The sequence below is a fragment of the Variovorax sp. OV084 genome (assembly GCF_900111625.1).
GTDB lineage: Bacteria > Pseudomonadota > Gammaproteobacteria > Burkholderiales > Burkholderiaceae_C > Variovorax.
Map to the genome: position 1 here is coordinate 108272 of NZ_FOII01000001.1, position 109632 is coordinate 217903.

General features: G+C 64.9%; 123 protein-coding genes, 1 tRNA gene and 1 pseudogene (2 of these 125 only partly in view). 76 read left to right on the top strand and 49 right to left on the bottom strand.

The features are described from left to right. Positions 1 to 73, bottom strand: partial view of a glycerophosphodiester phosphodiesterase family protein gene (locus BMW87_RS00550; protein ID WP_093073365.1) — the start only. The gene continues 1367 nt to the left of window position 1, outside the view; only the first 73 of its 1440 coding nucleotides appear in the window; it begins with the start codon at positions 71 to 73; its stop codon lies beyond the left edge, outside the window. 106 nt (positions 74 to 179) lie between these two features. Then, on the bottom strand, positions 180 to 1127 hold the full coding sequence (locus tag BMW87_RS00555; protein WP_093073367.1) for an AraC family transcriptional regulator: 948 nt from the start codon (positions 1125 to 1127) through the stop codon (positions 180 to 182). A 76-nt stretch (positions 1128 to 1203) separates the two neighbouring features. Between BMW87_RS00555 and BMW87_RS00560 the strand changes: the two genes are divergently transcribed. Beyond that, positions 1204 to 2022: an SDR family oxidoreductase gene (locus BMW87_RS00560; RefSeq protein ID WP_093073369.1), complete on the top strand. Its 819-nt coding sequence runs from the start codon at positions 1204 to 1206 to the stop codon at positions 2020 to 2022. Positions 2023 to 2032: 10 nt separating this feature from the next. Here BMW87_RS00560 and BMW87_RS00565 read toward each other — a convergent pair whose 3' ends face one another. The 3 genes from BMW87_RS00565 to BMW87_RS00575 all read right to left on the bottom strand — a co-directional run bounded on the left by BMW87_RS00565 (position 2033) and on the right by BMW87_RS00575 (position 5148). After that, positions 2033 to 2803: a class I SAM-dependent methyltransferase gene (locus BMW87_RS00565; RefSeq protein WP_093073371.1), complete on the bottom strand. Its 771-nt coding sequence runs from the start codon at positions 2801 to 2803 to the stop codon at positions 2033 to 2035. Between the two features lie 5 nt (positions 2804 to 2808). Further along, complete coding sequence (locus BMW87_RS00570) at positions 2809 to 4563, bottom strand: IlvD/Edd family dehydratase (protein ID WP_093073373.1); 1755 nt, start codon at positions 4561 to 4563, stop codon at positions 2809 to 2811. Between the two features lie 66 nt (positions 4564 to 4629). Beyond that, on the bottom strand, positions 4630 to 5148 hold the full coding sequence (locus BMW87_RS00575; RefSeq protein ID WP_093073375.1) for an O-acetyl-ADP-ribose deacetylase: 519 nt from the start codon (positions 5146 to 5148) through the stop codon (positions 4630 to 4632). A gap of 179 nt (positions 5149 to 5327) precedes the next feature. Here BMW87_RS00575 and BMW87_RS00580 point away from each other — a divergent pair, with 179 nt between their 5' ends. Continuing rightward, complete coding sequence (locus BMW87_RS00580) at positions 5328 to 6317, top strand: sialic acid TRAP transporter substrate-binding protein SiaP (RefSeq protein WP_093073377.1); 990 nt, start codon at positions 5328 to 5330, stop codon at positions 6315 to 6317. Here the strand turns inward: BMW87_RS00580 and BMW87_RS00585 are convergent. From BMW87_RS00585 to BMW87_RS00595, 3 genes are all read right to left on the bottom strand, one after another. Further along, entirely contained in the window at positions 6314 to 7726 is a 1413-nt protein-coding gene (locus tag BMW87_RS00585) for a GTPase/DUF3482 domain-containing protein (RefSeq protein WP_093073379.1), read from the bottom strand. The genes BMW87_RS00580 and BMW87_RS00585 overlap by 4 nt on opposite strands. Beyond that, a complete protein-coding gene (locus tag BMW87_RS00590; RefSeq protein ID WP_093073381.1) occupies positions 7723 to 9120 on the bottom strand; it encodes a DUF2868 domain-containing protein in 1398 nt (465 codons plus the stop codon). Before BMW87_RS00590 ends, BMW87_RS00585 begins: the two co-directional genes overlap by 4 nt. Positions 9121 to 9471: 351 nt before the next feature. Beyond that, on the bottom strand, positions 9472 to 10080 hold the full coding sequence (locus tag BMW87_RS00595; protein WP_093073383.1) for a TetR/AcrR family transcriptional regulator: 609 nt from the start codon (positions 10078 to 10080) through the stop codon (positions 9472 to 9474). A gap of 56 nt (positions 10081 to 10136) precedes the next feature. On the opposite strand from BMW87_RS00595, the gene BMW87_RS00600 reads away from it, so the two are divergent. Continuing rightward, a complete protein-coding gene (locus tag BMW87_RS00600; RefSeq protein WP_256216613.1) occupies positions 10137 to 10580 on the top strand; it encodes a VOC family protein in 444 nt (147 codons plus the stop codon). A 6-nt stretch (positions 10581 to 10586) separates the two neighbouring features. On the opposite strand, the gene BMW87_RS00605 is transcribed toward BMW87_RS00600, so the two are convergent. Together BMW87_RS00605 and BMW87_RS00610 are read right to left on the bottom strand one after the other, a co-directional pair. Then, on the bottom strand, positions 10587 to 12443 hold the full coding sequence (locus tag BMW87_RS00605; RefSeq protein ID WP_093073385.1) for an ABC transporter ATP-binding protein: 1857 nt from the start codon (positions 12441 to 12443) through the stop codon (positions 10587 to 10589). A 21-nt stretch (positions 12444 to 12464) separates the two neighbouring features. Next, on the bottom strand, positions 12465 to 13409 hold the full coding sequence (locus BMW87_RS00610) for a LysR family transcriptional regulator (RefSeq protein WP_093073388.1): 945 nt from the start codon (positions 13407 to 13409) through the stop codon (positions 12465 to 12467). A gap of 111 nt (positions 13410 to 13520) precedes the next feature. On the opposite strand from BMW87_RS00610, the gene BMW87_RS00615 reads away from it, so the two are divergent. Then, positions 13521 to 14354, top strand: a complete 834-nt coding sequence (locus tag BMW87_RS00615; RefSeq protein ID WP_093073390.1) for a DODA-type extradiol aromatic ring-opening family dioxygenase — start codon at positions 13521 to 13523, stop codon at positions 14352 to 14354. Positions 14355 to 14382: 28 nt separating this feature from the next. Here BMW87_RS00615 and BMW87_RS35730 read toward each other — a convergent pair whose 3' ends face one another. Both BMW87_RS35730 and BMW87_RS00625 read right to left on the bottom strand, forming a co-directional pair. Further along, positions 14383 to 17388 (bottom strand): glycosyltransferase, encoded by a 3006-nt coding sequence (locus BMW87_RS35730; RefSeq protein WP_371258761.1) that lies wholly within the window; start codon positions 17386 to 17388, stop codon positions 14383 to 14385. 191 nt (positions 17389 to 17579) lie between these two features. Then, positions 17580 to 19043, bottom strand: a complete 1464-nt coding sequence (locus BMW87_RS00625) for a glycosyltransferase family 2 protein (protein ID WP_093073392.1) — start codon at positions 19041 to 19043, stop codon at positions 17580 to 17582. Between the two features lie 143 nt (positions 19044 to 19186). Here BMW87_RS00625 and BMW87_RS00630 point away from each other — a divergent pair, with 143 nt between their 5' ends. Both BMW87_RS00630 and BMW87_RS00635 read left to right on the top strand, forming a co-directional pair. Then, positions 19187 to 19747 carry a cytochrome b gene (locus BMW87_RS00630; RefSeq protein WP_093073394.1) on the top strand — a complete coding sequence of 187 codons (561 nt, stop codon included), beginning with the start codon at positions 19187 to 19189 and terminating at the stop codon, positions 19745 to 19747. Beyond that, positions 19744 to 20604 (top strand): alpha/beta fold hydrolase, encoded by an 861-nt coding sequence (locus tag BMW87_RS00635; RefSeq protein WP_093073396.1) that lies wholly within the window; start codon positions 19744 to 19746, stop codon positions 20602 to 20604. Before BMW87_RS00630 ends, BMW87_RS00635 begins: the two co-directional genes overlap by 4 nt. Positions 20605 to 20607: 3 nt before the next feature. Here the strand turns inward: BMW87_RS00635 and BMW87_RS00640 are convergent, their stop codons facing one another. Both BMW87_RS00640 and BMW87_RS00645 read right to left on the bottom strand, forming a co-directional pair. Beyond that, positions 20608 to 21615, bottom strand: coding sequence for a Bug family tripartite tricarboxylate transporter substrate binding protein (locus BMW87_RS00640; protein WP_093073398.1), 1008 nt, complete (start codon positions 21613 to 21615; stop codon positions 20608 to 20610). Beyond that, positions 21612 to 22607, bottom strand: a complete 996-nt coding sequence (locus BMW87_RS00645) for a Bug family tripartite tricarboxylate transporter substrate binding protein (protein ID WP_093073400.1) — start codon at positions 22605 to 22607, stop codon at positions 21612 to 21614. Before BMW87_RS00645 ends, BMW87_RS00640 begins: the two co-directional genes overlap by 4 nt. 155 nt (positions 22608 to 22762) lie before the next feature. Here BMW87_RS00645 and BMW87_RS00650 point away from each other — a divergent pair, with 155 nt between their 5' ends. From BMW87_RS00650 to BMW87_RS00680, 7 genes are all read left to right on the top strand, one after another. Next, positions 22763 to 24223 carry an FAD-dependent oxidoreductase gene (locus BMW87_RS00650; protein WP_093075095.1) on the top strand — a complete coding sequence of 487 codons (1461 nt, stop codon included), beginning with the start codon at positions 22763 to 22765 and terminating at the stop codon, positions 24221 to 24223. 85 nt (positions 24224 to 24308) lie between these two features. Beyond that, on the top strand, positions 24309 to 25151 hold the full coding sequence (locus BMW87_RS00655) for an IclR family transcriptional regulator (RefSeq protein WP_093073402.1): 843 nt from the start codon (positions 24309 to 24311) through the stop codon (positions 25149 to 25151). Between the two features lie 53 nt (positions 25152 to 25204). Then, a complete protein-coding gene (locus BMW87_RS00660; RefSeq protein ID WP_093073403.1) occupies positions 25205 to 26500 on the top strand; it encodes an aconitase X in 1296 nt (431 codons plus the stop codon). Further along, complete coding sequence (locus BMW87_RS00665) at positions 26497 to 26955, top strand: aconitase X swivel domain-containing protein (RefSeq protein ID WP_093073405.1); 459 nt, start codon at positions 26497 to 26499, stop codon at positions 26953 to 26955. The genes BMW87_RS00660 and BMW87_RS00665 overlap by 4 nt, the downstream gene beginning before the upstream one ends. Beyond that, positions 26952 to 28652 (top strand): dihydroxy-acid dehydratase, encoded by a 1701-nt coding sequence (locus tag BMW87_RS00670; RefSeq protein WP_093073407.1) that lies wholly within the window; start codon positions 26952 to 26954, stop codon positions 28650 to 28652. The genes BMW87_RS00665 and BMW87_RS00670 overlap by 4 nt, the downstream gene beginning before the upstream one ends. A gap of 120 nt (positions 28653 to 28772) precedes the next feature. Next, positions 28773 to 29900 (top strand): porin, encoded by a 1128-nt coding sequence (locus BMW87_RS00675; protein ID WP_093055759.1) that lies wholly within the window; start codon positions 28773 to 28775, stop codon positions 29898 to 29900. 15 nt (positions 29901 to 29915) lie between these two features. Then, on the top strand, positions 29916 to 30887 hold the full coding sequence (locus BMW87_RS00680) for a Bug family tripartite tricarboxylate transporter substrate binding protein (RefSeq protein WP_093073409.1): 972 nt from the start codon (positions 29916 to 29918) through the stop codon (positions 30885 to 30887). Here the strand turns inward: BMW87_RS00680 and BMW87_RS00685 are convergent. Next, a pseudogene (locus BMW87_RS00685) lies at positions 30874 to 31808 on the bottom strand (aldo/keto reductase). The gene BMW87_RS00680 and the pseudogene BMW87_RS00685 overlap by 14 nt on opposite strands. 99 nt (positions 31809 to 31907) lie before the next feature. Here BMW87_RS00685 and imuA point away from each other — a divergent pair. The 4 genes from imuA to BMW87_RS00705 all read left to right on the top strand — a co-directional run bounded on the left by imuA (position 31908) and on the right by BMW87_RS00705 (position 38400). Beyond that, entirely contained in the window at positions 31908 to 32714 is an 807-nt protein-coding gene (imuA, locus tag BMW87_RS00690) for a translesion DNA synthesis-associated protein ImuA (RefSeq protein ID WP_093073411.1), read from the top strand. Beyond that, positions 32683 to 34047, top strand: coding sequence for a Y-family DNA polymerase (locus tag BMW87_RS00695; RefSeq protein ID WP_093073413.1), 1365 nt, complete (start codon positions 32683 to 32685; stop codon positions 34045 to 34047). The genes imuA and BMW87_RS00695 overlap by 32 nt, the downstream gene beginning before the upstream one ends. Continuing rightward, the gene (locus BMW87_RS00700; RefSeq protein ID WP_093073415.1) at positions 34040 to 37408 is read left to right on the top strand and encodes an error-prone DNA polymerase; all 3369 of its coding nucleotides are present in this window, start codon (positions 34040 to 34042) and stop codon (positions 37406 to 37408) included. Before BMW87_RS00695 ends, BMW87_RS00700 begins: the two co-directional genes overlap by 8 nt. An 80-nt stretch (positions 37409 to 37488) precedes the next feature. Beyond that, on the top strand, positions 37489 to 38400 hold the full coding sequence (locus tag BMW87_RS00705) for a hypothetical protein (protein WP_093073417.1): 912 nt from the start codon (positions 37489 to 37491) through the stop codon (positions 38398 to 38400). Positions 38401 to 38415: 15 nt separating this feature from the next. Here BMW87_RS00705 and BMW87_RS00710 read toward each other — a convergent pair whose 3' ends face one another. From BMW87_RS00710 to BMW87_RS00725, 4 genes are all read right to left on the bottom strand, one after another. Further along, positions 38416 to 39429 (bottom strand): phosphotransferase enzyme family protein, encoded by a 1014-nt coding sequence (locus BMW87_RS00710; RefSeq protein WP_093073419.1) that lies wholly within the window; start codon positions 39427 to 39429, stop codon positions 38416 to 38418. A gap of 33 nt (positions 39430 to 39462) precedes the next feature. Then, on the bottom strand, positions 39463 to 39984 hold the full coding sequence (thpR, locus tag BMW87_RS00715) for an RNA 2',3'-cyclic phosphodiesterase (protein WP_093073421.1): 522 nt from the start codon (positions 39982 to 39984) through the stop codon (positions 39463 to 39465). An 11-nt stretch (positions 39985 to 39995) separates the two neighbouring features. Continuing rightward, positions 39996 to 40193, bottom strand: coding sequence for a hypothetical protein (locus BMW87_RS00720; protein WP_093073423.1), 198 nt, complete (start codon positions 40191 to 40193; stop codon positions 39996 to 39998). 70 nt (positions 40194 to 40263) lie between these two features. Next, entirely contained in the window at positions 40264 to 41538 is a 1275-nt protein-coding gene (locus BMW87_RS00725) for an SGNH/GDSL hydrolase family protein (protein ID WP_093073425.1), read from the bottom strand. 111 nt (positions 41539 to 41649) lie between these two features. Between BMW87_RS00725 and BMW87_RS00730 the strand changes: the two genes are divergently transcribed. Next, the gene (locus BMW87_RS00730; RefSeq protein ID WP_093073427.1) at positions 41650 to 42561 is read left to right on the top strand and encodes a LysR family transcriptional regulator; all 912 of its coding nucleotides are present in this window, start codon (positions 41650 to 41652) and stop codon (positions 42559 to 42561) included. Here BMW87_RS00730 and BMW87_RS00735 read toward each other — a convergent pair. Next, on the bottom strand, positions 42558 to 44804 hold the full coding sequence (locus BMW87_RS00735; protein ID WP_143047747.1) for a DUF6351 family protein: 2247 nt from the start codon (positions 44802 to 44804) through the stop codon (positions 42558 to 42560). The two genes, BMW87_RS00730 and BMW87_RS00735, sit on opposite strands and share 4 nt — an antisense overlap. Positions 44805 to 44876: 72 nt before the next feature. On the opposite strand from BMW87_RS00735, the gene BMW87_RS00740 reads away from it, so the two are divergent. Then, on the top strand, positions 44877 to 45653 hold the full coding sequence (locus tag BMW87_RS00740; protein ID WP_093055782.1) for a Crp/Fnr family transcriptional regulator: 777 nt from the start codon (positions 44877 to 44879) through the stop codon (positions 45651 to 45653). Here BMW87_RS00740 and BMW87_RS00745 read toward each other — a convergent pair. The 3 genes from BMW87_RS00745 to BMW87_RS00755 all read right to left on the bottom strand — a co-directional run bounded on the left by BMW87_RS00745 (position 45639) and on the right by BMW87_RS00755 (position 46797). Further along, the gene (locus BMW87_RS00745; protein ID WP_093073431.1) at positions 45639 to 46259 is read right to left on the bottom strand and encodes a hypothetical protein; all 621 of its coding nucleotides are present in this window, start codon (positions 46257 to 46259) and stop codon (positions 45639 to 45641) included. The two genes, BMW87_RS00740 and BMW87_RS00745, sit on opposite strands and share 15 nt — an antisense overlap. 37 nt (positions 46260 to 46296) lie before the next feature. Further along, positions 46297 to 46581 carry a hypothetical protein gene (locus BMW87_RS00750; protein ID WP_093055786.1) on the bottom strand — a complete coding sequence of 95 codons (285 nt, stop codon included), beginning with the start codon at positions 46579 to 46581 and terminating at the stop codon, positions 46297 to 46299. Positions 46582 to 46723: 142 nt separating this feature from the next. Next, positions 46724 to 46797 (bottom strand) — tRNA-Gly (locus BMW87_RS00755). Between the two features lie 227 nt (positions 46798 to 47024). Here BMW87_RS00755 and BMW87_RS00760 point away from each other — a divergent pair. Together BMW87_RS00760 and BMW87_RS00765 are read left to right on the top strand one after the other, a co-directional pair. Beyond that, complete coding sequence (locus BMW87_RS00760; protein ID WP_177192698.1) at positions 47025 to 48305, top strand: tyrosine-type recombinase/integrase; 1281 nt, start codon at positions 47025 to 47027, stop codon at positions 48303 to 48305. 6 nt (positions 48306 to 48311) lie between these two features. Then, on the top strand, positions 48312 to 49139 hold the full coding sequence (locus BMW87_RS00765) for a hypothetical protein (protein WP_143062538.1): 828 nt from the start codon (positions 48312 to 48314) through the stop codon (positions 49137 to 49139). On the opposite strand, the gene BMW87_RS34625 is transcribed toward BMW87_RS00765, so the two are convergent. The 6 genes from BMW87_RS34625 to BMW87_RS00790 form a co-directional block, all read right to left on the bottom strand. Then, positions 49132 to 49392 (bottom strand): helix-turn-helix transcriptional regulator, encoded by a 261-nt coding sequence (locus BMW87_RS34625; RefSeq protein ID WP_143062539.1) that lies wholly within the window; start codon positions 49390 to 49392, stop codon positions 49132 to 49134. The genes BMW87_RS00765 and BMW87_RS34625 overlap by 8 nt on opposite strands. Next, positions 49389 to 49595: a hypothetical protein gene (locus BMW87_RS00770; protein ID WP_093073437.1), complete on the bottom strand. Its 207-nt coding sequence runs from the start codon at positions 49593 to 49595 to the stop codon at positions 49389 to 49391. The genes BMW87_RS34625 and BMW87_RS00770 overlap by 4 nt, the downstream gene beginning before the upstream one ends. Further along, complete coding sequence (locus BMW87_RS00775) at positions 49592 to 50404, bottom strand: hypothetical protein (protein ID WP_093073439.1); 813 nt, start codon at positions 50402 to 50404, stop codon at positions 49592 to 49594. The genes BMW87_RS00770 and BMW87_RS00775 overlap by 4 nt, the downstream gene beginning before the upstream one ends. Then, positions 50401 to 50751 carry a hypothetical protein gene (locus tag BMW87_RS00780; protein ID WP_093073441.1) on the bottom strand — a complete coding sequence of 117 codons (351 nt, stop codon included), beginning with the start codon at positions 50749 to 50751 and terminating at the stop codon, positions 50401 to 50403. The genes BMW87_RS00775 and BMW87_RS00780 overlap by 4 nt, the downstream gene beginning before the upstream one ends. A gap of 79 nt (positions 50752 to 50830) precedes the next feature. Then, entirely contained in the window at positions 50831 to 51520 is a 690-nt protein-coding gene (locus tag BMW87_RS00785) for an antA/AntB antirepressor family protein (RefSeq protein WP_093073443.1), read from the bottom strand. Positions 51521 to 51548: 28 nt separating this feature from the next. After that, on the bottom strand, positions 51549 to 51791 hold the full coding sequence (locus BMW87_RS00790) for an Arc family DNA-binding protein (RefSeq protein WP_177192699.1): 243 nt from the start codon (positions 51789 to 51791) through the stop codon (positions 51549 to 51551). Positions 51792 to 51870: 79 nt separating this feature from the next. Here BMW87_RS00790 and BMW87_RS00795 point away from each other — a divergent pair, with 79 nt between their 5' ends. Both BMW87_RS00795 and BMW87_RS35425 read left to right on the top strand, forming a co-directional pair. Beyond that, positions 51871 to 52347, top strand: coding sequence for an Arc family DNA-binding protein (locus tag BMW87_RS00795; protein ID WP_093073446.1), 477 nt, complete (start codon positions 51871 to 51873; stop codon positions 52345 to 52347). 18 nt (positions 52348 to 52365) lie between these two features. Next, positions 52366 to 52491: a hypothetical protein gene (locus tag BMW87_RS35425; protein WP_256216614.1), complete on the top strand. Its 126-nt coding sequence runs from the start codon at positions 52366 to 52368 to the stop codon at positions 52489 to 52491. Positions 52492 to 52724: 233 nt separating this feature from the next. Here BMW87_RS35425 and BMW87_RS00800 read toward each other — a convergent pair whose 3' ends face one another. After that, positions 52725 to 53546 carry a hypothetical protein gene (locus tag BMW87_RS00800; RefSeq protein ID WP_093073448.1) on the bottom strand — a complete coding sequence of 274 codons (822 nt, stop codon included), beginning with the start codon at positions 53544 to 53546 and terminating at the stop codon, positions 52725 to 52727. Position 53547: 1 nt separating this feature from the next. After that, entirely contained in the window at positions 53548 to 54348 is an 801-nt protein-coding gene (locus BMW87_RS00805; RefSeq protein ID WP_143062540.1) for a hypothetical protein, read from the bottom strand. Between the two features lie 144 nt (positions 54349 to 54492). On the opposite strand from BMW87_RS00805, the gene BMW87_RS00810 reads away from it, so the two are divergent. Together BMW87_RS00810 and BMW87_RS00815 are read left to right on the top strand one after the other, a co-directional pair. Continuing rightward, on the top strand, positions 54493 to 54672 hold the full coding sequence (locus BMW87_RS00810; protein ID WP_143062541.1) for a hypothetical protein: 180 nt from the start codon (positions 54493 to 54495) through the stop codon (positions 54670 to 54672). Positions 54673 to 54733: 61 nt separating this feature from the next. Then, a complete protein-coding gene (locus BMW87_RS00815; protein WP_093073454.1) occupies positions 54734 to 55609 on the top strand; it encodes a hypothetical protein in 876 nt (291 codons plus the stop codon). Positions 55610 to 55664: 55 nt separating this feature from the next. Here BMW87_RS00815 and BMW87_RS34630 read toward each other — a convergent pair whose 3' ends face one another. After that, a complete protein-coding gene (locus tag BMW87_RS34630; protein ID WP_143062542.1) occupies positions 55665 to 56156 on the bottom strand; it encodes a hypothetical protein in 492 nt (163 codons plus the stop codon). A gap of 65 nt (positions 56157 to 56221) precedes the next feature. Between BMW87_RS34630 and BMW87_RS00825 the strand changes: the two genes are divergently transcribed. Beyond that, complete coding sequence (locus BMW87_RS00825) at positions 56222 to 56899, top strand: hypothetical protein (protein WP_093073458.1); 678 nt, start codon at positions 56222 to 56224, stop codon at positions 56897 to 56899. Between the two features lie 102 nt (positions 56900 to 57001). Here BMW87_RS00825 and BMW87_RS00830 read toward each other — a convergent pair whose 3' ends face one another. Then, on the bottom strand, positions 57002 to 57298 hold the full coding sequence (locus tag BMW87_RS00830; RefSeq protein WP_093073460.1) for a hypothetical protein: 297 nt from the start codon (positions 57296 to 57298) through the stop codon (positions 57002 to 57004). Positions 57299 to 57407: 109 nt separating this feature from the next. Between BMW87_RS00830 and BMW87_RS00835 the strand changes: the two genes are divergently transcribed. Next, the gene (locus tag BMW87_RS00835; RefSeq protein WP_093073462.1) at positions 57408 to 58184 is read left to right on the top strand and encodes a hypothetical protein; all 777 of its coding nucleotides are present in this window, start codon (positions 57408 to 57410) and stop codon (positions 58182 to 58184) included. 93 nt (positions 58185 to 58277) lie between these two features. Here BMW87_RS00835 and BMW87_RS34635 read toward each other — a convergent pair whose 3' ends face one another. The 4 genes from BMW87_RS34635 to BMW87_RS00850 all read right to left on the bottom strand — a co-directional run bounded on the left by BMW87_RS34635 (position 58278) and on the right by BMW87_RS00850 (position 60089). Beyond that, entirely contained in the window at positions 58278 to 58739 is a 462-nt protein-coding gene (locus tag BMW87_RS34635; RefSeq protein WP_143062543.1) for a DUF6941 family protein, read from the bottom strand. Continuing rightward, positions 58729 to 58929 carry a helix-turn-helix domain-containing protein gene (locus tag BMW87_RS34990; RefSeq protein WP_177192700.1) on the bottom strand — a complete coding sequence of 67 codons (201 nt, stop codon included), beginning with the start codon at positions 58927 to 58929 and terminating at the stop codon, positions 58729 to 58731. Before BMW87_RS34990 ends, BMW87_RS34635 begins: the two co-directional genes overlap by 11 nt. A 217-nt stretch (positions 58930 to 59146) precedes the next feature. Next, on the bottom strand, positions 59147 to 59563 hold the full coding sequence (locus BMW87_RS34995; protein ID WP_177192701.1) for a hypothetical protein: 417 nt from the start codon (positions 59561 to 59563) through the stop codon (positions 59147 to 59149). 103 nt (positions 59564 to 59666) lie between these two features. Then, positions 59667 to 60089: a helix-turn-helix domain-containing protein gene (locus BMW87_RS00850; RefSeq protein ID WP_177192702.1), complete on the bottom strand. Its 423-nt coding sequence runs from the start codon at positions 60087 to 60089 to the stop codon at positions 59667 to 59669. A 78-nt stretch (positions 60090 to 60167) separates the two neighbouring features. Here BMW87_RS00850 and BMW87_RS00855 point away from each other — a divergent pair, with 78 nt between their 5' ends. Then, on the top strand, positions 60168 to 60401 hold the full coding sequence (locus tag BMW87_RS00855) for a YdaS family helix-turn-helix protein (RefSeq protein ID WP_093075098.1): 234 nt from the start codon (positions 60168 to 60170) through the stop codon (positions 60399 to 60401). Between the two features lie 10 nt (positions 60402 to 60411). Here the strand turns inward: BMW87_RS00855 and BMW87_RS34640 are convergent, their stop codons facing one another. Continuing rightward, positions 60412 to 60648: a hypothetical protein gene (locus BMW87_RS34640; protein WP_143062544.1), complete on the bottom strand. Its 237-nt coding sequence runs from the start codon at positions 60646 to 60648 to the stop codon at positions 60412 to 60414. A 123-nt stretch (positions 60649 to 60771) separates the two neighbouring features. On the opposite strand from BMW87_RS34640, the gene BMW87_RS00860 reads away from it, so the two are divergent. The 5 genes from BMW87_RS00860 (at position 60772) to BMW87_RS00880 (ending at position 64708) form a co-directional block, all read left to right on the top strand. Beyond that, positions 60772 to 61071, top strand: a complete 300-nt coding sequence (locus BMW87_RS00860) for a helix-turn-helix domain-containing protein (RefSeq protein ID WP_143062545.1) — start codon at positions 60772 to 60774, stop codon at positions 61069 to 61071. Between the two features lie 125 nt (positions 61072 to 61196). After that, positions 61197 to 62099 carry a hypothetical protein gene (locus BMW87_RS00865; RefSeq protein ID WP_093073472.1) on the top strand — a complete coding sequence of 301 codons (903 nt, stop codon included), beginning with the start codon at positions 61197 to 61199 and terminating at the stop codon, positions 62097 to 62099. Next, positions 62096 to 63928, top strand: coding sequence for a toprim domain-containing protein (locus BMW87_RS00870; protein WP_093073474.1), 1833 nt, complete (start codon positions 62096 to 62098; stop codon positions 63926 to 63928). Before BMW87_RS00865 ends, BMW87_RS00870 begins: the two co-directional genes overlap by 4 nt. Continuing rightward, positions 63915 to 64169, top strand: coding sequence for a hypothetical protein (locus BMW87_RS00875; RefSeq protein WP_093073476.1), 255 nt, complete (start codon positions 63915 to 63917; stop codon positions 64167 to 64169). The genes BMW87_RS00870 and BMW87_RS00875 overlap by 14 nt, the downstream gene beginning before the upstream one ends. After that, entirely contained in the window at positions 64166 to 64708 is a 543-nt protein-coding gene (locus tag BMW87_RS00880; RefSeq protein WP_093073478.1) for a DnaJ-like cysteine-rich domain-containing protein, read from the top strand. The genes BMW87_RS00875 and BMW87_RS00880 overlap by 4 nt, the downstream gene beginning before the upstream one ends. A gap of 155 nt (positions 64709 to 64863) precedes the next feature. Here BMW87_RS00880 and BMW87_RS00885 read toward each other — a convergent pair whose 3' ends face one another. The 3 genes from BMW87_RS00885 to BMW87_RS00895 all read right to left on the bottom strand — a co-directional run bounded on the left by BMW87_RS00885 (position 64864) and on the right by BMW87_RS00895 (position 66551). After that, positions 64864 to 65328 (bottom strand): hypothetical protein, encoded by a 465-nt coding sequence (locus tag BMW87_RS00885; protein ID WP_093073480.1) that lies wholly within the window; start codon positions 65326 to 65328, stop codon positions 64864 to 64866. Positions 65329 to 65398: 70 nt separating this feature from the next. Continuing rightward, entirely contained in the window at positions 65399 to 65572 is a 174-nt protein-coding gene (locus BMW87_RS00890; RefSeq protein ID WP_093073482.1) for a YegP family protein, read from the bottom strand. A 265-nt stretch (positions 65573 to 65837) separates the two neighbouring features. Beyond that, entirely contained in the window at positions 65838 to 66551 is a 714-nt protein-coding gene (locus tag BMW87_RS00895) for a hypothetical protein (protein ID WP_093073484.1), read from the bottom strand. 91 nt (positions 66552 to 66642) lie between these two features. On the opposite strand from BMW87_RS00895, the gene BMW87_RS00900 reads away from it, so the two are divergent. The 25 genes from BMW87_RS00900 (at position 66643) to BMW87_RS34645 (ending at position 86317) form a co-directional block, all read left to right on the top strand. Further along, complete coding sequence (locus BMW87_RS00900) at positions 66643 to 66921, top strand: HNH endonuclease (protein WP_371258762.1); 279 nt, start codon at positions 66643 to 66645, stop codon at positions 66919 to 66921. Between the two features lie 148 nt (positions 66922 to 67069). Further along, on the top strand, positions 67070 to 67348 hold the full coding sequence (locus tag BMW87_RS00905) for a hypothetical protein (protein WP_093073486.1): 279 nt from the start codon (positions 67070 to 67072) through the stop codon (positions 67346 to 67348). 3 nt (positions 67349 to 67351) lie between these two features. Further along, positions 67352 to 69100 carry a terminase large subunit gene (locus tag BMW87_RS00910; protein ID WP_093073488.1) on the top strand — a complete coding sequence of 583 codons (1749 nt, stop codon included), beginning with the start codon at positions 67352 to 67354 and terminating at the stop codon, positions 69098 to 69100. Positions 69101 to 69111: 11 nt separating this feature from the next. Then, positions 69112 to 70386 carry a phage portal protein gene (locus BMW87_RS00915; protein WP_093073490.1) on the top strand — a complete coding sequence of 425 codons (1275 nt, stop codon included), beginning with the start codon at positions 69112 to 69114 and terminating at the stop codon, positions 70384 to 70386. Beyond that, positions 70364 to 71200, top strand: coding sequence for a head maturation protease, ClpP-related (locus BMW87_RS00920; RefSeq protein WP_093073492.1), 837 nt, complete (start codon positions 70364 to 70366; stop codon positions 71198 to 71200). The genes BMW87_RS00915 and BMW87_RS00920 overlap by 23 nt, the downstream gene beginning before the upstream one ends. 2 nt (positions 71201 to 71202) lie before the next feature. Continuing rightward, entirely contained in the window at positions 71203 to 72537 is a 1335-nt protein-coding gene (locus tag BMW87_RS00925) for a phage major capsid protein (RefSeq protein ID WP_093073494.1), read from the top strand. Between the two features lie 13 nt (positions 72538 to 72550). Beyond that, on the top strand, positions 72551 to 72715 hold the full coding sequence (locus tag BMW87_RS35000) for a hypothetical protein (protein WP_177192703.1): 165 nt from the start codon (positions 72551 to 72553) through the stop codon (positions 72713 to 72715). A gap of 2 nt (positions 72716 to 72717) precedes the next feature. Further along, positions 72718 to 73197 (top strand): head-tail connector protein, encoded by a 480-nt coding sequence (locus BMW87_RS00930; RefSeq protein WP_093073496.1) that lies wholly within the window; start codon positions 72718 to 72720, stop codon positions 73195 to 73197. Next, entirely contained in the window at positions 73194 to 73523 is a 330-nt protein-coding gene (locus BMW87_RS00935) for a phage head closure protein (RefSeq protein WP_093073498.1), read from the top strand. Before BMW87_RS00930 ends, BMW87_RS00935 begins: the two co-directional genes overlap by 4 nt. Before the next feature lie 46 nt (positions 73524 to 73569). Next, positions 73570 to 73995, top strand: a complete 426-nt coding sequence (locus tag BMW87_RS00940; RefSeq protein ID WP_093073500.1) for an HK97-gp10 family putative phage morphogenesis protein — start codon at positions 73570 to 73572, stop codon at positions 73993 to 73995. After that, complete coding sequence (locus BMW87_RS00945; RefSeq protein WP_093073502.1) at positions 73992 to 74348, top strand: tail completion protein gp17; 357 nt, start codon at positions 73992 to 73994, stop codon at positions 74346 to 74348. Before BMW87_RS00940 ends, BMW87_RS00945 begins: the two co-directional genes overlap by 4 nt. Positions 74349 to 74455: 107 nt before the next feature. Beyond that, complete coding sequence (locus BMW87_RS00950) at positions 74456 to 75103, top strand: phage tail protein (protein ID WP_093073504.1); 648 nt, start codon at positions 74456 to 74458, stop codon at positions 75101 to 75103. 1 nt (position 75104) lies between these two features. Then, a complete protein-coding gene (locus BMW87_RS00955; protein ID WP_093073506.1) occupies positions 75105 to 75416 on the top strand; it encodes a phage tail assembly chaperone in 312 nt (103 codons plus the stop codon). 89 nt (positions 75417 to 75505) lie between these two features. Further along, positions 75506 to 75730 carry a DUF1799 domain-containing protein gene (locus BMW87_RS00960; RefSeq protein WP_218149732.1) on the top strand — a complete coding sequence of 75 codons (225 nt, stop codon included), beginning with the start codon at positions 75506 to 75508 and terminating at the stop codon, positions 75728 to 75730. 36 nt (positions 75731 to 75766) lie between these two features. Continuing rightward, a complete protein-coding gene (locus tag BMW87_RS00965; protein ID WP_093073510.1) occupies positions 75767 to 78634 on the top strand; it encodes a phage tail tape measure protein in 2868 nt (955 codons plus the stop codon). Continuing rightward, entirely contained in the window at positions 78631 to 79221 is a 591-nt protein-coding gene (locus tag BMW87_RS00970) for a hypothetical protein (RefSeq protein ID WP_093073512.1), read from the top strand. Before BMW87_RS00965 ends, BMW87_RS00970 begins: the two co-directional genes overlap by 4 nt. Then, positions 79218 to 79799, top strand: coding sequence for a DUF2163 domain-containing protein (locus BMW87_RS00975; RefSeq protein ID WP_177192704.1), 582 nt, complete (start codon positions 79218 to 79220; stop codon positions 79797 to 79799). Before BMW87_RS00970 ends, BMW87_RS00975 begins: the two co-directional genes overlap by 4 nt. Further along, on the top strand, positions 79796 to 80191 hold the full coding sequence (locus BMW87_RS00980) for a DUF6950 family protein (protein WP_143062547.1): 396 nt from the start codon (positions 79796 to 79798) through the stop codon (positions 80189 to 80191). Before BMW87_RS00975 ends, BMW87_RS00980 begins: the two co-directional genes overlap by 4 nt. Next, positions 80191 to 83226: a phage tail protein gene (locus BMW87_RS00985; protein WP_093073520.1), complete on the top strand. Its 3036-nt coding sequence runs from the start codon at positions 80191 to 80193 to the stop codon at positions 83224 to 83226. Before BMW87_RS00980 ends, BMW87_RS00985 begins: the two co-directional genes overlap by 1 nt. Positions 83227 to 83294: 68 nt before the next feature. Beyond that, positions 83295 to 84191: a hypothetical protein gene (locus BMW87_RS00990; RefSeq protein ID WP_143062548.1), complete on the top strand. Its 897-nt coding sequence runs from the start codon at positions 83295 to 83297 to the stop codon at positions 84189 to 84191. A gap of 19 nt (positions 84192 to 84210) precedes the next feature. Beyond that, entirely contained in the window at positions 84211 to 84522 is a 312-nt protein-coding gene (locus tag BMW87_RS00995; protein WP_093073524.1) for a hypothetical protein, read from the top strand. Between the two features lie 7 nt (positions 84523 to 84529). After that, positions 84530 to 84943, top strand: a complete 414-nt coding sequence (locus BMW87_RS01000; RefSeq protein ID WP_093073526.1) for a hypothetical protein — start codon at positions 84530 to 84532, stop codon at positions 84941 to 84943. Continuing rightward, positions 84940 to 85260: a hypothetical protein gene (locus BMW87_RS01005; RefSeq protein WP_093073528.1), complete on the top strand. Its 321-nt coding sequence runs from the start codon at positions 84940 to 84942 to the stop codon at positions 85258 to 85260. Before BMW87_RS01000 ends, BMW87_RS01005 begins: the two co-directional genes overlap by 4 nt. After that, positions 85257 to 85787, top strand: coding sequence for a hypothetical protein (locus BMW87_RS01010; protein ID WP_093073530.1), 531 nt, complete (start codon positions 85257 to 85259; stop codon positions 85785 to 85787). Before BMW87_RS01005 ends, BMW87_RS01010 begins: the two co-directional genes overlap by 4 nt. Continuing rightward, positions 85784 to 86317: a hypothetical protein gene (locus BMW87_RS34645; protein WP_143062549.1), complete on the top strand. Its 534-nt coding sequence runs from the start codon at positions 85784 to 85786 to the stop codon at positions 86315 to 86317. Before BMW87_RS01010 ends, BMW87_RS34645 begins: the two co-directional genes overlap by 4 nt. A gap of 60 nt (positions 86318 to 86377) precedes the next feature. Here the strand turns inward: BMW87_RS34645 and BMW87_RS35005 are convergent, their stop codons facing one another. The 5 genes from BMW87_RS35005 to BMW87_RS01035 all read right to left on the bottom strand — a co-directional run bounded on the left by BMW87_RS35005 (position 86378) and on the right by BMW87_RS01035 (position 88900). Then, complete coding sequence (locus BMW87_RS35005; RefSeq protein WP_218149733.1) at positions 86378 to 86602, bottom strand: hypothetical protein; 225 nt, start codon at positions 86600 to 86602, stop codon at positions 86378 to 86380. A 3-nt stretch (positions 86603 to 86605) separates the two neighbouring features. Then, entirely contained in the window at positions 86606 to 87712 is a 1107-nt protein-coding gene (locus tag BMW87_RS01020; RefSeq protein WP_093073534.1) for an acyltransferase family protein, read from the bottom strand. 154 nt (positions 87713 to 87866) lie between these two features. After that, positions 87867 to 88268 carry a nucleoside 2-deoxyribosyltransferase gene (locus tag BMW87_RS01025; protein WP_093073536.1) on the bottom strand — a complete coding sequence of 134 codons (402 nt, stop codon included), beginning with the start codon at positions 88266 to 88268 and terminating at the stop codon, positions 87867 to 87869. 45 nt (positions 88269 to 88313) lie between these two features. After that, on the bottom strand, positions 88314 to 88604 hold the full coding sequence (locus BMW87_RS01030) for a hypothetical protein (protein WP_093073538.1): 291 nt from the start codon (positions 88602 to 88604) through the stop codon (positions 88314 to 88316). Further along, positions 88604 to 88900 (bottom strand): hypothetical protein, encoded by a 297-nt coding sequence (locus BMW87_RS01035; protein WP_143062550.1) that lies wholly within the window; start codon positions 88898 to 88900, stop codon positions 88604 to 88606. Before BMW87_RS01035 ends, BMW87_RS01030 begins: the two co-directional genes overlap by 1 nt. Positions 88901 to 89085: 185 nt before the next feature. On the opposite strand from BMW87_RS01035, the gene BMW87_RS01040 reads away from it, so the two are divergent. After that, the gene (locus tag BMW87_RS01040; protein WP_093073542.1) at positions 89086 to 89859 is read left to right on the top strand and encodes an SOS response-associated peptidase; all 774 of its coding nucleotides are present in this window, start codon (positions 89086 to 89088) and stop codon (positions 89857 to 89859) included. Between the two features lie 6 nt (positions 89860 to 89865). On the opposite strand, the gene BMW87_RS01045 is transcribed toward BMW87_RS01040, so the two are convergent. Both BMW87_RS01045 and BMW87_RS01050 read right to left on the bottom strand, forming a co-directional pair. Continuing rightward, the gene (locus BMW87_RS01045) at positions 89866 to 90186 is read right to left on the bottom strand and encodes a hypothetical protein (RefSeq protein ID WP_093073544.1); all 321 of its coding nucleotides are present in this window, start codon (positions 90184 to 90186) and stop codon (positions 89866 to 89868) included. Positions 90187 to 90218: 32 nt separating this feature from the next. Further along, positions 90219 to 90533 (bottom strand): phage protein NinX family protein, encoded by a 315-nt coding sequence (locus BMW87_RS01050; RefSeq protein ID WP_093073546.1) that lies wholly within the window; start codon positions 90531 to 90533, stop codon positions 90219 to 90221. 190 nt (positions 90534 to 90723) lie between these two features. Between BMW87_RS01050 and BMW87_RS01055 the strand changes: the two genes are divergently transcribed. Both BMW87_RS01055 and BMW87_RS01060 read left to right on the top strand, forming a co-directional pair. Continuing rightward, the gene (locus tag BMW87_RS01055) at positions 90724 to 91161 is read left to right on the top strand and encodes a hypothetical protein (protein ID WP_093073548.1); all 438 of its coding nucleotides are present in this window, start codon (positions 90724 to 90726) and stop codon (positions 91159 to 91161) included. Positions 91162 to 91435: 274 nt separating this feature from the next. Continuing rightward, the gene (locus BMW87_RS01060) at positions 91436 to 91723 is read left to right on the top strand and encodes a hypothetical protein (RefSeq protein ID WP_093055798.1); all 288 of its coding nucleotides are present in this window, start codon (positions 91436 to 91438) and stop codon (positions 91721 to 91723) included. 468 nt (positions 91724 to 92191) lie between these two features. On the opposite strand, the gene BMW87_RS01065 is transcribed toward BMW87_RS01060, so the two are convergent. Then, complete coding sequence (locus BMW87_RS01065) at positions 92192 to 93016, bottom strand: ferritin-like domain-containing protein (protein ID WP_093073549.1); 825 nt, start codon at positions 93014 to 93016, stop codon at positions 92192 to 92194. Between the two features lie 262 nt (positions 93017 to 93278). Between BMW87_RS01065 and alaS the strand changes: the two genes are divergently transcribed. From alaS to BMW87_RS01140, 15 genes are all read left to right on the top strand, one after another. Then, the gene (gene alaS / locus BMW87_RS01070) at positions 93279 to 95903 is read left to right on the top strand and encodes an alanine--tRNA ligase (protein WP_093073551.1); all 2625 of its coding nucleotides are present in this window, start codon (positions 93279 to 93281) and stop codon (positions 95901 to 95903) included. Positions 95904 to 95930: 27 nt separating this feature from the next. Further along, positions 95931 to 96947 (top strand): 2-dehydropantoate 2-reductase, encoded by a 1017-nt coding sequence (locus BMW87_RS01075; RefSeq protein ID WP_093073553.1) that lies wholly within the window; start codon positions 95931 to 95933, stop codon positions 96945 to 96947. Positions 96948 to 97000: 53 nt separating this feature from the next. After that, complete coding sequence (locus tag BMW87_RS01080) at positions 97001 to 98260, top strand: D-amino acid dehydrogenase (RefSeq protein ID WP_093073555.1); 1260 nt, start codon at positions 97001 to 97003, stop codon at positions 98258 to 98260. A gap of 179 nt (positions 98261 to 98439) precedes the next feature. Continuing rightward, a complete protein-coding gene (locus BMW87_RS01085; protein ID WP_093073557.1) occupies positions 98440 to 99423 on the top strand; it encodes a Bug family tripartite tricarboxylate transporter substrate binding protein in 984 nt (327 codons plus the stop codon). A 21-nt stretch (positions 99424 to 99444) separates the two neighbouring features. Continuing rightward, a complete protein-coding gene (locus tag BMW87_RS01090) occupies positions 99445 to 100260 on the top strand; it encodes an SDR family oxidoreductase (protein ID WP_093073559.1) in 816 nt (271 codons plus the stop codon). A gap of 26 nt (positions 100261 to 100286) precedes the next feature. After that, positions 100287 to 100835 carry a cupin domain-containing protein gene (locus BMW87_RS01095; protein WP_093073561.1) on the top strand — a complete coding sequence of 183 codons (549 nt, stop codon included), beginning with the start codon at positions 100287 to 100289 and terminating at the stop codon, positions 100833 to 100835. An 11-nt stretch (positions 100836 to 100846) separates the two neighbouring features. Continuing rightward, complete coding sequence (locus BMW87_RS01100) at positions 100847 to 101707, top strand: alpha/beta fold hydrolase (protein WP_093073563.1); 861 nt, start codon at positions 100847 to 100849, stop codon at positions 101705 to 101707. A 42-nt stretch (positions 101708 to 101749) separates the two neighbouring features. Further along, complete coding sequence (locus BMW87_RS01105; protein WP_093055816.1) at positions 101750 to 102586, top strand: IclR family transcriptional regulator; 837 nt, start codon at positions 101750 to 101752, stop codon at positions 102584 to 102586. A gap of 5 nt (positions 102587 to 102591) precedes the next feature. Beyond that, on the top strand, positions 102592 to 103425 hold the full coding sequence (locus BMW87_RS01110; RefSeq protein ID WP_093075104.1) for an SDR family oxidoreductase: 834 nt from the start codon (positions 102592 to 102594) through the stop codon (positions 103423 to 103425). Continuing rightward, positions 103418 to 105136: a thiamine pyrophosphate-binding protein gene (locus tag BMW87_RS01115; RefSeq protein ID WP_093073565.1), complete on the top strand. Its 1719-nt coding sequence runs from the start codon at positions 103418 to 103420 to the stop codon at positions 105134 to 105136. Before BMW87_RS01110 ends, BMW87_RS01115 begins: the two co-directional genes overlap by 8 nt. A gap of 14 nt (positions 105137 to 105150) precedes the next feature. After that, positions 105151 to 105945, top strand: a complete 795-nt coding sequence (locus BMW87_RS01120) for an aspartate dehydrogenase (protein ID WP_093075107.1) — start codon at positions 105151 to 105153, stop codon at positions 105943 to 105945. Positions 105946 to 105953: 8 nt separating this feature from the next. Then, positions 105954 to 107429: an aldehyde dehydrogenase gene (locus BMW87_RS01125; RefSeq protein ID WP_093073567.1), complete on the top strand. Its 1476-nt coding sequence runs from the start codon at positions 105954 to 105956 to the stop codon at positions 107427 to 107429. A 13-nt stretch (positions 107430 to 107442) separates the two neighbouring features. Further along, entirely contained in the window at positions 107443 to 108414 is a 972-nt protein-coding gene (locus BMW87_RS01130; RefSeq protein WP_093073569.1) for a VOC family protein, read from the top strand. 23 nt (positions 108415 to 108437) lie between these two features. Further along, positions 108438 to 109433, top strand: a complete 996-nt coding sequence (locus BMW87_RS01135; protein ID WP_093073571.1) for a Bug family tripartite tricarboxylate transporter substrate binding protein — start codon at positions 108438 to 108440, stop codon at positions 109431 to 109433. 26 nt (positions 109434 to 109459) lie between these two features. Next, positions 109460 to 109632 carry the beginning of an FAD-dependent monooxygenase gene (locus BMW87_RS01140; protein WP_093073573.1) on the top strand. The gene runs 985 nt beyond the window's last position, so only the first 173 of its 1158 coding nucleotides appear in the window; it begins with the start codon at positions 109460 to 109462; the stop codon falls past the right edge of the window.

Here is a 109632-nt window from a genome sequence, read left to right on the forward strand (position 1 = left end):
CGAGGCAGCCACCGATGGTTGCGATGGCGGCGCGAACCGGGCGGGGCGCGGGCGCGGGAACGTTCTTTTTCATGTGAAGTTTTCGAATATTTGTTGAAAGAGAAACGAAAGCCGCCGGATGCTAGGTTTGCCCCGTGACGGGACAGTGACCAGCGAGTGCCCGCTGACGAGCCCTGAAATCACGCAGGCGCGTTGGTGCGACCAGTGCGTGCGAACGTGCTTGGAGACAGCCCCACCGAGCGGCTGAAGGCAGTGCTGAACGCGCTTGCCGACTGATAGCCGATTGCATGCGCGACCTCTCCAAGCGAAAGACCGTTATGCCACAGCATGTCCTTGGCCAGAGCCATCCGCCATCGCAGCACGTACTCCATCGGGGGCACACCAAGAATCTGTGTGAAGCGGGCGGCAAATGCGGCGCGCGACATTCCGACTTTCTTTGCGAGATCCTCGATGGTCCAGCGCCGTGCCACGTCCTCGTGAATAAGCCGCAGCGCATCCGCCATTCGCGCATTTGCCAGGCCCGCCAGGAGCCCGGAAATCGGCGCGTCGTCTTGTGTCGGCCGCCAGCGCAGGGCCTCGATCAGCATGATCTCGACAAGGCGCGTCAGGATGGCGTCGCCACCGGGTCTTGGCGTCGTGTTCTCTTCATCGATGGCGCGCGCAATCCACGTCAAGCGCGCCGCTCCGCTGTCAGCGGCCTTGATGTGGACCACTGTCGGCAGGAGCCCCACCAGCAGCGGGGCACTCGTCGGGTCGAACAGGAAGTAGCCGCCGAGCATCCTGACTGCCGCCTCGTCACCCTGGGTGCCATGGCGGATCTCTCCCGCCGGGCTGGCATCTGCGATGCGCATCGTGGGGCGATCCATGGCCTCGAGGTCGCTGCCCATCCGGAAGCCGGGCGTTGCCGGCAGCAAGACGTAGTCCCCGGGTTCCATCAGGAAGGGCTCAGCCGAGTCCAGGCTCAGCCAGCACGAGCCTTTCAGCATCAGGCAGAAGCTGGGCTGTCCGTAGTTCGGGTATTGCACTGCCCAGCTACCCGCGCCGCTGACGAACTTCGACAGAACGGTTCGTGGACGGAGCAAAGCCACGATGGAAGCCAGTGGGTCAGCGTTTAGACGATCGCGCATGAAATCGAGATTAGGCGGGATGGATCGTCTTGGTCAAGAACCCTAGCATCGGACCGATCTTCAAAGGACATCGAACATGAAAACTGTACTTATCACTGGCTGCTCTTCGGGTTACGGCAAAGCCACGGCAGAGCATTTCCTCAAGCAAGGCTGGAACGTCGTCGCGACGATGCGCAAACCGGATCCGGCGTTTCTGGGTGAGCCTTCGCAGCGCTTGCGCGTGGTCCAGCTCGACGTGACGAACAACGACAGCATCGTGCAAGCCATTGGCCAAGGCATCGCCGCCTTCGGCAAGATCGATGTGCTGGTGAACAACGCGGGAATCGGCTTGTTCTCGGCCTTCGAGGTGACGCCAATGGAAACCGTGCGCGAGGTGTTCGAGACCAACACCTTCGGCGTCATGGCAATGACCCAGGCCATGATTCCGCTCATGCGCGAGCGCGGGGAAGGGGCCATCGTCAACGTGACCTCCAGCGTCTGCTTCGCCGGCATGCCGATGGTTGCGCCCTACGCGGCGAGCAAGTTCGCCATCGAAGGGTTCACCGAGGCCCTGTTCTTCGAACTCGAATCCATTGGTGTGCACGTCAGGCTCGTGGAGCCCGGCTATGGTCCCGGGACGGCCTTCACGGCAAACGGCATGGACCGCATGAACGGCTTGATCTCGCCGCCGTACCAGGCGTATGCAGGGCAGCTCATGGCGCAGTTCGGGACTGCCGGCGCGGTGACGACTCCGGATCAGGTCGCGGCGGCCGTCTTCGCTGCTGCTACGGAAGAGTCGGAAGCGCTGCGCTTCCCGGCCGGACCGGACAGTGCCCATTTGGCCAATGCACGGTGGAACAGCACCGACGAGCAATTCCTGACGGGAATGCGGTCGATGCTGCGCATGAAGAGGTGAGTCGAGGCGCTCAGGGCCGCGTACCCACCAGCACCGGCTGGAAGAACGCGCCGTCGATGCGCCGAACGTTCTGCAGCCCCGCTTCTTGCATGAGCTCGCTCAGCCGCGTCGTCGATATGGCGTAGTAGCGCGATCGCATCACGCGCGTGCTCACTGCGTGCGTGGCGAGGTCTTCCGTGACGAAGAAGAAGCCAAGGTCGTAGTGCTCGCCCGTGCCTCCGTCATCGAAATCCCAGACCTGGAACAGCACATGGCGTTGGCCGTTCTCCACGCGCGCGCCGTAGTGCTTCACGATGTTGCTGCCGCGCTCTTCCTTCGCGTAGTCGCGCACGCTGACGACGCAGCCGCCGCCGGGGCGCAGGCAGGCGGTCATCTGGCGCAGGGCGGTCCGCAGGTCGGCGTCGGTCTGCAGATGCGGCATCGAGTTGTCGCACGACATCACGATGTCGAAGCCGCTGCCGTGATGCGTGTGCGCTTCGCGCATGTCGCACACCGAGAAAGCGATGTCGAGGCCGCGCAGTTTCGCTTCATGCCGCGAGCGTTCGATCTCGTTGGCCGACAGGTCGGAGGCCGTCACCACGTGGCCGAGTGCCGCGAGCCCGAGCGCTTGCGTGCCAATGCCGCACGACACGTCGAGCACTTTGCGATGCGCGCCACCACCGGGCCATTCGGCCTCGATGAGTTGCGAGAGCTTGTCGCCCTGCAGGCGGATGCTCTCGTTCCAGTCCGGATAGATCAGGTGATAGAGCGGTGCGAGCTCGTCGTAGAAATCGTCGGTCATGCGCTTTATCGTGGCACCTTGCCCACGGTGTTCGGCGCGCGAAGAAAGTCGAAGTCCACGCCCTTGTCGGCCTGCATCACGGTCTGCAGGAACAGCTTCTTGTAGCCGCGCTCGGCGGTGGGTTCGACCACCGTCGTCTCTTCCGCTCGGCGCGCCAGTTCTTCGTCCGTCACCAGCAGTGAGATCTCGCGCTTGGCCACGCTGAGCCTGATGCGGTCGCCGCTGCGCACATACGCCAGCGGCCCGCCGATGGCCGACTCGGGCGTCACGTGCAGCACGATGGTGCCGAAGGCGGTGCCGCTCATGCGACCGTCGGAGATGCGCACGATGTCTTTCACGCCGGCGCGCGCGAGCTTGCGTGGAATGGGGATGTAGCCCGCCTCGGGCATGCCAGGCGCCCCCTTGGGGCCGATGTTTTTGAGCACCAGCACGTCTTGCGGCGTGACGTCGAGCGCGTCGCTGTCGATGCGCTGCACCAGGTCTTCGGCGTTCTCGAAGACCACGGCGCGGCCCCCGTGCTCCATCAGCGCCGGGTCGGCGGCCGATTGCTTGATGATCGCGCCGCCTGGCGCCAGGTTGCCCCACAGCACCGCGATGCCGCCCTGCGGATAGATCGGCTGGCTGGCGGGCCGCACCACGTCCTGCCTGAAGCCTGGCCCTGCGCGCTCGATTTCCTCGCCCAGTGTGCGGCCCGTGACCGTGAGTGCATCGAGGTGCAGCAGCGGCTTGAGTTCGCGCAGCAGTGTGGCCATGCCGCCGGCGGCGTGGAAGTCTTCCATGTAGTGCTGGCCCGAGGGCTTCAGGTCGAGCAGCACCGGCGTTTCGCGGCCCATGCGGTCGAGCGCGAGCAGGTCGATGTCCAGGCCCATGCGGCCGGCAATGGCCGCGAGGTGCACGATGCCGTTGGTCGAACCGCCGATGGCCAGCAGCACGCGCATCGCGTTCTCGAAGGCGGCGGGGGTCAGCACCTTGTCGATGGTGAGGCGGTCGCGCGCGATCTGCACGGCCTGCGCGCCGGTCTGCTCGGCAATGCGGATGCGGTCGGCCGTTACGGCTGGCGGCGAGGCGCCGCCCGGCATCGTCATGCCCAGCGCCTCGGCAATGCAGGCCATGGTGCTGGCCGTGCCCATCACCGAGCAGGTGCCCACGCTCGCGACCAGCTGGTTGTTGACGTCGGCGGTTTCCTCGGCGTCGATCTCGCCCGCGCGATACCTGCCCCAGTAGCGCCGGCAGTCGGTGCAGGCGCCCACGCGTTCGCCGCGGTGGCTGCCCGTGAGCATCGAGCCGGTGATGAGCTGGATCGACGGCAGGCCGGCGGAGGCCGCGCCCATGAGCTGCGCCGGTACGGTCTTGTCGCAGCCGCCGATGAGCACTACGGCGTCCATGGGCTGCGCGCGCACCATCTCCTCGGTGTCCATCGACATCAGGTTGCGCAGGTACATGCTGGTCGGCGCGGCGAAGCTCTCGTGCACCGAGATGGTCGGAAAGTCCATCGGCAGGCCGCCCGCGAGCATCACGCCGCGCTTGACGGCCTCAATGAGTTGAGGCGCATTGCCATGGCAGGGGTTGTAGGCGCTGCCGGTGTTGGCGATGCCGACCACGGGGCGATCGAGCGCCGCATCGGTGTAGCCCGCGCCCTTGATGAAGGCCTTGCGCAGGAAGAGCGAGAAGCCGCGGTCGCCATAGCTGGTCAGGCCCTTGCGCATGCCCGCGTTGCTGTTGTCGGTGTTGTCGTCGGGCTCGAAGGGAGATTCGGACATGGGACGTGGTTTTGTTGTTCGTCGGAACTGGTATTTGACTCGCTGACAGCTTTTCTGGCTTTTCTTTCAGCGCGCGCCTTCGGCCAGTGCAGCCTCGTAGACAGCAAGGTCGTCCGGCGAGAAGCAGCAGAAGACGACTTCCTCCACTGACGTGACGACCGCCAGCACTTCGCGCACGGTGCTCACCGCGACCTTTGCCGCCAGTTCGACGGGATAGCCATAGATGCCCGTGCTGATGCTCGGAAACGCGATGCTGCCCACCCCTTGCCCGGCGGCGAGCGCCATCGAGCGCCGGTAGCACGACGCGAGCAGTTCGGGCTCGCCCGCCTCGCCACCACGCCACACAGGGCCGACCGTGTGAATGATGAAGCGGGCAGGCAGGCGGTAGCCCTTCGTGAGCTTGGCATCGCCCGTCTTGCAGCCGCCCAGCAGCCGGCATTCGTGCACCAGCTCCGGCCCTGCGGCGCGATGGATCGCGCCGTCCACGCCACCGCCGCCGAGCAGCGAGGAGTTGGCGGCGTTGACGATGGCGTCGACCTGCAGCGTGGTGATGTCGGCGCGGATGGCGCGAAGGGTGGTCGTCATGGTGCGGTGGCTCGGGGCTGGCATCGTAGGCGCGCGGGCCGGAGTCGGGCAAACCCGCTTTCGATGTTTGTTGCAAATATTTACGATTCCCGGGTCGGGCGCATTTGCCCGGCGTCCGTCCGCTGCCATGGCGTCGATCTTGCATACGGCCGGACTGTTCTCAACCCGAGGGAGAGTCGATGAAAAGCTTGTTGCCATGGCGCCGCGCCGGTGTTCTTTGCATGGCGCTCGCAGGGGCGGTAGCCGCCCATGCGCAGGTGCTGCAGTTCAAGTGGGGCCATGTCTACGAGCCCACGAGCATCTTCCACCAGCAGGCAGAGCTTGCGGCGCGCAAGATCGCCGAACAGTCCGACGGCAAGATCAAGATCGAGGTGGTGCCGTCTTCCAAGCTGGGGCAGGAGGCCGATTTTCCGCTGATGCTGGCGAACGACTCCGTGCAGATCGCCTACGTCGGGCAGGCCACGCTGGCCGAGGGCTATCCGCCGCTGAGCCTGGGGAGCTATCCCTTCGCCTTCAAGGACCTCGACCATATGCGCAAGTACCTGGCGAGCCCGCTGCTGGCCGACCTGATGAAGGGCTACAACGAGCGGAGCGGCAACCGCATGGTGGCCGCCGTGTATTACGGCGCGCGCCAGGTCACGTCGGCCAAGCCGCTGTCGAAGCCCGAAGACTTCCGCGACCTGCGTCTTTACGTGCCTGCCGCCGCGGCCTACCAGCTGTTTGCTACCGCGCTCGACGCCAAGCCGGTGACGCTGCCTTTCATGAGCCTCTACAGCTCGCTCAAGAAGAACGAGGTGGAGGCGCAGGAAAACCCGCTGGACATCGTCAAGTCGAAGAAGCTCTATGAGGTGCAGAAGTACGTGCTGCTGACGGCGCATGTCTACGACACGCTGGGCATCGTCATCGGCAAGGCCGCATGGGCCAGGCTCGCGCCGGCGCAGCAGGCGATGGTCGAGAAGGTACTGGTGGAAACCGCGAAGTGGACCAACGTCGGCGTGATCGCCGGCGAGCTTGAGGACGAGAAGTTCCTGCGCGACAAGGGCATGACCGTGGCGCCGGTCAACCGGCAGCTGTTCCTGGAGCGGATCGTCAAGCGCTCGACGCCCGAGCAGGTAGGGGCGCGGCCGGGCGACTACGCAAAGCTGCAGGCGCTGGCAGGGGCGAATTAAGGCGCTTCGAAAGCGCGAAGCAACGTCTGTGACAGCTCGGCCACGAGCGCTTCGCGCTGGGGCGAGGGGCGCCAGAAACTGCGCGTTGCAATGCCTGTCGATTCCCACTCGGGATGGTTGCGTGCCGGCTGCGCGCCGCGCACCGCGGCCGCGGCGGCTCGCGTGGGGGAATCGCCGTCCTGGGGCGATTCGGCGGCGATGCGCTGCGTGGCCGCATGGCCGCGCTGCTCCAGCGCCTGCGTGAGCTTCAGCTGCCACGCGACCAGCGTGAACAGCACGCCGTCTTCCACGGTGAGTTCGTGCACGTCGCGCAGCTTGTTGGCCAGCTTGCGGCCGAGCGGCCCCCAGCCCTGCGACACCGCACCGCCGATGGCTCCGCCCAGCGCCGCACCCGCGCCGAGCGAGATGCCGGCCACGGCCAGGTCGGCGACCACGCCCACCGCCGCACCGATGACCGCGCCTTTGCCGAGGCGCAGGCCCGCGTCCTTCATGGCTTCGGGGCTGAAGAAGTCGAGCGTCCAGCGGCCTTCGATCATCGGCAGCGGGGCCTCATCGGCGTCGCCCTGGCGAAAGCCGTAGAGCGCGAGCAGGTCGTCGGTGCAGCGCTGGGCCTTGTCGAACACTGCCTTCTGCAACGCGGCGACTAGGGCCTGCCGTCGCGCGGCGTCGGCAAATTCGGTGGAGGACACCGTGCGGCGCACCGCAGCGGCATCGACCAGCAGGGCGGCGATGCGCGTGCAGGCGGACTGGCGGCGCTGCACCGCTTCGTCGGCCAGTGCATCGACAACGCCGTGCAGCAGGTCGCGGCGCTCGCGCAGCAGCGTGGCGAGGTCGTTGTACAAGTCCTGCTCGGCGCCGACGAACGGGGCGGCCGCGTCGAAGCGCACCTGCACGTGCAGGCCGTAGGCCGAGAGCAGCTCTTTCCACGCGGGCTCGCGGCTGGCGGCATCGCGCACGAAATTCAGCACCGGCAGCACGGGGCGCGCGCAGGAGTTGAGCAGCTCGATCTCGTCGCGGAACTTGGGCAGCACCGGTTCGCGCACATCGATGACGAGAAAGGCCGCGTCAATGTCGAGCATGGTGCGCAGCACCTTGGCCTCCTGCTCGAACACGCCATGGGCTTCGGGGCCCTGCAAGAACTGGCGGATGCGGTCGGGGGGCGTCGCTTGCGCATCGAAGCCGGCGAGGTGCTCGCGCAGCGCGACGGCGTCTTCGAGGCCCGGCGTGTCGAAGAAGCGCACGGCGGCTTCGCCGTTCACGTCGAGGTCGACCGATTCGACATGGCGCGTGGTGCCGGGGCGCTGCGACACCTCGCCGAAGCCGATGCGCCGCGTGAGCGTGCGCAGCAGCGAAGTCTTGCCGGCGTTGGTGTGGCCGACGACGGCGATGCGGATGGGCTGTTGCGTCATGGGGCGATCGCGCTTTCCGGCAAGGCGATGTCCAGGCGATCGCTGGCGGTGATGCGCTCCAGGCCAGTGTCGCGCAGCCAGTCGAGCCATCGCTGCGTGGCGCTCGCACCGGGTGCGTCGGCCAGCCACAGGCGGCACTCGCCGCAATGCGCCAGCACTTCGCGCAGGAAGCGTTCGGTGCCGCGGTCGGGGCTCGATGCGGCGTGGCACACCAGCAGTACCGTGCGCGGATGGGTATGGGCCAATTGGTCGAGCAGGGCGCGGCGCGCGGGCGCACTGCCGTCGATGCGCTGCGCCTGCGTCTCGACGCCGGCGGGCAGGGCGGCTGGAGGCCACGGCATGTCGGGCGGCAGTTCGAAGCCGACGACGAAGAGGGCGTCATGCAGTTCCGAGGCAGGCAGGCCCGCGGGCAGGGCGCTGTGCGTGCGACCTGGATCGGCATCGACGATGGCCGCCGGCGCCAACGCGGCGAAGCGGGCCAGCAGCTTGCGGTAGTAGGGCTCGCGCCAGTCGGGCTGCAGCGCCTTGCGGCGGCGCTTCCAGACGAAGGCGCTCAGCAGCACGAGCACGACGCGCGGCAGCAGCCCGTAGACGACGATGCAGCCGGTCAGCCACAGCGCCCAGGTGCGCTGGCCTGCAGCGCCGGGAGTTGCGGCCAGCACGGTGGCGGCATCGGGCACCGGAAAGCCGAGCTTCGCTGGCGCCCAGCCCAGCACCTGCACTACGCGCACGAAGAAGTCCGGGTCAAGAATCGTCGTCTCCCAGCTCAACGTGTAGCTGCGAAACGCGAGCGCGAATAGCATCGCGGCCAGCACCACGGCAAACGACAGCGACCAGATGCCGTGGCTCACCAGCCCGAAGGCCCATGGCAACAGCTTTGCGCGGGACAGCAGCCCCGTGGCCGCGCGCACCAGCACCGGCGCCTGTCCACGCTTGCCGCCCGCCACCCGCGCCGTGAGCGACAGCCAGATCCAGCCGAGCGATGCGGTATTGAACGAGCCGAGCGGCATCCACAGGCCCGCGAGCCACAGCAGCAGCGTGAGCGCGTGCAGGCCCAGCAGGCTCACGAGCGCGACGATCACGTTGATGTGGCGCTCGCCGCCGCCGACCACGCTGCCCGCCAGCCCGAGACCGGCCATGACGATCAGCGCCACCAGCGCGAGCAGCACCCACGGCGCCCACTGCCGGGCACGTGCGAGTTCAGGCTGCAGGCCGATGCGCTCGCCGAGCTGTAGCGCGCGTTCGGTGATCTGCCCGTGGGCATCGGCTGTGCGCGAGGCGGCGATGCGAAGGGCTTGCGCGTCGTCGAGCGGGCCGCTCTGTTCGGTCCATCGGATCGCCTCGGTGATCACCGCATCCGGAAAAGCAGATTCGCGCAGCGCGGTGTTGGTCAACAGGGTCCCTTCGCAGCCAATCGGTCAATGAGGCCCCGCACGGCGCCGGGGCGCGCAAATTATGCCCGGCGAGCTTCGGGCGGCCACGACAAGAAACGGGGCCGCAAGCGGCCCCGTTGTGCATGGTGCGGGAGTCGGTGGCGCGTGCCCGGTCTCAGCGAAGGCCGAAGAACGAAAGCACGGCTACGACAACCACGACCAGACCGACGATGTAGATGATGGAATTCACGCGAAGACTCCTCTGGGTTGAAGATGAGTCCAGCATTGCGCCGCGTTCGCGGCATCACTGTCGGCAGGGGGCGGCGTGCGATGTAGGCGCGTGCGAAGCATCGGCCCACGACATGTCCCGCATCAGCGCTTCCTGACCGGGCCGAGCGCCCGCTCGAGCAGCCACAGCATCGCCGTACGGGTTTCCTCTACGTCCGCGCCTGCGTCGATGGCCAGCGCGGCCCGGTCGAAGGCCGCCGCGAGCAGCGGGGTCAGGGCGTCGAGCGACGCCTCGCCCTTGTCCTTGCCCAGGCCGGCGCGCTCCAGCCCCTGTCGCAGCGACTTTGCCGAGGTCGCATCGTCCATGGCCATGACTTCGGCCATGCCCAGCACCGCGGGGCCGTCGATCAGCAGCAGCCGCGTGCGGCCCGGCGCCGTCATCGCGTTCAGATAGGCCTTGCTGCCTTCGAGCAGCGCCTCGCGCGGCGATAGTTGCTCGGGCGTGGCCGCCTCGATGTCGGCGGCCACGGCTTCGCCTTCGCGCAGCAGCACCTGACGGAACAGGTCGCGCTTGTCCGCGAAGTGGTGGTACAGCGCGCCGCGGGTGATGCCGGCGGCCGTCGCAATATCCGGCGTCGAGGTATCGCCGTAGCCCTTGCCGACGAAGAGCGCACGCGCCGCCTCGATCAGCGCAAGGCGGGTGGTTTCCGTACGTTCACGATTGGTTCGGACTGGGGTGGGTGAATCGGCCATTTACATACAGTCTGTCTGTAAGTTATATTCAAATTTACATGCAGCCTGTATGTTAAATGAAAGGACCCATCGTGAAAGTGACGAGCTACTACCCCGTTCTCATGACCAACGACGTGGCGAGAACGGCGAACTTCTACCAGGCGCACTTCGGCTTCACGCCGCTGTTCACGAGCGACTGGTATGTGCACCTGCAACTGGCGGACGAGCCCTCGGTGAATCTCGCCGTGCTCGACGGCCGGCACGAAACCATTCCGGCGGCCGCGCGCGGGCAGGTGGCTGGCGGCACGCTGTTGAATTTCGAGGTGGACGACCCCGACGCGGTGCACGACCGGCTGAAGGCCGCCGGCCTGCCGATCCTGCTGCCGCTGCGCGACGAGGCCTTCGGCCAGCGCCACTTCATCACGCGCGACCCGAACGGTGTGTTGATCGACATCATCAAGCCGATCCCGCCGAGCGGGGAGTTCGCTGCGCAATACGAGGCCGGCGCGTTGCCGACCTGACAACGATCAGGCGCGCAGTGCTTCGTCTTCCTCGAGGCTGTCGCCGAGGAAGCCGCCGCTCTGGTGCGCCCAAAGCCGCGCATACAGGCCGCCTTGCGCCATCAGCGTGCGGTGGTCGCCTTCTTCAACCACACGGCCTTCGTCGAGCACGATGAGCCGGTCCATCGCCGCGATGGTCGACAGCCGGTGCGCGATCGCGATCACCGTCTTGCCTTCCATCAGCGTGTAGAGGCTCTGCTGGATGGCGGCTTCGACTTCCGAGTCGAGCGCGCTGGTGGCTTCGTCGAGCAGCAGGATCGGTGCGTCCTTCAGCATCACGCGCGCAATGGCCACGCGCTGGCGCTGGCCGCCCGAGAGCTTTACGCCGCGTTCGCCCACATGTGCCTCGTAGCCGCGGCGCCCGCTCGCGTCGCCCAGCGTCTGGATGAAGTCGTGCGCTTCCGCACGCCCGGCGGCCGCCTCGATCTGCTCATGCGTGGCGTCGGGCCGGCCGTAGGCGATGTTGTCGGCCACCGAGCGGTGCATCAGCGAGGTGTCTTGCGTGACCATGCCGATGTGGCTGCGCAGCGAGTCCTGCGTGACGTGCGCGATATCTTGCCCGTCTATCAGGATGCGGCCGCTTTCCAGGTCGTGGAAGCGCAGCAGCAAGTTCACCAGCGTCGACTTGCCCGCGCCCGAACGGCCGACCAGGCCGATCTTCTCGCCCGGCTTCACTGTCAGGTTCAGGTCGTCGATCACGCGGCGGCCTGCGTCGGCATAGCGGAAGCTCGCATGCTCGAAACGCACCTCGCCGCGCGGCACGTCGAGCACCGAGGCATCGGCCGCGTCGAGCACGGTGCGCGGGCGCGACAGCGTCTTCATGCCGTCCTGCACGGTGCCGATGTTCTCGAACAGGCTGGTCATCTCCCACATGATCCAGTGCGACATGCCCTGCAGCCGCAGCGCCATTGCCGTGGCCGCGGCCACCGCACCCACGCCGACCGTGCCGTGCGACCACAGCCACAGTGCCACACCCGCCATGCCGGCCGTGAGGCCCATGCTCAGCGTGTGGTTGACGATTTCGAAGGCGCTCACCAGGCGCATCTGGCCGTAGCCGGTCTTCATGAACTCGCGCATCGCGTCGCGCGCGAAGCCGGCCTCGCGCTGCGTGTGCGAGAACAGCTTGACGGTCGCGATGTTGGTGTAGGCGTCGGTCACGCGGCCGGTCATCATCGCGCGGGCGTCGGCCTGCGCCTTGCCGACCTTGCCCAGGCGCGGCACGAAGTACACCAGCGAGCCGATGTACAGCGCCAGCCAGATGATGAAGGGCCACACCAGCTGCGCGTCGAGCACGCCCACCAGGATGATCATGGTGGCCACGTACACGCCCATGGCCACCAGCACGTCGGCCAGCACGAACACGGTGTCCCGCACCGCGAGCGCGGTCTGCATCACCTTGGCCGTGATGCGGCCGGCGAACTCGTCCTGGTAGAAGGCCATGCTCTGGCCCAGCATCAGCCGGTGAAAGTTCCAGCGCAGGCGCATCGGCAGGTTCACCGCGAGCGTCTGGTGCTTCACGATGGTCTGCAGCGCGACCACGCCGATGCTGATCACCAGGAACGTGGCCAGCCACATGAGCGTGGTGCCGCGGTCTGCCCACAGGCGCGCAGGCACCTGTGGGCCGAGCCAGTCGACGATGCGCCCGAGGATCGCGAACAGCGCCGCCTCGAAGATCGACATGACGGCGGTGAGCGCCGCCATTGCCGCGATCTTGCCGCGCACGCCGTGCGTGCAGGCCCAGAGAAAAGCAAGGAAGCCCTGCGGCGGCAATGCGGGTTCGGCGGCGGGGTACGGATGGAGGAGTTTTTCGAAGAAGCGGAACAAGGACTGAGTCTCCCGGAGAGCTCAGGACTGTAGCCGCGCCTGCATGACCTTGCCCCGAAAAGGTGCGTTCGGTGGCGCATCCAGGCCCGGCCGCTCGCCCAGGAAGTCGATGAAAGTACGCAGCTTGGGCGACATGTACTGCCTGCTGGTGTACACCGCGAAGAGCGTGACGGGCGTGGCTTCGAACTCCGGCAGCAGCCGCACCAGCCGGCCCTGCGCGATGTCGTCGTCGATCAGCCACAGCGGCATGAAGGCGATGCCCATGTCCGCGTGCACCGCATGCAGCGTGAGCGTGGTGTCGTCGGAGCGCATGGCGGGCGCCAGCCGCAGCGGAAACATCCGCCCGCCCGGGCCCTTGAGCGCGAGGTTGTCCAGGTTCACGTAGCTCGGCACGATGGCGCCCAGCTTCGCGAGGTCGGCGGGCACGGCTGGCACGCCGCCCATGCGCTTCAGGTAGGCCGGTGTACCCGCCAGGAAGAAGGGCACGCGGCACAGCGGCCTGGCGATCAAGGCGGGCGAGGGCTCCTGCGTGGCGCGCAAGGCCAGGTCGTAGCCGTCGGCCGCAAGATCGACCTTGCGGTTTTCCAGGTGCATGTCGACCAGCACCTCCGGGTACTTCTCGCGATAGTCGGCCAGCACCCGCGCGAAACGCGGCGTGGCGCACCACACGGGCGCGCTCACCTTGAGCTGGCCGCGTGGCGTGTCGTGCGTCTGGCCGATGGCGGCTTCGGCCGCGTCGAGCAGGTCGAGTGCGCGGCGGCTCTGCTCGTACCAGGCGGTGCCAGCCTCGGTCAGGCTCAGGTGGCGGCTGGAGCGGTGCAGCAGCCGCGCACCGAGCGATTTCTCAAGCTGCGCCACGTGCTTGCTGGCCATTGGCGGCGACATGTTCAGCCGCTCGGCCGCAGCCACGAAACTGCCCGCCTCCACGACTTCGCGGAACACCCGCAGGCTGGTCATCCGGTCCATGTGAGCATCCTTCAAGCTTTCCTGTGAGGAACTGATTCGATGCATCGTAGCCTGTCGATTTCCCTGCAGGAAATGTCTACAGTCGATGCAACGCTTTCAAGGAGCATCGGCTTGACCCACGACAACACCACCGCGAACAACGCTTCGCGCCTGCCCACGTACTTCATCTCGCACGGCGGCGGCCCCTGGCCCTGGATGAAGAAGGAAATGGGCCCGACCTACGACCAGCTCGCCGCCTCGCTGGCCGACATGCCACGCCAGATCGGCCGCACGCCCAGCGCCATCCTCATGGTGTCGGCGCATTGGGAGGCACCTGCCTTCACGGTGCAGGGCAACGCCAAGCCGCCAATGATCTACGACTACGGCGGCTTCCCGGCCCACACCTATGAGGTGCACTACGACTCGCCCGGCTCGCCCGAACTCGCGCAGCGCGTGCAGTCGCTGATCGCTGCTGCCGGCTTGCCGGTGCAGATCGATCCCGAGCGCGGCTACGACCACGGCATGTTCGCGCCGATGGCCGCGATGTACCCGAAGGCCGACGTGCCGGTGGTGCAGCTGTCGCTGCGGCGCGGGCTCGACCCGGCCGAGCACCTAGCGCTGGGCCGCGCACTCGCACCGCTGCGCGACGAAAACGTGCTGATCGTCGGCAGCGGGCTGAGCTATCACAACCTGCGCAACTTCGGCCCGCAGGCGCATGGGGTGTCGAAGGCTTTCGACGACTGGCTCGATGAGGCGGTGGTGAAGAGCTCCGCTGGCGAGCGCAGCGCGCAATTGCTCGACTGGGATTCAGCCCCGGCGGCGCGCATGGCGCATCCGCGTGAAGAGCATCTGATTCCTTTGATGGTGGCCGTCGGAGCGGCCGAGGCAGAGGCTGGCGAGCGCGTGTACCACGAAGACGCCTTCATGGGCGGTCTGGTGGTGTCGAGCTTCCGCTTCGGCGCTTGAGCTGACTGCGGCCTGGCACGCCGCAGCGTCAGGCGGGAGTCGACAGGCGCGGCGGGCTCGCCAGCGCAAAGTCTTCTGTCGTCAGCGTCAGGTTGGGGTTGTAGGCAGGATCGCAGTGCAGTTCGTCACCCCATCGGTCCAGCATGTAGTGCACCTCCGCTGCAAAACGCTGCTGCTTTTCCGGTGCCTCGTCGGAACCGCGAGTGGCGGATTCATGGTGGTAGAGCTCGGCATAAGGCGTCCAGACATTGCGCAGCCCGGCCGCGCGCAGCCTCAGGCAGAAGTCGACATCGTTGAATGCCACCTTCAGGTTGATTTCGTCGAGGCCACCCACCGCCTGGTAGGTGGAGCGGCGAACCACCAGGCACGCCGCGGTCACAGCCGAGAATGTCTGGATGAGGCTGCCACGCCCGAAGTAGCCGAGGCCCTGCCTGTGCAGCCGTTTGTGACTGTGGCCTGCCACGCCGCCGATGCCGAGTACGACACCGCCGTGCTGCAGCGTATCGTCGGCGTACCAGAGCCTCGCACCGACGGCGCCCACCCCGGGCTGCAATGCGATGGAGACCATCTCAGACAGCCAATCCGGTGAGATGACCTCGGTGTCGTTGTTCAGCAGTGCGACGAGTTCGCCTTTTGCGTGGGCCACGGCGCGGTTGTTCAGCGCGGAGTAGTTGAAAGGGCCGTCGATCCGGAGCACCCTGGCATCGCGTTGGCTCGAAAGCTCGTCGAGATAGTCCAGGACCTCAGGTTCGTCGGAGCCGTTGTCGATCACCAGGATCTCGAAGTTCAGGTAGTCCGTCCGCGTCCGGATGCTGCCGATGCAGCGGCGCAGCAGCGACAGGCCATTGCGTGTGGGGATGATCAGCGTCACCAGTGGGCGGACTTCGGGCAACGCGTAGTGCGCCCGGTAGCCGTTGTCCGAATGTGCGATGAAACCCTGGATACCACGGCGCTGGAAATGCTCATTGAGCGCGCGTTCGCCGGCAAGCTGCGCGTAGGGTTTGGCGTCGACATTGCCCGCTGCGCTTTCCGCGTGAGCGCGCCAGTGATACAGGACCCGCGGAACGTGCCGGATCTGCTCTGGCGCGACGTGCTCGATGCAGCGCAGCACGAGGTCATAGTCCTGCGCGCCTTCCATGCCGACCTGGAAGCCGCCCACTTGCCGCACCAACTCAGCGTGGTACAGGCCCAGGTGCGAAAACATGTTCTGCGAATAGAAGAGGTCCGGATTCCAGTCGGGCTTGAAGTAGGGATCGAAACGCTCACCGCTCGCGTCGAGCTTGTCCTCGTCGGAATAGAAAAGTCGCGCTTCGGGCGCACGAACAATCGCGTCGGCCATCCACAGGAGTGCGTCCTCCTTCAGCAGGTCGTCGTGGTCCAGGAGCGCTATCCATTCACCCTCGGCGAGAGTGAGAGCGCTGTTGGAGGCGGCCGAGATATGCCCGTTCTCCGGGCGGTAGATCACCTTGATCCGCACGTCGTGCGCATAAGAGTCGAGCACCTTCCGGACCCTGTGGTCAGTGGATGCGTCGTCCGCGACGCAGAGCTCCCAGTTCGGATAGATCTGGCCCCTTACCGACTCGATGGCCGCGCGCAGCCAAGCGGGGTTGGCGTTGTAGGTCGGCATCACCACGGAGATCAGCGGCTGCCGAGGCAGCTGTGCCAGGTGCCGGCGCAAGTCGGCGCGTTTTCTTTCATCGATGCTGTCATAGCGCTCGACCCAGCGCGCATAGGGCGGCGCGTCGTTTGTTGTGGCCTGCGCGGCACGAGCTTCCAAGGCTGCAGCCGCACGAGCGACCCCGCCGAAACCAGACTCTCGATAGATCCGTGCTGCGGAACGGACCGTCTGGACCGCACCACGGCGTTGCGCCGCAACGGCGGACAGCAGTCGCGGCACGCGCCTGGCCCGACGCGCCTGTCGTCCCAGCCATCGCAGCGGCACCGTCACCCTCCAACTGGTCGATTGCAGCAGGGCGTGGCGTTGGGTGTCGGCCTCGGCCAGTTGCGCGCGCGTGATGTCGAGGGTTTTGAGCGCTCTATCGGAAGTGGCCGATACCTGTGCGAGTTCGCACTCGCGTTGCGCAAGCTGCTCGCAAAGGGTCGCGCATCGCTGCTCGCAAGCCTCCAGGGCGCTTGCCAGCGTTTTCTCCCGCTCCACTTTCGTGCGGGCCCACGGGTTGAACTGCTCATCGGTACGAATGGGCTCCTTCAGGTGCAGGGGCACAAGCCCTGTGACCACGGGCTCCTCGCGACCGGCGATGAAGCGCTGGCCGAGGACATTGGCGGACGGTGCGTCCTTGCGGATCACGCACATGGAGTTGATGAACTCCACCGAGTGCACGCGGCTCAACACTGCCTCGTCGATGTCTGCGCCATGGGCCTGGAGGAAGAGATGCAGGCTATCCCTGCGCGTGCGACTCACGCCCCAGTGCTCGTGGTTCGGCACATCCGCAAGGCGCTTGAAGAAAGCCATGGGCGAAGTCGGATGGAAAAGCCCGCCCTCATGGCTGTGCCAGTAGCTGCAATGAAGGTCTTCGACGATGTAGAGGCCCCCGTCCGTCACATGATCGAAGTAGCGGCAGAACGACCGGACGATGTCGCCCGACAGGTGCGAGCCATCGTCGATGACCAGGTCGAAGCGTTCGCAATGCGCGGTGATCCGTTTGGCGACGGCATCGGTGTTGGCATCGCCGAGCACCACTGAGACGCGGGCGTCCTCGAAGGAGAGTCTTGCGCAGTCGGCATTGATATCGCATCCGACCAATCGGCGAAGCTCGGGGAAGTAGCGCGCCCAGATTTCCAGCGATCCACCATTCTGGACGCCGATCTCCAGCATGCGCATGACCGATGGGCGCCGCGGCGCCAGCAGTCGCTCGTACTCCGAAAGGTAGAGCATCCACTTGTCCGAGACCTTGCCTCGGTGTGACTCATAGAGTTCCCACAGCGTCGGGTCTGCTGGTGTGGCCGAACGGGATTGACGGGCGGGCCTCTCGTCGAGGAGTTCGGGTTCTCGAGATTGGGCGAGTGACAGCATCTGGCGTCCAACGTGAGTGAAGTGACAAAGAACCACCGGGATTTCGCTTGATGCGAAACCTCCGGTGATTCCCAAGTCTTGCTGTCAATCTGGTCAAAAGATTGAGCAACACTTTGTCTTCAGCGCGCGAGTGTTCGCGCGGCTGACTTCACGAACGCCAACGGTGGATGCGTGTGTCTACGCCTGACGCACTAGTGCGGGCCCCGCCGCGCACCATCGGCATCGACCAACCCCACGCGCGTCTGCCGCCCCCACGTACCGCGCCCCGTCAGGAAAGTCCACCAACCCCAGGCCGCACCCGTGTGGCGCAGGATCTGAAAGGTGAACGGCTCGACCAGCGCAGCCATGAAGGCCTGCGCCATGTTCGCTTCGCTGCTGTGGCCGATCCAGCGCCGGTACAGGTACACCGACCACAGGTGAAAGGCGAGGTCGAGCACGATCTTCGCGCCGATCACGCCGGCCACCGGCGCCAGCACGCCGAAGTTACCGCGCACCAGATACATCAGCAGCAGCCCGAAGGCGGCCAGCCCGTAGAGCGGCTGCAGCGTGTCGATGGCCTTCACCGGCAGCATCGCGACGCCGAGCCAGCCGTAGCGCCGGTCACCAACCATCGCTCGATACCAGAACTGCGTCTGCAGGAAGCCACCGAACCAGCGGCGGCGCTGGCGCAGGAAGGCGCCGGTGCTGCTCGGGGCATCGGTGTGTGCCTGTGCGTCGCCCAGCACGCGCACTGTCCATGGCAGGCCGTTCGCCTGCGCATGGCGGTGCAGGCGATGGATGAGTTCGTAGTCTTCCACCAGGCAGTCGGTGTCGAAGCCGCCCACGGCGCGCACCGCGTCGGTCCTGAAGCCGGCGAAGGCGCCGGAGATCAGCAGCAGGCCGTTGACGCGCATCCATGCATAGCGCGAGAGGAAGTTGCGGATGTACTCATAGGTCTGGAACCACTGGAAGCAGCGGCCGGCCAGCGAGCGGCTGCACACCGGGGTGATGACGCCGGTAGCGGCGACGAGGTTCGGCTCTTCGGAGAAGGCTCGGCGGACGGCGCCGATGGCATGGCTGTCGAGCAGCGTGTCGCCATCGACCGTGAGCACGGTGTCGGTGTCGATGCACAGGACGGCCGCGTTCAGTGCCACTGCCTTGCCGCCGTGCGGCAGGCGCAGCCAGTAAAGAGAGGGGTGTGTTGCACTGGCAGCGCTCAGCGAACCAAGTTCGGGCGCGACGAGCCCGTAGTGCGTGGTCAGCAGCTCTGCCGTGCCATCGGTCGAACCGTCGTCCGCGATCACGATGCGGTCGGGTGCGTCGGTCTGGCCGAGCAGGGCAGATAGCGTCACGGGCAGCACGGCGGCCTCGTTGTGCGAGGCGACGATCACGCCCAGCGTGTTGCGCCTCACCGCGGCCGCAGGGGAAGGAGAGGGCCGGGGCCGCAATATCGGTAGCGTCATCCAGGCGACGAACAGCAGCAGCACGGTGTCGTACAGCACGTAGGCCACCCCCACCGACCAGGCTCCGACGTTGCCGACCTTGAAGGCCATGGCGAAGAGCAGTGCCCACAGCACGAGCACGCTTCCATGAATGAGCCAGCTTCGCAGTGGCGTGCTGGGTGGAGACAGGCGCGGCGATGCGGCCACGAAGGCGCTTTGGAAAGGATCGTTCAAGAGAAGGTGCCCGGGCGGCTGTCGGTCGGTGGTTCGTTGTCGATACGCAAAAACTCGGCCTGCGGTTTCGAAAGTCCCAAGGCAAAGCCGGGACAATCGCACGCGTCATCGACTGAGTCGCCCCACGCCCGAAAATTCCCCGCATGCTCGCACAAACCCGCTACACCCGAACCGCGATCGCGCTGCACTGGCTGATAGCCGTGCTCATGGCCGTCAACATCGCCCTGATCCTGCTGGTCGACCACTACCCCGACGACTGGGTGCGCCCGGCCGTCGACACCCACAAGTCGATCGGCATCACGGTGCTGGGCCTGGTGATTTTGCGGCTCCTGTGGCGCGCCACGCACAAGCCGCCGGCCATGCCGGGCTCGTACGGTGCGCTCGAACGGTTCGCGGCGCATGCGGCCCACGGCGCCTTGTATCTGCTGATGATCCTGCTGCCGCTGTCGGGCTGGATGCACGACTCGGCCTGGAAAGACGCCGCCACCCACCCGATGCAGCTTTTCGGCCTGTTCGAATGGCCGCGCATCGGCTGGATCATGGCCATCGAGCCCACCATGAAGGAAACCTGGCACACCGTGCTGGGCGGCGTGCATGTCTGGGCGGGCTATGTGCTTTACGTGCTCTTCGCGCTGCACGTGCTGGGCGCGCTCAAGCACCAATTCTTCGACGGCGAGGCCGAACTCCAGCGGATGCTGCCATGACCACACAAGAAGAAACCGAGGCCCGCGAGGCCATCGCCCGCATCGACGCGCTGTCGACCCACTACGACCCGGTGCACGAGGGCGTGCGCGTGCGCTGGCGCCGCTTCGGCACCGACACCGCCCGGCCCCCGCTGGTGCTGCTGCACGGCGGCCATGGCAGCTGGATGCACTGGCTGCGCAACGCCGAGGCGCTATCGGCCGACCGCACGCTGTGGCTGCCCGACATGCCAGGTTTCAACGAATCCGATGCGCCGCCGCGCGTGGCGCCGGGCGAAGACTCGCTGCCACCGCTGCTTGATGCGCTCGGCGGCACGCTCGACCAGCTCATCGGCGCTGGCACGCCCATCGACCTCGGCGGCTTCTCCTTCGGCGGCTTGACGGCTGCACGGTTCGCAGTGCGACGCGGAGCCATCCGCCGCTTCGCGCTCGTGGGCAGCGGCGGCCACGGCACGCTGCGGCGCATGACGGCTCAGATGATCAACTGGCGCGCCGCCCCAGACCGAGAGGCGGAACGCGCCGCATTGCTGAACAACCTGGCCGCGCTGATGCTGCACGACCCGGCAGCCATCGACGCGCTGGCCTTCGAGATCCATGACATCTCGTGCCATGGCACGCGCTTTCGCAGCAAGGAGGTGTCGCAGTCGGGCGGGCTGCAGCAGGCGCTCGGTACGCTGGGCGTGCCTACGCTGCTGCTGTGGGGCGAGTACGACGTCACCGCCGACCCGCGCCCGCTGGTGGCGCGGCTGGTGGCCGAAGGCCCGGGGCGCGAAGGCGTGGTGATCGACGGCGCCGGGCACTGGGCGCAGTACGAGCGCGCCGACGAAGTCAATGCGCGGCTGCTGGAGTTCTTTCGCTGAACCCTATTGCTGCTGCTTCACCAGCCCCAGCTTGCGGATGATGTCGCCCCACTGCTCGTAGGTCGCGCGCGTCAGCGCGGCCAGCTCCGCGGGGCTCGACGACTCGGCTTCGTACGCGCCCTGGCGGAAGAAGTCGCGCGTGGCCGGCATCGCCAGCACCTGCGCCAGCGCGGCATGCAGTTTCTCGACCACCGGAGCCGGCATGCGCGCCGGCCCATAGAAACCCAGCCAGCTCGGCATGTCCACGCCGCTCACGCCCTGTTCGCCCATGGTGGGCACGTCGGGCAGCATCGGGCTGCGCTTGGGCGCCGCTACGGCCAGCATGCGCACCTTGCCGGTGGCCGTGTTCTGTATGGCGTTGGGCGCGGCATCGAAGTAGTACTGCACGCGGCCTGCGAGAAAGTCTTTTGCGGCGTCGGCGCCGCCCTTGTAGGGCACGTGCACCACGTCCAACCCCGCCTGCCGCGCGAAGGCCTCGCCGTAGATGTGCGACGAGGTGCCGGTGCCGAAGGAGGCGTAGCTCATCTTCCCCGGGTTGGCCTTGATGTACGCCACCAGCTCCTGCACCGTGCGCGCCGGCACGCTCGCATGCACGGTCAGCACCAGCGGCCCGCGCGCGCCTAGCGAGATCGGCGTCAGGTCCTTGAACGGGTCGTAGCGCACCTGCGCCAGCGTCTGCGGGTTCTGCGCCACCACGGAGGAGGGCGCGTACATGAAGGTGTAGCCGTCGGGCACGGCGCGGATCACCTCTTCAGTCGCAAGGATGAAGCTCGCGCCCGGCCGGTTCTCGACGATCACCGGCGTCTGCAGCACCTCGGCGAGCTTGTTGGCGACGAAGCGTGCCTGCGAGTCCGACGCGCCACCGGCCGCCAGCCCCAGCACGATGCGAATGGTGCGGCCCTTGTCCGGAAAAGGTGCGGCGGCATGGGCTGCCAGCAGTGGCATGGCCGCACCGAGCGCAAGCCAGGCGGTAAAGCGGCGGCGATCAAGAAGGGAGCGCATGCCGCTCATTGCTTGGCCAACCCGACCTGCTGCACCATCGCGCCCCAGCTGTCGTAGGTCGAGCGCGTGATGCCGGCAAACTCCTCCGGCGTGGTGCCCCCGGCCTCGTAGCCGCCGCTGCGATAGAAATCGCGCACCTGCGGCATCGCCAGCACCTTCGCGAGCGCCGTGTTGAGCTTTTCGACCACCGGCGCCGGCATGCGCGCCGGCCCGTAGAAGCCCAGCCAGCTCGGCAGGTCGAGGCCCGCGTAGCCTTGCTCGGCGAATGTGGGTACGTCGGGCAGCGCGGCAATGCGCGCGTTGGCGGCCACCGCGAGGATCTTCACCTTGCCCGTGGCCGAGGTGATGATGGCCGACGAGGCCGAGTCGAACATGTACTGCACGCGTCCGCCGATCAGGTCTTTCGCCGCGTCGGAGCCGCCCTTGTACGGGATGTGCACCGCGTCGATGCCGGTCTTCTTCACGAAGGCCTCGCCGTAGATGTGCGACGAGGTTCCCGCGCCGAACGAGGCATAGCTCACCTTGCCGGGGTGCGCCTTCACGTAGGCCACCAGTTCCTTCACGTTGTTCACCGGCACGCTGGTGCTCAGCGACAGCACCAGCGGCCCGCGCCCGCCCATCGAGATGGCGGTGAAGTCCTTGAACGGGTCGTAGGGCACCTGGGCGAATGTGTGCGGGTTCTGCGCCATGGTGGACGAGGGCGCGTACAGCAGCGTATAGCCGTCGGGCAGGGCGCGCGACACCTCGTTGGCCGCCAGCATGGTGCTGGCGCCGGGCTTGTTGTCGACGATCACGCTGGTGCCCAGCACCTCGCCGAGCTTCTGCGCCACGATGCGCGCCTGCGCATCAGTGCCGCCGCCGGCGGTGAAGCCCACGACGATGCGGATGGGCTTGCCGCGCGCCGGAAAGTCCTGCGCCACGGCCAGTGATGCAAGGCCCAGGAAGGCTGCGGCGCCGAGGGCCGAGCCGAAGGCACGGCGGGTGCCGTGAAGTTTCTTCATCGATGTCTCCGTTGGATTTCTTTTTCTATATTGATCTTGAAAACCATAAAAATCCATATTTACTAGGGAATACCCCAGAGATATGGCTTTTGAGTTTGACAAAATGGAAAGTGAAATCAAAATACGACGAAACAAGCCAAGCCGAGAACGCATTCATGAAAACTGTCGTCCGTACCGACGAGCGCATCCTGTCTTCCGACATCTTCGACCGCGACAGCCGCGTCAAGCGGCCTGACCACGGCAGCTGGGCCGAGCCCGGCAAGAGCATTCCGGTCTATCACCGCTGCGGCGTGCTGGTGGTCGGAGGCGGCCCGTCGGGCACGGCGGCCGCAGCAGCAGCGGCCCGCGCGGGCGCCGATGTGGCGCTGCTGGAGCGCTACAACCACCTGGGAGGCCTGTCGACCGGCGGCCTCGTCATCTGGATCGACCGCATGACCGACTGGGAAGGCAAGCTGGTGATCCGCGGCTTCGCCGAAGAGCTGTTCGACCGACTGCCGGCCGACGCCATCGCCGGCCCCTCGCCTGCAGACTGGGGCTCGCAGGACACGGCCAAGGCCGCACACTGGTCGCAGCGCACTGCCGCCTATCACGGCGTCGTCACCTGGTCGCCCACCATCGACCCCGAGCGGCTGAAGCTGCTCTCGCAAGAGATCGTGCTGGAGCGCAAGGTCAAGCTCATCTACCACTCATGGGCCGCCATTCCCATCGTGCAGGACGGTGCCGTCAAGGGCGTGGTGTTCGAGAGCAAGGAAGGCCGCATGGCCATCATGGCCGACGTGGTGGTCGACGCCACCGGCGACGGCGACCTGTTCGCCCGCGCCGGCGCCGACTACGTGAACGACATCGAAGAGGCCGACGTGCACCACTGCATGAACACCTCGTGGCTCTTCGGCGGCGTGGACATGAACCGCTGGATCGAGTTCAAGGCCGGCCAGCCCGAGGCCTTCACCGCCTTCATGGCGGGCGGCCGCGAGCAATGCGGCCTGTTCGAGCGGCCTTTCGTCTCGTGGCGCAACGACGTTGCCCTCTTCATGGGGCCGCGCCAGTCGGGCTACTCGGCGCTCGACGTGGACGACCTCACTGCCGTGGAAGTGCGCTCGCACCGCGCCATGGCCGCGCACCTGGACTACTTCCGCGCCCATGCACCGGGCTTCGAGAACGCCTACCTGATGCTGAGCGCGCCGCAGATCGGCGTGCGCCATGCGCGTCGCCTGAGCGGCGTGGGCTCGGTGCTGCGCAGCCAGTGGCCCGACGGTGTGCCGCTGGCCGACGAGATCGGCGTGTCGCCCGCGGTGTCGCCGAAGTTTCCGAACATCTCCATTCCCTACGGCGCGCTGGTGCCGCAGAAGCTCGACGGCCTGCTGGCCTGCGGGCGCCACATCTCGTGCGACCGCAACTCGCACGGCTTCATGCGCGAGATTCCCCAGTGCTGGATAACCGGCCAGGCCGCGGGCGTGGCGGCGGCGCTGGCATCGCGCGGCGGCATCGCGCCGCGCTTCATCGACGTGGGGGCGCTGCAGTCCGAGCTGCTGGCCCAGGGCGTGTACCTGCGAGCCGGGGCACCCGGAATTGGGCAGGGCGTGGCGTCGCCTGCAACGGCCGAAGCCGGCGCCTGAGCCATCGGCCATGACCCCGGACGCCCTCTCTTCGCGAGCCTCTACATTGGAGAGTCCTGAGAAGAGTCTTGCAAAGGGTCCCTCCATGTCCACTGAAAAAAACGACACCTCCTTTTCCGCGGCCGAACCGGTGGAAGTGCGCGGCGAGCGCTCCGACACCGTGAGCGCGCTGGAGCGCGGCATCTCGGTGCTGCGCTGCTTCAGCGAAGAACGCCCGGTGCTGGGCCATGCCGACATTGCGCGCATCACCGGTATTCCGCGCCCCACCGTCAACCGGCTGGTCGCCACGCTGCTCTCGCTGGGCATGCTCAAGCCCGCGCAGGCGGCCGACCGCTTCATGCTCGGGCCGGGCGTGGTGTCGCTGTCGCGCGTGTTCCTCGGCAGCCTCGACGTGCGCGCCGCAGCTCGGCCCAGCATGCAGGCGATGGCGGAGGAGGTGGGTGCCTCGGTCTACCTCGCGATCCGCGACGGCATGGAGATGGTGCTCATCGAAGCCTGCCGCCCGCGCTCGTCGATGCTCTCGGCGCGGCTCGACGTGGGCTCGCGCGCGCCGCTGGCCAACTCGGCGCTCGGCCGCTCGTACCTCTCGGCATTGCCCGAGGTGCAGCGCAACCAGCTGATCGATTCGATGCGCCTGCTGCGTGGCCCCGAGTGGGACAGCATCGCGCCGAACATGAATCGCGCCATCGGCGAATCGAAGCGGCTGGGCTATTGCCTGTCGCTCGGCGAATTCCACCGCGAGATCAACTCCGTGTCGGTGCCCCTCATCGGGCCTGACGGCGAAGTGATGGCGCTCAACGGCGGCGGCGCTGCCTTCGTCTTCACCGAGGAGCGCCTGCGCAACGAACTCGCACCGCGCCTGCACGACATCGCGCTGAGCATTGCGCGCGACATCGGCGGCCACGTGCCCACACCCTCGCCGGGCTAGCAGGCCCGGCCGGGGTTCACCCCCCACGACACAGAAGAACGGAGACACAGGCCATGCACCTGAGCGATGAAGAAAAAGCCATGTACGACGGGCGCGACGGCCCGGCCGTGCAGAAGGCGATGGACCTGCTGATGCGCTACGGCGAGGCATTGGGCGCCGAGCGGCTGGTCGAGACGCGCAACGTCTGCGCCACCATCACATCGACCACGCCCTTCCAGCGCGACTTCGCGCTCGCCAAGGGCGGCGGCATGGATGCGGTGTTCTCCGAATTCAGCCTCGACAGCCAGGAAACCGTCGAGATCCCGAAGTTCAAGGTCTTCACCAGCCACCTGCAGCTGGGCTTCGACCCCGGCCAGCCCGAGCGCATGGGCGTGAGCGAGGAGATCGTCCAGTTCTACAACAAGAGCGAGCGGCATGCAGCCGGCTTGGGCGCGCAGATCATGAACACCTGCACGCCTTACCAGGTCGGCAACATCCCGACGCGCGGCGAGCACTGCGCGTGGATGGAGTCGTCGGCGGTCGTGTATTGCAATTCGGTGCTGGGCGCGCGCACCAACACCGAAGGCCGCGAGAGCACGGGTGCCGCCATGCTCACCGGACGTATTCCGTATTGGGGCTATCACCTCGACGAGAATCGCCGCGCCACGCACGTGGTCGAGCTAGACATCGAGGTCGAGTCTGTGCAGGACTGGGGCCTGCTCGGCTACTACATCGGCGAGCACGTGCAGGAGCGCGTGCCGGTGGTGCACAGCAGGCGCGGCATTGGCCGCGTACCCAACCTGCCGCGGCTCAAGCACTTCGGCGCCGCGGCATCTTCATCGGGTGGCGTGGAGATGTATCACATTGCCGGCATCACGCCCGAGGCGCTCACGCTCGAGCAGGCGCTCGGCGGCCGTGCGCCGGTCGAGGTGCTGCGCTACGGCGAGGCCGAGCGCCGCGCCACCTACGAGAAGATCAACGTCACGGGCAAGGACTCGGAAATCCAGTACGTGATGCTGGGCTGCCCGCACTACACCATCGAGCAGATCTGGGAGGCCGCGCAGCTCATCGAGGGCCGCAAGGTGCATCCGAGCTGCGAGCTGTGGATCTTCACGCCGCGCGCCATCAAGTCACTGGCCGATCGCAACGGATACACGAAGATCATCGAGGACGCGGGCGGAATCATCATGAGCGACAGCTGCTCCGCCATGAGCCGCGCCGTGCCCAAGGGCACGAAGACGGTGGCGCTCGATTCGGCCAAGCAGGCCCACTACCTGCCCGCCATCCTCGGCGTGCAGGCCTGGTTCGGCAGCACGGCCGAATGCATCGATGCCGCCTGCACCGGCCGCTGGAACGGAGGCTACGCATGAGCGACGCAGTCATCACGGAGAAAACCATCGTCATCCGTGGCCGCAAGGTGGTGGGCGGCGTAGCCGAGGGCGAGGCCCTGGTCACGCGCGACCGCATCTCGGGCTGGGGCGGCATCGATCCGCGCACCGGCACCGTCATCGAGACGCGGCACGAACTGCGCGGCCAGAGCTTCGCGGGCAAGGTGCTGGTGTTTCCGGGAGCCAAGGGCTCGTCGGGCTGGTCGGCGATGTTCCACATGACGCGGCTCATGAACTCGGCGCCGGCAGCATTCCTCTTCAACGAGATGACGACCAAGATGGCGCTGGGCGCCGTGGTCACGCACTCGCCCTCGATGACCGACTTCGAGCGCGACCCGCTCGAGTGCATCGCAACCGGCGATTGGGTGCGCGTGGACGCCGACCGCGGCGTGATCGAGATCACCAAGAAGAACAACGCATCCGGAGATCGCTCATGACCCGCCCCCTGCGCAGCAACTTCCCGCGCGGCTCCTACCTGTGGTCGGTGCGCAATGCGCACTGGCGCGCGCTCGGCATTCCGGAAGAGGATTGCGAGAAGCCCAAGATCGCCGTCGTCAACAGTTCGTCGGAGCTGGCCGCCTGCTTCAGCCATCTCGACCGCGTGGCGGGGGAGATAAAGGCCGCGATCCGCGCCGCGGGCGGCATTCCTTTCGAGATCCGCACGGCAGCGCCCAGCGACTTCATCACCGGCGCCGGCGCGCGCGGCGCCTACATGCTTGGCGCACGCGATCTGGTCACCAACGACATCGAGGTGGCAGTCGAAGGCGCACAGCTCGACGGCATGGTGTGCCTCACCTCCTGCGACAAGACGGTGCCGGGCCAGCTCATGGCTGCCGCTCGGCTCAACATTCCGACGCTGCTGGTGCCCTGCGGCTACCAGCCCAGCGGCGAGTACCGCGGCAGGCACATGGACATCGAGGAAGTGTTCATCGGCGCGATGCACGCTGTCACCGGCAACCTGCCGGTGGAAGAACTCGTGGGCATGAGCCGCGAAGCAATCCGCGGGCCGGGCGTGTGCTCGGGCCTGGGCACCGCGAACTCGATGCACATCGTCTGCGAAGCGCTCGGCATGGCCTTGCCCGGCAGCGCGCCGGTGGCCGCGCTGAGCGAGAAGATGATGGCCGACGTGCGCGCCGCGGGCACGCGCATCGTGCAGATGGTGTGGAACGACCTGAAGCCGCGCGACATCCTCTCGCCCGGCGCTTTCGTCAACGCGGTGCGCGCGGTGCTTTCCGTCGGCGGCTCGCTCAACACCGCCAAGCACCTGCAGGCGATAGCGACCGAGGGGGAGTGCGGCGTCGACGTGTACGGCCTCTTCGAAAGCCTCGGCCCCACGACACCGGTGCTGGCCGGCGTGCGGCCCATCGGCGAGCATTCCATCGAAGCCTTCGAGGCAGCGGGCGGTTGCCGCGCGCTGATGAAGCAGCTCGAACCCTTGCTCGACACCAGTGCGCTGACGGTCACCGGTGGCACGGTGGCAGAGAACCTGCGCAACGCCGAAGTGGCCGACGCCGAAGTGATCCGCCCCATCGACCGCCCGGTCGCACCGCTGCCGGCCATCGTGCTGCTGCGCGGCAACCTCGCGCCCGAATCGGGCCTCATCAAGACCGGCATCGCAGAGCGCAAGGTGCGGCGCTTCACCGGGCCGGCCGTGTGCTTCTGGACATCTGACGCAGCCATCGCCGCGCTGAAGAAGGGCGAGATCGTGCCCGGCCAGGTGGTCGTGATGCGCGGCGCCGGCGCCTGCGGCGGTCCGGCCATGGGTGGCGGGGCATCGCGCGTGGTCTTCGCTGTCGATGGCGCGGGCCTCGGCGACCAGGTCGCACTGCTCACCGACGGGCATCTCTCGGGCCTCGTCTGCAAGGGGCTCGTGGTGGCCGAGGTGTCGCCCGAAGCCGCGCTGGGCGGCCCGCTCGGGCTGGTGCGCGACGGCGACGTGATCACCATCGACCTCGACGCGCGCCGCCTCGACATCGCGCTGACCGACGCCGAACTCCAGGCCCGTCGCGCCGACTGGCAGGCGCCGCCGCCGGCCTTCGACACCGGCTGGCTGCAGCAGTACCGGCGCAACGTGAGTCCGCTCTCCAAGGGCGCAGTGCTCGTGCGCACCGAACGCCCCGAGCCCTCGAGCTAGACCTTTTTCATCCCCGGCCTTCGCCAACCGGTGCGAACCCCCGTTCGCACCCGGTGGCGCAGCCCTGCGCGCGATTCCAGAGTTTTTCAACCGAAGAGAAGAAGCAGGAGACAAAAAACCATGAAGAGATTTTTGATGTGGTCGGCGCTGGGGCTGGCAAGCAGCGGCGCGGCGCATGCGCAATCCAGCGTCACCGTGTTCGGCGTGGTGGACCTCGGCATCCAGTACACGAGCGGCGCCGGCAGCGGCTCGGTCAAGGCGCTGTCGAACGGCGGGCTCTCGACCAGCCGGCTCGGATTTCGCGGCACCGAAGACCTGGGCGGCGGACTGCGCGCGGGCTTCTGGCTCGAAGGCAGCCTGAACCCCGACAACGGCACCGGCCGGCCGAGCAACAGCAACAACCAGACGAGCGGCGCGGGCGCGGCAGGGCCCATAACCTTCGACCGCATGTCCTTCGTGAGCCTCTCGTCGGACACGCTGGGCGAAGTGCGGCTGGGCCACGACTTCATTCCCACGCACTACAACAGCATCTACTTCGACCCCTTCAACGCCAACGGCGTGGCGCGCGCGGGCAACCTCACCTTCGCGGGCGCGGGCACCGGGCCGCTGCCCACGGCCATCACCGGCAGCAACACGGTGAGCTACTGGCTGCCGCCCAACATCGGCGGCTTCTACGGCATGGCGATGGTCGGCACCGGCGAGAACGACTCCACCGTTGCGAACCGCGACGACGGCAACTTCGCCGGCGCGCGCTTCGGCTTCGCCTCGGGCGCATTCGACATCGCGGCGGCCGTCACGCGCTCGCACTTCGACGCCACCACCACCATCGGCAACTACACGCACGCCAACATCGGCGGCTCGTGGGATGCGGGCTTCGCGAAGTTCTTCGCGCTCTACAACAAGGTGACGGTGAAGCTCGCGGGCGGCACGGTGCGCAAGAACACCACCGAGATCGGCGCGCACATTCCGGCTTTCGAGGTCGGCCGCATCCGCATCAGCTATGCCTACCTCGACGACCGCAGCGACGAGAGCCTGCGCAACGCCAACGGCATGCCGCGCAACCGCGACGACGCGCGGCAGTTCGGCATCGGCTACGTGCACAACCTCTCCAAGCGCACCGCGCTCTACGGCACCTATGCGCGGTTGATGAACAGCGGGCAGGCCCGCTATGTGGTCAGCGGCGGCGTTGCACCGGGCGCAGGGCAGCGCTCGTCGGGGTGGGAATTCGGTGTGCGGCATCTCTTCTGAACCAAGGAGCCTTTCATGCGACGCAGAACCCTGACCATGGCGGCGCTCCCGGCTCTTGCGGCCGCGATGCTGCCCGGCGCGGCGGCCTGGAGCGCCGATGCGTATCCGAACAAGCCGCTGCGGCTGATCGTGGGCTTCGCGCCCGGCGGCGGCGCCGACGTGCTCACGCGAATCATCGCGGAGGGGCTGTCGAAGCAGCTCGGCCAGCAGGTGATCGTGGAGAACCGGCCCGGCGCCGACGGCGTGCTTGCGGCGCAGGCCACCTCGTCGGCCAGGCCTGATGGCTACACGCTGCTGATGGGCACCAACACCGCGATGGTGGCGGCGCCCACGCTGCGGCCGACGCCGCCCTACGACCCGTTCAAGGCCTTCACGCCGATCAGCTCGGCCGGGCAGTTCTCGATGTTCCTCGTGGTGCCGACGAGCCTGCCGGTGAAGAGCGTGAACGAACTGCTGGCAATGGTCTCGGCCAAGCCGGGCGCCTACAACTCGGCATCGAGCAACAGCGCTTCGGAGCTTGCGATGCTGCAGCTGCTGGGTGACCGCAAGGTGGTCAACGCGCGCTACAAGGGCGACATGCAGGCCATGACCGACCTGCTGGGCGGCCAGATCCAGATGATGTTCACCACCGGCACGCTGGCGCCGGGCTTCGTGAAGGAAGGGCGCATCCGCGCGCTGGTAACGCTGCTGCCGCAGCGCAGCGGCCTGCTGCCCGACGTGCCGACCGGCGGCGAACTGGGGCTGGGCAAGCTCACCATCACGCCATGGGCCGGCTTCTTCGGGCCGCCGGGGCTGCCGCAGGCGATTACCGACAAGCTCTCGCTGGAGCTGCAGAACACGCTCAAGCGGCCAGACGTGCATGCCCAACTGGTGCAGCAGGGCTTCGAGGGCTACGGCATGAGCCCCGCGAAGTTCGCCGAGTTCTTCCGCACGCAGTACGACGCCTTCGGCGCCACCGTGCGGGAGCACAACGTCAAGTTCGAATAGCGGCGGCCTCGCGGCGCCAGAAGGCGGCATCGGGGAATGTGCCTGCGCCGGCCGCAGCGTTGTCCGCCATGTGCTCGCCGCGGCTGGTGCCGGGAATCGTGCAGGTCACCGTCGGGTGGCTCAGCACGAACTTCAGCAGCACCTGCGCCCAGCTCGTGCAGCCGATCTCGCCGGCCCACGCGGGCAGCGGCTTGTCGCGAAGCCGGCGCAGCAGGCCACCGCCGCCGAAGGGCATGTTGACGATCACCGCCACGCCGCGCTCGGCCGCCAGCGGCAGCAGGCGCTGCTCGGCCTCGCGCGCGTCGAGCGAATAGTTGATCTGCAGAAAGTCGAGCTTCTCGGCGCGCAGCACGGCCTCGACCTCGTCGTAGGCCGAGGCCGTGTAGTGCGTGATGCCGATGTAGCGCACGCGGCCTTTCTCCTTCCAGCCGCGCAGCGTGGCGAGGTGCGTGCGCCAGTCGACGAGGTTGTGCACCTGCATCAGGTCCATGCGCTGCGTGCGCAGCCGCGCGAACGATTGCTCCATCTGCGCAATGCCGGCCTCGCGGCCCGAGGTCCAGACCTTGGTGGCAAGAAAGGCTTTGTCGCGCGGCTTCGCTGCGGCCAGCAGCTCGCCGGTGGTTTCCTCGGAGCGGCCGTACATCGGCGAGCTGTCGATCATCGTGCCGCCGGCCGCGAACAGGGCGTCGAGCACGCCGGGAAGGCGCTTGTATTCCTCGCTGCCGGGGCGCTGTCGAAGCCGATCCAGGTGCCGCAGCCGATCACGGGCAGGGCTTCCTGGGTGGAGGGGATGGGGCGGGTGTTCATGGCGGACTTGCTCTGCGGTTGTGCGGAGGCGGGGAGCGCGGCGCTTGCGCACAGCGCGGCGCCCAGGCGCAGCAGTTCGGCGCGGGTGAGAGGGAAATCCTTCGAGGGCGGCATCGGCGGCCAGTATCCGACGATGGGGCAAAAAAGAGAAAAGCAGCTTTCTTGTCGTGGGCCATGGAATACTGTATAAAAATACAGTTAACAGTCTTCACCATGGGCCTTCCTTTCCTCGACTCCTTTTCCGCTGCCGCAGGCCGTGGCGTCTGGCATGCCGACGAACTCGGCCTGGCCGACGCGCAGGTCGTCGCCACCGGCCACACTGCGCTCGACGCGCAGTTGCCGGGTGGCGGCTGGCCGGTCGGCGCGATGACGGAGCTGCTGCAGGCCGCGCCCGAGGCTCATGTCTGGCGGCTGCTGCTGCCCGCGCTGGCGCAGGCGGTGCAGGCGCGGGGCGGGCCGGTGGTGCTGGTCGGTGCACCTTATGAGCCTTGCGGGCCGTCGCTCGCGGCGCAGGGACTGCCGGTGGAGGCCCTCATGTGGATCAGGAGCGAGGCTCCGGCCGCGCGGCTGTGGGCCTGCGAGCAGGCACTGCGCTGCGCGGACATCGCCGCCGTCGTGGCCTGGCTGCCGCAGGCGCGGGTGGGTGAGCTGCGGCGGCTGCAGCTGGCGGCTGCGCAGCACGAGGTGCTGCTGTTCGTGTGCCGGCCCGAATCGGTCGCGCTGTCGGCCTCGCCGGCGCGGCTGCGCATTCGTGCCGGGCGCTGCGAGGCTGACGCATCGCAGATCGAGCTGCACATCCTCAAGCGTCGCGGCCCGCCGCTGGCCACGCCGGTGATGCTGCCGGCGCGCAACGAACGCATGACCGCATTGCTGGCCGCCGCCCGGCTGCGCCGCAAGCTGCGTCTGCAGCAACTGGGTACGGTGCCGGCCGGCGAGTCGGCAACCTCGGCGACCGTGGTGCGCATCGACGCGTGGAAAGGAGGCCCGGATGCACTGGATCGCCTTGCGGTGGTCGCTTGACGCCGACACGCCCGATGCTCCTGTCTTGCCCACGCCCGAAGCGCTGGGCTGGTGGGCGCTGCAGTACACGCCCCACGTGGCTTGGCAAGACGAGGCACTGATGCTCGAAGTCTCCGCCTGCGAGCGCCTGTGGGGCGGGCGGTTGCAGCTGATGCGCCAGTTGCTTGCCGACAACCCCGCGCCCGACGTTCGCATGCAGGGTGCGCAGGGCGCCACGAGCCTGATCGCGCTGGCCCGGCTGCGCCTGTTCGTGCGACAGGAAAAGCGGCCGCAGGAGGTGCCGGCCGGACTGCCTCTCGACACTCTGAGCGCCGCGCGCGAACACCTCGACCTGCTTGCGCGCCTGGGTTGCCGCACTTGGGGCGAGGTGGCGGCGCTTCCGCGCGGCGGCCTCACGCGGCGCTTCGGCGCAGGGCTGCGCGAGGCGCTCGACGCCGCATGGGGCCTGCGCCCCGAAAGCCATGCCTGGCTCACGCTGCCCGACGTGTTCGAGCAGAAGCTGGAGCTGCCCGCGCTGGCCGAGACCGCCCCCGAACTCATGTGGTCGGCCAACCGGCTGCTGTCGGCCCTGCAGATCTGGCTGCGTGCCCGCCAGCGTGGTGCGCGCGCGCTCGAACTGGAGTGGACGCTCGATCTCAAGCGCTTCAATGGCGTGAACCTGCCGCCGCACCAGCAAGTCACCGTGCGCACGGCCGAGCCCACGCAGGACATGGCGCACCTGCGCCGCCTGCTGTCCGAAAAACTGGCCCTCACCACGCTGGCCGCGCCCGCGAGCTGGCTCAGGCTGCGCACGCTCGAAACCGATCCGTGGGCTGGCGCCAGCACCAGCTTTCTGCCGGAAGACAACCGCAAGGGCGACAGGCTGCACGAGATGGTCGAGCGGCTCAGCGTGCGGCTCGGAGCGCAGCAGGTGGTGGTGCCGTCGGCGCAGGCCGACCACCGGCCCGAGCGCAAGCAGGCATGGCAGCCCGCGCTGCAGAAAGAAAAGGAAAAGGCGCCCGGCGACAAGGCCCGCAAGGAAGCAAAGGCCGCAAGGGCCGCGGCGTCGCAGCCCGATGCCATCTACCCGCCGTGGCTGCTGCCCGAGCCGCTGCTGCTCGAAATGGACGGCGAGCGCCCGTGCTATCGCGGCCCGTTGAGCAGGCTGATCGGGCCGCAGCGTGTCGAGACGGGCTGGTGGGGCGACAAGGAAGACGGCGGCCAGCCCGCGATGCGCGACTACTACGTCGCGGAAAGCCCCGAAGCCGGGCTGGTGTGGATCTTTCGCGAGCGGCCCGCCGCGCGCTTTTCTTCCGGCGAGGTGCGCTGGTATCTGCAGGGCTTCTATGCCTGACCTGAGCGGCAAGCAACTGCGCGGGCGCAACTCGGCCAAGGTGCATGCGCTGCCGTTGCCGCTGCGCAAAAAAGCCGCGCCGACGCTGCCGGACTATGCCGAGCTGCATTGCCTGACCAACTTCAGCTTCCAGCGGGGCGCTTCGACGCCGGAGCAGATGGTGGAGCGGGCCTACCAGCTCGGCTATATCGCGCTTGCCATTACCGACGAATGCTCGGTGGCGGGCATCGTGCGGGCCCATGTGGCCCTGCGCGACCTTCCGGCGAAGCTGGCCGAGCACGAGCGCGAGCATCCCGACGAGCCGGAGATCCCGCGTAACTCCGCTTTCCGCCTGCTGTTCGGCAGCGAGTTCCAGTTCGAGCGCTTCAAGCTTGTGGTGATCGCAAACGACACCGAGGGCTGGGGCAACCTGTGCGAGTTCATCACCGCCGCGCGCAACACCGAACTGCCCAAGGGCGAGTACCGCGTGAGCTGGGAAGACAGCGACGTGGCTTCGCTGCAGCACTGCCAGGTTCTTTTCGTACCGCATCGCAACCCCGGCGGTGCGATGGATGTTGCGACGCTGCACGAAGACCTGATGGCCGCCAAGGCGCTGTACGGCGAAAACCTCTGGCTGGCCGTGGAGCTGTTCAACGAACTCGACGACGACCTCTGGTTCGTCACGCTGATGCAGGCGGGCGAGGAAACAGGCGTGCCGCTCGTGGCCGCCGGTGACGTGCGCATGGACGTGCGCTCGCAGAAGCCGTTGCACGACGTGCTGACGGCGGTGCGCGAAGGCAAGACGGTGGCCGAATGCGGCTTTGCGCTGCAGTCGAATGCCGAGCGGCATCTGCGGCCGCGCATGCGGCTGGCGGAACTTTATTTTCAGGAGATGCTGACGAACACGCTTTTGGTGGCCGGGCGGTGCAGGTTCGACCCTGAAGTGATCCGCGAGAACTACAAGTACCCGCTTGAGAGCGTGGGAAACCACGAGACGCCGGCGCAGACGCTGGTGCGCAAGACGTGGGAAGGGGCACTCGAAAGGTATCCGCTTGAAAGGTATGCCTCGGGTATTCCGGAGAGCGTTTGCCGGCAGGTCCGCAAGGAGCTCGATCTCATCATCGACCTCGAATACGAGATGTTCTTTCTCACGGTGGAAAACATTGTCGGCTTCGCAAAATCGCAGAAGATCCTTTGCCAAGGGCGTGGGTCATCCGCGAACTCGGCGGTGTGCTACTGCCTTGGCATCACAGCTATCGACCCAGATAAGGGCACGCTCCTGTTCGAGCGCTTCCTGAGCCGCCATCGCCGCGAGCCGCCCGACATCGACGTCGACTTCGAGCACCAGCGGCGCGAGGAAGTCATCCAGTACATCTACGAAAAATATGGCCGCGACCGTGCCGCCATCGCCGCCGTCGTCATCTGCTATCGCGCACGCAGCGCGTTGCGCGACGTGGGCAAGGCCATCGGCATCGACGAGCGGTTGATTGACGAGTTCGCGAAAGACCACTACTGGTTCGACGAGACAGTGCTCGGCGAGCAATTGCGCCAGGCTTCGGCGCGCGTCGGTGTCGAGGAGGACGAACTCAAGCTGATGCACTGGATCGAGATGACGCAGCGGCTCAAGGGCTTTCCGCGCCACCTGAGCCAGCACGTGGGCGGCTTCGTGCTCACGCACACGAAGCTCACGCGGCTGGTACCGGTCGAGAAGGCGTCGATGAAAGACCGCTCCGTCATCCAGTGGGAGAAGGACGATCTCGAAGCGATGGGCATGCTCAAGGTCGATGTGCTCGCGCTCGGCATGCTCAGCGCGATCCGCCGGGGGCTCGCTCACATGAATCGCTGGCGGGGCTCGATGCTGGAGATGCACCAGATACCGAGCGACGACCAGAAGGTGTTCGACATGATCTGCGACGCCGACACCATCGGCGTGTTCCAGATCGAGAGCCGGGCGCAGATGTCGATGCTGCCGCGCCTGAAGCCGCGAACGTACGAAGACCTGGTGATCGAGGTTGCCATCGTGCGGCCCGGGCCCATACAAGGCGGCATGGTGCATCCGTATCTCAAGCAGCGGGAGCGGAAGCGCAACAACCTGCCTATCCACTATGAGAAGGAAGAGCTGCGCCCTGCGTTGGAGCGAACGCTGGGCATTCCGATCTTCCAGGAGCAGGTGATGCAGATCGCCATGATCGCGGCCAAGTTCACGGCCGACGAGGCCGATCAACTGCGGCGTGCCATGGCGGCATGGAAGCGCAAGGGCGGCCTCGACAAATTCCACGAAAAGCTCGTGAATGGCATGGTCAAAAACGGATACCCCAGGGCATTCGCCGAGGCCATCTTCAAGCAGGTCATGGGCTTCGGCGACTACGGCTTCCCCGAAAGCCACGCCGCCAGCTTTGCGCTGCTGGTAACGGTGAGCAGCTGGCTCAAGAACTACGAGCCGGCCTGCTTCCTCGCCGCGTTGCTCGATTCGCAACCGATGGGCTTCTACAGCCCGTCGCAGCTCGTTCAGGACGCACGTCGCCATGGCGTCGAGGTGCGCCCGGTCGACGTCACGCGCAGCGAACTCGACACCACGCTCGAAGCCCGTGATCCCGATGCGCTGCGTTCTCCAGGCATCGATCCACGCTACATCGACCGCCTCGGCAACGAGAACCAGCCTGCGGTGCGGCTGGGCCTGAACCGCATATCGAGCCTCAGCAAGGGTGGCGCCGAGCGCCTGCTCAAAGCACGCGACCAATCGCCCTTCACGAGCACCGAAGACCTTGCCCTGCGCGCCGAACTCGACGGCAAGGACATGGCCGCGCTGGCCGCCGCCGATGCGCTGATGTCGCTCTCGGGCCATCGGCGCCAGCAGGTGTGGGACGCCACCGCGCAGCACCGGTCGCCGGCTCTGCTGCGGGGCGTGCCGATCAACGAGCAGGCGCTGCTGCTGCCGGCCGCGCCCGAGGGGGAGGAGATCGTCGGCGACTACGCGGCGCTCGGTCTCACGCTGCGCCGCCATCCGCTCGCGCTGCTGCGCCCGCGCCTTGCGCGCATGAAGCTCATGAGCGCGGCCGAACTGCGTTCGCTGCCCAGCGGGCAGACCGCGCGCGCCTGCGGCATCGTCAAGGGACGGCAGCGCCCACAGACCGCCAACGGCACCATCTTCGTCACGCTGGAGGACGAGACGGGCAACGTCAACGTCATCGTCTGGAGCCATGTCATCGAGGCCTGGCGCGAGCCGCTGCTCAAGTCGCACCTGCTCGCAGTGCAGGGCACATGGCAGCGCGACGACGACAGCGGCGGCAAGGTGCAGCACCTGATCGCCACGGGCTTCAGGGACCTGACGCCGCTCATGGGCCGGCTCGCGCAGAGCAACACGAGCCGCGACTTTCATTGACGCGGGAAGGGAACGACCGAATGCAACCGATCGTTCCATGCCTCGCGCCTTCCTCCGCTTTTCGCTAACCTGTTTCCGCCATGTCCGCACTCGCCGCTTTCGACCCCATCGTCGCCACGCCTATCGGGCCGCCGCCACCAGCGCCCGATGTGCCCGTGCCACCACCGCCGCCGCCCATGCCACCGCCGGAGGGCGACCCGCCACCAGTCGTGCCGCCTGTGACCGACCCCGGCTTTCCGCCACCGGTGGTGGAGCCTCCGCCACCGATGCAGACGGCGGTGCCGTTCGGCAAGCCGCATGCGCGGCGCCTGCGCGAGATCTACCGTTCGGCCGGCTGGCCGTGCTGCGACACCATCGAGGTCGAACTGCTCGCCAGCGGCTATCTGGAGCGCGTGCGTACGGTGCACGGCCACGAGACGCTGCGCGTGACCGACACCGGCATTGCGCGCATCGCCACCACGCTCACCATCAACCGCGCCGCGCTGTCGCCGCACGAAGCGCTGGTGGAGCGCGTGGCGCGCGAGATGACGCGCGGCGGCCGCATCGCATGGCGCGGCCTGGGCTTGCGCGCCCGACTGCCGCCGCTGGAAGAGGGCGACAAGCCGCGCTGGTGCGTTGCGCGGCCCGATGTGTTCTCCATCCGCAATACCAGCGTGGAGGCTTACGCGCACCCCATCGTGCACGAGGTAAAGGTGAGCCGCGCCGACCTGCTGGGCGACCTGCGCAAGCCCGACAAGCGCGCGGCGTACCTCGACCTGGGTGGCGAGTGCTGGTACGTGCTGGGCAACGACGCGAAGGGCCGCTGCATCGCCAAACCAGAAGAAGTGCCGGTCGAATGCGGCGTGATGGTGCTGGAGGGCGAACGCCTTGTGGTCGCGCGAGCGGCCGTGCATCGCGCGTTCGATCGCATTCCGTTCGCGGTGTGGCTTGCGCTGGCCAAGGCGCAGCCGATTGCCGGATTCGAGGACGACGTGCAGGACATGCTGATCTGACGACCTCGGGCCGGGTCAGGTGATGTCGTCGTAGCTCCGGTGCGCGATGGCGACGACGTCGCCGGGCAGGAACTGGCTCTGCATCTGGCGCAGGCCTTCTTCGCGGTCTTCAGCACTGGCCGTGGCATCGAACATCTGGTCGCAGAACTCGAGCACGTCTTTTGCGATGCGTTCGTAGCGGTAGTAGGCGAGGGCGACGAGGTCGATGTCTTTAAGTCCGTAGCCTTCGTAGAACAGCGCTTCTTCCTGCGGCTGGTTCCACACGTGGCCGACGCCACCGCCGATGAACATCAGGTCGCGCTCTTTCGGGGCGAGGATGAGCGTGTCCCAGTCGACGATGGAAATGCGGTCGTTGTCGCCGACGAGAACATTGCCCGCGTGGAGATCGGAGTGGCACAGCACCAGCTGCGGCGGGCGTTCGAGCAGGATGGAGGCGAGCTGTTCGCTGCGATAGACGACGGTGTCGATCTCTTCCGCATGCTCCTCCCAGAAGGCGAGGAAGCGCTTGACGATGTCGTCGCCCTTCACGCCGTTGATGAACCGGCGCTGGTAGCGGCGGACGCCTTCACGCCAGTGGTGGGCGTAGTGCTCTTTGGGAAGACCGGCCGACAGCGCTTCGGGTAGTTCGGTGCGATGGATCGCGCCCAATGCGGTGCCGAGCGCGGTCCATTGGCGGTTCGTCAATGTGCGTTCGAAACCGTTCTTGCCGTCGAAGAAGGGATAGAGCGCCCAGTCGAAACCGTGGCCTTGCGCGCTGAGTTGCCGGCTCGTTGTGGGCAACGGTGCCATCACTGCTTCGATGCCTTGCTCGTGGTGAAGGAAGGCTGGGACCGCGACGACCGGCTGGTCGAAATCGCTTCTGCGCAGCTTGAGGAAGTACGCGGCGCCGTCACTCGCATTGATGCGAAAGACGGCGGAGTTCACATCCGCGCCGAGGGGCAGGAATTCGATGCGGGCGTCGTGCAGGCCATAGGCATCGGCGAGGTATTGCGCGACGGTTTCGCGCGACAGGTCGGGGGGCGTCAGCATGCAGCCACTGTAGCGCCGGAGGAATGCCGCACCTCAATGCAGGGGGTAGGAGCCGAGAGGTTCGTGGTTAAACGGATGCGTTAAGTGCGAACGGACCAGTCGGAACTCTGTTGCCGTCCAGCGGATGGGCTCCAGGGAAGTGGGCCTTGCTGCGCGTTCGGCGTCCCGTGCGATCGTGACGTGCGGCGTCCATCCACGGACATGGACATCGAGGGAAAAGCCGGCTCGCACCAGCGCACGGCTGATGTCGTACTGAAGGCGCCGCAAATCTTCATGCTCCGACGGTTGCACTACCGAGGCGTCGTTCGACCATGTGCAGGAGCGGTCGAGCGTGAGTTGCAGTGGCTGCATCGACACTTCGGAGAGCGCGGCGCGCAGACGTTGCTCGGCGTTGCCCTGCTGATCGGGGAGGTACTGGAGCGTCAGGTGCAGGCGGTCTACGGGCGGAAAGGAGCAGCCTCTGGGCCACCACCAGTTCTTGCGGTGCGCCTCTATTTCAGCTTGCACTTCCCTGGCGGGAAAGAGTCCGACGAGAAGCTTATTGGACTCGGCCATCGGGCGCTTCTTCAGGATTCAGACGGCCACCAGCTCTCGGCCGTCGTGCGGATGACGCGCGCTGCCTGCACGCGAATGTCCCCCTTGTCGCGGGTCACTTTGAAAGGCCAGGTCGAGATCCGACCCGTACGGGAGGGAGGCTGCAACTGGTGCAACCTGGAGAAAAAAAGAACCTGCGCAGTGAGCGCAGGCGGATTGGCGGTGGTCATCGGCGTCGCCTTGAAGTTGTTCTTGGAGACGACGAATTTTAGAGAAATACTGTATTTATGTACAGTATTTTCAGGGTCGAGCAGGCGTGCCCAGCAGAGCATCCAGGTCGACCGCCGCTGCCATCGCCCTGTAACCCGCATCGCCCGGATGCAAGTGGTCGCCCGAGTCCATCGCCGCCTTCAGCCGCGAGGGCCGGGCCGGGTCGCGCAACACCGCGTCGAAGTCGACCACGGCGTCGAACGCGCCGCCTTCGCGGATCCAGCGGTTCACGGCCTGGCGCACCTTGTCCTTGTCGGGCGAGTAGTGGCCTTCGAGCGGTGTGCCCTCCAGCGCGCGTTCGGTCGGCGCGATGGTGCCGGCCATGATGCGCACGTTGTGGGCATGGGCCAGCTCCGCCAGCTGCCGCAGGCCCTGGATGACGGCTTCCGCGCGCACGGCGGGTTCGTTTGGTGCGAACGGGCCGCCGGGCCAGCCGATGTCGTTGGTGCCCAGCAGCACGATCATGGCGCGCACGCCCGGCTGGGCGAACACATCGCGGCCTGCGCGTTCCAGGCCGGCGCGGCCCATGCCGTCCTTCAGCAGGCGGCCGCCGGAGATGCCGGCGTTGAGCACCGCGACATTGCGCCCCACCAGCCGCTCGGCCAGCGCGTCGGGCCAGCGGGTGTTGGCGCTGGGCGTGGAGCCGTTGCCATCGGTCAGCGAATCGCCGAGGGTGACGACGGTGGTTGGTGGCTGGGGTGTCTCGACGATCAGGCCGCTGACGTAGACACGGGTGCTCCATTGCGTTGCCGCTGCCGGCAGGTGCGCGGCGCCGGTCAGGTCGCCATCGGCCACGTAGGCGATCTGCCGCGCATCGAAGTGAAAGCCCGCGGGCTGGCTCGGCCGCGGCAGATAAAGCGACACCGCAACCTTGCCGAGAGCGGGCATGGCGATGTCCACCGGGTCGCTGACCAGCCGCGCGCCGGGCGGGATGGTGACGTCGGCCTGCCCGCCGAAGCGCAGCGGCCGGTCGCTGCCCTCGACCACCGCGGAGCCTTCGGCATGCCGGGCCACGCGCGCTGCGCCGATGTACAGCGGCGCCACCCCGCCTTCGTTGCTGATCACCACGCGCAGCCGCGACCCGCCGATGCTCAGCCGCGCCACCTGGCGCACGGTCTGCCGGTTGAACTGGAAGGGCAGGCCGGTGGGCAGCACGAAGTCGCCGTTCCAGATGGGTTGCGTGCTGGCCATCCAGCTGGGGCTCCAGTAGGCCGCCGGTTCTGCTGTTGAAGTTGCGGCTGTGGCGGCCAGGGTGAGCGCGAGGGCGCCGTGGCGCAGGATCGATGCGAGTGTCGATGTGGTCATGAGAAGAGGTCCTTGGATGAAAGCTGAAGCAAGGCCTCGACTTTCTTTCATGCGTATCCGGATGGGTAGACGGCAGAATGGCATCCAGACCATTCCAAATGCGAATACACCATGGACACCCTGCGCGCCCTCGAAGCCTTCGTGCACAGCGTGGAGCTGGGCAGCCTGTCGGGCGCGGCCCGCGCGCTCGACACCACGCAGCCCACCGTCAGCAAGCTGGTCGCGGGGCTGGAGCGTTCGCTCGGCGTGCGCCTGCTGCGGCGCACCGCAGCAGGCCTGAGCCTGACCGAGGAAGGCCAGCGCTTTCACGAGCGCGCACGGCGCATGCTGGAGGACTACGGCGACGCGGTGTCCGACGTGCGCGAAGGCATCCAGCAGCCGCGCGGCCTGCTGCGCATGAGCGCGCCGGTGACCATGGGCCAGCGGCATCTCAACGCGATGGCGGTGGAGTTCCTGGGCCTGTACCCGGACATCGAACTGGAGCTGGCGCTCGACGACCGCTTCGTCGATCCGCTGGAGGAGCGCATCGACGTTTCGCTGCGCGTCGGCGGCGCCTTGCCGCCCGACTTGGTCGCTCGCCACCTGGGCACGTGGCCGCGCGTGCTGGTCGCGTCACCGGACTACATCGCGGCACGCGGCAAGCCGCGCAAGCCTCAGGACCTGCTGGCGCACGACTACCTGCGCTACGCGGCGGGCGACGACGGCGTGCTGCTGCAAGGCCCCGATGGCCCCGTCACCGTGCCGGTGCGCAGCCGCTATCGGGTGAACAACGCGGTGGCTCTGCTCGACAGCGTGCTCGGCGGCGCCGGCATCTCGTTGCAGCCCACCTGGATGGTGGCCGACCTGCTCGCAGATGGCCGGCTGGTGCGCGTGCTCGGCCGCCACACCGGCCCGGCGCAGGAGGTGCACCTGCTGTATGCCCCGCGCCGCCGCCAGCCGCTGCGCGTGCGCGTGCTGGTGGACTTCCTGGCCGAGCGGGTGGCGAAGCTGCCGGGCGCCTCCCGCCCAACCTCGTCTCGCTAGTTCAGCGGCAGCCGCAAGAAGGTGCCGCGCAGCGCCTCCTGGCCCGCGCCCGGCTTGCTCCAGTCGCACACGCCGCTCGGGAAGATGGTCTGCAGGCGCGCCAGATCGGCGCCCGCAATGGTCACCGAGTAGTCAGCCGCATTCACCGGCTTCAGCTGGCACTTGAGCACGTCGTTGACCAGCGGCGTGCCGGCAACGAGGCGCGGCGTGCTGAAGCGCGGGTACACCACGTTGCAGCTGGCCGCCGGATTGGTCGACGCGGCTTCGTCGATGCGCGTGCCGCTCGCGTCCCAGCAGGCATCGTTCGCGCCAGCGGGCTTGTTGCGCACCACCTTGTCGATGGACGGTGCAGCCGTGTCGGCGGCCATGTTGTCCAGCCACTTGTTGATGAGGTCGAGCGAGGCCGACATGTAGTCGACGGGCGACTTCGATCCCAGCGTCCAGATGATCTGGTTGTCGCTGCGGCCGTTGGCGCGCTGCAGGCGGGCCCGGATGATCAGGTCCTGCATCGTGTCGTGGATGTCGCCCACGGCATCGGCATTGCCGCGCTGCGTGATGATCGGAATGTTCGCAAGGCCCGGTCCTTTGAAGCTGTTCTTGAAGCCGCCCGCGTAGGTGAGCTTCAGCGCATCGGGGTCTGCCACGGAGCGCGCAGCCTGCGTGTTGCCGTCGCCGTCGTAGCCGCCGACCTTCTCGTTCAGGTCGAGAAACTCCGTCACCGAGATCGCGCCGCTGTTCAGCGCGGCCAGGCCGTACTGCACGCCGACGTTGTCGATGGGGCGACGCGCCTCCTGCGTGCCGGCGCGCTTGCCGAGCAGGTTCACGTTGGTCTGGAACAGGTCGCAGCGGATGCCGTTGGGGTTGGTCGTGCGGTTGAACACGTTCGACACGTTGGCCGGTTCGAGAAAGCCGCAGCCCACCGCGTTGTCGGACTTGATGATGCTCGCGAAGGACAGGTCCCAGCTCGTGCAGGTGTTGGTGTTGAAGCCGTTCACCGCGTTTTGCTTGGCCGTGGTCCAGGTGGTGGTGTCGAGCTTGTAGACGTTGTTGAGCAGCCGGCACTCCATCACCTCGGGCATCAGCGTCTCGGGGAAGGACACGATGGGCTGGATGCCGTCGAGCAGGCCCGGGTAGAGCTGCGCGATCAGGTACTGCTGGATCGCGCCGCCCGAGCCGCCGAAGCCGACCGTCCACTTGGGCACGGCGCCGAATTCTTCGATGACGTGCTCCTTCAGCATCATCAGCGTCTCGCCCTGCAGGTGCGGGTTGGCGTGCTGGTTGTTCCAGAGCTCGGTCGAGTTCATGAAGGCGAAGCCGCGCGACAGCTGGATGTGGCCCACATCGCCGAGGATCGTCTCGATGGGATGCACGCCCTGGTTGTACTGGGCGGAACCGCAGCAGTCGAAGTACACGACGAGCTTCTTGTTCCAGCCCGCGCCGGGCTTCCAGGTGGCGGGTGCGTCCTTGGTCGGGTTGTCGAGCACCGCGAGTCGGTACACGCCGCGGTTGATGGTGCCCGACTCCACACGCACGATGTAGGGCACGGTGTTGCCGTCGTTGGTGGTGGTGGTCGCGAGGTCAGCGGGGCGCGTGCCCGTGGGGTCTGAAAGCGGTTTGAAAGTATTGGAGGTGCTGCGGTAGTACCAGACCACCTGCGTCGCGGCCGAGCAGTCGGCGTCGAGCGGCGAACCCAGGCCGTTCTGCACCGTGCGGCATTCATAGGGCGAGATGTGCGGGCCCGACAGGATGGGCCCGGTGATGGGGTAGTTGACCAGCTTCGTCTCAGTGCGCTGCGCAGTGTTGTCGGCGTTGCTGACCACCAGCGTATTGGTGCTGCCCGTGGTGCTGGAAGCATCCGTCGTGAGCCCGGTGACGAGGCCGCGCAGCACGCGGGCCGTGCTGTCGGCCACCGGCACCTGCGAACTCACGTCCTTGCCGTTCAGGCTTACGCGAACCTTGTCGAGCGCCACGCCAACGGGCGCGGTGATTTCGATCAGCGAGTCGCCGCCGCTGACCATGTCGGGCGACGACGAGAGCGTCTTCACCTGGAACGCGGCCGGCGTCTGCGTCGCGGGCGGTGGGCTGGCGCCGGGAATGAACGAAAACCCCGATCCGCCGTCGGAGCCTCCGCCGCATCCCGCGACGAGCAGAGCTCCTGCCATGGCGAGACCCGCGGCAAGGGCGCGGGGCCGGCGCGGCCACGGAAAAACCCGCTTGTGCGGGCGACGGGGTGTAGCGAACATGGACGTCTCCTGTGTTGTATGTCTTGAAAGAATACGAATGGACGTTCCGGGGCGCGGTCGTTGCGACGACACATGACGCGCGAATTGCTACAGGTAATCCCTGATTCACCCAGCGAGCCTTTTTCTTCTTCCTCCGCTGCGCAGGTGCTGGAAGAGACGGTGCGGCGTTCCAAATGGGCGTCGGCCCTGTCGCCGGCTGACCTCGAACACGTGCTCGGCAGCATGCAGGAACGGCAGTTCGCGCGCGGCGGCTGCATTGCGCGCGCCGGCGAGCCGGTCGAGCACTGGATGGCGCTGATCGATGGCTTCGCAAAGATGTCGGTCGCATCCGAAGACGGACGGGTCTCGACACTCACGGGCGTGTCGGCCGGCGTGTGGTTCGGCGAAGGCTCGTTGTTCAAGCACGAGGCGCGCCGCTACGACGTGTTCGCGCTGCGACCCACGCGCGTGGCGCTGATGCCTCGGCGCACCTTCGAATGGCTGCGCGGCACCAGCGTGCCGTTCAACCACTATCTGCAGGAACTGCTCAACGCGCGGCTCAGTCTCTTCATCGGCGCGCTGGAGCATGAGCGCCTGCTCGACACCGACGCGCGGGTCGCGAACTGCCTGGCGAGCCTGTTCAACCCTGATCTGTATCCCGATGCGCCGCGCTTTCTGGAAGTGGGGCAGACAGAGATCGGATTGCTCGCGAACGTATCGAGGCAGCGCGTGAATGTTGCGCTGCAGCGCTTTCAGGCGTTGGGACTCATCCGCCTCGAAAAGCGCGGGCTGACGGTGCTCGATCTTGGCGGCTTGCGCGGCTACAAGGCAGAAGGCGTCTTGCCGCTGCGCCCGTCAGGTGCTGCGTAGCTGGCGCGTGCCGACTGGCGTGTCGGGGCCGGTGCGCACATTGCGTTCGATGAACTCGCGCGCAATGACTTCCACGTTGGCCGGCGCTGGCGCGTTGAAGGACATGCGGTACTTCAGCAGCTTGCCGTTGCGCACCGCGAGGTAGGTGAACGAGTCGTAGGCCTTGGCGTCCTTTGCATGCACGAGGCGGAACGAGACCGTGCGGAAGGTCAGCCCTTCGATGCGCACGTCGCGGGTGGGGCCGATCCTGGCGCTTGCGTACATGCCCTGGGCGGTGGCGCGCTGCACCTCGGCGATGGTGCTCTTGAAGTGCTCGTCGAATTGAGGGTCGTCCACGCCCGGCTGCCAGGCGCGCTTCATGTCGTACACGTAGACATCGATCCAGCCGACGCTGCTCTCGAAGCGGTGGCTGTTGCCGAGGCCCGCATTCAGTGCCTCGTAAGACTTGGAGTTGATGTAGCGCCACTGCACGCCCGTGGGCGGGGCCGGTGCCGACTCGGCGGCGGGCGGCGTTGCTGCCGTTGTTCCTGCGGCCGGTGCCGTGTTCGGTGCGCTCGCGCAGGCGCAGAGCAGGGCGCAGAGAAGCAGGGCGAACAGCAGTTTCATGGACTGGTCCTGGAGTCGAGGGGAAAGAACGGGCAGGTCAGTCGAGGCGGATCTCGAAGTAGGCCTCGTCGGCTTCGCCGAGTGCGCGAAAGCCGGCAGTCTTGGCGGTTTCGTAGGCCTTGGCCCAGGTGGCGGCCAGCGCAAGTTCGTCCTTGCTGAGTTCGTCGGCGCTGGACTCGCTGGCGTTCTCGAATGCCTTCAGCGCGGCTTCGACGCTCTCGCCCAGCAGCTTGTCGAGTTCGCGGCGGAAGCGCGACTCCGCAGTGGCGATGACGTCGGCCGGGGCGTCGGGGAAATCGACCAGTTTCACGGTGTAGCTCATGGGCCGGATGCTACGTGATCGCAAAGGCCGTATGGAGGCACCTTTGCCACAGCGCCCCGACCGTTTCGACACGGTCTTGCTGGTGCCGGGAGCAATACGGCAGGTGCCTGAAGGAAGACACGCAGGAATTCGCGGGAGCTGTTGGAGCGGGTGAAGGGAATCGAACCCTCGTATGAAGCTTGGGAAGCTGCCGTTCTACCATTGAACTACACCCGCATTTTGTAACCCGTTGATTTCTAACGAGTTATCGACCTAAGTGCCTGATTTCACAGAGGAAAGAAGGTCTTTCGACTTCGACCGTGTTCCCAACATCACCCGGTCACACCCCTGTCCACTTGGCACCTTGGCGTAGGTTTTGGCGTAGGTTTTTTTGATAGAAACTACACCCGAAACCACCCGTCGGCCGCATGCCTGCGAGCGACGACAGCCGGGAGTATAGGGCCATGTTCTTCGATGTTCGCGCTGCCAAGCAGCTCAAGCCTGGCGAGCATCTCGTCGTTGAAGGTTGCGAGGGACTGCGCCTTGTCGCCTCTACGTCGAAGATGACGTGGACCTACCGCTACAAGCAGCCTGGAACGGGGTTGATGAAGCAGACCCGCATCGGCCCGTATCCGAAGCTGCGGCCCTCGGAAGCAGCGGAGATGGTGGAGGTCCTGCGCTCGAAGCGTGCCGATGGCATCGATCCCAAGGAGTACCAGCGGCAGCAGCGCAAACCTGCCGCCTCGGCTCTGGCGGATGCCGAGGTGTTCACCGTGCGCAAGTTGGTACGGGACTACATCACCAACCACATCGAGCAGGAGCGCCAGAAGGCGGGCGCCATCGCGGCGAGGAGGGCGCTCGAAAGGCTGCTGGACGAAGAGCCGACCTTTGCTCAGACACCTGCGTCGGCCGTTACGCGTTCAGCCTGCTTCGACCTCCTCGAAGCGCGAAAAGCTACGCCGACAGCGGCCCAAAAGCTACGCTCGATGCTTAGCGCCGCTTGGTCGCGTGCTCTCGATGCCGGCCGGCTCGATCAGGATGTCCCGAACTGGTGGCCCACGATCATGAAAGGCAAGCTGAAGAGCAAGGGGAAGGTCGTCGGCGGCGAGCACCAGGGCCAGCAGCGCCGTGTCTTGCGAGACGAGGAGGTCGGAGAGTTACTGGCCTGGCTCTCGAACATGCATGAACTCGGGCGCGACACGCTGCAGATGTACCTGTGGACCTGCACGCGGGGCAGCGAGATCCTGGCCATGCGGCCGGCACACATCACCGAAGAGAAGGATGGCTGGTGGTGGACCGTGCCGAAGGAGGCGACAAAGAACGCGCGCTTCGAGGAAGCCGTCGATCTGCGCGTGCCGCTGGTGGGGCGTGCACTGAAGATCGTGCAGCGCCGCCTCAAGGCCGTGGGCAAGTCTGGGCTGCTATTCGAGGATGCCCGCGGAGAGCAGTACACCCAGCACGACTTCTCGACTTACATCTACGGCTTGCAGCCGTACTCCGAGAAGGTGGCCCGCCGCGAGAGCGAGGGGCTGATCCTCCCGGTGACGCACTGGACGCCGCACAACCTGCGCCGGACGAGTCGCACCATGCTGGCGGCGCTGGGCTGCCCAAAGGAGATTGGCGAGGCGGTGCTGGGCCACCTGCCGCCGGCCATCGAGGGCACGTACAACACGCACAGCTACGACAGGGAACGGCGGCTTTGGTTAGGTAAGCTTGCGCGCCAACTCGAAGAGATCGGGAAGTGAGGAGAAATGATCAAGTACAAAGAGAAGAGAAAGAGCGCAGAAGCAAGCTCTAGGGCCTGGACCTCGTCAAATGTAAATGCAAGGGTTGTTGCCTTAATCGCCGCGTCGGCCACGCTTGGGGGAAGCTTAGGCGCGGCCGGATTCAACTATTTGGTGACTGAGCGACACCGTACACAAATCGCCCAAGAATCATTAGAGGTGCAGCGGGCTGCGCAACTGGTGAGTGAAGCAGCGCAGAAAACCCTAGAACAGTCACAACAGATCGCCGTTGCCAGATTGGAGTTTGAGAAACAGGTACAGCTGTTCGCGATCGCACGCGAAGACTTGAGAACCCAAATCTCTCATATTGGCGTTGCAAACGACTCTCGCCGGACGGAGAACGACTCGGTCCGGACACGGGTTGAATTGGCAAAGCAGCTTCGGGAGTTGAGGCCTTCGCTGCTGGTCAACTGCTTTGTAGTATTTCCATCGGAAGCAAAGGCTGCGATCACTTGCAACATGACCAACACCGGCGTTCACACCTGGATCTTGGAGACACAACCGATCGAAGTCGTGGATAAGGCAGATCAAATCATTCCAAACGTCGTGGGAAAAGTGCACGGAGTCGGAGCCAATCGCCTTCCGCCGGGCGGAAAGGGAAGCAACTTTTTCCAGATTGATCTCAATGTTCCGGTGAAAGAACTAAGTGACAAGGCCTTCAAGATCAGCTTTAACCTGGTGACCGATGAGGCTGCGAGAGAACAGGTCCGACTGGAGAGCGCAGGGATCTTGAGTGCCAAGCGCCTCGTCGAACTCTCCTCCTATTCATATAGTTGGAGAATATGGCTCAACTAGGGGTGCCTGCTCGGCCATAGCCGCAGTTCTTCGGAGGGAGATGGTCGGACTCGGGGCGTTCTCGGCCCCAAGCTTCGAGTTCTTCCACGAGCCAGGCCGTGCGCCCCTTGCTGACCTTGCGAGGCTTCGGAGCTTCGCCTCGGGCGACCAGATCTTCGAAGGTGCTCTCACCGATGGCTAGGAAGGCAGCCGCGTCCGCACGGGCGAGGTAGAGCGGCCGGATCTGCACGACAGGAAGAGGGGGCTTCTTCATCGCTTGGCATCCTCCGCCATGACCGCGCGCACGATGGCATTGCGCAGGCCGACCCGCGCAGTTCTGGGCAAGGTGTCCCAGAGCGTCGGGTATTCGGTGTCGATGTGCTCCATCACGGTGAAGGCCACCAGGTCAGCGTCGATGGTGCCCTGGGACTTGGGCACCAGGCGCAACGCGGGCTTGTGTGTGGCAGCAGTGCTCACGGCAGGGCCTCCAAGCTGCTGTCGAACAGACCCTTGGCCAACAGCAGCAAGGCGCGCGCGCCTTGTGCCGCCAGGTCCGGCGTTTCATTGGTTACGAGCGTCAGGACTTCGATTGCCTCGTGAAGCGCGCAACTCGCGTACTCGCAGTTGTCGCGCGTGTTGGTTGCATCCGCTTCGCTAGTGACATCGACCGCGACATCCACCAGCGAGCGAGCGCCATAGGCGGCTCCAGTGTTCATTTCCGATACGCGAGCGTCGAGGATCGCGCGTGCTTCGAGGGTCCTCTCGTAGGCGTCGAAAATGCGGCCGGCTACGTTTTCAGTCTCGGCGGCGGCTGGCGAACGTACTGCAAGATCCTTGTCGCCCCGGTCGGCTTCGGTGGTGTCCTCGCGATGCGGAAGCACGTCGCCCATGTCGGTGAAGTCCATCCAGGCGTTTGCGGCATCGAGATGCGCAAAAGCCTCGCGCAGAGTGGTCTCGATGACCTGGCCGGTAGAGAGCGCGATCACGCCTTCAATTGCTGCGAGTGCTGGGAACATACCGGTGTACGCGGCGTCTACATCGGCTCGTGCCAGCGGCTCGCAGTGCATGGGGGCAAGGGCGGCCGGCAACATGTCTTCGATGACTGTCCGCAGCAGAATCTCTGCCGCTTCGCCAGGGTCGGTCATCTCAACCGACTGGTGTGCGAGCTGCAGCTTTTCCTGCCCGAGCTTGAGGTTGGAGAAGATTGCATCCAGTCGCGTCTGCAGTGCGCTCTTCGTCGCCTTCGGCGCGATCTTGGCGCGGGGCTTGTCGAGAACGGCGCTCATGCTTGCACCTCGTTGGCTGCGTCGCGGGCTTCCCGGTATTGCGCGAAGAGCTGCTCGCCAGCTTCGCCGACCTCGCGGGCGAGCCGCATGATGACGCCGCCGAGCAGGGGTAGAGCGTCGTCGGTGAGTTCGTAGCCGCAGAAGCGGCCCTCGCCTGATTTTTCGACAGCGGACAAGCAGATCGCGCACGACGCGAGGGCTTGTATTTCGCTCGACCGCATCGTGATCACATCGATGGCCGACGAGTCGAACTCGATGACATCCTGACTGCGTGCAGCCGGGCGAATGGGGGAGGGCGATTGCTCGCCGGTTGCGCCGACTTGTGGGCGCGTGCTAACCTCGGACATGATTTAGGTTCCTTGCTAGGGTTCTTGGGTCACAGAAGCCCCGACGGTTGCCGCCGCCGGGGCTTCGCCTTTCATGGGTTCAGTTGATGGTCGTGGGCGTCAGCACCTCCTGAAGGACGGACTCGTGATAGCTGTGCACTGTCCCGAAGCGCGAATCGCGCACGTCGCCGATGAGTAGGCCCTTCTCGCGCGACAGGGCGGCGCACTTCCGGCCAAGATTCGCCGCGGCGCGCGCATCGACCGGGCGCCCAATCAGATTCGAGTAGCCCAGCACCGTGAAATGCCTGTTTTCGGGCTGAGTTCGGGCCTCGATGACCGCTACGTTCTCCTGCAGCCGTGCCAGCTCCGTGGCTTGACGAGCCTGCTCCTGTTCGAGCGCGTCTTGCCGGACGAGCGCATCGATCAGGGCGGCGGTGCGTGGGTCACGTACTGCGGGCACGGCGGCGCCCTTGGCGCGACGTTCGCACTCCAGGAAGTACTCCCGGACTTCGAAGCCGCGATCGGTGCCACTCATCATCCCGATGTGCTTACCGGCTTCGAGGGTGAAGTGGTATTCGATGAGCGTTTGGCCCGTGGCCGAAAGCTCGCCCTTTTGGGCGAGCTTCACGAAGTCGCGGTTTTCGACAAAGCGCCCGCGCTTGATTTGTGCCTTCGCCCAGTTGGTGAAGTCTTTCCCGACGCCAAGTTCGGCGTGCAATTCGCGGCCGCTGATGGTCGAGATGAGGTCGCTGCCCATCTGGCGCGAGTTGATGGCGATATTGATGGTCACGGCTAGGGTTCCTGGGTTACTTGCTGGGTTACTTGCTGGGTTGCTGGGCCTCGGGTTGCCGCCCGAGGGTTGAGGGAATCATCTCAATTGAATGGGCATCTCCGCTAGGTTGCCGAGCACGCTTTTCTTTGAAGGTCGAGCGCAGGCGGTTCACGATTTCGCCGTTTAGGCTGCGGTCGTTGGCCACGGCGGCTTCTTTGAGGTCGTCCTTCAACTCGTCGGGAAGCCGAACCGGAGTCGGTGGGATCTGGAGCTTGGGACTCGATGGCATTGGTAGATTCTGAAAGATTCTTTTTATAGAGTCAACTAGATTCTTTTGAGAAGGATCAAAAAGATTCGATGATTGAGGGATGGAACCAAAACAGTTGCCCCCGTACCCTCTGCGCATGCCTCAAGAACTGCGCGAGGAGCTTGAAAGGGAGGCTGAAGCCGGAAAGCGCAGCCTCAATGCAGAGGTCGTCATGAGGTTGGAGCTGACGCTGGCGCGCCAGTCTGAAAAGCGCTCCGAACTGCTCGTGAGGCACCGGAGCGTGTTTCGGCAGTGTCTCGATCTTGAGGCGCAACTGATGGTGGGCGACGAAATCCTCATCACGCGGGAAGCGCGGCTGAACGAGCAAAGGACGAGGGATCCCTCGGAAAAAAACCTTGCCTCCTTCCACGAGGATGTGCGACAAGCGGAACGAGTGGTCCTTGGTCTTAAGCAGGTACTGGAGGAAACCCAGTCGAGACTCCGGAAGGTCGAGGCAGAGCTTGCAGACATTGACGAGCGCATACAGACGAGGAGCGCGCGAGACGCAGCCGCGCACGATCCCAAGGCCAAGGCTTGACCCACAGCTCGAACGCGGATGAGCGACAACGAGATGCTGCTGCTCGGCTGTTTGCTGTTCGTGGGCACGCTCGCGTTGGCCAAGATTTGCCACGATGTCCTGTACAAGGATGGGCGCGGTGAAGAGGGTGAGCCCAAGCCCTGACTGGTTCACTGCGAGAGGTTTCATGCCCCGAAGATTGCCCGCGGTCGCAGGCGATGTCAGGGTGAAATGTTTCACCAGGGTTTGCCTGAGGCGCCCAGCGCTCCGCCGACGGTCGAGCATCGCTGCGTGGTTCGGTGCATGGGGTAGGAATAGTCCGAACGGCATGCTCGGACTGTCGCTGGAAGCTTGACCGCAGTCACCGCAATTGCGGCGCGGCCCACCGCAGTTGCGGTCTAGCTCTTCAAGCTTTTCTTCGCTTCGGCGAACTTCGTCTCAAGGTTGCGCTTGCTAATGCCGGCCTTGTCCGGGTAGTTCTCCAGCATTTCTTTGATGATCGCGGCTTCACTATCCCGGCCAGGCCGAGGCGATCGAAGAAGTTCGAGCAGAACACCGATCACATTGAGGTGAGTAGTTCTTTCTTTTGCTGCCAGCGGCTTTTCTACTCGTGGCGGTTGGAGCTTGCCCACCAAGTCATTTATCGATGCAGGGCGGACTACAAGTTCGCTGTCCGAAGGTAGGCGGCTCGCGGGGTAGTAACCCGAATCGTCCTCGAAGCGCTCCATCAGCTTGAAAGGACGGCCTCCTTGCAACTCTCCGTATAGCAGCGCTTTGGGCTCGATGATGTATGCCCCATTCATCGAGACAAACTCTAGTGGAGGGCCTCCTCGCCGCGCCTGGTATTCATCCTCGACAGAAATGGCATCCCCGCCAATCATCAGCAACTCGAAAACGCCATATACCTCGACGGGGTTGTGGCTGGTTTCGACAACCCAAGTAATGCCGTCGATCGAATCTCCCAGGGTCACTAGCTCCCCCGTCCAAGGCAAGTCAGGGTTCGCTCGCAGCGGCTCTGCTTTCGGCACTTCGTCAAACGCTTTGAAGGCGCAGAGCTTTGCCATCGTTGGATTGGGGATTCGCACGGAAAGCGTGAGATGACGTTCCGCACCAAGCCACAGGAGATCAAGGACGCTGACGTTCTCCTCTACCAGCGAGCTGACATGAGTTGCGGCCTCATCAAGGGTAAGCCATTCTCGGAGATGAAGAATTTTGCTCATCTCATTCGGCTCGTCCGCTCAGCGTTCGTTTCGCCTCAGCAAATTTCGCTTCCAAAGTGCGCTTGCTGAGGCCAGCTGCTCCAGGGTAGCGGGCGAGCAGTCCGTCGATGATGGCAGCCTGATCGTCGTAGCCTGAGCGCGTCTTCCCTAACGGACCCGCCTCGAGCATCAATGCCAGAAGGCCGCCAAGAATATTTAGGTAGCTCGTTCGCTCCTTGGAGTTCAGATCTGCTTTCCCACCGTGCTGATCCAGGCTTTGCTCCATCTCGCGGATCGCCTGGGTACGAACCACCAATCTCCCGCTCTCGGGAAGCTCATAGCACATAGAGTAGTTCTCGTTATTTTGGAATGGCTCCTTCCATTCTTCGATCGGCTTTCGGGTGAGCATCACGAAAAGACATCCTTGTTGATCCTTCAACAAGATTTCGTCGAAGGTGATGTCGTCCCACGTGCTGTCCTCGGACCACTCTCTAGCTCGAATTAGTGCTCGCTCTCCACCAATCATAGGAAGATCAAGGACTCCATCCACGTAGCTCACGACCGGCGACAGCTGCAGAAATTGCACCGGCTCTTGACCGATGGAAAGATAGGTGCCTCCCAATGAACCCCGGGGGCGTTCATTCACGCGTTCCGCTCGTCGAACCGCAACTTGACTCTGAAATCTGATCGACAAAGTCAATCTGCCTTCTAGTGCGAGAGTCAGTACGTCTTGCTCGGTCACAGGTTCATTGAATCGCTCAGTCAAATGCCTCGCCGCGTCCGGAAGGTAAATCCAATCTCTAAGGGTGAAGATTTTGCTCATTGAATGGATTCGCCAGGGGGAAGAGGGGACGTGCGATCCCGCTGAAAGTAGCGCCGCTCGGCCAACGGTCTAGGATCGATATGTCAATCACACCCGTGATATTGCCATCAACACGAGGGAAGAGGAGCATCCCGGTTGGGGTGCGTGGTGAAGGTGTTCAGGCTAAAAGACGGCAAGGATCCCGGCGTTTACGAGCTTGGCGGCTTCGACGTGAGAAATCGGCGGATCGACCGCACCGTAGGCGGTGGCGCCAACCGCGCCGAGCGGCGGGAACTGATCATCTACAGTTGGAACCGAGTGGCAGAACTCGCAGGCCTCCTCTAGCGCGGTTGCGTAGACCGTGCAATGCCAATGAGGCGGCACCAACAAACTCTCGGAGGTCGTGATGGTCTGTGGCTACGTGTGGGATCTGGAGGGCTTTTTTCGGGGCATCCCTGGAGTCGTCTGGTCGGGCGTCATCGGCGCCATCGTGGCCGCTGGAATTTCGTTGCTGGGGGTCTATCTGGCTAACGCCAGCAGCCTCGCCAGGCTTCGTGTTCAGCACGCTCACGACAAGGAAGAGGCTGACACTCAACGCAGAGCTGAAGCAGTTCAGAATCAAGAGGATCGCAAAGCTGCCATACGCCGCGAGGCCTATACGGGGGCCATCGAAGCTGTCCATGAGGTACTCGCCTTGGTTGGGCATCTCCCCGAGCTTCGCCTTCACCACGACAACGAGGACGAGGCGCTTCAAAAATTCCTTCAGGCCAACTCGAAGGTCTGGTTGGTTGCCGAAGCGCCCGCCGCGCATCTTTCGCGGGACCTGACGAACCGAGTAGCGCAGCTCTATCTGTCGGCACTGCAGATGGCGCACCCCTTCCGCGAAAAAAAAGAAGCCTGGTGGCAACTCGGCGACAAGCTTGAGGCGGCGAGGTCGGAGGTAAAGCGAATCGAATCTGCGATCGCCCAGGCACAGGAGAGGGGCGCCAAGCAGGAAGATACTCAGCCGATGATCGAGTCTTGGAAGGCCACAAATGACTGGATAAAGTCTTTGGTGGCCTCGCGAGAGCAGATCCTGACTGATCTTGTCCCACTGCGTGTCGCATCGTTTCCGAAGATGATTGAGCTTATGCGTCCGGTCCAGGAAACCATCGTCGACCTGGTCAGCGCTCTTCGCGGCGAGTTAGGTTTGGCGTCCGACCATGCCGAGTTTCGCCAGCAGTTGAAGGAACAAGAACAGTTCGTCGCTGCCGCCATCCAGCGACTCGCGGCCGGCGCCTAGATCAATTGCGTAAATCTTTACCCGGGGCGTCTGGGAGGCAGCGGTGGCGGTGCTTTCATTTGATGAGTAGCTGCTGCTTCCACTCGGGCACTTGATCCATCGTTTCCCAAGGCTGCGCCGAGGACCCTCGACGCTCAAACCTGAAGGCACACCCGCCCCCGGTGGATGCGAGAGTCACCCGAAGATCGCCGGTAGTGAACGGAACCTCATACGCCTTGCCACACTTCTCGCTGGTGATTTGGGTGCCGACGAACCCGGACCTGGTGATCTCGACAGACAGCACGACTTTGTCTTTATGGAGAGCCTTCACCATCTTTGAAGGCGTGTCGTCGAAGACAGACATGGCCTTCGGATCACCAGGAACGGTCGGGTTGTATGAGACCCAAACGTTACTGCGATAGCCTGGGGCCCGGAGCAGCAAGGTGATTGTTCCGACATCGCCGACTGCGGGCTCGTGATAGATGTTGCGGCTGGCCCACGCGCAACCTCCCAAAAGGGCGACGGCCAGGCAGAGTGCGAGAGAGAGTCGTGGGTGGTCTGTTTTCATGGGCCTACGTAATGGGGGACGCAACGTATGCATTCGAGCATACCGAGTCTTGACGGTGCCCCCCGATGATCCAGGCGGTGGTGTTTTCCGGCCTCCTGCAAAGTGGCAGCAGTACGACTGAAAGCCTGTGTTCAAGCTTCCTCAGGATCTACCTGCCTGCATGCCGGTTCGATGCCGGCCCCGGGCACCTGCTGTTGCAGGCAATAAAGGGGGAGGGGCTAGACCAAGTCTTCGAACGGCGAGATGAGCTACGCTGTGGTCGAACAGGGGGCTTCATGATCAAACGACTACTGAGCAGAGTCCGTCGGCGGCCGATCACGCGTACTGCGTCCCTACCGCCGGTCACGTTGCGTGTGCTGAAAAGACCGGGGTTGGGCAGTTTCGTTGACCCCAATCCGTGGTTCGACGTGGCCGTGTTCGCGTCGAACGGCGAGCGGGTGGGGCGCGTTGGATATGGGGTGTCGCCGCTTTTCGAGTGCGTGTATGTGGATGGTTTGCATATCGAGCCCCAGTTCAGGGATCAGGGCTACGCGAGCAGCGTCTTGCTAACCATCTCGCAGCAATGCGCAGCAGGCGGCCAGCCGCTACCCATCACGGCCATGCATGAGGTGGGAACATCTCTAGGCTTTTGGGGAAAACTCCGCCTCGGCTGCGTTCCAGGCTTGACCGTGACCATGGACATCCGAACTGGCGATCACGAGCCACTTCGCAGGCGCTGGCGCGCCGCGTTGTTCGCGTCATAGGAGTTCGGTAGTCGCGCTTCAACGGTAAAGCGTGGCGGCCCGATTCCGGCCCCGGGCATGAAAAAGCCCGCGCGGGGCGGGCTTGATTTGGAAAGCAAGACTCTACCAGCCGTGGGTGCGATAGCGCTCCGCGACCTCGACGTAGGTCCCATGCGCCTCATCGGTATAGCTGAGCCAGATGCTGTAGATAAGGGCGAGCATTGACAGACAGGCGAAACTGAGAAATGTCCATCCGGCGAGCGCTGTGTCGGCGCCAGAATTCAGCATCGCAGGAATAGTTAAGAAATTCGCGATGGCAAAGCCAAACCCGAATAGGAAAGCCGCTGCGAGCGCGTAGTGAATCCAGCGCCGTTTGCCGTACTTGTGTGCGATCCATCCTGTGTTGAGCAGCTTAAGCATTTCCGTCTCCAATGGCATCAGCGTACCGGAAAAGGTCGGTTAATGCGATGCCGATCACGACCGAAAAGCCCGTGTTCAAGCTTTCCGAGGATCCGCGCTAGAAAAGCGCATGCCTGAACCTCGCGGCCGTCGCCACCCTCTGTTCCTCCGGCTGACCAAGCCGATCGATCCTGTCTACCCGGATGCTGTGACGCCTGTCGCCTGGGACGATGAGGAGTTCTACGAGAACGTGAGGGGCGTGGTCTACATCGTCACTCGGCAGTGCGCTCGGATGCGAGCCTGGGCGCAGCAGCTACGCAAGCTGCACGGAGCCGACGAGACCTACAGGACGGAGGAGGGGCTCAGCCGGCTCAGCGGTGCGCCATTGCGGGAAACGAAACTCCGTGGGCTTGGGAGCAGCCTCGATCTCTACACGGAACATGGCGGGGAAGTTCTCGCAGCGAGGTCTGCGGTGCGTGCGTATGTGGCAACCGATCTGCTGGCGGTCGTGACTGATCGCGGCGGCGGTGGCGCTGTTGGCTTCGTCTCGTTCGGCCTGAAGTGGATCGCTGATGCCTTCGATGGCATGGATGACGAGGTCGAGTTGGAGGTTGAGCTTGACCAGGCCTGGATGGCTCCTGCGTTCCGGCGGCGTGGCTGGGGTGAGTTGGCCGCGACTGCCATCGCTTGTGCCACAAGGCGGCACGTTGACCAGATGGAGGCCACGACTTACTGGCCCGCCGGCTTCGTCGCCCCGCTCAAGATCACGGTCTGTGCCGACCTCTACAGCACGAGCGGCGAGGCGCTGCTGGCCAAGTGTGCTGACTACGTTGCGCTTGCGTTCGGGATCAGTTCAGTAATGCAGCGGGTGCGGGTGTCGCAGATCGTGCTGGACGGGCGGTGGTAGCCATAGCCGCAGTCCATGAAAAAGCCCGCACGGGCGGGCTTAGATTCAATCATCATGTCTAAAGGTATGGCGCGTCCGCTCAAAAAAAGATCATCATGTAGCGCTCGCAATACCTTGAGCATCTGGAGGGAGACCAGATCCAACGCGGATCTCCAATCTATTGGCTTGGAAGACTCCCTCCTCAGACTCCAACTCGACGGTAATGTAACCTGCATTCTCAATTAGAAGACTAAACAGCGGGAATGCCATGGTGAGCATATATCCCTTGCCACTAGGATTGCGTAATTGAAGCGCAGATTCAGATAGCTCTTCTTGAGGTACTTCGGCCTTCACAACCTCTTTATCGCCAAGAAGAATGCGAATGGCCACCTTTTGGAAGGGTTTTTCTTTGGGTGTTGCCAAATTGCAGACAACGAATAGCTTTGAAATGGTGGCGGGCAAATTCGCATTTATGACAAGACCACCCGGGTAAACGCCAACAAGCGAGATTTTTCCATCCACCTCGTAGCGGACATCGTCGCAATATTGACAAAAGATAAATCGTTCAAGCTTCACCGACTACCTCATCAGTGATGCTGATAACTTTCAATATTGCATTGCCATCGACATTTAAGGCGGCGGCTAATTTAAGGATTGTTGTGCCCTTCAAGTCGCCGGGATCTCGCTCCCACCGGGATATATTGCTTTGCTGAGTTCCCATTTTTTCAGCAAGCTGTGCTTGCGAAAGGCCCGCTTTCAGCCGCATAGATGCAAGGCTCGAGTGCTCTGAGTTTGCCGCTTCCACTATTGAGCCGAGTCGCTTTCGCGCACGCGTCAATGCTGCAGCTCGCTTTGGATTTGCCTCCAGTCGAGCGCCACGGTTTGCGATAGTTATCGCGCGCGGAGCGTTAACTTCAGTCCAATGCGCGGCCTCAAATACCAGCACAGGGATAATAGCCAGCGCCGCTACACAACTGCCTGTCTTACTTACTGGAAGTAAGACCGGAGCGGTCGTATCTCGCCAAGATGTCAGCAAACTCAGGTGATGTTGGTTCATAGTTGAAATCTCGATGAGGTGTGGCGAGCACTACGTAGTCATCGGTCGCTGGATCGTGACCGACGATTACTCGGTAGTCGCAAAGGTGGCCTTCAAGGTCATAGACCTTCAAGATGTAGATGCGTTTGCCACGTTTCCAGCATTCGCCGAAACGCTTGACCTCATATGGCGGCTTAAAGCGCCATTCCCACTTGGGTGTGTCTCTCCACAAGGACTCAAGTGCGCCCTCGTCAGCTGAAAGTTCTTGAAGAAGAACATCGATCAATGCAGCGTCATCTTCGCGCTCATCGTAGAGCGAATCAAGCTCATGGTCAGCCTCTTCGCAGATCGTCAGGGATGCCATTGTATATCGAGCATGATATGCATGTCTAGTAACCGAAGAAGCATTTTGTCATGCCTTGGTTTGCCTCAGTCTCCGCATTCTCCCGATCTCTCAGGCGGCCCCGCTAGTCCCGGCCTTTTGAAAAGAACCGCTCGATGTCCGCAATGGTTTGCTCGATGAGCGCCGTGTCCTCGGGGTGCTCGATCAGATCGACCAGTAAGTTCGCCAAATTCTTTCGAAGAGTCGGCCGCTGCTGAGCGGCGATCTCGGCCAGGTACTCCACCAGCGCCCGCACTGACGGCTCCGCGTCGGCTCCCACGAGCTTGAGCGAGGCGCGCTCGGTCCTGGGCCCCTTGCCCGTCTCCAGCCACTCGGGCGAGACACGTAGCGCCTTTGCGATGGACACGAGTTCCCGCGGGCGCTGCCTGAAGCCCGATTCGATGTTCCCGATCGAGCTTTGGGACACGCCCACTTCTTCTGCCAGTTGCACCTGGCTCCAGCCCAACTCCTGCCGGACCGCCTTGACTCGTTCTGCGATTGTCTTCACGAACGAAATTCTCCCACAGCTTTTAAATTCGATCGTGTTAGGATATAGGCTTCTATCGTGTTTGAGTAAGGAGTTGTCATGGAAGCGTTCCTGAAGGCTGTTGAGATTGCGGGGAGCCGGCTGAAGCTGGCCGAGCTGATCGGTGTCGGTGGATCTACCCCCGGGATGTGGGCATTTCGAAAGAAGGTGCCGGCAGAGCACTGCCCCGCAATCGAGCGGGAAACGGGCGTGCTCTGCGAAGACCTCCGCCCGGATGTGCCCTGGGGTGTGCTGCGCAACTCGAAGCGCCGCCCGCGCAAGGCAACTGCCTGATGTCCGCCGTTCATCGTTTGTCCGTGCGCGGTGCAGCACGGCCTCTCGGTGTGACGTCGACCTCCTGTGCGGCGAATCGCACATCCACGTCGCCATCGAGCCACCGAATGACCAGCCTGCTGGTGCGCAGCATCACCCGTGCCGGGGCTCGTCCTGTTGGATCGGCATTGGTGCTCAGCGTTGTCCGCGTGCTGTTGTGGATGAGGTCCGGATCGTGGGCGGCTGGCAGGGCATGGGGTGTGTTCATGACTGGGCAGTCTGGGCGCGCTTGCCCGCAAGCACCAGCAAGACGCGCCGCACGTTCTTGCACCGGCCGCAATTGGCCGCACGGCGCTGCAAGCCTGCACACATCGATGCAGGGAGCTGCAACGTGACCGTCGAGCCTCCGGAAGACCGCGCTCGCAAGATCGTGTCGAGCATCCTCAAGGCGACCCAGCGCGATGCGTCTCAGACCGCCATTGCCGCGGCCATGGGGGTGAGCGAGTCCACGGTCTCCAGGCTGCTCAGCGATCACCTGGACAAGCTGGCTTTGGTGATGGCACATGCGGGCCTGCGCGTCGTCGGCCAAGACATGCGCTGCTTCCCACCCGACTACGTCGATGCCCTGCTGCTGATGGCCAAGCAGCACCTGAGCGCTGTGCAGACCGTCCGCACCTTGGAGTGGGACTGATGCGCGCGCCGATCAACCGCGTGATCTACGTCGCGCACTTTCTCTACTACCTGCGCATCCATCGCTCCTGGTCGAGTGCGATGTGGTGCATGGCCCATGAGGGCAGAGCCTGGAGATCACAGTAAATGGCCCGCGCACGCAATATCAAACCAGGTTTCTTCCGCAACGCGGACCTGGTTGAGCTTCCCTACGAGGCCCGTTTGCTGTTCATCGGGCTGTGGACGATCGCCGATCGCAAAGGGCGCCTTGAAGACCGGCCGAAGCAGATCAAGATGGAGCTATTCCCCGCAGACAACATGGACTGCGATGCGCTCTTGGATCAACTCGCGAAGATCGGCGTGGTGGCACGCTATCAGCATGGCGATGCGCGATACCTGCAGGTGGTGAATTTCGAGAAGCACCAGAACCCGCACAAGGACGAGAAGGCAAGTAGCCTTCCTGGACCGTGCGACGACGATGCTGAAACCGTCAATGCACAAGGTTTGCATGGTGCAAGCACGGTGCCCGCACCATGCACAGGTGGCGGCGACACCGTGGCAATCGGGCTGATTCCTGATTCCCGATCCCTGATTCCTGATTCCGGAAATACCCCCCTTACCCCCCAAGGGGGGAAGCGGCTGCGCAAGTCCTCGACAGCAGGCATCGAAAGCCTTCCGGGATTCGCGGGGTTTTACGCAGCCTATCCCCGCAAGATCGGGAGGGAGGCTGCGTTGAAGGCCTGGATCAAGCTGGCGCCGGACGAAGCACTGCAGGCCACGATCCTCGGTGCTTTGGCAGCACAGAAGCCGCACCTCGACAGGCGGGAGAAGGGGCGGTACATCCCCCACGCCGCGACTTGGCTCAACCAAGCCCGATGGGAGGATGAAATCCCGGGCGCCAAGCCTGCACCGGTCGATGCAGATGGCCGTGTGTGGTGGGAAGTTGCGGGGTTCACGCACATCGCGGAAGCGCAAAACGAACGCTGCCACCTCGGCAACTACCGCGAGTTCCAGGACGGCAAGCGCGTGCCGCAGGAGGCGACCGCTTGAACGCCGCCGAGGTGAAGCAGATGCTGGCCAGCCAGGCCGCCGAGATCGCTCGACTGCTGCTGCCGCAGGGCAAGGCCAAGGGAGGCGAGTGGAAGGCCGGCAACACCGATGGCGAGCCCGGCGACAGCCTTTCGGTGTGCATCCGTGGGCACAAGGCGGGCGTGTGGTCCGACTTCGCGCGTGGCCAGGCGGGCGACCTGATCGACCTGTGGATGGCCTGCCGCAACCAGTCGATGGCCGAGGCGATGAAGGACATCAAGCGGCATCTCGGCATCCGTGACGACTTCCCGCGTCCGCCTGAACGGACCTTCCGTCGGCCCGAAAGCCCGCGCGCGCCGGCAGCGAAAGCTCGTGCCGCCGAGTGGCTGATCGGACGCGGGCTGACCGAGGAAACGATTCGCGCGTTCAAGGTCGCCGAGCAGGTGCAGCACGGCAAGACCTACGCCGTCTTCCCGTTCATCGATGAGCATGGCGAACTCATCAACATCAAGTACCGCAATCCCGACGAAAAGAGGGACATGCGGCAGGAAAAGGACGCGGCGCCATGCCTCTTCGGCTGGCACCTGATCGACCCAAAGGCGCGCACGGTCACGATCACCGAAGGCGAGATCGACGCCATGACGTTGCACCAGATGCGCGTGCCAGCGTTGTCCGTGAACCAGGGGGCCGGCAATCACCAGTGGATCGAACACGACTGGGAAAGGCTCGAACGCTTCGACGACATCTTGATCTGCTTCGACAACGACGAGGCGGGCGACAAGGGCGCGGCCGAGGTTATCAACCGCCTGGGCGTGGAGCGCTGCCGTCGCGTGCGACTGGGCGCCAAGGATGCGAATCAGTGGCTGCAGGACGGTGCCGAGGCCGTCGATTTTCAGCAGGCGATGGAGGATGCGCGGCCACTCGATCCCGATGAACTGCGCAACGCCAACGACTACACCGCGGCCGTAGAGGCGCTGTTCTATCCGCCGCCAGGAACCCCGCTGGATCCGGCGCTGTACATCGACAAGGAGCTCGACTGGTTCCGCTTCCGGCTCGCCGAGTACACCTGCTGGACTGGCATCAACGGACATGGCAAGAGCTTGATGCTCGATCAGATCCTGCTCGGGCTGATGTTGCAGGGCGAGCGCGTCGTGATCTTCTCCGGCGAGATGGGCGCAGCCCGCCACCTGAAACGACTGCACAAGCAGGCAAGCGGGTTGGACCGCCCGAGTCGGGAATACATCCGCGCCATCGGCGCCTGGTTCCGCGAGCGCTTGTGGCTCTTCGACCTGGTGGGCGTGGCGAAGCTGGATCGCTTGCTCGAAGTGTTCGCCTATGCAGCGCGGCGGTATGGCGTGCGCCACTTCGTCATCGACAGCCTGATGATGATCGACGTTCCCCAGGACGGTCCCGGCGCGATCACCAAGCAGAACGAGGCCGTGCAGAAACTCGTGTCGTTCAAGAAGACGCACAACGTCCACGTCCACCTGGTGGCGCATCCGCGCAAGCTGCGCGACGAAACCGAGGCGCCCGGAAAGATGGAAGTCGCCGGAGCAGGGGGCATCGTCAACGGCGCCGACAACGTGTTCTCGATCTGGCGTGCCCAGAAGGACGAGGCACCCGCCAACCCGAACGACCCCGAAGCACTCGCCAAGTGGAAAGAGGAACAGGACGGCATCGACGCCAAGCTGATCCTGAAGAAGCAGCGCGAAGACGGAGTGCAGGACTACACGCTGCGTCTGTGGTTCGACAAGCCAACCCAGCAATACCGCACCAGCCCGAGGCGCTATCCGCTGCGCTTCGTGGAGTTCTCAATCCAAGACCAGGAGCCGCCCTATGAGCATGCGTGAGTTCGAGCAGTACCTTAAAGCTTCAGATTTCTTCGCCGACACCATGAATGCGCACCGAGCGGCCACGGCCGAGGTGATTGCAGGTTTCGCCGGCCTGCTCAAAAAACGAGGCCAACTCACGGACACCGAGATGAAGGAACTGCTGCGCCGGTTGGAGGATGCAACGGGACGGCCGTCGATCGACAGCAGCAGGCGCAACTTGGCGGCACGGATCGGCGACAGCCTGAAAGGCCGCGCATGAACGTGATCGAGCGCTACGCCAGTGCAGTTCGCTCGACGAACCTAGAGATCAACGAGCGCACGACCCGCTCGGACTCGGACGTGTTGGGAGCGATGGGGCTCGCTGCCCGTGAGTTCCCCTTGGCCGTGGCGCTGCAGCGGCTGTTCCTGGGTGACAGCACCGCGGCGCGTGAGCTGGTCGAGATCCTGGCCGACGACGCATGGCGGCAGGCTAGGGCGATGAAGGTGAAGCTCAACCGTGTGCAGGCCTACGACCTGGCGCAGGGCTGCGTCGCCTGGCACCGCAATCCGACCTGCGACAACTGCGGCGGCCATGGGGCAACGGTCATTCCGGGCAGCACCACACTGGGCGTGAAGTGCAAGCCCTGCAAGGGCACCGGCCGTACATCGCTGAGTAAGATCTTCAAGGAGCACGCCGAGGTCGCCGACTGGCTCGTGGCCCACATGGAGAAGCACCAGGCAATGGCAGGGCCGGAGGCGATGAAGCAGATCGCGGGGTATCTGGACCTGAAGGTCGCTGCAGCCGGGGCTGCAAAGTAAAAACAATTTACACGGCTGCCGTTTCCGCTTTAAAATGGTGTGGCCTGTACAAATCCCGGGTGAGCCGGGAAAAATAAGAGCAGCTCAACCCTTGATGGCGGAGCTTTCTCTTCAGATTGACAACCCGTCTTGCGGAAGCTTGGCGGGTTTTTCATTTAGGCCTTGGAGAATGCTCCGAACGACCAGCCGGCGACCTTGCTGATCCGACCGCGCCACAGGACGCTGCTCGTGACGTTCATGCTTTCGCCACTGGCGGCAAGAAACTTCGCGTCACGAAGATGGATGAACTGAAGTCCTTCTGCGAGAGGTGGTTTGCCGTCTGGAGTATTAGGCATGTTGGCAATGTCTTGCTCGAACTTTGCTCTCTCCGGCGTCTTTTCGTCTTGGTAAATTCCGTTGGCGAGAGTCTGTGCCATCGCGGAAAAGTATGCTTTTGCGCTGATGATCGTTCCCGAGACCAACATGCCGTTAATCGACAGAGTAACGGGCAGTCCGCCGCCATCGCTTGCTGCAACGAGCGAGCACAAAAGTTGAAGGAATCCGTCTCGGTTGATCGCTGGGTCCTGAGCGGCTACCGGCTCTTTGGCTTGCTCGGAGATGGCCTCGATGTCTTCGTCCATGGCTAGTCCTTGGTAGTGCCGTCGAATTGGCAGTGAAACAGTTTGCTTACAGCGGCGATGCGGATCGGGGTTATGCCTGACGCTCGTAGACAGGCGTATATACCGTCGTCTGCTTCATCAGTTCGATGGCATGCAGGCATCCATCCTTGTTGGTGTATGCCTCGCCAGACGCAATGATCTCGTGGTTGGCCCCTTTGAGGCGCCACCGCCAGAAGAAGCCAGAGGGGTAGATTTCAAAGTACATAGGAGCCTCCTCACATGGATGAATGCGCGCACATGGATGGGTGGAGGGCCCAAACCGAATACGCGGCCGAATACACCCACCGAGGTTGCCGATGGGCTCTTAACTTCTTCGCAATCGATGATGAAGATGCGAGGAAGAAACTCGAAAGCATCCAGCGTTCTGCGGTGCTACTCGGAGCCATCGCTGCCCGAATTCAGGCTAACTGAACGCGCCGATGGTAATCACGAGCAACCGACAGGGGCATCCCCAATTCGAGTGATGGTGCTCACCCTGCCTTGTGCGCATCGACTGGATCGAGCCGAGCAGTGAAATAGTCGTCTCCCTCCTTAAACGTCATCTTGTATTCGTAGCGGCCGAAGTTTCCAAGGCCGTCAGTGAATGAAAGATCGACCTTCGTCTCTTCGAACGGAGGGGTTCTCGGGACCGTGAACTGGAACTTTGCTGTTTCCCCCGTCCTGAGAAGAAGAACTGAATCAGGTATGAAGCGCACCTCAGTGCTTTCCGCCACAAGGCGAAGGTCCGTGCAGGTCTGACCGTAGTTCGCAAAATTTATTGAATGTGTGCTGTCGGCACCGTGCGATCCGCCGAAGGAGAGGGTGAACTTGGGCAATGCACCGACCCGGATTCTTTCCTGTTCGGCTGCGAAGGCTTTTATCTGGTGTTCCATCGCTTCACGATCGGATTGATACTGATCGCGAGCGACCTTGACGAGTTCTCGTTGTTGCTCAACCGAGTGAGCTAGCTCCTTTGCCTGCAGGTGCAATGCGTCGCTATTGAGCCTTAGCTCTATACCCTGCTGGAAGTAGCCAAGAACGAGCCAGAGGATGGCCAGAGGCCCAAACGCTCCGGCCAGTAGATCTCCGAACTCGTTGAGCTTTAGTCCAAACAGTTCGTCCCAGCGCCGATACAGGATGTATGCGAGTCCCAAGCTGTAGACGACCGAGATGACGATGCCGATCCTGGTGTAGTTTTTTCCCATGTTCCTTCTCCTCGTTTCTGGAGTATGCCGTCGTGGAAAAAAGAAACACATGAGCCTCCCAACGCTTAAGCCGAGGTTGGCTGCCGCCCGATTGACCCGCACTCCAGTGCTGCAGGCCAAGGCCGGCACGGTGGAGCGACAGCGCGGTAGGGGATGGATGGCGACCCGGGAGCGCGTGGCCCAGCGTCATGGCTACCGCTGCGCCAAGTGCGGCGCCGTCTGGGTATCGAGTCGGGATCACATCGACCACATCGTCGAGTTGGCCGATGGCGGGACGAACGACGACAGCAACCTGCAGCCTCTATGCGACGTGCCGTGCCACAAGGCCAAGACGGACGAGCAGGCGAGAGCAAGGGCAAGAGGCTACTGAGGTCGAGATCGTGCAGCCACGGCCCGCCTGATGCGGCGCAGGGGCGGCGACGAGGGGGAGGGGGCATCGAAAGCCTGCCGACCCGATGTGCAGGAAACCACCAGGTTCCTCACGCGCAAAACACGCCCCGGAATCAAAGGAAAATCAAATGGCAGGTGTCAAAGGACGCAGCGGTGGTGCCCGTCCGGGCGCCGGCCGCAAGCCGAAAACCGTGGACCCGGCAACCACCGAAGACTCGAAAGAGTTCCTGACGATGGCCATGCAGGGGCTTTTGGACCCGAGCCCGGCTCAGTTGAAGGCCGCAATCGCGCTGCTGGGCGTCCAGCATGCCAAGAAGACTGAAGCGCCCAAGCCGGCGGTGCCTGAGCGCCCCGCTGGCGGCAAGTACGCGGTGCGGCAGGGCCCGCGCCTGGTCGCGAGCAAGTAACTCGTGGAGTGGTCCACCGCCTGCGTCGATTGGGAGCGCAGGATCGTGGCGCGCGAGAGCCTCATCTCCTCGCCGCCGCTCTTCAAGGCGCAAGCGGATGAGGCGTGGGATGTTTTCGGCGGCCTGGTCCTGGTGGATGTGGCTGGTCAGCCGACCATGCGCGAGGCCTGCCTGCCCTGGGTGAAGGATTGGGTACGCGCGATCTTCGGATCCTATGACGCCGACCAAGGGCGCCGGCTGATCAACGAGTTCTTCTTCATGGTCAGCAAGAAGAACATGAAATCGACCGCTGCGGCCGGGATCATGCTGACGGCGCTGGTGTTGAACTGGCGACCTTCGGCGGAACTGCTGATCCTGTCGCCGACCAAGGAGATTGCGGACAACAGCTACAAGCCGATCCGCGACATGATCAAGGCGGACGACGACCTGGCGGCCATGCTGAAGGTGCAGGACTACTTCCGCACCATCACCCACCGTGACAACGCGGCGACGCTGAAGGTGGTGGCCGCAGACAGTGACACGGTTTCGGGGAAGAAGGCCTCGTTCGTCTTCGTTGACGAACTGCACGAGTTCGGCAAGCAGGCCAAGGCCTCGAACATGCTGCTGGAGGCCACGGGTGGCCTGACATCGCGGCCCGATGGGTTCGTGATCTACGCCACCACGCAGTCGGCCGAGCCGCCGGCCGGCGTGTTCAAGGACAAACTGAGCTACGCGCGCAAGGTGCGCGATGGGCTCATCAAGGATCCGCGGTTCCTGCCCGTGATCTACGAGTTCCCGCAGTCCATGCTGGATGCGGGAGCGCACAAGGATCTGGCGAATGCCTATGTGACGAACCCGAACTGGGGCGCGTCGGTGGACATCGCGCGTATCACGCAGCTGCACAGCCAGGCGCTGGAGGGCGGCGAGAAGGACTTCAAGGAGTTCCTGGCCAAGCACCTGAACGTCGAGATCGGCATGAATCTGCGGTCCGACCGTTGGGCGGGTGCCGATTTCTGGGTGCCACGAGCCGAGGTTCCTGGTCTGACCCTCGAGCAACTGCTCGACGAGTGCGAAGTGGTGGACATGGGAATCGACGGCGGTGGTCTGGACGACTTGCTCGGCGCCGCGGTGGCCGGCCGGCGCAGGAAGGCTGAAGAGTTCCTCATCCCGGAGCACTTCGACGAAGAAACGAAAGCCGTTGTCCCAGCGAAGACTGTTCTGCGCAAGCGTTGGCTCTTGTGGACCCGCGCGTGGGCACATCCCTCGGTACTCGAACGGCGCAAGGAGATTGCCCCGCGCCTGCAGGACTTCGCCAAGGACGGCGACCTGATCCTGGTGAGCGCGATCGGTGAAGACGTGGCGGGAGCGGCTGATGTCGCCGCTCAGTGCGAGGCATCGGGTCTGCTGGACAAGATCGGCTGCGACCCGGCGGGGCTGGGCGGCATCCTGGATGCCCTTGTGGAGGCCGAGGTGCCTGAAGAGAAGGTGATTGGCATCAGCCAGGGCTGGAAGATGACCGGCGCGATCAAGACGACCGAACGAAAACTCGCCGAGGGCGCGCTGATCCATGGCGGTCAGCCCCTGATGGCTTGGTCGGTCGGCAACGCGAAGGTCGAGCCGAAGGGCAACGCCATCGTGATCACGAAGCAGGCCTCCGGCACCGCAAAGATCGACCCGCTGATGGCCACGTTCAACGCAGTGACGCTTCTGTCGCTCAACCCCGAGGCGCGAGGTAACTCAGTCTACGAAACCCGGGGCATCCGCTTCCTGTAAGGACCGACTGAATGAAGATTCTCGACTTCTTCCGGCGCTCGAATGCGTCGGAGGTGCAGTCGCGTCCGCGCGCGGAGGCCTCGCAGGGGCATCAGTTCAGCGGCCTCGACGATCCGGCGCTGTTGGAGTACATCCGCGGCGGAACCACGGCCGGCGTGGATACGGCCCGTGACCGCAGCCTTCGGAACATGGCAGTGCTGCGTTGCGTGACGCTGATCTCCGAATCGATCGGCATGCTGCCGGTGAATCTGCAGAGCAGCGACGACAAGAAGCAGGTGCAAAGCGACAACCCGGCGCACCGGCTGCTGAAATACAAGCCCAACGACTGGCAGACGCCCATCGAGTTCAAGAGCCTCTTGCAACTGCGGGCCCTGCTCGACGGGCAGTCCTTCGCGCGCGTGATCTGGTCGGGCAGCCGGCCGATCCGCTTGATCCCGATGGATCGTGGTTCGACCAAGCCGCGTCTGAATAGCGCTTGGCAGATGCAGTACGACTACACGACGCCCGACGGCAATCAGATCAGTCTGCCGGCGAAAGAAGTGTTTCACCTGCGCGATCTGTCGCTTGACGGCATTAACGGAATCTCGCGTGTCAAGCTGGGTCGCGATGCGTTGGAGCTGGCCGAGCAGGCGGAGCGCGCGGCGTCGCGGACGTTCAAGACCGGTGTCATGGCGGGCGGTGCCATCGAAGTTCCGAAGGAGCTTTCCGAGAACGCCTACAACCGGATGAAGTCGTCGCTCGACACCGACTACACGGGCGCGGAGAACGCCGGCCGCTGGATGTTGCTAGAGGAGAACGCGAAGGCCAACAAGTTCGCCAGCACGGCATCCGAGTCGCAGCAGATCGAGAACCGAAACCACCAGATCGAGGAAGCCGCGCGCATGTACGGCGTGCCCAGGCCGCTTCTGATGATGGATGACACGAGCTGGGGCAGCGGCATTCAGCAGTTGGCGATCTTCTTCATCCAGTACGGGCTATCGCATTGGTTCGTGTCCTGGGAGCAGGCAGCCGCGCGCTGCCTTCTTCCCGAGGAGCAACTCGGACGCCTGCAATACAAGTTCAACGAAGGCGCGCTGCTGCGCGGCACGCTGGCTGACCAGGCTGCCTTCTTCTCCAAGGCGCTCGGCGCCGGCGGCCAAGCGCCCTGGATGTCGCAGAACGAGGTGCGTGAGCTGTCCGACCTCCCGAAATCTGCCGACCCACAAACCGACGCACTGCGCAACCCGATGACCCAGCCGGGCAAGCCGGCATCAAGGAACAACGATGAGCCTCCTGAACCTGCCTGAGATCCGGGCCGATCACCGCCTGGGCGTCGCACAGTTCGACGTTCGCCCTGATGCGCTCGAGCGCTGGCAGCCGGAGGTGCGCGCCGCAGTGGAAGGCGAGGCCTCCATCTCCATCTACGACGCCATCGGTGAGTCGTGGGACGGGCAGGGCTTCACGGCCAAGCGCATGAGCGCGGCACTGCGCAGCATCGGCGCCCGAGACGTGACGGTCAACGTCAACTCTCCTGGCGGCGACTTCTTCGAGGGTGTCGCCATCTACAACATGCTGCGCGAGCACAAGGCCAAGGTCACGGTGCGCGTGATGGGGCTTGCTGCTTCGGCGGCGTCCGTGATCGCGATGGCCGGCGACGAGATCCTGATGGGTGATGGCGCGTTCCTGATGGTTCACAACGCATGGGCCGTCGCCATCGGCAACCGCCACGACATGGCCGACGCAGCCGCACGGCTGGCACCGTTCGACGACGCGATGGCGCAGGTCTATGCCTCGCGCACCGGCCTGTCGAAGGCTGAGACCGCCACTTTGATGGACAAGGAAACCTGGATCAGCGCGGCGCAAGCGGTCGATGACGGCTTTGCCACTGGCCTGATCGAGCGTTCCGACATCACCCAAGACACCAAGGCGCAGGGCGGCAAGAAGGCTCTCGCGCTGATCGAAGCGTCGATGGCGCGTGCGGGGCATTCCCGAACCGCTCGCCGTGATGCCTTCAAGTCCCTTTTCACTGGCACGCCGGGCGCTGCCTCTGAAGCCGCCATGCCGGGCGCTGGCGAAACCGCAGCTTTGCTGCTTTCTCTCACCAACTCCCTCAAGGTCTAACCATGAAACGCACTCTCATCTCTCTCGCGGCTGTTGCCGCACTCTCCGTCCTGGCCGCCGGTGCCGCCTATGCGTCCGCCGTCGATGCGGTCGCTGCCAAGGCTTCCGCGAATCCCGTCCCGCGCGGCCTCATTGCCGTTCGCGCGGACGGTGGCCCTCCGGGTGACATCAAGGCCACGGTCGAAGCACTCAACAAGGCCTTCGCCACCTTCAAGGAGGAGCACACCAAGCAGCTCGAAGACATCAAGAAGGGCAACGCCGATGCGCTGCAGGCCCTGAAAGTCGAGAACATCAACGCGGACATCGCCCGCTTGCAGAGGGAGGTTGACGACACCAATGTGAAGTTGGCAGCGGCCCAGATGGGCGCAGGGACCGGCGGCAAGGCCGTGGCGGATGCCGAGTACACCGGTGCGTTCCGCGCGCACTTCAAGAAGGGTGATGTCCAGGCGGCGCTCAACAAGGGCGCGGACGGCGAAGGCGGCTACCTCGCCCCGGTGGAGTGGGATCGCACCATCACCGACAAGCTCGTGCTCGTCTCTTCGATGCGTCAGCTGGCCACCGTGCAGCCGGTGTCGGGGGCTGGCCTGACCAAGCTGTTCAACCTGGGCGGCACCGCATCGGGTTGGGTTGGCGAGACCGCGGCGCGTCCGCAGACTGCTACCGGCACCTTCGCTTCGCTCGGCTTCGGCTGGGGCGAGATCTATGCGAACCCGGCGGCCACCCAGCAGATCCTCGACGACTCGGCCATCAACCTCGAAGCCTGGCTCGCGGGTGAGGTGGAGACTGAGTTCTCCAAGCAGGAGGGCGCCGCATTCTTCTCCGGCGACGGCACGAACAAGCCGTTCGGCATCCTCACCTACGTCACCGGCGGCGCCAACGCAGCGAAGCATCCCTTCGGCGCGATCAAGACCGTGAACAGCGGCGCAGCGGCTGCGATCACCTCGGACGGGATCGTTGACCTCATCTACGACCTGCCTTCGGCATTCACCGCGAACGCTGGATTTGCGATGAATCGCAAGTCGCAGGGCACGATCCGCAAGCTGAAAGACGGTCAGGGCAACTACCTCTGGCAGCCGTCCTATGTGGCCGGCCAGCCCGCCACCCTGGCCGGCTTTCCGATCACCGAGGTGCCGGACATGCCCGACATCGCCGCCAATTCGGTGCCGGCCCTGTTCGGTGACTTCAAGCGCACCTATACGGTGTACGACCGTGTCGGCGTGCGCGTCCTGCGCGACCCGTTCACTGCGAAGCCCTACGTGCTGTTCTACACGACCAAGCGTGTTGGTGGCGGCGTTCACAACCCGGAGCCGATGCGTGCGCTGAAGATCTCGGCGTAAGCAGGGGGACACCATGAAGCTAAGCAAGCCGTTCAAGGGTGTCCCCGACGGGGAGATCTACCCGGTCGAGTACCAGGCGGGCGACGAATGTCCGCCGGAACTCGAAGCTGGTGCGCGTGAGCTCGACGCCTTGGAGCAGAGCGACGACAAGCAGCCCAAGGCGAAAGGCAAGGGCTGACCATGCCCGTCATTACGCTCGATCAGGCTCGTGCGCACCTGCGCGTGGGTGCAACGTACCCGCAGGAGCAGATCGGGCCGTACATGGCGGGTGCGGAAGACCATGCCTCGCAGTATCTGAACCGAGTCATCTACGCCGATTCCGATGCGATGAACACCGCAATCGAGGCGCTGCCCGCATCGTTGACCGCCGCACGCGTTGCCTACGAAGAGGCCATCGCTGCGGCGGCGCTGATCGAGAACGCCAGCGATCGCCGCGACGCCGTGGACATCGCGGAGTCGCTACTTCGTGCTGCCCGGGCGGGCAGGGCGCGGGCGCTCAATGGCATCGTCGTCAATCCGAGCATCATCTCGGCGGTGCTGCTGATCCTGGGGCATCTGTTCGAAAGTCGGGAAGACGTGGTGATCGCCGCGACCGCGGTTGAACTCCCGCACGGCGCTCGCGCGCTGCTTCGCCCCTACCGCCGGGTGATGATGCCGTGAGAGCCGGCACGCTCAAGGACTGGATCGCCATCCAGCAGGCCGGCACGGTGCAGGACGAGCTCGGTCAGCCGATTCCTGGGTGGCCTGTGCTCGATTCGGTGTGGGCGGACATACGCTTTCTGTCGGGGCTCGAATCCGCGCGCGCAGATTCGCCCGTGAGCATCGTCAAGGCCAGCATTCGCATCCGCCGGCGCACGGACGTGCTCGCGAGCATGCGTGTCGTGGACGACGAAGGCCGGATCTACGACATCAAGGCCGTCCTGCCGAACAAGCAAAGCCGCCAGTACATCGACCTGGTCTGCGAGACGGGTGCCAACAATGGCTAACGGTCGAGGCAACCCGGACGGGAGTGCTTTTCACATCGGCTTCGACATGTCGGGCGCCGATGCATGGCTGGACGGCATCCAGCGAGCCACAGAGGAATCGATTCGCCCCGCTGCCCAAGCAGGGGCCGAAGAACTCTACCTTGAAGCCCGACTGAGGGTGCCGCAGTCCGCGGAGCCGCATTACTTCTACGGCAAGAACAGCAAGTCAACGGGAGTCCGCTACTACTTCGAGCCCGGCAGCCTGCGCAACGCGATCTACCAGGTCTATTCGAAGGACAACAGCGGAAAGGCGAGGGCGACGTATCACATCGCGTGGAATCACCAGAAGGTGCCTTATGGCTTCATGGTCGAGTTCGGTACGAGCCGGGCTCCGGCACACCCGTTTCTGCGCCCGGCCTACGCGGCGCGTCGTGACTTCGCGATGGAAGTGGCTCGGGCCTATCTGGTCCAGGAAGTGAAGAAGGCGATATGACGGTCGAGGCAGATCTTCACAACGTGCTCGCCGCCCTGGTTGACGGCCATGCATATCCCGATGTCGCGCCGGAAGACGCCGTGACGCCCTACATCGTGTACCAGCAGGTCGGCGGCACACCGATCGCATTCGTCGAGCGCGCCTTGCCTTCGAAGAAGAACGGTCGTTTTCAGGCCGCAGTGTGGGCCGCGACGCGCAAGGAAGCTGCAGCAATCGGCTTGCAGATCGAGAACGCGATGCTGCTCGCAACCGAATTCCAGGTCGAGGTCGTCGGCGGCCAGATCGCCGACTACGACTCCGAGACAAAGCTGCGCGGCTCGCGCCAGGACTTCAGCATCTGGTCCGACCGATAGACCGCAACCTTTTCCAACCCGGCCCGCCTCGCAGCGGGCTTTTTTCTGCCCGCTCCGGGCTCTGCAACCACCGGCATCGCCCGGATTTCCTCTGAAAGGCCATCACCATGAGTGCATCGCTCCCTAACGGCACGATCTTCTCGCTCGCCGCCAGCTACGCCGCTGCGATTCCGTTCACCATCTTGAGCAATGCCGCGCCCCCGCAGGCGACAGCAACTGCCCACGGCCTGACCAACGGCGACATCCTGGAGGTGACCTCGGGCTGGCCACTGCTGAATGACCGTCCCGCACGCGTCGCCGGTTCGACCGCGAACACCTTCAACCTCGAAGGCCACGACTCCACTGATCTGACGCGCTTCCCTGCGGGCAGTGGCCTTGGTTCGGTGCGCAAGGTACTGACCTGGCAACAGATCTCGCAGGTGATGCAGAACGCATCGTCCGGCGGCGAACAGCAGTCGGTCGAGTGGGTCTACCTGGAAGACGGCATCGAGCGCAGCAAGAACACCTTCAGGAAGGCCAAGGTGCTGACGCTCACGCTCGCCGACGACGCCGCGCAGGCCTGGAACGCCGTGCTGCTGGCCGCCGACCAGGACGGCAAGAACCGCATCCTGCGCGCCCAACTGCCGAGCGGGGGTTCGATCTACTACAACGTCAACGTCGGTTTCGACCCCGAGCCGAAGCTGGATGCCAACCAGATCATGACCGTGACTGCGACCTTCCGCAGCCAAGGCCGCTTCATCCGCTACGCGAACTGATATGGCACGAATCAGTCTCAACCCCAACCCGACCTTCAAGGCGATGGTCGAGATCTGCCGGCCAGGCCTCGAAGCCGAGAAGGTCGAAATCACGTTCAAGCATCGCACCCGCGATGAAATGGACGAGTTCATCAAGCAGATGGCCGAGATGTCGATCGAAGACCAGGTGATGGCCGTGGCCACTGGCTGGGAACTGGTCGATCCGTTCAACCTGGAGAACGTGAAGCTGCTCGCGCAGAACTACATCACGGCGCCCATGGCGATCCGCGACAAGTACATCAGCGAGCTCATCAAGGCCAAAGAAAAAAGCTGATCGAGCTGGCCAGGGCCATCTATACGCCCGATGCAACGCCGTATGAAGCGGCCGAGCTCGGGCTGACGGTAGAGGAGGCCAGCTTTTCGGTGGAATGTTGGCCCGAGCACCAGGCTGCCCTTTCGGTTTTCTACAAGCTGACCACCCAGTGGCGCACCGGCTTTGCTGGTGCAACCGGGCTGGACTATGGGGCGCTGCCGGCGGTCTTCCGGCTGGCTGGCGTGCCTCGGGCGGACTGGGCGGCTCTCTTCGAAGACATCCGCGTCATGGAGCGCGGAGCGCTTCACTACATGCGCGAGCAGAACTCGCAATAGCCACCTTCGGGTGGCTTCTCTTTTTCTGGGATACCGATGGCCGATCTAACCGCACAGATGGTGTTCACGGCCGACGCGTCAGGCGTTGAGGCTGGTGTTGGCCAGGCCAAGCGCTCGCTCGCCGATCTGGGCGTGACCGCTGCCAAGGAAGGCAAGAAGGCGGCCGAGGGCGTTGCTGCCATCGGCGAAGGAAGCCAGCAGGCCGCGGCCAAGGTCGACACCAACACCAGGAACCTGATCAGCTCCATCCAACGCGCGACCGCCGCGGCCGAGGCTAGCAAGAAGTCGGGTTCAGAGTTCTACGCAGCGCTGGCCAACCAGCGGGGTGTCAGCACCGAGGTGCTGAAGCCATACCTGGCGCAACTCGATCAGGCGCTCGCCAAGCAGAAGGCTGCCCAGGAGGCGTTGAACGCGACGGCGCCGGCACTCGGCAGGGTAGGCGTGTCGGCCGCACAAACCGCCGCCGCGCTTCGTGGCGTGCCGGCACAGTTCACCGACATCGTCACCAGCCTGCAAGGCGGTCAAGCGCCGTTGACGGTGTTCCTGCAGCAGGGTGGCCAGCTGAAGGACATGTTCGGCGGCATCGGGCCCGCAGCCAAGGCTCTTGGCGGCTATGTGCTCGGCCTCATCAACCCGTTCACTGTGGCTGCAGCGGCTGCCGGCGCATTGGCGCTGGCCTACTACCAGGGCAGCCAGGAGGCAATTGCGTACAACAGGGCGCTGATCCTCACGGGCAACTACGCGGGGCAGACTGCAGGGCAGTTGCAGGAGATGGCCAAGGAGGTGGCCGGCACCACCAGCACGCAGGGCAAGGCGGCCGAGGCGCTTGCAGCGCTTGCAAGTACTGGTCGCGTGACGGGCGATGCCCTGAAGCAGGCAGCCGAGGCCGTCGTGGGGGTGAACCGCGTTCTGGGGACTTCGGTCAAGGACGCGGTCGATCAGTACATCAAGCTCGGCGATGAGCCCACGAAGGCGTCGGCCAAGCTGAACGAGTCGATGCACTACCTGACCCAATCGACCTATGAGCGGATCAAGGCGCTGGAGGATCAGGGGCGAAAGGAAGAGGCCGCGGCTCTGGCTCAGTCGAGCTATGCGTCTGCGATGAAGCAGCGTACCGGTCAGGTGACCGAGAACCTCGGCAGCATCGAGCGCGCGTGGAAAGCCGTGACGCTCGCCGCCAGCCAGGGCTGGGACGCGATCCTCGGCGTCGGGCGCAGCGCCACGATGCAAGTGCAGCTCGCGGAAGTGCAGCGCAAGATCACTGAGGCGCAGAAAGCCTCCAGCGGCAACAGCGTCACTGCGTCGTTCTACGAACCGCTGCTGAAGCGCCTCAATACACAGCAGGCTGTGATGCAGGCCGCCATCGGCTTCGAGAACGGGTTCGCGAAGATGGCCTCCGAGCGCGCCAAGGCGGAACAAGCAGGTGCCGACGCGACCGACGATGTCAACAAGTGGCAGGACAAGGCCAAGGGCGTCGATGCGGTCACGCGCGAACTGAAGAAGTACCGCGACGGGCTGGAGGCCATCCGCAAGGTCAACCCGAACAGCGAACTACTGACGCCCGATGCGATCAAGGCGGGCGAGGCGGCGATTCGGAAGGAGTTCGCCGGCAGCAAGGGGCCGAAGGAGAAGGCCTTCCAGGACGATGCGGCCACCAAGATGCTGGAGACCCTGCGGCAGACGGAAGCGGCGCTGAAGGACCAACTCGACGGCGAACTCAAGATCACCGACACGCAGAAGAAACAGGTCGAGTTCCAGCAACTAATCGCTGATCTCAAGGGCAAGAAGATCCTCACGGCGGAGCAGCAGAGCCTGCTCGCGAACAAGGATGCGATCGAAGAGCAACTCAAGAAGAACGTCGCACTGTCCAATCAGCTCGAGTTCGAAAAGAAGATCGCCGAGATCACAAAGAAATCGGCCGAGGACGCGAAGCAGTTCCGCCAGCAAATGGATGCAATCAATGTGTCGATCGCAGGTGGCCAGGATTCTCGGAATGAACAGAGTGACCGCAGTCTTGCTGCATTCGGCCTTGGTGATCGGGCCCGGCAGGAAGTTGAGGCGCAGCGCTCGATTCGGGCGGAGTTTCAGCGCTATCTGACCAGCGCCAACAAGGAGGCCGGCAAGACCGGTCAACTGGGTTCGCCGGCATATCAGGAGGAAGTCGCGCGCATCAAGAAGGCGCTCGACGACGCACTGGCTGCGCAGTACAACTACTTCGATGCACTGAAGTCCAAAGAGACGGATTGGCAGAACGGCGCCACGACAGCGCTCGCCAACTACACCGACGCGATTCGCAACGTCGCTGCCACGACCGAGCGAGCATTCACGGATGGGTTCAAGGGGGCGGAGGACGCGCTGGTGCAGTTCGTGACCACTGGCAAGCTGAGCGTCAGCAGCCTGGCGAATTCCGTCGTTGCCGATCTTGCGCGCATCGCGGTTCAGCAGACCATCACTGGGCCACTGGCAAAGGGGCTGCTCGGTGCTCTGAACGGGGTGGGGGGTGGATCGGCACTCAGCGGAGACGCCGGCTACCTCAATCAGATCGGTCTTTCCGGAACTTCGGGTCTCGCTATCACAGGGGGCGGACTGGACTGGGGCAAGCTCTTCGGCAGCGTCGGCGGATGGTTCAGTGGCTTGAAGTTTGCACAGGGTGGCGTTCCACCGGTTGGCAAGGCAAGCCTGGTCGGCGAGAACGGCGTCGAGATGTTCGTGCCGAGTGTGCCCGGCACCATCATCCCGAACCACGCGCTCAACGGCGCGGGCGGGAGCGGCGGGACCACCGTCTACAACCTCACGGTGGGTGATGTGGCGACGAAAAGCATGGTGATCGAAGCCATGAAGACCGTGCAGAACCAGCAGATGGCGCGGTATGCGCGGAGCCGCGACTTCGGGGGAGGTGTATGACCGTCATTGCAGCCCCAAGCACCTTCAAGCCCGATTCGTTCTCGATGTACTTGGCGACCAATGAGCGCGCGTTCGCCTCGCCTTACGAGGGCAGCGAACAGGTACTCGACATGGGGAATGACCGCTGGAAGATCTCGTTGACCCTACCTCGCGATAGACCGGAGGTCGCTGCGCGCAACGAAGCCTTTCTGAATGCTCTGCGCGGCCAGACCAACACCTGCTATCTCTGGCACATGAAGCAGCGCGTACCGCTAGGCACCATGCGCGGCGCACCTTTGACGAATGGGGCTTTCGCCGGCACCGACTCGATGATCATTGGCACAACGCCAGGCGCCACGCTGTTGGCGGGCGACATGCTGGGCGTGGCCGGCCTGCTGCTGCAGGTGCGCGATGACGCTGTTGCGGATGGCTCCGGCGTGATGACCGTCACGTTCGTCAACAAGTTCCGCAAGTACATCAACGCCGGTCTGCCGGTGATCTGGGACAGGCCCACTGCACCGTTTCGCAAGGTGTCGAATGCCTCGTTTCAACACTTCTTCGGCTACGCGGAGGGGGTATCTATCGACTTCGTGGAGGCGATCTCGTGAAGTCGCTCTCGCCGGCCTTTGTCGCTGCATTGGCCGGGCCGACTCCGCAAGTCGCGCAATTGGTCTCAATGCACTTCGCTTCGGGCGTTGTCGCGCTCAACTCGATGAATCGGGATCTGGACTTCGGCGGTATTACCTACAGGGGCGCGGCCGGCTTAGGTGAGATCAGCCCGATCAAGGACTCAGCCGGTAGCGAGGTGCAGGGCCTGCAGTTCGCCATGTCTGGCGTCGCGTCAGAACTCCTGGCCCTGGCCTTGTCCGATGCCACCGTGGTGCAGGGCACTCGTGTCGTGATCCGCCTGGCACTGATCGGAGAGGATGGTGCTGTCATTGATGCGCCAGTTGACTGGGATGGCTACCTGGACACGATGCCAATCTCTGCAGACGGCCAGACCTGCACCATCACCGCGACGGCGGAAAGCTCCGCGGTGGATCTGTTGCGGGGCAATGCGATGACCAACAGCAACGCCGATCAGCAGGCGCTGTACCCAGGCGACCGCTCCATGGAATACATCGTGTCGCAGGACGGCGTCCCCGTCGTTTGGCCGACCAAACAGTACTACATAGACAGCCGATGAGACTTCCTGACTGGCAATTGCGCCTCGCCGAGTTCGGCCAGGCGCGCGCAAGCATGCCCTTCCGCTGGGGATCGAACGACTGCTGCTCCTTCGCGGCCGCAGCAGTTGAAGCGATCACCGGCGAGAACCCAATGGCCGCGGCAGATCGCTATGACAGCGAGTTCGGTGCGCTGCGCCTGATTGCTGCCGCTGGCGGCCTTCGCGCGTTGGTGTCGTCGTTCCTCGGCGATGAAATCCGGCCCGCCGCCGCTGCCGTGGGCGACATCGTGCTGGTGTTGAACGACGGCGCCGAACTGGTGGGCGTCTGCAATGGCGTCAACGTCATGGCGCCCAGCGCAGGCGGCATGGTCGCGCTCTCAATGGATGCTGCCGTCGCAGCCTGGAGGATCTAATGCCGCAGGCAATTGGATACGTGCTGGTCAACGTTGCGGGGTGGACCGCAGCCGCTGCCACCGTGGCTGCCTACGCCATTACGCTCGTGGGCACCATGGCGCTCAGTGCCTACCAGAAGCGCAAGGCCGAGCGTGCAGCGAAGGCTCAGTTCGACGCCGCGCAGGTCGATCGGCTGGTCAATCTGCAGGGCACCGTCGTCCCGCGCCAGCTGGTGCTCGGGCGCACGCGCGTGGGCGGCCATTGCTTCTTCAAGACCAGCGTTGGCCAGTACAAGGAGCTGTTCGTCATGTGCGTGGCCCTGGCCGAGCACGAGATCGACGGCATCGAGCAGATCTACCTGAACAACCAGCCGGTCGAGGTGAACGGGCTCGGGCAAGTCATCACCGCGCCCTATGGCCGGCCGGCCAACATCAGCGTCGAGAAGACTTCGTCTTCCACGACCATCGAGCTCGATTTCGACCCCATCGCGGGTTCTGTGTCTGCGGTGGAGCGATACCCTGGATTGCTTGGCCAGCACGAGGTCGAGTGCAGCGTCAACGGTCGGACGGTGACCATCATCAACCCGCTACCGGGCTGGTACTTCACGGTCTACTACCAGTACTCGGGTTTCAATTCGTTCGTGCGCATCCTCCAGCACTATGGCTCTCCGGATCAGGAGGCCGATGGCGAACTGATCTCGATGCTGCCCGGGGTCTGGACACCGGCCCACCGTGCACGAGGCATCGCCTACCTGGTCTGCCAGTTCGCCTACAACGATGGAGCGCTACCTTCCGGCATCCCGACCGTGACGGCGCGGATTCGCGGCGCGAAGCTGTACGACCCGCGGGATGGTGTCACACGCTTCAGCGAGAACCCGGCGCTGATGATGCGCCACGTCATGATGCATCCGCGCTTCGGCAAGCGCATGAGCATGAGCGCCAGCGAGGACTCCAGGATCATCGCCGCTGCCAATGCTTGCGAGACAGCCATCAACTACACCGGCACCGAAGAGGTGGCGATGTACCGGTCGGCTGGCGTCTACCTCGAGGGCTCGCCCGCGCGCGACGTGCTCGACGACCTTGCCCAGGCGATGGCCGGCAAGTGGGCTTACGCCTCTGGCGAGTTGTTCGTCCGAGCTGGTGTGTACCAGATGCCGGTCATGGATCTGACCGAAGCGGATCTGGCCGTCGTGCAGACCGAGACTGGCGGCTCTGTTTCTCAAAGCGCGATCTCGATCAATCCGCATCAGCCGCGCAACGAGAAGGTGAACACGGTAGCAATCCGCATTTGGGACCAGGCTGCGAACTATGTGGAGACGCCGATCACGCCTTTCCGGGCCGATGCGCTGGTGGCCGACGACGGTGCCGAACTGTCGCAAGAGGTCACCATGCCAGGAGTTTTCTATGCCGGGCAGGCCTACCACGCCGCTGGCATCCTGCTGCGCGATAGCCGCGATCCGCTCACCGTCACGCTTCCGTTCAAGCTGCGCGCCTACCCACTAGAGATCTTCGACACGGTGCGGCTCACGCTCGCCCACTTCGGGTGGGTCAACAAAGAGTTCCTGATTCAAGACCGCACGTTCTCGCCGAGCAGTGGTGTGATGCTGGTGCTGAAGGAAACGTCTGCGGCGATCTTCCAATGGGGCGCCGCCTTCCTGCCCGGCGGCTATGCACCCAATACTGGCCTGCCGAAGCCTTGGGACATCCACCCGCCGCAGATCCTGTCGGTGGACAGCGGCGAAGGACAACTCATCGTGCAGAACGACGGCACGATCCTGAACAGCGTGCTTGTGACGTGGGCCCCGATTCAGGATGCTTCGATCCTCAACGGCGGCACGGTCGAGGTGCGGTTCCGCGTGCTGCCCGATGGCGGCTGGCGCAGCGTCACGGTGCCGGGCGATGCCACCGAGGCCAGGCTGACGGGGGTGAATGACCTGGATGTCATCCTGATCATCGCTCGCACGTCCAACACCATCGCGGGCAGCGACTGGAGCACGCAGCTCTCGCATACCGTGATCGGCAAGACCGAACCGCCGCCGAACGTCGAGAACCTTTCGATCTCGGGCTCTGTGCTCTCGTGGAGCCTGCTACGGCGCGTGCCCGACTTGGCCGGATTCGTCTTCCGTTTTCACTATGGGCAGAACCTCGACTGGAACAGCGCGGCGCCGCTGAACACCGGATTGGTCACGCAGAGCCCTTGGGAGCCGGAGATGCGACCCGGGGGCGTGGTCACCATCATGATCAAGGCCCAGGACACGAGCGGCAACCAGTCGTTCCTTCCGGGCAGCATCGTCATGAACCTGGGCGATCCGCCGATTGCCAACGTGATCGAGCAGTGGAACTACAAGGCGATGGGCTGGCCCTATGACGCCGCCGAGTCGTCGGGTTGGTCTTTCGTCAGTGGCGATCCGACGGCCGATCCGCTCGACTCGTTCTACGGTTCGGATAACCAGGCGTTCTACGGCGGAGACACCGATCCGTTCTACAAGGCCGAGTCCTATACGGAGATGGTCTACGTTACGCCGTATCTGCCGATCAACTCGGCGCTGGCCGGGTCGGTCATGACGCTGACTGCCGACACGGAAGGTATCGATCTGCGCATCGAGTATCGGTTCGCTGGGCCGGGCGCTTTCTACGGGCCGGACAGCGATTCGTTCTACGGGCCTGATGCCGACTCGTTCTATGGCGCTTCGGGCGATTGGCTGCCCTGGCCCGGTCAGATCGCTGTCACCAACGATGTCTATCAGTTCCGCGTGACCATCGGCGCCGGCGCGGCGCGCGGCATCCTGAAGCAACTCATCGTGACCGTGGACGCGCCTGACATGGAGGAGCGGATCGCCGATCTGCCTGTCGCTGCGGGCGGCACAGTGATTCCCTACACCAAGAACTTCACGAAGATCGCGGTGGTGAACGTGCAGCTGCAGGCCAACGCCAGCGGCGCAATCACCACCGAGACCGACAAGACGGCACCGCTTGCTCCAAAGATCCGCGCCTTCAACGCGGCGCACACCTCTGTGGCCGGCGCCACTGTCGACATCCTGATCCAGGGCTACTAGCCCGAGCTTTCCCATCTCAATCGGCCCGCCGCGTGCGGGCTTTTTTTCGTTCATCGAAAGGAGCTTCCATGCCAGCACCACCCGCAAAAAATGACATCTCCGGCAGCGGGGCGACCCCGAGTAACGCGCAGGCTCGCTCCGGCTTCGGCGCGCTGTGGGAGTGCCTGTTCGGCACCGGTGGCTTTCTGGGCACTACCGGCAATCAACCAGAGGCACGCGCCGGGCTCGGCATCCCCTCGATGCTGCAATACGAAGTCGTGCTGTCTGGTGGCAACCTGGTGCTGCTGCCGCGCGACGGAAACCTGATCTGCATCAACGGCTACAACCGGCCGATCCCGGCCGCTGGCGTCACGCTGGCGGCCACCGGGACCGCCGCGAACACGAGCTACAACATCTACGCCTACTGGACCGGCTCGGCGGTGGCGTTGGAGCGCGATACGGCCAGCCATGCGCTCGATGCGAACTACGGCGTTCGCGTGAAATCGACGGACGCCACCCGGACCCTCCTGGCGAAGGCGCGCACCGTCTCCGCAGGGGCATGGGTCAACTCTTCGTCGCAGCGCTTTCTCATCAACTGGGTAAATGGTGGTCGAAAGGTGTCTGCCAAAACCGCGCTCCCCAGCACGCTGACTACCAGCTCGACGAGCCCGCAGTTTCTTGGATCGGTGGAATTCCTTTCGTGGGGCAACGAAACGATCAGCGTGAGTTTGGCCGGCGGCATGCAGAACAACACGGCCAACGCTGTGAACTTCATTGGCATCGGTTTGGACTCGAACACGGTTTCGAGCACGCCCTCTTCCTATGGCCAGGCTGCGGTGAACAACGGCTACATGAGCCTGACGCAGACCTATCCGATTGACGTGGCGACCGAGGGCAATCACAGCCTGTCGATCCTCGGTTGGGTGAACTCGGGCATCGGTTCGTTCCTTTCGGGTTCAGGCATGTCCGCAATGGTCAGCGTCTGATCGAGAAGCGAGGCACACGATGGAAGAAGACGTCCAACCCGATGCGCCCGAGCTGACGCTCGAGCAGCGCATCGAGGCACTGCACATCGCCGTGAACGCGCACATGAACGTTGCGGCCGGTGCGCGGCGCTACGACAGCATCCACACCGCCGCGTTGCGCGCGGGCTACCCGGGCCCGTTTCACGAAGAGGGCATGGCGTTCGCGACATGGATGGATGCCGTCAACGCGAAGTGCTACGAGGTGCTGGCCCAGTTCCAGGCTGGTGCCATCGCCGAGCCGACATGGGACGAGCTGCTGGTCATGCTGCCCGTCCTGCAACTTCCGGAGTAGGGCAAAGATGAATCAACAACCTCTTGCCGACATCGTCGCTCTGGGTGTCCTGATCGCTGCTGCCGTGTTCTCGCGGGAGGCGGCGGAGGTCATTGGCCCATACCTGGTGATCGTGGTGGCCTCGGCCATTGGCGCCTCGTTCGCACTGGCACGACGCGAGAAGTCCACGCGGGGCCGTGCCCTGTGGTTCTTCACGCGCGTGGTGGGGTTGGCAGTCGTGCTGACCGTCGGCGCCGCAGCGGCCGTCAACGTCTTCCGGCCAGATCTCGCGCCCCGCGTGCTCCTTGCACCGATCGCGCTGTTGATCGGCTTCATCGGGGACGGGTGGCCGCGCCTGCTCGCGAAGGCTGTGCAGATGCTGTACGGCCTTATGGATCTCGCCCGCGGCGCCGCGCCCGGCAGTGGAAAGGACACGCCATGACCGACCTCTACCTGATGGCGTTGATCAACGTGGGGCTGTGCGTCGCCATCGTGGTGATCTCGGTGTGCCGCCTCAACACGATGCAGGGCTCTGTCCTGCTGCGTGTTCAGAGCGAGTACGCCGGCTACATCGGCGGTGCCATCGCGTCGGCCGCGCAACCCTGGTGGAACGAGTGGCCGCAATGGGGCTCGCTCGCCATCGCCGCTGCGCTGCTGCTGGGCCTCATCTTCAGTGGCCACGCCTGGCGCAAGGACAAGCCCCCGGCCTCGGCTACCTCGCCGGCGCCGCTTTCCGACTTTCCGGAGATCTCCCCATGACCCTCGATGAAATCACCCGCACCGCCATCGACCCTGCGCTGGCGTGGCTCCCCGCCAAGATGGACACCATCGAGGCGCGCGCCGAACTGTTGACCATCGGCCTGCAGGAGTCTCGATTCGAGCACCGGTGGCAGGTGTTGAACGACCCGACCAAGAAGGGGCCGGCGCGGTCATTCTGGCAGGGGGAGCAGGGCGGCGGCATGGTCACAGGCACGATGACGCACCCGTCCAGCAAGGACCTCGCGCGTGCAGCGTGCGCCTTCCGCGGCGTGGCCTTCACGTCCTTTGCGATCTGGACAGCCATCGAGAACGATGACGTGCTGGCAGCGATCCTGGCGCGGCTGCTGCTGTGGACTGAGCCAGGCAAGCTGCCGCGCGTGACGGACGAGGATTCTTCCTGGGACCTCTATCTGCACGCCTGGCGGCCCGGCGCGTACTCGCGCGGCACACCGGCCGAGCGCGCAGCTCTTCGGAAGAAGTGGGACGACAACCACCGGGTGGTTCGTGTCTTCCTGGGGGCGTCATGATCCTCCCGGATCTGAAAACGCCGTTGCTCTGGGCCCTTGGCCTTGGGCTCGTTGCGGCGCTGGCCACCGCCGGCATCGAGCGCACGCGCGCTGCCGGTGCGCGTGCCGATCTGGCCTCAGAGAAGGCAGACCGTGCGAAGGAAAACACCGCGCGCGCCATGGCGGCGCTGGTCGACCTGCAGCGTGTCGTCGCGCTTGTCGCGAACCACGCCAAGACCCAACAGGAGAACGTCAATGCTTTCGAAACCCGTCTCAAGACTCTGGATGATCGCCGCCGCACTGTTGCTGCTGAGCGCGACCGGCTGCGCAAGCAATACAACGACTTCGCCGCCCGTGATCGGGACCAAGCCGCAGCCGACCCCGCTGCCTGCCAGCGTGTTGCAGATCGATCCGCAGTCCTCGCAGCCATGGCTGCACGAAGTCGAGAGCTTCTTGAAGGAGGCCGACTCGTTGTTGAAGGGAGAGACAACGAAGTGCGGCTTCTGCTCGGCACCGTGAAGAACGACCGAGCACTGCTCGCGCCGCCGTAGAGCCATCCATCACTTCAGCCGAACGATCCCCCCAGCCTTCGGGCTGGGGGCTTTTCTCGTTTATACGAATCTCTTCACCAGCTTTTCAATGACAACTGCGCACAGGGCGCACATTGCGAAAGCGCCAAAGCCGAGGAACACATTCAGGTTGAACGGCAGGAAGTACGTGCCGCCGTAAATGACCGCCATCCAGAAAACGGCGTTGATGACCATCAGCCACAGCATGACCCTCTCCTGGCGAGCGGTGATGCCAAGATTTCGCATTGCTCTGTACGGTTCTGGCATTCGTCACTCCGTTCGCAGCGGCAGGACCGTGGGCCGCGCCAGTTTGAAGATGGCCTGTGAAAACTTGCGGCCGACCATGATGCCGAGCTTCTCGACAGGGTAGAAGGCCATTGCACTCAACATGATGAGCGCAAAGCTGGAAACAAAGAGCGCCAACAGGCTGAGCGCAGAGATTCCGTGGCCCTGGTACAAGGCCATGAACCCCCACGCGGTGAAGCTGCACATCACCGGGATTTGCACGAGATAGATCGAGAACGAGAGTCGCCCGACCCACTGCGAGATGGGAGCGGAAAGGGCGCGGCGCACGCCATCGTTCAGCATCACGCCGAAGATTAGCGCAAGGCTCGCGAATGCCAACTGCACAGGCGAATTGTCTTCCCAGCGCATGGCTGCGAGCATCAGGCCGCTCAGGATCATCAAGCGCGACAGCATCACGCGCTTTTCGGAAACTTCGAACTGGTGAAAGTGGCGGCTGTACCGAAAGTCGGCCAGAGCGCACCCCAGCGCCAGCGCGAAGATCGACGAGTCGAGCCACCAGGTTGCGCCCAGCAGGAGTGCATGGCCTGCAAGGCGTGCTGACCGTGATCCGCCAGCGACCAACAGCACGGCGAAGACAGCAATGGAGCCCTGCATTTCGACGGGCATGGTCCACAGCGAAGAGTTGTAGGACGTCATGGCATTCGCATCGACGTAAACCCGGTAGAGCGAGAAATTCAGCATGTCGGCGACGCTTGGCTCGAACTGGTAGAAGTACGACCACCAGAACCAACTGCCCGCGGCATAGCCGGCGTGGCCATTGACCATCCAGCCTGCGTACATCATCGCAGCCCCGATCGCAGAAATGACCAGGATCGGGATCGTCAGGCGGAAGTAGCGCCTCAGCGCGAGGTCAACGACCACCGCGCGCTGCCCGGTCTTGAAGAAGCCCGCGCTGAGCACATAGCCTGACAGCACGAAGAACACAAAGACAGCGAACGTGCCGTCGGCGAAAAACGGGATCGCGGGGAGGTAGTTGCGCCAGCCAGGAAAGATCGTTATGTGCAGCAGATGGTGCAGCACCACCGCGATAGCAGCCCAACCGCGCAGGCCGTCCAGATATGGTTCACGCATCCGGATCGCAACTCAGCTGTCGGCCGAGCTCGTCGAGCTTGAGTTTGAACATGGGAGGAATCTTGTCATTTTTATGACGCGATTGTAGGACTGCCCCCTTTCCCCCGTTTTAGCGCCACTCCTGCGCTTTCACATCGGCCTCAACACGGGAATTTCAGATGGCCAACTGGGCAGCCATGACCTGCAGTGCTTCTTCAGCATCGGGGGCGAATGTCGCTGCGCTGGCCAGGATGACGCCGATGCCCTCGGCGCCGTAGCCGACCACGGGCAGGCCCAGCGCCGAAGCCACGCCGACCTCGAACACCGTGCCCGAGTCCGGCTCCGCGCCGCGGAAGGGCGCGAGGTTCGCGACCACGCCCTGGGCGGACCGGAGCAACTCCATGTTCTTGGCGTAGATCACGTGCGGCGACGTGCTGGCGTTGATCGATGCGTCGAACGGGGAGAGCGCCTCCAGGCCAAGCCGTTCGCAGACGGCCGCCATCAGGGCGAAGTGCTCGGCAGCATCTGGCCGGAAGACATCCGGGCCAGCGAGGTAGACGCGGGGGCGGGTGGGCATGGCGCCAGTATGCCGACTCACTGCTTCAGCGCAACCTTGATGCCGTCAGCGGCCACTTGTCCCCTTCGTGAGCTTCTCGTACTCTTGAATCCGACGGCCGATCTCCACTTCAGTTTTGTTGATGCCGCTGTAGCCCTGAGGGCACTTCATCACCTCTGCACGGATCTCGGCTTCTGTTGCCGGCAGCCTGCGAACCTCCCTGCTGCTCAGGATTGGCGTAGCACCTGGGAAGCGCCTCTCCGCGTCTTCCATCGACATCTTGTGTGGGTAGGGGCTTGCCTTCTTGCGCCAGATGTCAGGTGGCACGATGAAGGTGAAGTACTCGACGTCTTTCATCAGAACGGCACCAGTCCATACCGGGCCCGGATTGCGTCGCCGGCGCTGCCGATGTGGGGGTCGCGGTAGCGGTCGCCCACGAAAGCGCAGAGCTCGCCCACCGACGCCGCGAAGCTTTGCAGAGCCTCGGGCACGACAGCGCCCTCAGGCACCAGTCCATGCTGCCTGGCGAGGTCTTCGATCTGGCGCTTCGGGTGGTTCTCCCACTGGCCTGGCGCTTGGCAGGCCTGCCAGTAGTCGCGTGCAGCTTCTTCGGCAGGGCGGTGCCCAAAGAGCGGGTGGAGGGTGAGAGCCATAGAGTCGCCGTCTTCGGGGTCAAAGGACATTTCCGAGAGGCGTCTCCACTCTCGGTCAAAGCGGGTTGTCCAGTCGTGGCGGGCCATCAGCCGGCTGTGCTCATCGTTCATGGTGATCTCCAAATGCTGTATGAAAATACAGTATCCCCCCAGCTTTTTCGGTCGTCAACGAGCAGAATGAGGCCATGTGTACTCGTTACATATCCCCTGAGGACCGAGAGATCGAGGCGGCGTGGTACATCGGCGCCCGCACTGCCGAGCGGTGGCTGCGCAGCATGCGGCCGATGTACACCGGGCCGTTCATGCGTCGTGCCGTCGACAAGACGGAGTACGAGCGCGAGATCGCGGTGGGGCAGTGGTCGCTGATTCCTGTCTGGTCGAGCAGCCACATCCCGACGGCGCCGCCGCGCAAGGGTGAGACCAAGGGAAAGGAACTCGCCACTCACAACGCCCGCTTCGCCGGCATCGAGAAGAAGCCGGCCTTCAAGGACGCATGGAAGTTGAGCAGGCGCTGCATCATCCCGGCCTGGAGTTTCGACGAGCCGAACTGGGAGTCGGGCAAGAACCAATGGTGGCGCTTCCGGCGCGCGGACGGGCGCCCTTGGGGCATGGCCGGCCTGTGGAGCACCTGGAAGGATCTGGAGACCGAGAAGGTGTGGGAGAGTTACACCATGCTCACGATCAATGCGAATCTGCATCCGATCATGTCCCGGATGCACAGGCCCGAGATCGACCGGACGACGAAGAAGCCGCTCGAGGTGCAGGACAAACGCTCCGTGGTAGCGATCGAAGAGCACGACTTCGACCGGTGGCTGACGTGCACCCCGGAGGAAGCGCGCGAGATGGTGCAACTGATTCCCGTCGACCTAATCGATGCCGGGCCCGCGGCTGCACAGGACCTACGAGAGGAAGCAGCTGCAGCGGTCTCGAGCGCCGATACCGAAGACCTGCCGTTCTGAGCAACGCTACCGAAGGCGCCGCCGTCCCGTGCAACGCGCCATCCAGAGCCCGGTGGCCTTCAGCCGAAGATTGCGGGTGCGCGCGGCATGCTCAGCCGCCACAAACTCCGGCATTTCGAACATAAGGGCAGTGAAGATCAGCTTTGCGGTGGTTCGCGGATGTTGCTCGCGTGCGAGCGGGTAGATGGTCTGGCAGATCGTGGAGAGCCATTCGCTATCGACTTGGCCGTGGCACAACTCGTGGAATTCGCGACAGAACTCGTGCCACCACTCCTCCGGGTCGACCGGGACTTCACCGAGTATGGGCTTGGCGCGCTTCCACAACATGGCGGCATGCTAGCGCTCTACGCGATTGCACGCTACTCAACCTCTGGCCCGAATTTCGCGCGCACGTAGGCGCGCATCGCGGCGATGAGGGGCGTCGGCCCCTCCACCCATGCTCCGTTGGAGCTGCCGGCGCGATTCGGCAGGCGCCCGATGGAGACCGCGCACCAGGCACCGCCCTTGGCCGGCATCGGCGCGATCTGGATTCCTTCGCGGTCGATGATGGGGCCGCCCTGGGCCCAGTCCGTGGATGGCATGAATTTCAGATGGGTGTCGACGCTGGCCTCGACACCCTCGGCCTTGGCGACCCAGAAATCGAGCTGCGAGCCGGCGAGGTCGGAGACTTTCATGGGGGAGGGAGATGCCGCAGCGGCGTAGCTTTTGGCGTAGGTTTCAGTGAAACTGCGGTGTTTTCACTGGAGGGCGCAGATCTACCATTGAACTACACCCGCATCTGGCAAGTCGCCGACTGCATGCCTGCGAGCGACGACAGGCGGGAGTATAGATGCATGTCCTTCGACCCAGGAGCCTCAACCGAGCATGAAACTCAAGCCCACTCACTTAGCCCTTCACCTGTTCTTCGCCGCGACAGCAGGCTTGGCCACAGCCGGAACGATCGCATGCGTGCCAGCCCACAACAGCGCAGGGCCGGCGCCCTGGATCCGCAGGATCTCGATCGACGAGCACTCTCGTACCGTCAACATGGACATCGTGCGCCAGAGGACCAAAGACACAGACACCATGGGCAAGATGCGGGCCGAGTTGCTGAGCATGGACGAGACCCAGGGCGGCGAGCCGGTCTACGTCTTCAATGCCATTCCTGCCGCGGGCGATGAAGTCACGAACCTTTTCAAGCTGTTCAAGGCGGGGGAGTGGCGTCTGATAAGTGCCGGGGTGACGTTCGTGGGCAAGGTGCCGGTGCTGCGGGCGGTCGATTCGGGCACGGTCTTCAATTGCAAGCGGTCGGATATGGGGTAGTCCGGCAGCGGTCGGCGGCACTCATAAATTTTTTTCGCGCACTGCCTCTTTCGCAGGCATCGCGTTGCAGGCCACGCCAGGCAAGGCTTTCGAGCGATGCGCACACAGTTTTCCACAACGTTGTCCCCGTCAAGAAGGAACAACGTGTCACGGCCGTGTGGTATGGGCAAGTCAAGAGAAAATGGGTAGCCCGAGGGTAGGCGCGTTCCGACAGACTTGAAGGCGGGCGCGGAGGAACATGACTCCACCGCACCCTTGCGGAAAGGAGCGTGAAATGACGTTCGACTTCTTGTTTCGCCCGAATCACACCGCGTACCTCCGGCGCGCGGCGGCACTTCTTGAAGAGGCGCAAATGGCGCGCATCGAGCATCAGGCGGCGGCAGAGCATCACAGCGCCCTGGCCCGGATGTATGCCGAACGCGTCAGGCGCCTCGAGAACGAGCTCTATCGCCAGCCGCAGGCGGTGGCGCATGGGCTGGTGGCGGAAGGCACCGCGGAAGACCGGCCGCAGCTGTATTCGCTGGACGGAACCCGCAAGCCGGGGCTGACCTCGGCGAACTGAAAGCAGCGAGGGGGCCGGGGCGTGGGCTCGGTCCGTGCGGCGTCGCGCCAAAAAAATACCCGCCGAAGCGGGTCCGAGTGACCCTGGTGGGCCGGCTCTAAGCACTGACAGAGAGCTCTTCTTTTATGCGGCCCTGTTGCGTGACAGCATCGGTATGGTCTGTGGTCGCCCCGGACGCCGGTGTCAGCCGGAAACAGGCAGTCGCCGTAGGACACTTATTAAAACGTGAACTATTTGGCAGTTTTGTGCGGTTGGCAGACCGCTGGCGCTCACCTGATCAGACCCATCGATCTGAAGTGTCGGTCCTGTCCGACAAGGCGCCGGGGCATGAGGCCCTAGATTTTGCGGACTCGCTTCGAAGTGCGAGTTCTCTGTGCGTGACAGCACTCAAGAGGTTCAACCCAGCCCTGTGCTGGGTTTTTTTTGTGCGGCGCCGGCAACCCGCACATCTATCTATCCAGCCATCCCTCAGCGCAGGAACACGTGCTGCATGAACTGCCTGATCGGGTACTGGATCACCGCCTGCACCTTCGCCGGCAGCTCCAGCGGCCGCATCAGCATCTTGAGCGTGTTGCCGGGGCTCAGGTTCGTGCGGATGGTGCTGTTCATGTCCGCGCTCAGCCGCTCCACGTAGGCCGTGTCGCTGGCGCGGCCGGGCGAGCGCGCCTTCACCACATGGCGGATCGCGCAGTCGGCGTCCTCGCTCTTGAGTTCGAGCGTGCGGCGGCCGATGGTGCCCATCACGCGGAAGCGGCTCAGCTTTTCCTGCTCGCGATAGCGGCGGAAGAAGCGGTAGAAGTGCTTGTAGTGGTTGACCTCGTCGGTCGCGATGCGGGTGGCCAGGTCTTGCAGCACGGGCTCGTTGGTGCTGCGGGCCATGGCGCGGTAGTAGGTGGCGGTGCCGGTCTCGACCACGCAGCGGGCGGTCATTTCGAGGGCGCGGGTCGGCGCCAGCAGCTCTACCTTGCAGTAGGTCGCGTATTCCTCAAGGAAGCCCTGGTAGGCGGTGTCCCATTCGAACTCAGGCCACACGTGGCGAACGTAGGCGCGCAGGGCCTTGCCGTGCTGCAATTCTTCCTGCTCCCAGTGGTTCGACAGCCAGTCGGTGACTTCGTCGTCGCCCCGGAAGAAGTCGACCAGGTTCTGCGTGTAGAGGTCGGAGCCGCTCTCTATGAAGGAGGCGGACGTCACCAGGTAGAAGAGGTTCTCGTCCGGGCGTACCTTGTCGAGCGCGATGCGCGAGAAATCCAGGTCTTCGATCTGCCAGTGTTGTTCCGCCTCTTGGCTTGCCATGCGAACTCCTTGATCTTTTGTCCGTACAAGTACGGATGGCGCAGACCGTATTTGGTTCTCGTTTTTTGCGCCAAGTCACATATTAGCCGCGGAGTCCGGATCGTGCAGTTTTCCCGGTGCGGCCCGATCCGGGCGCGGGCGCCATGGCCAAACCTATAATCGTTTGTTCAAGCAAATCAAGCAGTTAGGCCGGTTCGCCGCAGTGGGTTCGACAAGAGGGTCGCCATCGCCGCGCCGCCCTCGACAGAAGACGAATCCAAAGATGAGCCAGCCCACATTCACGGTCGCGGACATCCGCAAGACCTTTCTCGATTTCTTCGCCTCCAAGGGCCACACTGTCGTGGCCTCGAGCTCGCTGGTGCCGGGCAACGACCCGACGCTCATGTTCACCAACTCGGGCATGGTCCAGTTCAAGGACGTGTTCCTCGGCGAAGACAAGCGCAACTACGTGCGTGCAGCCTCGGTCCAGGCCTGCCTGCGCGCTGGCGGCAAGCACAACGACCTCGAGAACGTGGGCTACACCGCGCGCCACCACACCTTCTTCGAGATGCTGGGCAACTGGAGCTTCGGCGACTACTTCAAGCGCGAATCGCTCACCTGGGCCTTCGAGCTGCTGACCAAGGTCTACAAGCTGCCGGCCGAGAAGCTCTGGGCCACGGTCTACATCGAGGACGACGAGGCCTACGACATCTGGACCAAGGAAATCGGCCTGCCGCCAGAACGCGTCGTGCGCATCGGCGACAACAAGGGCGGACGCTACATGTCCGACAACTTCTGGATGATGGCCGACACGGGCCCCTGCGGCCCGTGCTCCGAAATCTTCTATGACCACGGCCCCGAGATTCCCGGCGGCCCGCCCGGCAGCCCCGACGAAGACGGCGACCGCTACATCGAGATCTGGAACAACGTGTTCATGCAGTTCGACATGCAGCCCGATGGCTCGGTCAAGAAACTGCCCGCACCCTGCGTCGACACCGGCATGGGCCTGGAGCGCCTGGCCGCGATCCTGCAGCACGTGCACAGCAACTACGAAATCGACATCTTCGACGCGCTCATCAAGGCCGCCGGCCGCGAAACCGGCACGCAAGACCTGAGCAACAACTCGCTCAAGGTGATCGCCGACCACATCCGCGCCACCTCGTTCCTGGTGGCCGATGGCGTGATCCCGTCGAACGAAGGCCGCGGCTACGTGCAGCGCCGCATCATCCGCCGCGCCATTCGCCATGGCTACAAGCTGGGCCAGAAGAAGCCCTTCTTCCACAAGCTCGTGCCCGACCTCGTGAAGCTCATGGGCGACGCATATCCGAGGCTCGTGGCCGACGAAAAGCGCATCACCGACACGCTGAAGGCCGAGGAAGAACGCTTCTTCGAAACGCTGGCCAACGGCATGGAAATCCTCGATGCGGCACTGGCCGGCGACGCCAAGGTACTGCCGGGCGAAGTGGCCTTCAAGCTGCACGACACCTACGGCTTTCCGCTCGACCTGTCGGCCGACGTGTGCCGCGAGCGCGGCGTGAGCGTCGACGAGGCGGGCTTCAACGCCGCCATGGAAAAGCAGAAGGCCGCGGGCCGCGCAGCCGGCAAGTTCAAGATGGACCGCAACGTCGAATACGCCGGCGCGGGCAACACCTTCACCGGCTACGACCACCTGGAGGAAAGCGCCAAGGTCGTCGCGCTGTACTTCGAAGGCGCGGCTGTTCAAGAGCTGAAGGAAGGCCAGAGCGGCATCGTCGTGCTCGACACCACGCCTTTCTATTCGGAGAGCGGCGGCCAGGTCGGCGACCAGGGCGTGCTCGTTGCCGAAGGCGTGCAGTTCGGCGTGGAAGACACACAGAAGATCAAGGCCGACGTGTTCGGCCACCACGGCACGCAGACCCAGGGCACGCTGAAGGTCGGCGACGCGGTCAAGGCCGCGGTCGACACCGCCCGCCGCGCCGCCACCATGCGCAACCACTCGGTCACCCACCTGATGCACAAGGCCCTGCGCGAAGTGCTGGGCGATCACGTGCAGCAGAAGGGCTCGCTGGTCGATGCCGACAAGACGCGCTTCGACTTCGCGCACAACGCACCCGTCACGCACGCGCAGATCCTCGAGATCGAGAAGCGCGTCAACGCCGAGATCCTCGCCAACTCCGAGACGCACGCCCGCGTGATGGACATGGAGTCGGCCCAGAAGACCGGCGCGATGATGCTGTTCGGCGAGAAGTACGGCGAGACTGTGCGCGTGCTCGACATCGGCACCAGCCGCGAACTGTGCGGCGGCACCCACGTGGGCCGCACGGGCGACATCGGCCTCTTCAAGATCGTCAGCGAAGGCGGCGTGGCCGCTGGTGTGCGCCGTATCGAAGCCGTCACGGGCGCCAATGCGCTGTCGTACCTGCAGGACCTCGAATCGACCGTGCACAGCGTGGCCGCCACGCTCAAGTCGCCGGCCGCCGAGCTGCAGGGCCGGCTCACGCAGGTGCTGGAACAGGTGAGGGCGCTCGAGCGCGAAGTGGGTGCGCTCAAGGGCAAGCTCGCATCGTCCAAGGGCGACGAACTCGTGTCGCAGGCCGTGGACGTCAAGGGCATCAAGGTGCTGGCCGCCAAGCTCGACGGCGCCGACGCCAAGACGCTGCGCGACACCATGGACAAACTGAAGGACAAGCTCAAGACCGCCGCCATCGTGCTGGCCGCAGTCGACGGCGACAAGGTGCAGATCGCAGCCGGCGTCACGGCCGACAGCGTGGGCAAGGTCAAGGCCGGCGAGCTGGTCAACTTCGTGGCCCAGCAGGTCGGCGGCAAGGGCGGCGGCAAGGCCGACATGGCCATGGCCGGCGGCACCAATGCGGCGGGCCTTCCGGCCGCGCTGCAATCGGTGCAGGCCTGGGTCGCGGAACGCGCCTGACAGACACGCATCAGGAACAAGCACTTCATGCCCGTCGCTACCCCCGATGAAGTGCTTGTGATGGGGGCGGGCACCATCGGGTGCTTCATAGGCGGCAGCCTCGCGGCGGCCGGTGTGCCCGTTACTTTCGTCGGCCGTCCGCGCGTGCTCGAAAAGCTCGCCAAGCACGGCCTGACGCTCACCGACATGGACGGCGCAACGCGCAAGCTGTCCGCTGAAAAGCTGCGATTGAGCGAGCAGGTCCCCGTCGGTGCACGGCCTTCGCTGGTGCTCCTGTGCGTGAAGAGCGGCGCCACGGCTGCGGCGGCGGGCGAGCTGGCTTTCGCGCTGCCCGCGGGCACCACGGTGGTCTCGCTGCAGAACGGTATTTCCAATTGCGCGGCCGCATCGCAGACCGGCCCTTCGCTCAATGTGCGCGCCGGCATGGTGCCCTACAACGTGGCCGAGATCGGCCCTGGCGCCTTCCATCGCGGCACTCCCGGCCGGCTGGCCGCGGAAGACGACGCCGCGCTGCGCCCGTGGCTGCCCGTGTTCGAGCGCGCCGGCGTGCCGCTCGACCTGCATGCCGACCTGCTGCCCGTGCAGTGGGGCAAGCTGATGCTCAACCTCAACAACCCCGTCAACGCGCTCTCGGGCCTGCCCCTGCGCGAAGAGCTGATGCTGCGCGGCTACCGCCGCTGCTTCGCGTCGCTGATCGAGGAAGCGCTGGGCATCCTCAATGTTGCGGGCATTGCGCCGGCGCAGGTGGCTGCCGTTCCGGCGCATCGGCTGGTCAGCCTGCTGCGCCTGCCCGACTGGCTGTTCCGCATCATCGCGGGACGCATGCTGCGCATCGATGCCAAGGCGCGCTCCAGCATGGCCGACGACCTCGCGCTCGGCCGCCGCACCGAGATCGATTCGCTCAGCGGCGAGGTCGTGCGCCTCGCGCAGGAGCACGGCCTGAGCGCACCGCGCAACGCGCGCATGGTCGCGCTGCTCGATGCCTGGCCGCAACAGCCCAAGCGCTGGACGGCACGGCAATTGCAGGATGCTCTCGGCCTGTAGCGCTTAGCCTGTACCCTCGGCTGCGTTGCAGCAGCTTTCAAAGGGTTGTTCTCATGCAGGTCTTGATTCTCGGCAGCGGTGTCATCGGCACCTCGGTGGCGTATTACCTGGCGCGCGCCGGGCACGAGGTGACGGTGCTGGAGCGCCAGCCGGCGCCCGCGCTCGAAACCAGCTTCGGCAACGCGGGCGAGGTTTCGCCCGGCTACTCAGCGCCGTGGGCCGGGCCCGGCGTGCCGGTCAAGGCCATCAAGTGGATGCTCATGCAGCACAGCCCGCTGGTCATCAAGCCCATGCTCGATCCGGCCATGTGGCGCTGGGGCCTGTCGATGCTGCGCAACTGCACGCAGGCGCGCTACGAGATCAACAAGGGCCGCATGGTGCGGCTCGCCGAATACAGCCGCGACTGCCTGAAGGCACTGCGCGCCGACACCGGCATCGCCTACGACGAGCGCATGCAGGGCACGCTGCAACTCTTTCGCACGCAGCAGCAGCTCGACGGCACCTCGAAGGATGTCGAAGTGCTCAAGGCTTCCGGCGTGCCGTACCAGGTGCTCGACCGCGAAGGCTGCGTGCAGTACGAGCCCGCCCTCGCGGCCGTGAAAGACAAATTCGTCGGTGGCCTGCGCCTGCCCGGTGACGAGACTGGCGACTGCTTCAAGTTCACGCAGGCGCTGGCCAAGCTGGCGGAAGCCGAGGGCGTCAAGTTCAGGTTCGGCATCAACATCCAGGCCATCGAACACGATGCAGCCAAGGGCGTGACGGCAGTGCGCACCGATGCCGGCAGCTTCACCGCAGAGCGCTACGTGGTCGCGCTCGGCAGCTATTCGCCCGCGCTGGTCAAGCCGCTGGGCATTCGGCTGCCGGTGTATCCGGTCAAGGGCTTCTCGATCACCGTGCCCATCACCGACGCTGGCGGCGCACCCGAATCGACCGTGATGGACGAGACCTTCAAGGTGGCGGTCACGCGTCTCGGCGATCGCATCCGAGTGGGTGGCACCGCCCAGCTCTCGGGCTTCGACCTGCAGCTCAACGAGCGCCGTCGCGACACACTCGAACACGTCGTGACCGACCTGTTCCCCAAGGGCGGCAACGTGCGCGACGCCTCCTTCTGGACCGGCCTGCGCCCGATGACGCCCGACGGCACGCCCGTGATCGGCGCCACCCGCATTCCCAACCTGATGCTCAGCACCGGCCACGGCACCCTCGGCTGGACCATGGCGGCAGGCACCGGCCGTGTGATGGCCGACCTGATTGCGGGCAAGGCGCCCGAGATCGACATGGAAGGCCTCACCGTGGCGCGCTACGGCGGCTGAAGAGCCCGACGCTCCCACCCCCCCGCAGGGCGGCCCGAACAGGCCGCCCTGTTTTCGTTGAGTCACAAAAATAAGGGTTTCTACTTAGTCACGAAGTTGTCTTCCTCGGTATTCTCACGGCGTTCCATTAATAAATCGTTGTTTCTTTAGTGAAACAAAACCACGATCACACGGACCCGATGAAACAGACACGCCGCCACGCCATCGCCGCTGCCATTTCCCTGGCCGCCGCTTGCGCCACCGGACTCGCCTGGGCAGACAGCTACCCGAGCAAGCCGATCACGTTGGTCGTTGCCTATCCGGCCGGTGGCGACACCGACGCACTGGCGCGGCTCTTCGCCGAAAAGCTCTCGACGCGCGTCGGCCAGCCCGTGGTGGTCGACAACCGCCCCGGCGCCAGCGGCATCATCGGCAGCGCCTACGTGTCGAAGGCAGCGCCCGACGGCTACACGCTGCTGCTCGCGCCCAGCACCTTCTCCATCGCGCAGCTGGTGCTGAAGACGAATGGCTCGTCGGGCTACGACGTGTTGAACGGCTTCACGCCCATCGTGCAGACGGGCAGCCAGCCGCTGTTCCTCGTGGCCAGCGGCGGCAGCGGCTTCGCCGGGCTGAAGGACGCCGTGACCGCAGCAAAGGGCGGCAAGTCGCTGAGCTATGCGAGCCCGGGCAGCGGCTCGCCGATGCACATCCTCGGCGAGATGTTCGCCCGCGCCTCGGGCACTAGCCTCGCGCACGTGCCGTACAAGGGCGTGGCGCCCGCCGTCAACGACGTGCTCGGCGGCCACGTGCCCGTCACCTTCATCACGCTCGGCCCGGTGTCGCCGTACTTCGCCAACGGCAAGCTGCGCCCGCTGGCCGTGGCCTCGGCCCAGCGCTCGCCGCTCGCGCCCAACGTGCCGACGCTGGCGGAGCAGGGCTACAAGGACGTCGAAGTGACGGCCTGGAACGGCCTCTGGGGCCCGCGCAACCTGCCGCCCGAAATCGTGAAGACGCTCAACGGCCACTTCAACGAAATCCTGAAGATGCCCGAGATCGTTGCGCGCATGGCGGTGCTCGGCACCACGCCCGTGGGCGGCGACGCCGACGTGCTCGGCAAGACCAACGCCGCCGACTACACGCGCTTCGGCAAGGTCATCAAGGAGCTCGGCATCCAGGCCGACTGAACCGACTGAAGCCCGCATCCCATGACCGAACTCAAAGCCATTCCCGATCCATCGAGCCTGCAGGCACTGCTGGCCGAACTGCCGGCCAACCTGCTGGCCGGCCGCCGCGTCCTCGTGACCGGCGGCGCGCGCGGCCTGGGCCTTGCCTTCGCGCAGTGCATTGCCGCGGCAGGTGCGAGCGTGGTGCTGGCAGACATCCTGGGCGAACTGGCCGAGACCGAGGCGAAGGCGCTGCGCGAAGCGGGCCACACAGCCCACGCATTGCCGGTCGACCTGTCGAACCCCGGCTCCATCGTGGCCTGCGCCGACGAAGCCATCCGCCTGCTCGGCGGACTCGACGGCCTCGTCAACAACGCCGCAATTACCAATTCGGGCGGCCGCGACGCGCACCAGCTCGAAATCGACATGTGGGACCGCGTGATGAACGTCAACGTGCGCGGCAGCTGGCTCATGGGCCGCGCCTGCCGCAGCGCGCTGGCCGAAAGCGGCCGCGGCGCCATCGTCAACCTCGCGTCCGACACGGCGCTGTGGGGCGCGCCCAACCTGCTGGCCTACGCATCGAGCAAGGGAGCCGTCATCTCCATGACGCGCTCGCTGGCGCGCGAGTGGGGCGGCGACAACATCACCGTCAACGCCGTCGCGCCCGGCCTCACGCTGGTCGAGGCCACCGAATACGTGCCGATGGCGCGCCACCAGAAGTACCTCGAAGGCCGCGCCATTCCCCGCGAGCAGCAAGCCGCCGACGTGTGCGGCGCGACCCTGTTCCTGCTTTCCGGCCTCGCACGCTTCGTGACGGGCCAGTTGCTGGCCGTCAACGGCGGCTTCGCGATGCACTGAATTTTTCCGACCAAGGAGTACACCCGATGAGCGATCTGTCCGAACAGCAGAAGATCAACGAAGCCGGCACCAATAGCCTGGCGCAGCCCGAAGGCAGCAGCCTCGCGGAGTGGATGAACACCCGCATCGCGCGCTACGAAACCCGCAAGTACGACTGGGACGCGCTGAAGTTCCAGTCCGACTTCGACCCCAAGTTCCGCCGCGCGCAGATGCGCTACGTGGGCACGGGCGGCACCGGTGTGGCGAAAGACGTCAACACCGTGCCCGCCGAGCACTTCACCTTCTCGACCATGGTCATCCCGGCCGGCCACGAAGGCCCGCCGCACCTGCACACCGACGTGGAAGAAGTGTTCTTCCTGATTCGCGGCAAGCTCAAGGTGGTGATCGAGAAAGACGGCGAGCGCTTCGAAACCATCATGACCGACCGCGACCTGATTTCGGTGCCGCCCGGCGTGTACCGCGAAGAGATCAACATCGGCGACGAAGACGCGCTGATGTGCGTGATGCTCGGCGCGAAGAAGCCCGTGACGCCGACGTACCCGGCCGATCACCCCCTCGCAAAGATCAAGCGCTGAGCGAACAAGCCATGAACGACGCCATCGCCACCGACGCGCTGACGCTGCCGGCCTCCGAGCTGGCGCGGCTCGACGCACGCTTTCCGGCCCGCAATGTCGCGGTCGCCGGTGGGGCCGTGGTGTCGGTGCGCGAATGCGGCCAGGGCCCGGTCGTCGTGTGCCTGCACGGCATCGGCTCGGGCGCGGCGTCGTGGATCGACACCGCCGCGCTGCTCGCGTCGCAGGCCCGCGTGGTTGCGTGGGACGCACCGGGTTATGGCGAATCGACGCCGCTCGAAGCCGCCGCGCCGACCGCAGCCGACTACGCGGCATGTCTCAGCGCCTTGCTCGATGCACTCGGCATCGAGTCGTGCGTGCTGGTCGGCCATTCGCTCGGCGCGATCACCGCTGCGTCGGCCGCACGCACCGATTCGCGCATCCGCCGCCTCGTGCTCGTCAGCCCGGCGATCGGCTACGGCGCTCCGTCCCGCGCGGAGGCTCGTGCCAAGGTGCGCACCGAACGCCTCGCCACGCTCGACGAACTCGGCATCGCCGGCATGGCCGCGAAGCGCGCGGGCCGGCTCGTCTCCGACAAGGCCAGCGGCCACGCCCGCCAATGGGTGCGCTGGAACATGGCCCGGCTGAACGACCGCGGCTATCGCCAGGCCGTCGAGCTGCTGTGCAACGCCGACCTGCTGGCCGACCTGCCGCCGCCCATGCCCGTACGCGTGGCCTGCGGCGCGCTCGACGTGATCACGCCTCCGGCCGCCTGCGAAGAAGTCGCGCGCCAGTGCGGCGTGCCGCTTGAATTGGTGGACGATGCGGGCCACGCCGGCTATGTGGAACAACCGCAGGCCGTCGCCGCACTGCTGCGCGAATCGCTCGCCGGCTGACCGCAACACAAACACAAGACATCCAAGGAAGGAAAAAGAGGCATGGCCAACAACGACAACGAGACGATGGAAGAGGGCGCCGACCGCTACAACGTGCCCGCGCTGGAGCGCGGCCTGCGCGTGTTGTGCGAGTTCAGCCGCGAAAGCCGCACGCTCTCCGCCCCCGAACTGGCCCGCCGCTTCGACCTGCCGCGCTCCACCGTTTTCCGCCTGCTCACCACGCTTGAGAACATGGGTTTCCTCGAGCGCGCCGAGGGTGGGCGCGACTACCGCCTGGGCCTGGCCGTGCTGCGCCTGGGCTTCGAATACCTCGCCTCGCTGGAACTCACGCAGCTCGGCACACCACTGCTCAACCGCCTGTGCGACGAACTGCGCACGCCCTGCAACCTGGTGGTGCGCGATGGCCGCTCCATCGTCTACGTTGCCAAGGTCGCACCGCCCACGCCCTTTGCCAGCTCGGTCACCGTCGGCACGCGTCTGCCGGCCCATGCCACCGTGCTCGGCCGCATCCTGCTCGAAGACCTCACGCTGCCGCAGCTGCGCGCGCTCTACCCCGAGGACAAGCTCGAAACCTTCTCGCCGAGCACGCCCAAGACCGTGAACGAACTCTTCGACATGGTGCAGGCCGACCGCCAGCGCGGCTATGTGCTGGGCGAGGGCTTCTTCGAGTCGAACATCTCCAGCATCGCCGCGCCGGTGCGTGACCACAGCGGCCACATCGTGGCGGCGCTGGGCGCCACCATCACCTCGGACCACATCGAAGAAAGCCGCATGGACGAGATGGTGCTGCGCGTGCGCGGCACGGCCGACGAGATCTCGGGCTTGCTGAATTACTCCCCAGCGCGCGCCGCCAAGGTGGTGCCGCTTCGCAGCGCATGACGGTCATGGCACAGCAGACTTCCTCCTTCTTTGCAGCCAAGGCGCTGGCCGGCCGCGTGGCCGTGGTCACGGGCGGTTCGTCGGGCATCGGCCTGGCCACCGTCGAACTGCTGCTCGGCTGCGGCGCATCTGTCGCGCTATGCGGCCGCAATGCAGAGCGGCTCGACGACGCCGTGACCGATCTGCACGCGCGGTACCCGAACGCCAAGCTCTTCGCCCAGCCATGCGACGTGCTCGACGGTGCCTCGGTCCGCTCCTTCGCCGCCGCCAGCGAAGCCGCGCTCGGCCCGGCATCGATGCTGGTCAACAACGCAGGGCAGGGCCGCGTCTCCACCTTCGCCGACACCGACGATGCAGCCTGGACCGAAGAGCTCAACCTGAAGTTCTTCTCCGTCATCAACCCCACGCGCGCCTTCCTGCCGCAACTCGCGGCGCAGCGCGTGGTGCTGGGCGATGCTTCCATCGTCTGCGCCAACTCGCTGCTGGCGCGCCAGCCCGAGCCGCACATGGTTGCCACCTCGGCCGCGCGCGCCGGCCTGCTGAACCTCGTGCGCTCCATGGCCACCGAATTCGCTCCGCAGGGCGTGCGCGTCAACGGCATCCTGATCGGCCTGGTCGAGTCGGGCCAATGGCGCCGCCGCTTCGAGGCGCGCGAAGACAAGTCGCAAGACTGGGCCGCATGGAGCGGGCAGCTCGCGAAGAACAAACACATCCCGCTGGGTCGCCTGGGGCTTCCGACCGAAGCCGCGCGCGCGATTCTTTTTCTTGCTTCCCCGCTCGCGTCGTACACGACGGGCAGCCATATCGACATTTCCGGAGGCCTCTCGCGCCATGCATAACCCCACGAACAACAATACGGTCACCGTCGGCGCAGTCGTCGCCGCTTTTCTCGAACAGTGCGGCGTCAAGGCGGCCTTCGGCGTGATCTCGATCCACAACATGCCGATCCTCGACGCCTTCGCGCAGCGCGGTGCGATCCGCTTCGTGCCGGCGCGCGGCGAGGCCGGAGCCGGCAACATGGCCGATGCGTATGCGCGCTCCACGGCCAGCCTCGGCGTGTGCCTCACCAGCACCGGCCCGGCCGCCGGCAACATCGCGGGCAGCATGGTCGAGGCACTGACCGCCGGCGCGCCGCTGTTGCACATCACGGGGCAGATCGAGACGCCGTACCTCGACAAGGGCATGTCGTACATCCACGAGGCGCCCGACCAGCTCACCATGCTCAAGGCCGTGTCGAAGGCGGCCCTGCGCGTGCGCAGCGTCGAGACGGTGCTCGGCACGCTCAAGCGCGCGGTGCAGCTTGCGATGACGGCGCCGACCGGCCCGGTGAGCGTGGAGATTCCGATCGACATCCAGTCCGCCCTGACGACCATGCCGGCCGACCTGTCGCCGTTGCCCATCGAGCGGCCTGTGCCTTCGGCGGCCTCGCTCGACGCACTGGCTGCGCGCCTTGCTGCAGCCAAGCGCCCGATGCTGTGGGTCGGTGGCGGCGCGCGCCACGCCCGAGCCGCCATCCAGCGCCTGCAGAAGCTCGGCTTCGGCGTGGTCACCACCACGCAGGGCCGTGGCACGGTGCCCGAAGACGATGCCGGTTCGCTCGGCTCGTACAACATCCACAAGCCGGTCGAGGCGCTGTACCAGCGCTGCGACGCGATGCTGGTTGTCGGCTCGCGCCTGCGCGGCAACGAAACGCTCAAGTACGAACTGAAGCTGCCGCGCCCGCTGCTGCGCATCGATGCCGATGCTGCCGCCGAAGGCCGTGGCTACGCCACCGACCTGTTCGTCTGCGGCGACTCCGCTCTGGCCCTCGAAGGCCTGGCCGATCGCCTCGAAGCCGCGAAGTACAAGGCCGACCCCGAACTGCTCGCCGACCTGCGCGCCGCGCACGAGCAGGCCGTGGCCTCGCTCACCGACGGCCTCGGCCCGTATGCCGAGCTCGTGAGGGCGCTGCAGTCCGCCGCCGGCCGCAACTTCAACTGGGTGCGCGACGTGACCGTGTCGAACAGCACCTGGGGCAACCGCGAGCTGCGCATCTTCGAACCCAGCGCAGGCGTGCACGCCACGGGCGGCGGCATCGGGCAGGGCATGCCCATGGCCATTGGCGCTGCCATCGGCGCGGCCGAAACGGCCTCGGGCCGCAAGACCTTCTGCCTGGCCGGCGACGGCGGCTTCATCCTGAACCTCGGCGAACTCGCAACCGCCGTGCAGGAACAGGCCGACATGGTCATCGTGCTCATGAACGACAAGGGCTACGGCGTCATCAAGAACATCCAGGACGCGCAGTACGGCGGCCGCCGCTGCTATGCCGACCTGCACACGCCCGAGTACGCGCTGCTGTGCAAGTCGCTGTCACTGCCGCATGCCCGCGTGCAGCGCATGGACGAGTTGAAGGCGAAGCTGGGCGAGGCGCTGGCGAAGAAGGGCCCGTTCCTGCTGGAGATCGACATGCTCTCCATCGGCGATTTCAAGAGCGCCTTCGCAGGCCCGCCGACCAACACCGTCACCCAGATTCCGGCGCTCGGCAAGGCTGCCGCCGCTTCGGTGGAGTGACGGACGTGAGCGCATTGCCCGCATTGCGTATTGCCCTTGTAGGCTGCGGTGCCATCGGCACCTCGGTGCTCGAACTGCTCAAGGGCGATGCTGCCCTGGAGGTGGTTGCCATCGTCGTGCCCGCCGAGGGCGTGGCCGCGGCGCAGAAGGTTGCGCCCGGCGTGCAGGTTGGCAGTAGCGTGCCTGCCGATGGCATCGACCTCGTGGTCGAGACGGCTGGCCATGCGGCCATCGAAGAGCATGTGCTGCCCGCGCTGGCACGCGGCACGCCCTGCGTGGTCGCTTCGGTCGGCGCGCTGTCGGCCGCCGGCTTCGCCGAAAAGCTCGAAGCCGCCGCCATCGCAGGCAAGACGCAGGTGCAGCTGATTCCCGGCGCCATCGGTGCAATCGATGCACTCGCCGCGGCCCGCATCGGCGGCCTCGACAGCGTGCGCTACACCGGCCGCAAACCGCCGCAGGCATGGAAGGGCACGCCGGCCGAACAGGGCCGCGACCTCGATGCGCTGGTGCAGCCCACCGTGATCTTCGAAGGCAGCGCGCGCGAAGCGGCCTTGCTCTATCCGAAGAACGCCAACGTCGCCGCCACCGTCTCGCTCGCGGGGCTCGGGCTCGACAGGACACAGGTGCGCCTGATTGCCGACCCCGCCACCACCGAGAACGTGCACACCGTCGAAGCCGAAGGCGCCTTCGGCAGCTTCGAGCTGACCATGCGCAACAAGCCGCTCGCGGCCAACCCCAAGACATCCGCGCTCACCGTGTACAGCGCCGTGCGCGCGCTACGCAACCGCGTCGCCGCGCTCGCCATCTGAGTCACTCCATGATTTCTTCCGAACTCCTTCCGATCTGCATTGCCGGCGAATGGCGCCTGGGCGGCGGCGACGTCTACGAAAGCCTGTACCCCGCTACCGGCGAGCCCATCGCGCGCCTGAAGGCCGCGAGCCTCGCCGATGTCGAGGAGGCCATCACTCGCGCCGACCAGGCCTTCCGCACCAGCGGCTGGGCCCAGCGCCTGCCGCACGAGCGCGCCGCCGTGCTGCACCGTGTGGCGCAACTGATCCGAGAAGAGAGCGAATCGCTCGCGCAGAAGCAGCGCCTGGACAACGGCAAGCCGATCACCGAAACACGCAACCTCGTGGCCAGCGCTGCGGGCACCTTCCAGTTCTTCGCCGCCGCGCTGGAGACGCTGGAAGAAACCATCACGCCGTCGCGCGGCGCGTTTGTCACGATGAGCGTGCACGAGCCCATGGGCGTGGTCGCGGCCATCACGCCGTGGAACTCGCCCATTGCCAGCGAGGCGCAGAAGCTGGCGCCTGCGCTGGCTGCCGGCAACGCGGTGGTCGTGAAGCCCGCCGAGGTGACGCCGCTGATGGCTCTGGAACTGGCCCGCATCTGCGAGCAGGCCGGCGTGCCGAAGGGCATCGTCAGCGTGCTGCCGGGCAAGGGCTCGGTGATTGGCGATGCGATCACCAAGCATCCGCTGGTCAAGCGCGTGTCGTTCACTGGCGGCACCACCACGGGCAAGCACATCGCGCACATTGCGGCCGACAAGATGATGCTGGTGTCGCTGGAGCTCGGCGGCAAGTCGCCGACCATGGTGCTCGACGACGCGGACCTCGATCACGCGGTGAACGGCGTGCTGTACGGCATCTTCAGTTCGTCGGGCGAGTCGTGCATCGCGGGCTCGCGCCTCTTCGTGGCGCGCGGCATCTACGACGAGTTCCTGACGCGCCTCGCGGAAGGCGCCAATGCGCTGCGCGTGGGCGACCCGGCTTCGGAGCGCACGCAGATGGGGCCGCTCATCACGGCGAAGCACCGCGAAGGCATCGAGCGCTATGTGGACCTCGGCGTGTCCGAAGGCGGCAGGATTCGCACGGGCGGCGTACGCCCGCATGGCGATGACTATGACCGGGGCTATTTCTACAAGCCGACCATCATCGAAGGCCTGGGCAACAGCGCTCGCATCAGCCAGGAAGAAATCTTCGGCCCGGTGCTCGTCGCGATGCCTTTCGACAACGAGGAAGAGCTGATCGCGCAGGCCAACGACAGCGTCTACGCGCTGGCTGCAGGCGTGTGGAGCCGCGACTTCAAGCGCGCCTGGAAGCTCGGCCGCGCGGTGCAGGCCGGCACGGTCTGGGTCAATACCTACAAGCAGTTCTCCGTGTCCACGCCGTTCGGCGGCTGGCGCGACAGCGGCCTGGGCCGCGAGAAGGGCCGCGAAGGCATCTTCCAGTACATGGAGCAGAAGAGCATGTACTGGGGCACGAACGAACAACCGCTCCCATGGGCGAACTGAAGAGGACCGCACCATGAGCGTACTTGGCATCGACCAGATCACCTACGGCGCGGACGACCTGCCCGCATGCCGCCAGTTCTTCGAGGACTGGGGCCTCACGCTGAAGTCGGAAGCCGCCGACGAACTCGTCTTCGAATGCCTCAACGGCTGCAAGGTAGTCGTCGCGGCGTTGGACAAGCCAGGCCTGCCGCCCGCGATGGAAGAGGGCCCGACGCTGCGCGAAGTGGTGTGGGGCGTCGAGAGCGATGCGGATCTCGACCGTTATGCCGCTGCCATCGCGCAAGACCCAGTCTTCTTCGACAGCACGGTCGAAGGCGCACGCCGTATCGGCTGCATCGACCCCAACGGTCTGGCCGTGCGCCTGCAGGTCAGCCGCAAGCGCGCGGTGGAAGTCGATTGCGCCGCCATGAACACCTGGAATGCCAAGCTGCGCATCAACCAGGCCGCGCCGATCTACGAGCGCGCGACACCCATCGAAGTCGGCCACGTCGTGTTTTTCGTGAGCGACGTGAAGGCCACCAGCGTGTTCTACGCGCAGCGCTTCGGCTTCGTGGCGTCAGACAGCTATCCGAACCGCGGCGCCTTCATGCGCTGCGCGGCAGAGGGCGGCCACCACGACCTGTTCCTGCTGCAGATTCCCTCGGGCAAGCGCGGACTGAACCACGTGGCCTTCACCGTGCGCGACATCCACGAAGTGTTCGGCGGTGGCCTGCACTTCTCGCGCCGTGGCTGGGAGACGCAACTGGGCCCGGGCCGCCACCCGGTGTCGTCGGCGTACTTCTGGTACTTCAAGAACCCGGCGGGCGGCCTCATCGAGTACTACGCCGACGAAGACCAGCTCACCGCCGAATGGCAGCCGCGCGAGTTCGAGCCGGGCCCGACGGTGTTCGCCGAATGGGCGGTGGACGGCGGCCTCGACGGCAACACGCGCCGCCAGAAGAACGCGGAAGGCCCGAAGGGCGCTTTCCTCACCGAAAAGAAATGAACCCCTCGAATCCCTCGACTCTCATGCAACGACGTTTCTCCTTCTCCGTTCTGTTCGCCGCACTGGCGGCCTTCACGCTCGCCGCACCCGTGCACGCGCAGCAGAGCGAGGCCCAGAAGCAGCTCGCCAGCGAGCGCTTCACCATCATCTCGCCGTTCCCGCCCGGCGGCCCGGTCGACACGCTGGCCCGCGTGCTTTCCGATGGCCTTGCCAAGCGCTACGGTCAGGCGGCTGTGGTCGACAACCAGGTCGGCGCGGCCGGCAACATCGGCATGGAGAAGGTCAAGCGCGCCAAGGGCGACGGCCACACGCTGCTGGTGATTCCGGCGGGCAACGTCACCATCAACCCGACGCTGATGCCCAACTTCCCGTTCGACATGGCGAAGGACTTCGTGCCGATCACCATGCTGGCCAAGGCGCCCAACGTGCTGGTGGCGTCGCCCGCATCGGGCATCAAGAATGCGAAGGAGCTGGTGGCGCAGGCCAAGGCCAAGCCCGGCACGCTGTCGTATGCCTCGCCCGGCGTGGGCAGCGGCCTGCATCTGGCGGGCGAGCTGTTCAAGCAGCAGGCCGGCATCGACATGCTACATGTGCCCTACAAGGGCACGCCGCCCGCGCTCAACGACGTGCTCGGCGGCTCGGTGCCGCTGATGTTCAGCAACCTGCCCGCGACGCTGCCTTTCCTGAAGCAGGGCAAGCTGGTCGCCATCGGCATCACGGAGGCCAAGCGCAGCCCCGCCGCACCCGACATTCCCACGCTGGCGGAGCAGGGCATCCAGGGCGTGACCGTGACCTCGTGGTACGGCCTGATGGCGCCCAAGGGCACGCCGCCCGCCGTGGTCGAACAGCTCGCGAAGGACGCCGCCGAGATGCTGTCGCAGCCCGAGGTGCGCGAGCGCCTGAAGCTGCAGGGCATGACCGACGCGGCCATGAAGCCCGCCGAGTTCGCCGCCTACATCCGCGATGAGACGGCCACATGGGCCAGGATCATCAAGGCCCGCAACATCGTTGCCGAATAAGCCGGCCGCACGCGAAAGAAGCTCTCATGAAGACAAGCGAATCAACCATCGGCATCGTCGGCGCCGGCATCGGCGGCCTCGTGGCTGCCATTGCGCTGCGGCGCGCGGGCCACGACGTGATCGTGTTCGAGCAGGCCAAGCAGTTCGCCCGCGTCGGCGCGGACATCAACCTCACGCCCAATGCCGTGCGCGCGCTCGA

Coding starts and splice junctions, on each gene's coding strand:
- BMW87_RS00555 (WP_093073367.1), bottom strand. CDS start 1,127: ATGCGCGATCGTCTAAACGCTGACCCACTGGCTTCCATCGTGGCTTTG.
- BMW87_RS00560 (WP_093073369.1), top strand. CDS start 1,204: ATGAAAACTGTACTTATCACTGGCTGCTCTTCGGGTTACGGCAAAGCC.
- BMW87_RS00565 (WP_093073371.1), bottom strand. CDS start 2,803: ATGACCGACGATTTCTACGACGAGCTCGCACCGCTCTATCACCTGATC.
- BMW87_RS00570 (WP_093073373.1), bottom strand. CDS start 4,563: ATGTCCGAATCTCCCTTCGAGCCCGACGACAACACCGACAACAGCAAC.
- BMW87_RS00575 (WP_093073375.1), bottom strand. CDS start 5,148: ATGACGACCACCCTTCGCGCCATCCGCGCCGACATCACCACGCTGCAG.
- BMW87_RS00580 (WP_093073377.1), top strand. CDS start 5,328: ATGAAAAGCTTGTTGCCATGGCGCCGCGCCGGTGTTCTTTGCATGGCG.
- BMW87_RS00585 (WP_093073379.1), bottom strand. CDS start 7,726: ATGACGCAACAGCCCATCCGCATCGCCGTCGTCGGCCACACCAACGCC.
- BMW87_RS00595 (WP_093073383.1), bottom strand. CDS start 10,080: ATGGCCGATTCACCCACCCCAGTCCGAACCAATCGTGAACGTACGGAA.
- BMW87_RS00600 (WP_256216613.1), top strand. CDS start 10,137: ATGAAAGGACCCATCGTGAAAGTGACGAGCTACTACCCCGTTCTCATG.
- BMW87_RS00610 (WP_093073388.1), bottom strand. CDS start 13,409: ATGGACCGGATGACCAGCCTGCGGGTGTTCCGCGAAGTCGTGGAGGCG.
- BMW87_RS35730 (WP_371258761.1), bottom strand. CDS start 17,388: ATGCTGTCACTCGCCCAATCTCGAGAACCCGAACTCCTCGACGAGAGG.
- BMW87_RS00630 (WP_093073394.1), top strand. CDS start 19,187: ATGCTCGCACAAACCCGCTACACCCGAACCGCGATCGCGCTGCACTGG.
- BMW87_RS00635 (WP_093073396.1), top strand. CDS start 19,744: ATGACCACACAAGAAGAAACCGAGGCCCGCGAGGCCATCGCCCGCATC.
- BMW87_RS00640 (WP_093073398.1), bottom strand. CDS start 21,615: ATGAGCGGCATGCGCTCCCTTCTTGATCGCCGCCGCTTTACCGCCTGG.
- BMW87_RS00645 (WP_093073400.1), bottom strand. CDS start 22,607: ATGAAGAAACTTCACGGCACCCGCCGTGCCTTCGGCTCGGCCCTCGGC.
- BMW87_RS00650 (WP_093075095.1), top strand. CDS start 22,763: ATGAAAACTGTCGTCCGTACCGACGAGCGCATCCTGTCTTCCGACATC.
- BMW87_RS00655 (WP_093073402.1), top strand. CDS start 24,309: ATGTCCACTGAAAAAAACGACACCTCCTTTTCCGCGGCCGAACCGGTG.
- BMW87_RS00660 (WP_093073403.1), top strand. CDS start 25,205: ATGCACCTGAGCGATGAAGAAAAAGCCATGTACGACGGGCGCGACGGC.
- BMW87_RS00665 (WP_093073405.1), top strand. CDS start 26,497: ATGAGCGACGCAGTCATCACGGAGAAAACCATCGTCATCCGTGGCCGC.
- BMW87_RS00670 (WP_093073407.1), top strand. CDS start 26,952: ATGACCCGCCCCCTGCGCAGCAACTTCCCGCGCGGCTCCTACCTGTGG.
- BMW87_RS00675 (WP_093055759.1), top strand. CDS start 28,773: ATGAAGAGATTTTTGATGTGGTCGGCGCTGGGGCTGGCAAGCAGCGGC.
- BMW87_RS00680 (WP_093073409.1), top strand. CDS start 29,916: ATGCGACGCAGAACCCTGACCATGGCGGCGCTCCCGGCTCTTGCGGCC.
- imuA (WP_093073411.1), top strand. CDS start 31,908: ATGGGCCTTCCTTTCCTCGACTCCTTTTCCGCTGCCGCAGGCCGTGGC.
- BMW87_RS00695 (WP_093073413.1), top strand. CDS start 32,683: ATGCACTGGATCGCCTTGCGGTGGTCGCTTGACGCCGACACGCCCGAT.
- BMW87_RS00700 (WP_093073415.1), top strand. CDS start 34,040: ATGCCTGACCTGAGCGGCAAGCAACTGCGCGGGCGCAACTCGGCCAAG.
- BMW87_RS00705 (WP_093073417.1), top strand. CDS start 37,489: ATGTCCGCACTCGCCGCTTTCGACCCCATCGTCGCCACGCCTATCGGG.
- BMW87_RS00710 (WP_093073419.1), bottom strand. CDS start 39,429: ATGCTGACGCCCCCCGACCTGTCGCGCGAAACCGTCGCGCAATACCTC.
- thpR (WP_093073421.1), bottom strand. CDS start 39,984: ATGGCCGAGTCCAATAAGCTTCTCGTCGGACTCTTTCCCGCCAGGGAA.
- BMW87_RS00720 (WP_093073423.1), bottom strand. CDS start 40,193: ATGACCACCGCCAATCCGCCTGCGCTCACTGCGCAGGTTCTTTTTTTC.
- BMW87_RS00725 (WP_093073425.1), bottom strand. CDS start 41,538: ATGACCACATCGACACTCGCATCGATCCTGCGCCACGGCGCCCTCGCG.
- BMW87_RS00730 (WP_093073427.1), top strand. CDS start 41,650: ATGGACACCCTGCGCGCCCTCGAAGCCTTCGTGCACAGCGTGGAGCTG.
- BMW87_RS00735 (WP_143047747.1), bottom strand. CDS start 44,804: ATGTTCGCTACACCCCGTCGCCCGCACAAGCGGGTTTTTCCGTGGCCG.
- BMW87_RS00740 (WP_093055782.1), top strand. CDS start 44,877: ATGACGCGCGAATTGCTACAGGTAATCCCTGATTCACCCAGCGAGCCT.
- BMW87_RS00745 (WP_093073431.1), bottom strand. CDS start 46,259: ATGAAACTGCTGTTCGCCCTGCTTCTCTGCGCCCTGCTCTGCGCCTGC.
- BMW87_RS00750 (WP_093055786.1), bottom strand. CDS start 46,581: ATGAGCTACACCGTGAAACTGGTCGATTTCCCCGACGCCCCGGCCGAC.
- BMW87_RS00760 (WP_177192698.1), top strand. CDS start 47,025: ATGTTCTTCGATGTTCGCGCTGCCAAGCAGCTCAAGCCTGGCGAGCAT.
- BMW87_RS00765 (WP_143062538.1), top strand. CDS start 48,312: ATGATCAAGTACAAAGAGAAGAGAAAGAGCGCAGAAGCAAGCTCTAGG.
- BMW87_RS34625 (WP_143062539.1), bottom strand. CDS start 49,392: ATGAAGAAGCCCCCTCTTCCTGTCGTGCAGATCCGGCCGCTCTACCTC.
- BMW87_RS00775 (WP_093073439.1), bottom strand. CDS start 50,404: ATGAGCGCCGTTCTCGACAAGCCCCGCGCCAAGATCGCGCCGAAGGCG.
- BMW87_RS00780 (WP_093073441.1), bottom strand. CDS start 50,751: ATGTCCGAGGTTAGCACGCGCCCACAAGTCGGCGCAACCGGCGAGCAA.
- BMW87_RS00790 (WP_177192699.1), bottom strand. CDS start 51,791: ATGCCATCGAGTCCCAAGCTCCAGATCCCACCGACTCCGGTTCGGCTT.
- BMW87_RS00795 (WP_093073446.1), top strand. CDS start 51,871: ATGGAACCAAAACAGTTGCCCCCGTACCCTCTGCGCATGCCTCAAGAA.
- BMW87_RS35425 (WP_256216614.1), top strand. CDS start 52,366: ATGAGCGACAACGAGATGCTGCTGCTCGGCTGTTTGCTGTTCGTGGGC.
- BMW87_RS00800 (WP_093073448.1), bottom strand. CDS start 53,546: ATGAGCAAAATTCTTCATCTCCGAGAATGGCTTACCCTTGATGAGGCC.
- BMW87_RS00805 (WP_143062540.1), bottom strand. CDS start 54,348: ATGAGCAAAATCTTCACCCTTAGAGATTGGATTTACCTTCCGGACGCG.
- BMW87_RS00815 (WP_093073454.1), top strand. CDS start 54,734: ATGGTCTGTGGCTACGTGTGGGATCTGGAGGGCTTTTTTCGGGGCATC.
- BMW87_RS34630 (WP_143062542.1), bottom strand. CDS start 56,156: ATGAAAACAGACCACCCACGACTCTCTCTCGCACTCTGCCTGGCCGTC.
- BMW87_RS00825 (WP_093073458.1), top strand. CDS start 56,222: ATGATCCAGGCGGTGGTGTTTTCCGGCCTCCTGCAAAGTGGCAGCAGT.
- BMW87_RS00830 (WP_093073460.1), bottom strand. CDS start 57,298: ATGCTTAAGCTGCTCAACACAGGATGGATCGCACACAAGTACGGCAAA.
- BMW87_RS00835 (WP_093073462.1), top strand. CDS start 57,408: ATGCCTGAACCTCGCGGCCGTCGCCACCCTCTGTTCCTCCGGCTGACC.
- BMW87_RS34990 (WP_177192700.1), bottom strand. CDS start 58,929: ATGCGGCTGAAAGCGGGCCTTTCGCAAGCACAGCTTGCTGAAAAAATG.
- BMW87_RS34995 (WP_177192701.1), bottom strand. CDS start 59,563: ATGGCATCCCTGACGATCTGCGAAGAGGCTGACCATGAGCTTGATTCG.
- BMW87_RS00855 (WP_093075098.1), top strand. CDS start 60,168: ATGGAAGCGTTCCTGAAGGCTGTTGAGATTGCGGGGAGCCGGCTGAAG.
- BMW87_RS34640 (WP_143062544.1), bottom strand. CDS start 60,648: ATGAACACACCCCATGCCCTGCCAGCCGCCCACGATCCGGACCTCATC.
- BMW87_RS00865 (WP_093073472.1), top strand. CDS start 61,197: ATGGCCCGCGCACGCAATATCAAACCAGGTTTCTTCCGCAACGCGGAC.
- BMW87_RS00875 (WP_093073476.1), top strand. CDS start 63,915: ATGAGCATGCGTGAGTTCGAGCAGTACCTTAAAGCTTCAGATTTCTTC.
- BMW87_RS00880 (WP_093073478.1), top strand. CDS start 64,166: ATGAACGTGATCGAGCGCTACGCCAGTGCAGTTCGCTCGACGAACCTA.
- BMW87_RS00885 (WP_093073480.1), bottom strand. CDS start 65,328: ATGGACGAAGACATCGAGGCCATCTCCGAGCAAGCCAAAGAGCCGGTA.
- BMW87_RS00890 (WP_093073482.1), bottom strand. CDS start 65,572: ATGTACTTTGAAATCTACCCCTCTGGCTTCTTCTGGCGGTGGCGCCTC.
- BMW87_RS00895 (WP_093073484.1), bottom strand. CDS start 66,551: ATGGGAAAAAACTACACCAGGATCGGCATCGTCATCTCGGTCGTCTAC.
- BMW87_RS00905 (WP_093073486.1), top strand. CDS start 67,070: ATGGCAGGTGTCAAAGGACGCAGCGGTGGTGCCCGTCCGGGCGCCGGC.
- BMW87_RS00915 (WP_093073490.1), top strand. CDS start 69,112: ATGAAGATTCTCGACTTCTTCCGGCGCTCGAATGCGTCGGAGGTGCAG.
- BMW87_RS00920 (WP_093073492.1), top strand. CDS start 70,364: ATGAGCCTCCTGAACCTGCCTGAGATCCGGGCCGATCACCGCCTGGGC.
- BMW87_RS00925 (WP_093073494.1), top strand. CDS start 71,203: ATGAAACGCACTCTCATCTCTCTCGCGGCTGTTGCCGCACTCTCCGTC.
- BMW87_RS35000 (WP_177192703.1), top strand. CDS start 72,551: ATGAAGCTAAGCAAGCCGTTCAAGGGTGTCCCCGACGGGGAGATCTAC.
- BMW87_RS00930 (WP_093073496.1), top strand. CDS start 72,718: ATGCCCGTCATTACGCTCGATCAGGCTCGTGCGCACCTGCGCGTGGGT.
- BMW87_RS00940 (WP_093073500.1), top strand. CDS start 73,570: ATGTCGGGCGCCGATGCATGGCTGGACGGCATCCAGCGAGCCACAGAG.
- BMW87_RS00945 (WP_093073502.1), top strand. CDS start 73,992: ATGACGGTCGAGGCAGATCTTCACAACGTGCTCGCCGCCCTGGTTGAC.
- BMW87_RS00950 (WP_093073504.1), top strand. CDS start 74,456: ATGAGTGCATCGCTCCCTAACGGCACGATCTTCTCGCTCGCCGCCAGC.
- BMW87_RS00955 (WP_093073506.1), top strand. CDS start 75,105: ATGGCACGAATCAGTCTCAACCCCAACCCGACCTTCAAGGCGATGGTC.
- BMW87_RS00965 (WP_093073510.1), top strand. CDS start 75,767: ATGGCCGATCTAACCGCACAGATGGTGTTCACGGCCGACGCGTCAGGC.
- BMW87_RS00970 (WP_093073512.1), top strand. CDS start 78,631: ATGACCGTCATTGCAGCCCCAAGCACCTTCAAGCCCGATTCGTTCTCG.
- BMW87_RS00980 (WP_143062547.1), top strand. CDS start 79,796: ATGAGACTTCCTGACTGGCAATTGCGCCTCGCCGAGTTCGGCCAGGCG.
- BMW87_RS00985 (WP_093073520.1), top strand. CDS start 80,191: ATGCCGCAGGCAATTGGATACGTGCTGGTCAACGTTGCGGGGTGGACC.
- BMW87_RS00990 (WP_143062548.1), top strand. CDS start 83,295: ATGCCAGCACCACCCGCAAAAAATGACATCTCCGGCAGCGGGGCGACC.
- BMW87_RS00995 (WP_093073524.1), top strand. CDS start 84,211: ATGGAAGAAGACGTCCAACCCGATGCGCCCGAGCTGACGCTCGAGCAG.
- BMW87_RS01000 (WP_093073526.1), top strand. CDS start 84,530: ATGAATCAACAACCTCTTGCCGACATCGTCGCTCTGGGTGTCCTGATC.
- BMW87_RS01005 (WP_093073528.1), top strand. CDS start 84,940: ATGACCGACCTCTACCTGATGGCGTTGATCAACGTGGGGCTGTGCGTC.
- BMW87_RS01010 (WP_093073530.1), top strand. CDS start 85,257: ATGACCCTCGATGAAATCACCCGCACCGCCATCGACCCTGCGCTGGCG.
- BMW87_RS34645 (WP_143062549.1), top strand. CDS start 85,784: ATGATCCTCCCGGATCTGAAAACGCCGTTGCTCTGGGCCCTTGGCCTT.
- BMW87_RS35005 (WP_218149733.1), bottom strand. CDS start 86,602: ATGCCAGAACCGTACAGAGCAATGCGAAATCTTGGCATCACCGCTCGC.
- BMW87_RS01020 (WP_093073534.1), bottom strand. CDS start 87,712: ATGCGTGAACCATATCTGGACGGCCTGCGCGGTTGGGCTGCTATCGCG.
- BMW87_RS01025 (WP_093073536.1), bottom strand. CDS start 88,268: ATGCCCACCCGCCCCCGCGTCTACCTCGCTGGCCCGGATGTCTTCCGG.
- BMW87_RS01030 (WP_093073538.1), bottom strand. CDS start 88,604: ATGAAAGACGTCGAGTACTTCACCTTCATCGTGCCACCTGACATCTGG.
- BMW87_RS01035 (WP_143062550.1), bottom strand. CDS start 88,900: ATGGCTCTCACCCTCCACCCGCTCTTTGGGCACCGCCCTGCCGAAGAA.
- BMW87_RS01040 (WP_093073542.1), top strand. CDS start 89,086: ATGTGTACTCGTTACATATCCCCTGAGGACCGAGAGATCGAGGCGGCG.
- BMW87_RS01045 (WP_093073544.1), bottom strand. CDS start 90,186: ATGTTGTGGAAGCGCGCCAAGCCCATACTCGGTGAAGTCCCGGTCGAC.
- BMW87_RS01050 (WP_093073546.1), bottom strand. CDS start 90,533: ATGAAAGTCTCCGACCTCGCCGGCTCGCAGCTCGATTTCTGGGTCGCC.
- BMW87_RS01055 (WP_093073548.1), top strand. CDS start 90,724: ATGAAACTCAAGCCCACTCACTTAGCCCTTCACCTGTTCTTCGCCGCG.
- BMW87_RS01060 (WP_093055798.1), top strand. CDS start 91,436: ATGACGTTCGACTTCTTGTTTCGCCCGAATCACACCGCGTACCTCCGG.
- BMW87_RS01065 (WP_093073549.1), bottom strand. CDS start 93,016: ATGGCAAGCCAAGAGGCGGAACAACACTGGCAGATCGAAGACCTGGAT.
- alaS (WP_093073551.1), top strand. CDS start 93,279: ATGAGCCAGCCCACATTCACGGTCGCGGACATCCGCAAGACCTTTCTC.
- BMW87_RS01075 (WP_093073553.1), top strand. CDS start 95,931: ATGCCCGTCGCTACCCCCGATGAAGTGCTTGTGATGGGGGCGGGCACC.
- BMW87_RS01080 (WP_093073555.1), top strand. CDS start 97,001: ATGCAGGTCTTGATTCTCGGCAGCGGTGTCATCGGCACCTCGGTGGCG.
- BMW87_RS01085 (WP_093073557.1), top strand. CDS start 98,440: ATGAAACAGACACGCCGCCACGCCATCGCCGCTGCCATTTCCCTGGCC.
- BMW87_RS01090 (WP_093073559.1), top strand. CDS start 99,445: ATGACCGAACTCAAAGCCATTCCCGATCCATCGAGCCTGCAGGCACTG.
- BMW87_RS01095 (WP_093073561.1), top strand. CDS start 100,287: ATGAGCGATCTGTCCGAACAGCAGAAGATCAACGAAGCCGGCACCAAT.
- BMW87_RS01100 (WP_093073563.1), top strand. CDS start 100,847: ATGAACGACGCCATCGCCACCGACGCGCTGACGCTGCCGGCCTCCGAG.
- BMW87_RS01105 (WP_093055816.1), top strand. CDS start 101,750: ATGGCCAACAACGACAACGAGACGATGGAAGAGGGCGCCGACCGCTAC.
- BMW87_RS01110 (WP_093075104.1), top strand. CDS start 102,592: ATGGCACAGCAGACTTCCTCCTTCTTTGCAGCCAAGGCGCTGGCCGGC.
- BMW87_RS01115 (WP_093073565.1), top strand. CDS start 103,418: ATGCATAACCCCACGAACAACAATACGGTCACCGTCGGCGCAGTCGTC.
- BMW87_RS01125 (WP_093073567.1), top strand. CDS start 105,954: ATGATTTCTTCCGAACTCCTTCCGATCTGCATTGCCGGCGAATGGCGC.
- BMW87_RS01130 (WP_093073569.1), top strand. CDS start 107,443: ATGAGCGTACTTGGCATCGACCAGATCACCTACGGCGCGGACGACCTG.
- BMW87_RS01135 (WP_093073571.1), top strand. CDS start 108,438: ATGCAACGACGTTTCTCCTTCTCCGTTCTGTTCGCCGCACTGGCGGCC.